This is a genomic window from Kosakonia sp. Marseille-Q7440 (genome assembly GCF_965119485.1).
The window spans coordinates 2,518,789-2,632,034 of sequence record NZ_CBCPLT010000001.1 but is presented as its reverse complement, the minus strand read 5'-3'; the positions used below and the strand labels follow the sequence as shown (position 1 = coordinate 2,632,034).

Annotated in this window: 114 protein-coding genes and 3 tRNA genes (2 of these 117 only partly in view); 67 read left to right on the top strand and 50 right to left on the bottom strand. The window is 55.8% G+C overall.

What is annotated here, in order from left to right; genetic code table 11:
* Positions 1 to 1,306 carry the end of a hypothetical protein gene (locus tag ACWPW2_RS12335; protein ID WP_454123239.1) on the top strand. The gene continues 3,407 nt to the left of window position 1, outside the view, so only the last 1,306 of its 4,713 coding nucleotides appear in the window; its start codon lies off the left edge, out of view; the stop codon is at positions 1,304 to 1,306.
* A gap of 102 nt (positions 1,307 to 1,408) precedes the next feature.
* Here ACWPW2_RS12335 and yedA read toward each other — a convergent pair whose 3' ends face one another.
* Positions 1,409 to 2,320 (bottom strand): drug/metabolite exporter YedA, encoded by a 912-nt coding sequence (gene yedA / locus ACWPW2_RS12330; RefSeq protein ID WP_454123237.1) that lies wholly within the window; start codon positions 2,318 to 2,320, stop codon positions 1,409 to 1,411.
* 212 nt (positions 2,321 to 2,532) lie between these two features.
* Between yedA and ACWPW2_RS12325 the strand changes: the two genes are divergently transcribed.
* The 3 genes from ACWPW2_RS12325 (at position 2,533) to dgcQ (ending at position 5,493) form a co-directional block, all read left to right on the top strand.
* Positions 2,533 to 3,441: a DUF808 domain-containing protein gene (locus ACWPW2_RS12325; RefSeq protein ID WP_023479229.1), complete on the top strand. Its 909-nt coding sequence runs from the start codon at positions 2,533 to 2,535 to the stop codon at positions 3,439 to 3,441.
* A 73-nt stretch (positions 3,442 to 3,514) separates the two neighbouring features.
* Positions 3,515 to 3,697: a YodC family protein gene (locus ACWPW2_RS12320; RefSeq protein WP_023479215.1), complete on the top strand. Its 183-nt coding sequence runs from the start codon at positions 3,515 to 3,517 to the stop codon at positions 3,695 to 3,697.
* Between the two features lie 86 nt (positions 3,698 to 3,783).
* Positions 3,784 to 5,493 (top strand): cellulose biosynthesis regulator diguanylate cyclase DgcQ, encoded by a 1,710-nt coding sequence (gene dgcQ / locus ACWPW2_RS12315; protein WP_454123235.1) that lies wholly within the window; start codon positions 3,784 to 3,786, stop codon positions 5,491 to 5,493.
* Here the strand turns inward: dgcQ and ACWPW2_RS12310 are convergent.
* Positions 5,457 to 6,287 (bottom strand): mannosyl-3-phosphoglycerate phosphatase-related protein, encoded by an 831-nt coding sequence (locus ACWPW2_RS12310; RefSeq protein WP_454123233.1) that lies wholly within the window; start codon positions 6,285 to 6,287, stop codon positions 5,457 to 5,459. The genes dgcQ and ACWPW2_RS12310 overlap by 37 nt on opposite strands.
* A 207-nt stretch (positions 6,288 to 6,494) precedes the next feature.
* On the bottom strand, positions 6,495 to 6,725 hold the full coding sequence (gene yodD, locus ACWPW2_RS12305) for a YodD family peroxide/acid resistance protein (RefSeq protein WP_054803162.1): 231 nt from the start codon (positions 6,723 to 6,725) through the stop codon (positions 6,495 to 6,497).
* Between the two features lie 127 nt (positions 6,726 to 6,852).
* Between yodD and dsrB the strand changes: the two genes are divergently transcribed.
* Positions 6,853 to 7,041: a protein DsrB gene (gene dsrB / locus ACWPW2_RS12300; protein WP_023479212.1), complete on the top strand. Its 189-nt coding sequence runs from the start codon at positions 6,853 to 6,855 to the stop codon at positions 7,039 to 7,041.
* A 43-nt stretch (positions 7,042 to 7,084) separates the two neighbouring features.
* Here the strand turns inward: dsrB and rcsA are convergent, their stop codons facing one another.
* The 14 genes from rcsA to fliF all read right to left on the bottom strand — a co-directional run bounded on the left by rcsA (position 7,085) and on the right by fliF (position 18,691).
* Positions 7,085 to 7,708, bottom strand: a complete 624-nt coding sequence (rcsA, locus tag ACWPW2_RS12295) for a transcriptional regulator RcsA (RefSeq protein WP_076770094.1) — start codon at positions 7,706 to 7,708, stop codon at positions 7,085 to 7,087.
* Positions 7,709 to 7,988: 280 nt separating this feature from the next.
* A complete protein-coding gene (fliR, locus tag ACWPW2_RS12290; protein ID WP_076770093.1) occupies positions 7,989 to 8,777 on the bottom strand; it encodes a flagellar biosynthetic protein FliR in 789 nt (262 codons plus the stop codon).
* An 8-nt stretch (positions 8,778 to 8,785) separates the two neighbouring features.
* Complete coding sequence (gene fliQ, locus ACWPW2_RS12285; RefSeq protein ID WP_023479157.1) at positions 8,786 to 9,055, bottom strand: flagellar biosynthesis protein FliQ; 270 nt, start codon at positions 9,053 to 9,055, stop codon at positions 8,786 to 8,788.
* 8 nt (positions 9,056 to 9,063) lie between these two features.
* Complete coding sequence (gene fliP / locus ACWPW2_RS12280) at positions 9,064 to 9,801, bottom strand: flagellar type III secretion system pore protein FliP (RefSeq protein ID WP_023479117.1); 738 nt, start codon at positions 9,799 to 9,801, stop codon at positions 9,064 to 9,066.
* Positions 9,801 to 10,175, bottom strand: a complete 375-nt coding sequence (gene fliO, locus ACWPW2_RS12275) for a flagellar biosynthetic protein FliO (protein WP_054803161.1) — start codon at positions 10,173 to 10,175, stop codon at positions 9,801 to 9,803. Before fliO ends, fliP begins: the two co-directional genes overlap by 1 nt.
* Positions 10,176 to 10,182: 7 nt before the next feature.
* Positions 10,183 to 10,599, bottom strand: coding sequence for a flagellar motor switch protein FliN (gene fliN, locus ACWPW2_RS12270; protein WP_023479148.1), 417 nt, complete (start codon positions 10,597 to 10,599; stop codon positions 10,183 to 10,185).
* Positions 10,596 to 11,600: a flagellar motor switch protein FliM gene (fliM, locus tag ACWPW2_RS12265; RefSeq protein WP_054803160.1), complete on the bottom strand. Its 1,005-nt coding sequence runs from the start codon at positions 11,598 to 11,600 to the stop codon at positions 10,596 to 10,598. Before fliM ends, fliN begins: the two co-directional genes overlap by 4 nt.
* A gap of 4 nt (positions 11,601 to 11,604) precedes the next feature.
* Positions 11,605 to 12,072: a flagellar basal body-associated protein FliL gene (gene fliL, locus ACWPW2_RS12260; RefSeq protein WP_042712913.1), complete on the bottom strand. Its 468-nt coding sequence runs from the start codon at positions 12,070 to 12,072 to the stop codon at positions 11,605 to 11,607.
* A gap of 101 nt (positions 12,073 to 12,173) precedes the next feature.
* Positions 12,174 to 13,454, bottom strand: a complete 1,281-nt coding sequence (gene fliK, locus ACWPW2_RS12255; protein WP_454123228.1) for a flagellar hook length control protein FliK — start codon at positions 13,452 to 13,454, stop codon at positions 12,174 to 12,176.
* Positions 13,451 to 13,894 (bottom strand): flagellar export protein FliJ, encoded by a 444-nt coding sequence (fliJ, locus tag ACWPW2_RS12250; protein ID WP_042712910.1) that lies wholly within the window; start codon positions 13,892 to 13,894, stop codon positions 13,451 to 13,453. Before fliJ ends, fliK begins: the two co-directional genes overlap by 4 nt.
* Positions 13,895 to 13,914: 20 nt before the next feature.
* Complete coding sequence (gene fliI, locus ACWPW2_RS12245; protein WP_023479135.1) at positions 13,915 to 15,285, bottom strand: flagellar protein export ATPase FliI; 1,371 nt, start codon at positions 15,283 to 15,285, stop codon at positions 13,915 to 13,917.
* Positions 15,285 to 16,007, bottom strand: a complete 723-nt coding sequence (gene fliH / locus ACWPW2_RS12240; RefSeq protein ID WP_023479100.1) for a flagellar assembly protein FliH — start codon at positions 16,005 to 16,007, stop codon at positions 15,285 to 15,287. The genes fliI and fliH overlap by 1 nt, the downstream gene beginning before the upstream one ends.
* Positions 16,000 to 16,998, bottom strand: a complete 999-nt coding sequence (gene fliG / locus ACWPW2_RS12235; RefSeq protein ID WP_023479131.1) for a flagellar motor switch protein FliG — start codon at positions 16,996 to 16,998, stop codon at positions 16,000 to 16,002. Before fliG ends, fliH begins: the two co-directional genes overlap by 8 nt.
* Positions 16,988 to 18,691 carry a flagellar basal-body MS-ring/collar protein FliF gene (fliF, locus tag ACWPW2_RS12230; protein WP_023479094.1) on the bottom strand — a complete coding sequence of 568 codons (1,704 nt, stop codon included), beginning with the start codon at positions 18,689 to 18,691 and terminating at the stop codon, positions 16,988 to 16,990. Before fliF ends, fliG begins: the two co-directional genes overlap by 11 nt.
* Positions 18,692 to 18,917: 226 nt before the next feature.
* Here fliF and fliE point away from each other — a divergent pair, with 226 nt between their 5' ends.
* Positions 18,918 to 19,229, top strand: a complete 312-nt coding sequence (gene fliE, locus ACWPW2_RS12225; RefSeq protein WP_023479201.1) for a flagellar hook-basal body complex protein FliE — start codon at positions 18,918 to 18,920, stop codon at positions 19,227 to 19,229.
* A gap of 92 nt (positions 19,230 to 19,321) precedes the next feature.
* Here fliE and yedF read toward each other — a convergent pair whose 3' ends face one another.
* Entirely contained in the window at positions 19,322 to 19,552 is a 231-nt protein-coding gene (gene yedF / locus ACWPW2_RS12220) for a sulfurtransferase-like selenium metabolism protein YedF (protein ID WP_034812490.1), read from the bottom strand.
* The gene (yedE, locus tag ACWPW2_RS12215) at positions 19,549 to 20,760 is read right to left on the bottom strand and encodes a selenium metabolism membrane protein YedE/FdhT (RefSeq protein ID WP_454123223.1); all 1,212 of its coding nucleotides are present in this window, start codon (positions 20,758 to 20,760) and stop codon (positions 19,549 to 19,551) included. The genes yedF and yedE overlap by 4 nt, the downstream gene beginning before the upstream one ends.
* 206 nt (positions 20,761 to 20,966) lie before the next feature.
* Between yedE and yedD the strand changes: the two genes are divergently transcribed.
* On the top strand, positions 20,967 to 21,377 hold the full coding sequence (gene yedD, locus ACWPW2_RS12210) for a lipoprotein YedD (protein ID WP_023479220.1): 411 nt from the start codon (positions 20,967 to 20,969) through the stop codon (positions 21,375 to 21,377).
* A 66-nt stretch (positions 21,378 to 21,443) separates the two neighbouring features.
* Here yedD and fliT read toward each other — a convergent pair whose 3' ends face one another.
* Genes fliT through fliD form a run of 3 tightly spaced genes read right to left on the bottom strand, consistent with a single transcriptional unit; the run spans position 21,444 to position 23,645 of the window.
* On the bottom strand, positions 21,444 to 21,803 hold the full coding sequence (gene fliT, locus ACWPW2_RS12205) for a flagella biosynthesis regulatory protein FliT (RefSeq protein WP_023479115.1): 360 nt from the start codon (positions 21,801 to 21,803) through the stop codon (positions 21,444 to 21,446).
* On the bottom strand, positions 21,803 to 22,213 hold the full coding sequence (fliS, locus tag ACWPW2_RS12200) for a flagellar export chaperone FliS (protein WP_023479156.1): 411 nt from the start codon (positions 22,211 to 22,213) through the stop codon (positions 21,803 to 21,805). Before fliS ends, fliT begins: the two co-directional genes overlap by 1 nt.
* A gap of 22 nt (positions 22,214 to 22,235) precedes the next feature.
* A complete protein-coding gene (gene fliD / locus ACWPW2_RS12195) occupies positions 22,236 to 23,645 on the bottom strand; it encodes a flagellar filament capping protein FliD (RefSeq protein WP_454123220.1) in 1,410 nt (469 codons plus the stop codon).
* A 245-nt stretch (positions 23,646 to 23,890) separates the two neighbouring features.
* Here fliD and ACWPW2_RS12190 point away from each other — a divergent pair, with 245 nt between their 5' ends.
* The 5 genes from ACWPW2_RS12190 (at position 23,891) to ACWPW2_RS12170 (ending at position 31,940) form a co-directional block, all read left to right on the top strand.
* Positions 23,891 to 24,796 (top strand): flagellin N-terminal helical domain-containing protein, encoded by a 906-nt coding sequence (locus ACWPW2_RS12190; RefSeq protein ID WP_279793166.1) that lies wholly within the window; start codon positions 23,891 to 23,893, stop codon positions 24,794 to 24,796.
* A gap of 182 nt (positions 24,797 to 24,978) precedes the next feature.
* Entirely contained in the window at positions 24,979 to 25,884 is a 906-nt protein-coding gene (locus ACWPW2_RS12185) for a flagellin N-terminal helical domain-containing protein (protein ID WP_454123218.1), read from the top strand.
* Positions 25,885 to 26,085: 201 nt separating this feature from the next.
* On the top strand, positions 26,086 to 26,991 hold the full coding sequence (locus ACWPW2_RS12180; protein WP_454123216.1) for a flagellin N-terminal helical domain-containing protein: 906 nt from the start codon (positions 26,086 to 26,088) through the stop codon (positions 26,989 to 26,991).
* A gap of 199 nt (positions 26,992 to 27,190) precedes the next feature.
* The gene (locus ACWPW2_RS12175; protein ID WP_124967950.1) at positions 27,191 to 28,096 is read left to right on the top strand and encodes a flagellin N-terminal helical domain-containing protein; all 906 of its coding nucleotides are present in this window, start codon (positions 27,191 to 27,193) and stop codon (positions 28,094 to 28,096) included.
* 193 nt (positions 28,097 to 28,289) lie between these two features.
* Positions 28,290 to 31,940: a glycosyltransferase gene (locus tag ACWPW2_RS12170; RefSeq protein WP_454123215.1), complete on the top strand. Its 3,651-nt coding sequence runs from the start codon at positions 28,290 to 28,292 to the stop codon at positions 31,938 to 31,940.
* 66 nt (positions 31,941 to 32,006) lie between these two features.
* Here the strand turns inward: ACWPW2_RS12170 and ACWPW2_RS12165 are convergent, their stop codons facing one another.
* Positions 32,007 to 35,573: a glycosyltransferase gene (locus tag ACWPW2_RS12165; protein WP_454123213.1), complete on the bottom strand. Its 3,567-nt coding sequence runs from the start codon at positions 35,571 to 35,573 to the stop codon at positions 32,007 to 32,009.
* Between the two features lie 191 nt (positions 35,574 to 35,764).
* On the bottom strand, positions 35,765 to 36,562 hold the full coding sequence (locus tag ACWPW2_RS12160) for a class I SAM-dependent methyltransferase (protein ID WP_235180448.1): 798 nt from the start codon (positions 36,560 to 36,562) through the stop codon (positions 35,765 to 35,767).
* A gap of 303 nt (positions 36,563 to 36,865) precedes the next feature.
* On the opposite strand from ACWPW2_RS12160, the gene ACWPW2_RS12155 reads away from it, so the two are divergent.
* Positions 36,866 to 38,017: a DegT/DnrJ/EryC1/StrS family aminotransferase gene (locus ACWPW2_RS12155; RefSeq protein ID WP_034813178.1), complete on the top strand. Its 1,152-nt coding sequence runs from the start codon at positions 36,866 to 36,868 to the stop codon at positions 38,015 to 38,017.
* Between the two features lie 32 nt (positions 38,018 to 38,049).
* Here the strand turns inward: ACWPW2_RS12155 and ACWPW2_RS12150 are convergent, their stop codons facing one another.
* The 9 genes from ACWPW2_RS12150 to ACWPW2_RS12110 all read right to left on the bottom strand — a co-directional run bounded on the left by ACWPW2_RS12150 (position 38,050) and on the right by ACWPW2_RS12110 (position 46,362).
* The gene (locus tag ACWPW2_RS12150) at positions 38,050 to 39,174 is read right to left on the bottom strand and encodes an FkbM family methyltransferase (protein WP_454123210.1); all 1,125 of its coding nucleotides are present in this window, start codon (positions 39,172 to 39,174) and stop codon (positions 38,050 to 38,052) included.
* Positions 39,175 to 39,214: 40 nt separating this feature from the next.
* Positions 39,215 to 40,414 carry an acyl-CoA reductase gene (locus ACWPW2_RS12145; protein WP_454123208.1) on the bottom strand — a complete coding sequence of 400 codons (1,200 nt, stop codon included), beginning with the start codon at positions 40,412 to 40,414 and terminating at the stop codon, positions 39,215 to 39,217.
* On the bottom strand, positions 40,398 to 41,483 hold the full coding sequence (locus ACWPW2_RS12140; protein ID WP_454123206.1) for a LuxE/PaaK family acyltransferase: 1,086 nt from the start codon (positions 41,481 to 41,483) through the stop codon (positions 40,398 to 40,400). Before ACWPW2_RS12140 ends, ACWPW2_RS12145 begins: the two co-directional genes overlap by 17 nt.
* Positions 41,467 to 42,849 (bottom strand): AMP-binding protein, encoded by a 1,383-nt coding sequence (locus ACWPW2_RS12135; protein ID WP_454123204.1) that lies wholly within the window; start codon positions 42,847 to 42,849, stop codon positions 41,467 to 41,469. The genes ACWPW2_RS12140 and ACWPW2_RS12135 overlap by 17 nt, the downstream gene beginning before the upstream one ends.
* Positions 42,846 to 43,811 (bottom strand): transketolase family protein, encoded by a 966-nt coding sequence (locus ACWPW2_RS12130; RefSeq protein WP_454123202.1) that lies wholly within the window; start codon positions 43,809 to 43,811, stop codon positions 42,846 to 42,848. Before ACWPW2_RS12130 ends, ACWPW2_RS12135 begins: the two co-directional genes overlap by 4 nt.
* Positions 43,804 to 44,622 (bottom strand): transketolase, encoded by an 819-nt coding sequence (locus ACWPW2_RS12125; protein ID WP_454123200.1) that lies wholly within the window; start codon positions 44,620 to 44,622, stop codon positions 43,804 to 43,806. The genes ACWPW2_RS12130 and ACWPW2_RS12125 overlap by 8 nt, the downstream gene beginning before the upstream one ends.
* Positions 44,619 to 45,362, bottom strand: coding sequence for an SDR family NAD(P)-dependent oxidoreductase (locus ACWPW2_RS12120; RefSeq protein WP_023480103.1), 744 nt, complete (start codon positions 45,360 to 45,362; stop codon positions 44,619 to 44,621). Before ACWPW2_RS12120 ends, ACWPW2_RS12125 begins: the two co-directional genes overlap by 4 nt.
* Positions 45,363 to 45,430: 68 nt before the next feature.
* A complete protein-coding gene (locus ACWPW2_RS12115) occupies positions 45,431 to 45,673 on the bottom strand; it encodes a hypothetical protein (protein WP_023480037.1) in 243 nt (80 codons plus the stop codon).
* A gap of 41 nt (positions 45,674 to 45,714) precedes the next feature.
* Positions 45,715 to 46,362: an acetyltransferase gene (locus tag ACWPW2_RS12110; protein WP_241175016.1), complete on the bottom strand. Its 648-nt coding sequence runs from the start codon at positions 46,360 to 46,362 to the stop codon at positions 45,715 to 45,717.
* A 478-nt stretch (positions 46,363 to 46,840) separates the two neighbouring features.
* Between ACWPW2_RS12110 and ACWPW2_RS12105 the strand changes: the two genes are divergently transcribed.
* From ACWPW2_RS12105 to sdiA, 7 genes are all read left to right on the top strand, one after another.
* On the top strand, positions 46,841 to 47,560 hold the full coding sequence (locus ACWPW2_RS12105) for an RNA polymerase sigma factor FliA (RefSeq protein ID WP_023480141.1): 720 nt from the start codon (positions 46,841 to 46,843) through the stop codon (positions 47,558 to 47,560).
* Positions 47,561 to 47,622: 62 nt separating this feature from the next.
* Complete coding sequence (fliZ, locus tag ACWPW2_RS12100; RefSeq protein WP_023480107.1) at positions 47,623 to 48,174, top strand: flagella biosynthesis regulatory protein FliZ; 552 nt, start codon at positions 47,623 to 47,625, stop codon at positions 48,172 to 48,174.
* Positions 48,175 to 48,254: 80 nt separating this feature from the next.
* Positions 48,255 to 49,055 (top strand): cystine ABC transporter substrate-binding protein, encoded by an 801-nt coding sequence (tcyJ, locus tag ACWPW2_RS12095; RefSeq protein WP_124967959.1) that lies wholly within the window; start codon positions 48,255 to 48,257, stop codon positions 49,053 to 49,055.
* Positions 49,056 to 49,162: 107 nt separating this feature from the next.
* A complete protein-coding gene (gene dcyD, locus ACWPW2_RS12090; protein WP_454123196.1) occupies positions 49,163 to 50,149 on the top strand; it encodes a D-cysteine desulfhydrase in 987 nt (328 codons plus the stop codon).
* A 19-nt stretch (positions 50,150 to 50,168) separates the two neighbouring features.
* Complete coding sequence (tcyL, locus tag ACWPW2_RS12085) at positions 50,169 to 50,837, top strand: cystine ABC transporter permease (protein WP_023480131.1); 669 nt, start codon at positions 50,169 to 50,171, stop codon at positions 50,835 to 50,837.
* Positions 50,834 to 51,586: an L-cystine ABC transporter ATP-binding protein TcyN gene (tcyN, locus tag ACWPW2_RS12080; protein WP_454123194.1), complete on the top strand. Its 753-nt coding sequence runs from the start codon at positions 50,834 to 50,836 to the stop codon at positions 51,584 to 51,586. The genes tcyL and tcyN overlap by 4 nt, the downstream gene beginning before the upstream one ends.
* A gap of 269 nt (positions 51,587 to 51,855) precedes the next feature.
* Positions 51,856 to 52,578, top strand: a complete 723-nt coding sequence (gene sdiA / locus ACWPW2_RS12075; protein WP_023480115.1) for a transcriptional regulator SdiA — start codon at positions 51,856 to 51,858, stop codon at positions 52,576 to 52,578.
* A gap of 65 nt (positions 52,579 to 52,643) precedes the next feature.
* On the opposite strand, the gene ACWPW2_RS12070 is transcribed toward sdiA, so the two are convergent.
* Both ACWPW2_RS12070 and ACWPW2_RS12065 read right to left on the bottom strand, forming a co-directional pair.
* Positions 52,644 to 52,868, bottom strand: a complete 225-nt coding sequence (locus ACWPW2_RS12070; RefSeq protein WP_042712094.1) for a DUF2594 family protein — start codon at positions 52,866 to 52,868, stop codon at positions 52,644 to 52,646.
* Complete coding sequence (locus ACWPW2_RS12065) at positions 52,865 to 52,936, bottom strand: hypothetical protein (protein WP_419978993.1); 72 nt, start codon at positions 52,934 to 52,936, stop codon at positions 52,865 to 52,867. Before ACWPW2_RS12065 ends, ACWPW2_RS12070 begins: the two co-directional genes overlap by 4 nt.
* Before the next feature lie 393 nt (positions 52,937 to 53,329).
* Between ACWPW2_RS12065 and uvrY the strand changes: the two genes are divergently transcribed.
* From uvrY to ACWPW2_RS12035, 6 genes are all read left to right on the top strand, one after another.
* Positions 53,330 to 53,986 (top strand): UvrY/SirA/GacA family response regulator transcription factor, encoded by a 657-nt coding sequence (gene uvrY / locus ACWPW2_RS12060; protein WP_042712093.1) that lies wholly within the window; start codon positions 53,330 to 53,332, stop codon positions 53,984 to 53,986.
* Entirely contained in the window at positions 53,983 to 55,815 is a 1,833-nt protein-coding gene (gene uvrC, locus ACWPW2_RS12055) for an excinuclease ABC subunit UvrC (protein WP_023480181.1), read from the top strand. Before uvrY ends, uvrC begins: the two co-directional genes overlap by 4 nt.
* A 56-nt stretch (positions 55,816 to 55,871) precedes the next feature.
* Positions 55,872 to 56,420 (top strand): CDP-diacylglycerol--glycerol-3-phosphate 3-phosphatidyltransferase, encoded by a 549-nt coding sequence (gene pgsA / locus ACWPW2_RS12050; protein WP_187799225.1) that lies wholly within the window; start codon positions 55,872 to 55,874, stop codon positions 56,418 to 56,420.
* Between the two features lie 148 nt (positions 56,421 to 56,568).
* Positions 56,569 to 56,644, top strand: a tRNA-Gly gene (locus tag ACWPW2_RS12045).
* A 54-nt stretch (positions 56,645 to 56,698) separates the two neighbouring features.
* Positions 56,699 to 56,772 (top strand) — tRNA-Cys (locus tag ACWPW2_RS12040).
* A gap of 12 nt (positions 56,773 to 56,784) precedes the next feature.
* Positions 56,785 to 56,871, top strand: a tRNA-Leu gene (locus ACWPW2_RS12035).
* Between the two features lie 175 nt (positions 56,872 to 57,046).
* On the opposite strand, the gene tyrP is transcribed toward ACWPW2_RS12035, so the two are convergent.
* From tyrP to yecR, 3 genes are all read right to left on the bottom strand, one after another.
* On the bottom strand, positions 57,047 to 58,258 hold the full coding sequence (gene tyrP / locus ACWPW2_RS12030; RefSeq protein WP_454123190.1) for a tyrosine transporter TyrP: 1,212 nt from the start codon (positions 58,256 to 58,258) through the stop codon (positions 57,047 to 57,049).
* A 252-nt stretch (positions 58,259 to 58,510) separates the two neighbouring features.
* On the bottom strand, positions 58,511 to 59,008 hold the full coding sequence (ftnA, locus tag ACWPW2_RS12025; RefSeq protein ID WP_124968023.1) for a non-heme ferritin: 498 nt from the start codon (positions 59,006 to 59,008) through the stop codon (positions 58,511 to 58,513).
* A gap of 209 nt (positions 59,009 to 59,217) precedes the next feature.
* Positions 59,218 to 59,550, bottom strand: a complete 333-nt coding sequence (gene yecR, locus ACWPW2_RS12020) for a YecR family lipoprotein (protein ID WP_023480136.1) — start codon at positions 59,548 to 59,550, stop codon at positions 59,218 to 59,220.
* Between the two features lie 239 nt (positions 59,551 to 59,789).
* Here yecR and ACWPW2_RS12015 point away from each other — a divergent pair, with 239 nt between their 5' ends.
* Positions 59,790 to 60,428, top strand: a complete 639-nt coding sequence (locus tag ACWPW2_RS12015; protein ID WP_023480165.1) for an RpiB/LacA/LacB family sugar-phosphate isomerase — start codon at positions 59,790 to 59,792, stop codon at positions 60,426 to 60,428.
* Between the two features lie 194 nt (positions 60,429 to 60,622).
* On the opposite strand, the gene ACWPW2_RS12010 is transcribed toward ACWPW2_RS12015, so the two are convergent.
* Complete coding sequence (locus tag ACWPW2_RS12010; protein WP_454123187.1) at positions 60,623 to 62,044, bottom strand: MFS transporter; 1,422 nt, start codon at positions 62,042 to 62,044, stop codon at positions 60,623 to 60,625.
* 215 nt (positions 62,045 to 62,259) lie between these two features.
* Between ACWPW2_RS12010 and azuC the strand changes: the two genes are divergently transcribed.
* From azuC to otsA, 8 genes are all read left to right on the top strand, one after another.
* On the top strand, positions 62,260 to 62,343 hold the full coding sequence (gene azuC, locus ACWPW2_RS12005) for a stress response protein AzuC (RefSeq protein ID WP_017458329.1): 84 nt from the start codon (positions 62,260 to 62,262) through the stop codon (positions 62,341 to 62,343).
* 117 nt (positions 62,344 to 62,460) lie between these two features.
* Positions 62,461 to 62,712, top strand: coding sequence for a DUF2766 family protein (locus tag ACWPW2_RS12000; protein WP_023480161.1), 252 nt, complete (start codon positions 62,461 to 62,463; stop codon positions 62,710 to 62,712).
* A 117-nt stretch (positions 62,713 to 62,829) separates the two neighbouring features.
* A complete protein-coding gene (locus tag ACWPW2_RS11995; RefSeq protein WP_454123185.1) occupies positions 62,830 to 63,387 on the top strand; it encodes a DJ-1 family glyoxalase III in 558 nt (185 codons plus the stop codon).
* 318 nt (positions 63,388 to 63,705) lie between these two features.
* On the top strand, positions 63,706 to 64,686 hold the full coding sequence (locus ACWPW2_RS11990) for an arabinose ABC transporter substrate-binding protein (protein WP_023480146.1): 981 nt from the start codon (positions 63,706 to 63,708) through the stop codon (positions 64,684 to 64,686).
* Positions 64,687 to 64,756: 70 nt separating this feature from the next.
* Entirely contained in the window at positions 64,757 to 66,271 is a 1,515-nt protein-coding gene (gene araG, locus ACWPW2_RS11985; protein ID WP_454123182.1) for an L-arabinose ABC transporter ATP-binding protein AraG, read from the top strand.
* A 14-nt stretch (positions 66,272 to 66,285) separates the two neighbouring features.
* Positions 66,286 to 67,269, top strand: coding sequence for an L-arabinose ABC transporter permease AraH (gene araH / locus ACWPW2_RS11980; RefSeq protein ID WP_023480059.1), 984 nt, complete (start codon positions 66,286 to 66,288; stop codon positions 67,267 to 67,269).
* 185 nt (positions 67,270 to 67,454) lie between these two features.
* On the top strand, positions 67,455 to 68,261 hold the full coding sequence (otsB, locus tag ACWPW2_RS11975; RefSeq protein WP_023480150.1) for a trehalose-phosphatase: 807 nt from the start codon (positions 67,455 to 67,457) through the stop codon (positions 68,259 to 68,261).
* Positions 68,236 to 69,660 carry an alpha,alpha-trehalose-phosphate synthase gene (gene otsA, locus ACWPW2_RS11970; protein WP_124968028.1) on the top strand — a complete coding sequence of 475 codons (1,425 nt, stop codon included), beginning with the start codon at positions 68,236 to 68,238 and terminating at the stop codon, positions 69,658 to 69,660. Before otsB ends, otsA begins: the two co-directional genes overlap by 26 nt.
* A 41-nt stretch (positions 69,661 to 69,701) precedes the next feature.
* Here otsA and uspC read toward each other — a convergent pair whose 3' ends face one another.
* On the bottom strand, positions 69,702 to 70,127 hold the full coding sequence (gene uspC, locus ACWPW2_RS11965; protein WP_023480164.1) for a universal stress protein UspC: 426 nt from the start codon (positions 70,125 to 70,127) through the stop codon (positions 69,702 to 69,704).
* Between the two features lie 778 nt (positions 70,128 to 70,905).
* On the opposite strand from uspC, the gene flhD reads away from it, so the two are divergent.
* From flhD to bglB, 21 genes are all read left to right on the top strand, one after another.
* Complete coding sequence (gene flhD / locus ACWPW2_RS11960) at positions 70,906 to 71,256, top strand: flagellar transcriptional regulator FlhD (RefSeq protein ID WP_023480187.1); 351 nt, start codon at positions 70,906 to 70,908, stop codon at positions 71,254 to 71,256.
* 2 nt (positions 71,257 to 71,258) lie between these two features.
* Positions 71,259 to 71,837 (top strand): flagellar transcriptional regulator FlhC, encoded by a 579-nt coding sequence (gene flhC / locus ACWPW2_RS11955; protein ID WP_023480091.1) that lies wholly within the window; start codon positions 71,259 to 71,261, stop codon positions 71,835 to 71,837.
* 127 nt (positions 71,838 to 71,964) lie between these two features.
* Positions 71,965 to 72,852: a flagellar motor stator protein MotA gene (gene motA / locus ACWPW2_RS11950; protein WP_034813190.1), complete on the top strand. Its 888-nt coding sequence runs from the start codon at positions 71,965 to 71,967 to the stop codon at positions 72,850 to 72,852.
* On the top strand, positions 72,849 to 73,808 hold the full coding sequence (gene motB / locus ACWPW2_RS11945; protein WP_023480067.1) for a flagellar motor protein MotB: 960 nt from the start codon (positions 72,849 to 72,851) through the stop codon (positions 73,806 to 73,808). The genes motA and motB overlap by 4 nt, the downstream gene beginning before the upstream one ends.
* A 10-nt stretch (positions 73,809 to 73,818) precedes the next feature.
* A complete protein-coding gene (gene cheA / locus ACWPW2_RS11940; protein ID WP_241175044.1) occupies positions 73,819 to 75,855 on the top strand; it encodes a chemotaxis protein CheA in 2,037 nt (678 codons plus the stop codon).
* A gap of 22 nt (positions 75,856 to 75,877) precedes the next feature.
* Positions 75,878 to 76,381 (top strand): chemotaxis protein CheW, encoded by a 504-nt coding sequence (gene cheW, locus ACWPW2_RS11935; protein WP_023480148.1) that lies wholly within the window; start codon positions 75,878 to 75,880, stop codon positions 76,379 to 76,381.
* 382 nt (positions 76,382 to 76,763) lie between these two features.
* Entirely contained in the window at positions 76,764 to 77,333 is a 570-nt protein-coding gene (locus tag ACWPW2_RS11930; protein ID WP_094420761.1) for a Csu type fimbrial protein, read from the top strand.
* A gap of 91 nt (positions 77,334 to 77,424) precedes the next feature.
* Positions 77,425 to 77,898, top strand: coding sequence for a Csu type fimbrial protein (locus ACWPW2_RS11925; protein WP_050019360.1), 474 nt, complete (start codon positions 77,425 to 77,427; stop codon positions 77,896 to 77,898).
* 49 nt (positions 77,899 to 77,947) lie between these two features.
* The gene (locus ACWPW2_RS11920; RefSeq protein WP_454123650.1) at positions 77,948 to 78,676 is read left to right on the top strand and encodes a fimbrial biogenesis chaperone; all 729 of its coding nucleotides are present in this window, start codon (positions 77,948 to 77,950) and stop codon (positions 78,674 to 78,676) included.
* Positions 78,652 to 81,045 (top strand): fimbria/pilus outer membrane usher protein, encoded by a 2,394-nt coding sequence (locus tag ACWPW2_RS11915; protein WP_454123177.1) that lies wholly within the window; start codon positions 78,652 to 78,654, stop codon positions 81,043 to 81,045. Before ACWPW2_RS11920 ends, ACWPW2_RS11915 begins: the two co-directional genes overlap by 25 nt.
* A complete protein-coding gene (locus tag ACWPW2_RS11910) occupies positions 81,045 to 82,007 on the top strand; it encodes a Csu type fimbrial protein (RefSeq protein WP_454123175.1) in 963 nt (320 codons plus the stop codon). The genes ACWPW2_RS11915 and ACWPW2_RS11910 overlap by 1 nt, the downstream gene beginning before the upstream one ends.
* 90 nt (positions 82,008 to 82,097) lie before the next feature.
* Entirely contained in the window at positions 82,098 to 83,759 is a 1,662-nt protein-coding gene (tar, locus tag ACWPW2_RS11905) for a methyl-accepting chemotaxis protein II (RefSeq protein ID WP_023480126.1), read from the top strand.
* Positions 83,760 to 83,884: 125 nt separating this feature from the next.
* Positions 83,885 to 84,754: a protein-glutamate O-methyltransferase CheR gene (gene cheR / locus ACWPW2_RS11900; protein WP_023480021.1), complete on the top strand. Its 870-nt coding sequence runs from the start codon at positions 83,885 to 83,887 to the stop codon at positions 84,752 to 84,754.
* Entirely contained in the window at positions 84,751 to 85,800 is a 1,050-nt protein-coding gene (locus ACWPW2_RS11895; RefSeq protein ID WP_023480154.1) for a protein-glutamate methylesterase/protein-glutamine glutaminase, read from the top strand. Before cheR ends, ACWPW2_RS11895 begins: the two co-directional genes overlap by 4 nt.
* 16 nt (positions 85,801 to 85,816) lie before the next feature.
* Positions 85,817 to 86,206 (top strand): chemotaxis response regulator CheY, encoded by a 390-nt coding sequence (gene cheY, locus ACWPW2_RS11890; protein WP_023480048.1) that lies wholly within the window; start codon positions 85,817 to 85,819, stop codon positions 86,204 to 86,206.
* Between the two features lie 11 nt (positions 86,207 to 86,217).
* Entirely contained in the window at positions 86,218 to 86,862 is a 645-nt protein-coding gene (gene cheZ, locus ACWPW2_RS11885) for a protein phosphatase CheZ (RefSeq protein WP_023480082.1), read from the top strand.
* A gap of 207 nt (positions 86,863 to 87,069) precedes the next feature.
* A complete protein-coding gene (gene flhB / locus ACWPW2_RS11880; RefSeq protein WP_023480056.1) occupies positions 87,070 to 88,221 on the top strand; it encodes a flagellar biosynthesis protein FlhB in 1,152 nt (383 codons plus the stop codon).
* Positions 88,214 to 90,292 carry a flagellar biosynthesis protein FlhA gene (gene flhA, locus ACWPW2_RS11875; protein WP_312605815.1) on the top strand — a complete coding sequence of 693 codons (2,079 nt, stop codon included), beginning with the start codon at positions 88,214 to 88,216 and terminating at the stop codon, positions 90,290 to 90,292. Before flhB ends, flhA begins: the two co-directional genes overlap by 8 nt.
* A complete protein-coding gene (gene flhE / locus ACWPW2_RS11870; protein WP_454123170.1) occupies positions 90,292 to 90,705 on the top strand; it encodes a flagellar protein FlhE in 414 nt (137 codons plus the stop codon). The genes flhA and flhE overlap by 1 nt, the downstream gene beginning before the upstream one ends.
* Positions 90,706 to 90,996: 291 nt before the next feature.
* The gene (locus ACWPW2_RS11865) at positions 90,997 to 92,571 is read left to right on the top strand and encodes an MFS transporter (RefSeq protein ID WP_312119348.1); all 1,575 of its coding nucleotides are present in this window, start codon (positions 90,997 to 90,999) and stop codon (positions 92,569 to 92,571) included.
* A 10-nt stretch (positions 92,572 to 92,581) separates the two neighbouring features.
* Positions 92,582 to 93,721, top strand: coding sequence for a beta-galactosidase BglB (gene bglB / locus ACWPW2_RS11860; RefSeq protein WP_023480064.1), 1,140 nt, complete (start codon positions 92,582 to 92,584; stop codon positions 93,719 to 93,721).
* A 194-nt stretch (positions 93,722 to 93,915) separates the two neighbouring features.
* Here the strand turns inward: bglB and argS are convergent, their stop codons facing one another.
* Positions 93,916 to 95,649: an arginine--tRNA ligase gene (gene argS / locus ACWPW2_RS11855; RefSeq protein ID WP_313277072.1), complete on the bottom strand. Its 1,734-nt coding sequence runs from the start codon at positions 95,647 to 95,649 to the stop codon at positions 93,916 to 93,918.
* A gap of 145 nt (positions 95,650 to 95,794) precedes the next feature.
* On the opposite strand from argS, the gene ACWPW2_RS11850 reads away from it, so the two are divergent.
* Positions 95,795 to 96,355, top strand: coding sequence for a VOC family protein (locus tag ACWPW2_RS11850; protein ID WP_454123167.1), 561 nt, complete (start codon positions 95,795 to 95,797; stop codon positions 96,353 to 96,355).
* Positions 96,356 to 96,407: 52 nt separating this feature from the next.
* Positions 96,408 to 97,151 carry a copper homeostasis protein CutC gene (gene cutC, locus ACWPW2_RS11845; protein ID WP_454123165.1) on the top strand — a complete coding sequence of 248 codons (744 nt, stop codon included), beginning with the start codon at positions 96,408 to 96,410 and terminating at the stop codon, positions 97,149 to 97,151.
* A gap of 82 nt (positions 97,152 to 97,233) precedes the next feature.
* Here cutC and cmoB read toward each other — a convergent pair whose 3' ends face one another.
* The 5 genes from cmoB to ACWPW2_RS11820 are packed head-to-tail and all read right to left on the bottom strand — an operon-like array spanning position 97,234 to position 100,811.
* Positions 97,234 to 98,205, bottom strand: a complete 972-nt coding sequence (cmoB, locus tag ACWPW2_RS11840; RefSeq protein WP_279793226.1) for a tRNA 5-methoxyuridine(34)/uridine 5-oxyacetic acid(34) synthase CmoB — start codon at positions 98,203 to 98,205, stop codon at positions 97,234 to 97,236.
* Positions 98,202 to 98,942: a carboxy-S-adenosyl-L-methionine synthase CmoA gene (gene cmoA, locus ACWPW2_RS11835; RefSeq protein ID WP_454123162.1), complete on the bottom strand. Its 741-nt coding sequence runs from the start codon at positions 98,940 to 98,942 to the stop codon at positions 98,202 to 98,204. The genes cmoB and cmoA overlap by 4 nt, the downstream gene beginning before the upstream one ends.
* 39 nt (positions 98,943 to 98,981) lie before the next feature.
* Positions 98,982 to 99,377 (bottom strand): MAPEG family protein, encoded by a 396-nt coding sequence (locus ACWPW2_RS11830; RefSeq protein ID WP_023480063.1) that lies wholly within the window; start codon positions 99,375 to 99,377, stop codon positions 98,982 to 98,984.
* A 52-nt stretch (positions 99,378 to 99,429) separates the two neighbouring features.
* On the bottom strand, positions 99,430 to 100,248 hold the full coding sequence (locus ACWPW2_RS11825; RefSeq protein ID WP_454123160.1) for a DUF72 domain-containing protein: 819 nt from the start codon (positions 100,246 to 100,248) through the stop codon (positions 99,430 to 99,432).
* Entirely contained in the window at positions 100,245 to 100,811 is a 567-nt protein-coding gene (locus ACWPW2_RS11820; RefSeq protein ID WP_454123158.1) for a hydrolase, read from the bottom strand. Before ACWPW2_RS11820 ends, ACWPW2_RS11825 begins: the two co-directional genes overlap by 4 nt.
* 267 nt (positions 100,812 to 101,078) lie before the next feature.
* Between ACWPW2_RS11820 and aspS the strand changes: the two genes are divergently transcribed.
* The 6 genes from aspS to ruvB all read left to right on the top strand — a co-directional run bounded on the left by aspS (position 101,079) and on the right by ruvB (position 106,531).
* Positions 101,079 to 102,857 carry an aspartate--tRNA ligase gene (gene aspS / locus ACWPW2_RS11815; RefSeq protein WP_454123156.1) on the top strand — a complete coding sequence of 593 codons (1,779 nt, stop codon included), beginning with the start codon at positions 101,079 to 101,081 and terminating at the stop codon, positions 102,855 to 102,857.
* A gap of 1 nt (position 102,858) precedes the next feature.
* Complete coding sequence (nudB, locus tag ACWPW2_RS11810; RefSeq protein ID WP_042714264.1) at positions 102,859 to 103,302, top strand: dihydroneopterin triphosphate diphosphatase; 444 nt, start codon at positions 102,859 to 102,861, stop codon at positions 103,300 to 103,302.
* A 27-nt stretch (positions 103,303 to 103,329) separates the two neighbouring features.
* A complete protein-coding gene (locus tag ACWPW2_RS11805) occupies positions 103,330 to 104,070 on the top strand; it encodes a YebC/PmpR family DNA-binding transcriptional regulator (protein ID WP_023480072.1) in 741 nt (246 codons plus the stop codon).
* Between the two features lie 150 nt (positions 104,071 to 104,220).
* Entirely contained in the window at positions 104,221 to 104,742 is a 522-nt protein-coding gene (gene ruvC / locus ACWPW2_RS11800) for a crossover junction endodeoxyribonuclease RuvC (RefSeq protein WP_023480016.1), read from the top strand.
* Positions 104,743 to 104,900: 158 nt separating this feature from the next.
* Positions 104,901 to 105,512, top strand: a complete 612-nt coding sequence (ruvA, locus tag ACWPW2_RS11795; protein WP_279793233.1) for a Holliday junction branch migration protein RuvA — start codon at positions 104,901 to 104,903, stop codon at positions 105,510 to 105,512.
* Between the two features lie 8 nt (positions 105,513 to 105,520).
* Positions 105,521 to 106,531 (top strand): Holliday junction branch migration DNA helicase RuvB, encoded by a 1,011-nt coding sequence (gene ruvB, locus ACWPW2_RS11790; protein ID WP_023480019.1) that lies wholly within the window; start codon positions 105,521 to 105,523, stop codon positions 106,529 to 106,531.
* A 43-nt stretch (positions 106,532 to 106,574) separates the two neighbouring features.
* On the opposite strand, the gene znuB is transcribed toward ruvB, so the two are convergent.
* Positions 106,575 to 107,360, bottom strand: a complete 786-nt coding sequence (znuB, locus tag ACWPW2_RS11785) for a zinc ABC transporter permease subunit ZnuB (RefSeq protein ID WP_023480094.1) — start codon at positions 107,358 to 107,360, stop codon at positions 106,575 to 106,577.
* Positions 107,357 to 108,112, bottom strand: coding sequence for a zinc ABC transporter ATP-binding protein ZnuC (gene znuC / locus ACWPW2_RS11780; protein WP_023480032.1), 756 nt, complete (start codon positions 108,110 to 108,112; stop codon positions 107,357 to 107,359). Before znuC ends, znuB begins: the two co-directional genes overlap by 4 nt.
* Positions 108,113 to 108,190: 78 nt before the next feature.
* Between znuC and znuA the strand changes: the two genes are divergently transcribed.
* The 3 genes from znuA (at position 108,191) to lpxM (ending at position 111,574) form a co-directional block, all read left to right on the top strand.
* Entirely contained in the window at positions 108,191 to 109,135 is a 945-nt protein-coding gene (gene znuA, locus ACWPW2_RS11775) for a zinc ABC transporter substrate-binding protein ZnuA (protein ID WP_454123152.1), read from the top strand.
* Positions 109,136 to 109,150: 15 nt separating this feature from the next.
* Complete coding sequence (gene mepM, locus ACWPW2_RS11770; RefSeq protein ID WP_454123149.1) at positions 109,151 to 110,476, top strand: murein DD-endopeptidase MepM; 1,326 nt, start codon at positions 109,151 to 109,153, stop codon at positions 110,474 to 110,476.
* Positions 110,477 to 110,602: 126 nt separating this feature from the next.
* Positions 110,603 to 111,574 (top strand): lauroyl-Kdo(2)-lipid IV(A) myristoyltransferase, encoded by a 972-nt coding sequence (gene lpxM / locus ACWPW2_RS11765; protein ID WP_454123147.1) that lies wholly within the window; start codon positions 110,603 to 110,605, stop codon positions 111,572 to 111,574.
* 51 nt (positions 111,575 to 111,625) lie between these two features.
* Here lpxM and pyk read toward each other — a convergent pair whose 3' ends face one another.
* Entirely contained in the window at positions 111,626 to 113,068 is a 1,443-nt protein-coding gene (gene pyk / locus ACWPW2_RS11760; protein ID WP_023480062.1) for a pyruvate kinase, read from the bottom strand.
* A gap of 122 nt (positions 113,069 to 113,190) precedes the next feature.
* On the bottom strand, positions 113,191 to 113,246 hold the 3' portion of the coding sequence (locus ACWPW2_RS11755) for a MurR/RpiR family transcriptional regulator (protein WP_023480183.1). Its footprint extends 814 nt past the window's final position; the window shows 56 of its 870 coding nt (coding positions 815-870); the start codon falls outside the window, past its right edge; its stop codon occupies positions 113,191 to 113,193.

Here is a 113,246-nt window from a genome sequence, read left to right as displayed (position 1 = left end):
CAGCACTCTTGATGCGGCGCTTACCAACGACCCCCGCATTCTGCTGGCAGAGCAACTCGGTGACTTTACAGGCGCTCAGGTCAAACGTAATGCAGACGGAGAAAAAGTGCAGATCTTTACGGCCAGGCCGAGAGGACTTCTCCTCGCGGAAAAACCGGGTTTACGCGACTTAGCCAGCGCTCTTCCTGCTGACACGGACAGCGTCAGCGGTTTGACCGATTTACTGGCGCAGTCCGGTAAATTGTCGCCCGAACAGGCTCAGGGATTAGCGCGAGCGCTTCAGCCAGTGATTAACAACCCCGCACCTGTTTATGGCCAAATAGGCCCCATAGAGGATGTGCTCACTTCACCCGTGCGTATTAAAAATGAGGCGGAAATGCTGGCTGTGCCGGAGGGGCACCTTGTTACCTTTATGCGCATGGGTAAATCAAATGCCGGCCATGTGATGTACAGCCTCGGCAAGGGGGAGTTTGTGATCATTAATCCTGCAAAGCTTGATGCTTCATTAGCCGATAAAAGTACCATTATTCACGCCGGGGATATCCCTTCCGAAGTATTGCGTTACAACGTTATTTCTGCTGGTGAAATTTCCCTGAAAAAAATGCGTGTGTCGGCGTTACTGGGAGAGGGGGGAGCGTTTTCTGTAGAAGGTAGCACGTTATCAATTAAAGCCATGGGCGGGCCTGGTGCGGTTAATAGTATGGATGCGCAGGAGCTGGCAGATACTATCCTCGGTTTAGCAAGAAGCGAAAATTTTGCCGTTGATTTATCCCGGATAAGTGAAATTAAATTTTATAGTCACTTTGGTGCGTTTGGCACGCTACCTGTCGGTAAGGCGCTGGCCTGGCTCCTGAATAAAAAGGTGACGGCTTATCCGGTATTTTATGGCTCTAAATTGCAGGGCAAAGAGGCATTCCTGTCGGAGGCAAAGACTTTTTTACCCCAGGATTTATCTGCAGATGAACTCGCTTTACTGGCTCGCCAGCAAAGACGTAGCCATGAATTTTGGCAACATACACGCTCACTGTTTGGCGACAAAAGTGCAACGGAAAGCGTGGAGATGAGCAGTGAACTTAAAGAGCTTTTACTTAAAGTGGCTGATTATATCCGTGGCAAAATTTCAATAGATGATTTTTTGAATGGTATGCCTAACTTTACCAATGGATTGATGATTATGAAGGTGGGTCTGAACCTTCTTTATAATCATGAAGAGACCGATTTTGACGGCTACGTTTCGCTGAGTTGTGATGTATTAGGCGCAAGCCGCTTCGGTGTGGAGTTGATAATACAATTTTTTGAAAAGTAGCGCGCTGGCGGGATTACGGGCTGGTCGTTGTGAATACAGGAAGTATTACTCTCTTTTACCAGGGTAATACTTCCTTTTTTTATGGTAACGATAAGAAGGGCGTTATTTCTCCACCTCACAGCGCTTAACCACCGGGGGCGCAGGCAGAAGATACTTGCCTAGCGTGACCAGCACCACCGCGAAGATAATTACCCCCAATGCCAGCCACTCAATTGAGGAGAGGTGCTCACCCGCAAAGGTCGTGCCGAGCAGCACCGCGACCACCGGGTTGACGTAGGCATAACTGGTGGCCACGGCGGGCGTCACATTGCGGATGAGATACATATAAGCATTGATGGCAATAATTGAGCCGAACAGCGCCAGGTAGCCGACGGCGAAGAAGCCTTCAATGGGCGGCACGGCGGTCAGGCGCTCGCCGCTGAGCGCGGAAGCCGCAAGCAGTACGATCCCGGCAGCCAGCATCTCAATTGCGCCTGCCATCATGCCGACCGGCAGTTCGATGCGCGATCCATACACGGAGCCAAACGCCCAGCTGAGCGAGCCAATCAAAATCAGCCCGGCACCCCACGGATTGCCGCTTAAGTTGCCGCCGCTGTTTAGCAGCACGATACCGACCAGGCCAATGGCGATGCCCAGCCACTCCAGTTTGCGTGTAGCAATACCAAAAAAGCGGCTAAAGCAGAGGGTGAAGAGCGGAACCGTTGCCACTACCACCGCCGCGATGCCGGACGGAACATTCTGGTGCTCGGCAACGGTAACAAAACCATTGCCGACCGCCAGCAGCAGCACGCCAATCAACGCTGCGTTAAGCATTGGGCGCAATGGCGGCAGCTTGTGACCTGTCAGCAGCAGCACCACCGTTAGCAGCGTGCCGGCGCAGAAAAAGCGCGTGCCGGCCAGCATAAACGGCGGCCAGCTCTCAACGCCGATGCGGATAACAAAATATGTGGAACCCCAGATAATGTAGAGCGCAAAAAGCGCGCCAATCAGCGGTAAAACCTGCCTGAAACGCATAACCCACCACGGGAAAGGATAAGAGGCTTATAGTTAACGATAAAAGTATTTCTAAGGCGAGGGGTTAATCACACCTCTGGTGTTAAATATTTGTTGACATTATGTTCGCTCATTCACCAAGGTTATTCTCGCCTGCTATCTTTTACCGCATACTGTTACGCGTTCAACACTCGCTGGGCACTTTGCGCAGCTTAATTAAAAAGGAAGACATTTTGGCAGGAAGTAGTCTATTAACCCTTCTCGATGATATCGCCACCTTGCTGGACGACATTTCAGTAATGGGAAAACTGGCGGCGAAGAAGACCGCGGGCGTGCTGGGGGACGATCTCTCCCTTAACGCACAACAGGTTACCGGCGTGCGCGCCAACCGTGAGTTGCCGGTTGTCTGGGGCGTAGCGCGCGGTTCGCTGCTTAATAAAGTGATCCTGGTACCGCTGGCGCTGCTGATCAGCGCCTTTATACCGTGGGCCATCACACCGTTACTGATGCTGGGCGGAGCCTATTTGTGTTTCGAAGGGGTAGAGAAAGTGCTGCATACCTTCGAAGCAAGAAAACATAAAGAGAGCCCGGAAGCGCGGCAAAAACGGCTGGAAGCGCTGGCGGCACAAAACCCGCAGCAGTTCGAGAAAGATAAAATCAAAGGTGCCGTGCGCACTGACTTTATTCTCTCGGCGGAGATCGTCGCCATCACATTGGGTATCGTGGCAGATGCGCCGCTGCTCAACCAGGTGCTGATCCTCTCCGGTATTGCGCTGCTGGTCACCATCGGTGTTTATGGCCTGGTGGGGATTATCGTCAAGCTGGATGATATGGGCTACTGGCTGGTGGAGAAGCGGGGCGTGCTGGCGCAAGGGCTGGGCAAAGGGCTGCTGTTTGTCGCACCGTGGCTGATGAAGATCCTGTCGGTGGTGGGCACGCTGGCGATGTTCCTTGTCGGCGGCGGCATTGTGGTTCACGGTATCCCGGCGTTGCACCACGCGATTGAGCACTTCGCCAGCACGCAAAATGCACTGGTGCAGGCGATTGTGCCGATGGCGGCGAATCTGGTGATTGGCTTCGCTATCGGCGCGGTGGTTATCGCGGTGGTTAAAGGGATCGGCCGCCTGCGTGGCGCAAAATAAGCAGCACCTATTACGCAAAACTTAAAAACTTCGTCTATGGTGAAAACGTTTCACTCTGAATCAGGAGGCAGGTATGGTCTTTATGATCAGTGATGAGGTTCAGGCTAAAAAGGGTGGTCCGCGCATGATTGTCACCGGCTACGCCAGCGGTATGGTGGAGTGTCGGTGGTATGACGGCTATGGGGTCAAACGGGAAGCCTTTCGTGAAGATGAGTTAATGCCCGGCGAAGGGCAGCGCATTCACGAAGAAGCATAACCAAGGAAACGCCCGGCTCTGCTGGGCGTTTTTCTTGGCAACCGGCGCGCGACAAAGCAGTTAACCAGACTTTTCAGGGAGCCTCTGTGCGCCACTCCACCTTTAATAATGTCCCCGGACAAAGTCACGACGCCGGACGCTATTTCGATCCCACCTGGGTGGTTAACCTCTGTTTTGTGATCGTCATGGTCTGCTCGACCGTGTTGACCTGGCGCGAAGTGCTGGTGCTGGAGAACGCCTACGCCACGAGCCAGCGTAGCGCGCTGGAGAATGTCAGCAATGCGCTCGATATGCAGATGCAGGTCGGCGTCGAACGACTGCTCTTCTTCCGTCACACCATGGAGGCGGCGCTGCAAACGCCGCTCGACCTTAATATCCTGCGAAAACGCCACGGTGAGTTTGACAGTAAGCGCGCCTTGCCGCAGTGGCAAGTGGGTCGCGATAACCAGCGCACGCTGCCGGTGTATGGTGTCTCGGACTATTTTGTTGAACAAACGGCGCTACTGACCCGCGACAATCCCAACCTGCACAATGAACTGACCGCGGCGATGGAGCTGGGCTACCTGTTTCGTCTCTCAACCCATGCGCAGATGCTGCCGCGTCGCGCCTGGTATATCTCCCGCGCCGGATTCTTTATTACTACCGATACCCAGGCCAGCGAAGAGACGATTGTGCCGACCTATTACCGGCTGCTGATGCGCCCGTGGTTTACCGGCCAGCAGAGGCAGGAGAACCGCGGGCGCGGCGTTCGCTGGTTCAGCGACCTGACGCCGGGCAGCGAGCCTCATGGCGATGTCACGGCCAGCGTACCGCTCGATTATCAGGGCGACTGGCTGGGGGCGCTGGGGGTCAGTTTCTCCGTTGATGCCATCCACGCTCTGCTGATGCATGCCAGCCCGGCCGGCGAGGAGACAGAGAAGGGGGAGTATCTGCTCTATGACAGCCACCTGAAGCTGATTACCAGCACTTCGCCCGTCGATAACGCGCGACGCGCCTTTAACGCTGAAGAGCGCGCGCGGCTCAGTGCGGAGATGGAGAGAGATACCCTTGGCGGCCTGCGACTCGGCGCGCGCTACATTAGCTGGCAAAAGCTGAAGCATTTCGACGGCGTGCTGGTGCGTATCCACACCTTGCGCGAAGGGATCACCGGCGATTTCGGGCGTATCAGCATTGCGATGGCCATTTTATGGCTGCTGTTTATGACCATGCTGCTGCTGGCCTGGGGTGTGATTCGCCGGATGGTGAAGAATATGTACGCCATGCAGAATACATTGCAGTGGCAGGCCTGGTACGATCCGCTAACAAGGCTCTGCAACCGCGGCGTGCTGTTTGAACGGGCAAAAACCCTCTCACAGCTGGCGCGCACGCAAAAGCTGCCCTTCGCGGTGATCCAGCTCGATCTCGATCACTTCAAAGAGGTTAATGACCGCTTTGGTCATCAGGCGGGGGATTTGGTGCTGTCGCATACCGCCGGATTAATCAGCAGTAGCCTTGATGAGCAGCAGGTTGCCGGGCGCGTTGGCGGCGAGGAGTTCTGTATTCTTCTGCCGGGCTGCACGCGGGCCGGGGCCGTCGCGATAGCCGAACGAATTCGCCAGCGTATCGCCAGCAAAGAGATCCTGATTCATAAGCATACGACGATTCGCATCAGCGCATCGCTGGGAGTTAGCGATGCGCTGGAAGAGGGCAATTACGATTTTGAACACCTGCAATCCGTTGCCGACCGGCGGCTCTACCGGGCGAAACATCAGGGGCGTAATCAGGTTTGCGCCGAAGATGAGGTGACGAATAGCTGATTAAGCCCCTCGCGCCAGCCCGCTGCGCCCTCAAGCTCGGTGTGGTAGACCCGCTCAGGCGTATCACGGCGCACTGTCACACCTTCTCGGTTCAGGCCGCGCACGACAATCGCGTAATCGACGCTGTCGAGCAGCGGCGCATCGTTCGGGCCATCGCCCAGCCCGACGGTGGTAAAACTTTTCCCGGCGTAGTGGTGATACTGCCGCGTCAGCCAGTTCACCGCCTGATCTTTGCCGCCGCGCTCGTCCAGCACATGCCAGAAACGTGCTCCCTGCACGAAACGCAAACCAAGCTGCGATAAGGCATCGTCAAAGGCCGCCATCTCTTCATCGCTGTCGCGCCAGATTAAGGTTTCAGAGGCTTCCTGTAACTTTGCCAGCGCCGCCTGCGCAGGCGGCAGGCCGGTCACTTCCGCCAGTACGCTCTCATCAAGCTCAGAAAAGGGGGTGAATTTCCATCCGTGGGTGTTACGCAACTCCTCCAGCACGCGGGCAATCTCCTCATGGGGCGCACCGCTCATCAGACGCGGATAGTGCTCATCATCCTGCCAGGAGTCATCGAGCTGCACGACCGCCCCGTTTTCCGCAATAAACGGCAAACCTTCCAGGCTCAATATCTTTTGCAGGGCTGCCATCTCGGCGGCGGTTTTACTGCTGCATAAAATGACCGGAATGCCATGCTCACGCAAACGGCTCAGCCAGCCAGCGGCTGCCTGCCACTCACCGGTATGGCTATCCATCAGGGTGCCATCCACGTCGGTAAAAACCAGTAATGGATCGTCCAGGCTCGGCATCGTAGGCTCCTTGGAAATCAGTAGGGCACTGCATACGTAATAAAGGGGAGTGCTCTGGGGCTAAATGCCTGTTTTATCGATATATCTTGTCAGGGCAAATAATAGCCGATAGAGTGGGCTCTACATCAGATTCCCCTGATGTGCGAATTTTGTAAGTGCTTCTTGCGTAAGCAAGTTTCCCCGGCCTTAACCGGCCGGGGTATTTCTTTAGCGGTTCGCTTCCGTAATGCTGAAGTCATGCACATCCAGCTCAAAGGCCTCCGCCAGTTCCCGCCACGTATGATACTCACGCCCGTCGACGCTTACGCGCTGCCCTTCATCGTCATCAATGCGCTGGACTTCGCTTTCACTGATCTCATTTATGGCCGCCAGCAGTGCATCGATATCAACCTGCACGTCACGCTTGGCCGTTTCGTCGTACTCTCTCACCGTTTTCATGCTATCACCTCATGGTTGCGTGCTGAGCTTAAGTATAGACGCCAGAAAAAAGGTGAGGCTTATGTCACGGGCTGCCAGCCTGCGCGTTTTGATCTACACTGGCGTAAATGTGACTGGAGGAGTGATTATGAAGGTTAACGATCGGGTTACGGTCAAAACGGACGGAGGTCCACGCCGTCCGGGTGTTGTGCTGGCTGTTGAAGCATTCAATGAAGGTACGATGTACCTGGTTTCTCTTGAAGATTACCCGCTCGGTATCTGGTTCTTTAATGAAAAAGATCATCCGGATGGGGTTTTCGTCGAGCTGGCTGAATAATTTATCGCCCTCCGTTGCGGAGGGTAGATATAAGAATTTTGTCTTACCGCATATTCACAAATATACCGTTAGTAACATTATCTGTTAGCCGCACTACATGATAGATAACTTGTTTATTGTGCGTTTTAATCTTCCTTTTAATATTTCCTTTATGTGACGATACCGTTTTAGCTTTAATATTCATCTGATCGGATATTTGAATAGTATCTTGTCCTGACATCCACATTTTTAACATGCTGGATTCTGTCCGACTCAGTGAAAGTGTTGGCAGATTGATAGTACCGATACTTTTTTTCTCTTTGCTCAAATAATCGCCCAAAATATTGTCCAGAGACTCAGGTTTTATCGATTTTGAGCTAATTAACAAGTTCTTACGGACTAACAGGTACTCATCAAAATGGATATTGGCGATGGCCATAAACACGATAAACAGTGTACGGGGATGCTGATTAATGACCTGCTTTATATGCTGACTGCTGCTTGGATCATGGATAAAGCAGTCTTCATTAATAAACACCACGGAAGGTTGAAATGTGGCGCAAGCTAATTCGAGTTCATCAACAGATTGCACGTCGTTGATATCTCGTTTTTTTACTCCCCGGCTTGTCAGATACCCTGTTAATCCCAACCGGGTATAACTGCATAAATCCATAATAATCGTTGACATGGCATACCCTCACTCAATGCGTAACGATAATTCACCACCCGCCAGAAGCTTCAGAAGCCATACAGGAATATATTACTGAAGTGCATGGGAAGACCTCAGGCGAATCCACTATCCCGTAAAGTTACGTATAATTTGCCAGGAATCATCTTAAAGTAAAGTAAATGTTGCGTTCTGTGAGAATGCTAAAAACAAATAAGCCGCGCCAGGGTTATCCTGGTGACTGTTTTTAAAATTTCACTTTAGGATTATCCTCAGGATGACACTGCAAAGCAGAGGGGTACTATCTCTGCGGCAGTTCGCTGACGATATCTGCCAGCAGATCGAAGATCTCACTGAAGAGACGTTCGCAGAATGGCGCGATCAGCGGCATCATTGCCGAGATGAGCAGAATACCGACGCTCAATGTGACAGGGAAACCGATAACAAACACCGACAGCTGCGGTGCCATACGGTTCAGCAAACCAAGGGAGAGGTTGATGGTCAGTAACAGGGTAATAATCGGCAGCGCCAGCATTAAGCCATTGATAAAAATCATCCCCGCCGCGCGCGTCAGCGCCAGATACGCATTGCTGTTGACCGGGTTACCGCCGATCGGCAGGGTGTGAAAGGTGTCGACCAGCATCGAAATCAGCCACAGATGGCCGTTAAAAGTCATAAACAGCAGCAGTGCCAGCATATCGAGAATGCGCGCCAGCACCGGCATGTTTAGGTGGCTGGTCGGGTCGACAAAGGTGGCAAACGACAGCCCCATCTGCAGGCCAATCAGCTCACCGGCGAGACGAATCGTGGCAAAGGCGAACTGCATGGTGAAGCCGAGCGCAATGCCGATCAGAATTTGTTGCATCCCCACCCACAGCGCTGCGGGCGCAAAGATACCGATATCGGGCGTATCCGGCAGCGTCGGGGCGATAACGATGGTAATGACAATTCCCAGACCGACTTTAATGCGGCGGGGAATGCGCGATTCGCTCAGGATCGGCGCGGTCATGATCAGCGCCATCACGCGCAGCAGCGGCCAGAAGTACATACTGATCCAGTGCAGCCACTGGTCGCTGGTGACGTTCAACATAGGCCGGATTACCCGATGATGTAAGGAATGTTGTTGAACAGGGTACGCATGTAATCAAGCAGCAGATTCAGCATCCACGGCCCGGCTACTACGATGGTGACAAACACGGCGATGATCTTCGGAATAAACGACAGCGTCATTTCGTTGATCTGCGTTGCCGCCTGCAAAATGCTGATCACAAGCCCGGTGATCAGCGCAATCAACAGCAGCGGAGAGGCGAGGGCAAGGGCGACTTTCATCGCCTCGGTGCCCATCATCATGACCGATTCGGGTGTCATTGCCGCTCCTAACTGTAAAAGCTTTGCGCCAGCGAACCGACCAGCAACTGCCAGCCATCCACCAGTACAAACAGCATTAATTTAAACGGCAGCGCAATGGTCGCAGGCGGCACCATCATCATCCCGAGCGCCATCAGCACGCTTGCGATCACCAGGTCGATAATCAAAAACGGAATAAAGATGGTAAAGCCAATCTGGAACGCGGTCTTCAGCTCGCTGGTCACGTACGCCGGGAGCAGAATACGCATTGGTACCGCTTCCGGGCCTTCAATCGGCGCGCTGTTAGCGAGACGAGCGAAGAGGGCCAGGTCAGCCTGACGGGTCTGGCGCAGCATAAACTCACGCAGCGGCTGCGCGCCGCGCTCCAGCGCGACATCCACAGAGATTTTGTTCTCGCTGAACGGCTGATAGGCGTCGGCGTAAATCTTATCGATCACCGGCGACATAATAAAAAAGGTCAGAAACAGCGCCAGCCCGAGCAGCACCTGGTTCGGCGGCGCGGAGGGCGTGCCGAGGGCGTTACGCAGCAGGCCAAACACGATGATGATGCGGGTAAAACTGGTCATCATCAGCAGAATGGCGGGTAGGAAGGTGAGCGAGGTGATAAACACCAGCGTCTGCACCGGCAGCGACCAGGATTGACCGCCACCCGCCATCGGCTGACTGATCAGGCCCGGTAACTGGGCAAATGCGGCAGGCGCCGCCAGCCACAACCCGGCGGCGGCGATAGATAACAAACGGCGCATCACGATCTCCCGGAACGCTTAAGCAGATTCTTCATCACGGCCTGAAAATCGACGTTTTTCTCGTTCACAGCGTCACTGTCGACGGGGGCGGGAGGAAGTTTGTGCAACAAATTGATGTGGGTGGGCGTTACGCCCAGAACCAGACGTGCATCTTCAACATCGACGATCACCACGCGCTCACGCGTGCCGACCGCGGCGCTGGCGGTGACTTTTAATCCCCGGCTGCTGGCGGTCTTGCCGCCAAAGCCGAAGCGTTTGGCCAGCCACGCCACGAGTAAAATCACGGCGATGATGCCAAACAGTGCGCCACTCACCTGAATAAGTGGCGAACCGGAAACGGCGGACGGTTGCGAAACCGTGGCCTGTGTCTTCATACGTGCCTCAGCGGCTCAAACGACGCATACGCTCGGACGGGGTGATGATATCGGTAATGCGCACGCCATATTTATCGGCGACCACCACCACTTCACCCTGTGCAATCAAATAACCGTTGATCAGGATATCCAGCGGCTCGCCCGCCAGACCGTCAAGGGCAACCACCGAACCCTGCGTCAGGCGCAGCAGCTCTTTGATGGTCATCCGGGTACGGCCCAGTTCGACGGTCAGCTTCACCGGGATATCCATAATCAGATCGATATCCTGCAGATTGCCGCCCACTTCGCCACCGCCCAGCTGCTGGAACACGGCATCGGCCGCGCTCTTGGTTGCCGGCGGGTTCTTTTGTTCGTTCAACGCGTCAGCCCACAGATCGTCCAGTGCTCCGTTGTTGTCATCGGACGGATTGTTCATATCACTCATTTGGGCTGTTCCTCATTCAGCGAATTCAAAATCGGGTTTATCAAGTGCTCTACACGTAACGCATATTGTCCGTTGACCGTGCCGTACTGGCTGGTAAGCACCGGTACGCCGTCCACATGAGCGATAATGCGATCGGGTTTATCAATCGGCAGCACATCGCCGGGTTTGAGCTTAAGTATCTGCGACAGGCGCAGGGGAATGTCGGCGAAATTGGCAATCAAATTCAGCTCAGAGTGCTGAACCTGGCGCACCAGGTTGTCACGCCAGTTCTGGTCCTCATTACGTGAGTTCTCCAGCGGCGGGTTCACCAGCGTTTCGCGCAGCGGTTCAATCATGCTGAACGGCAGACAGATATTAAACTCACCTGTCAGGTTACCGATCTCAACATGGAACGGCGTATTCACAACGATATCGTTGGGCGACGTGGTGATGTTGGTAAACTTCACCTGCATCTCAGAACGCACATACTCGACATCCAGCGGGTGAATCGCTTTCCACGCGTCGCTGTAGCCTTCAAGCGCCAGCTTCAGCATGCGGTTGATCACGCGCTGTTCGGTGTGCGTAAATTCGCGGCCTTCTACCTTAGTCGGAAAACGCCCGTCGCCACCAAACAAGTTATCCACTGCGATAAACACCAGGCTCGGCGAGAAAACAAACAGGCCGGTACCGCGCAGGGGTTTTAAGTGGATCAAGTTAAGGTTAGTCGGTACGGGTAAGTTACGCGCAAACTCATGATAGGGCTGAATGCGGATCGCGCCGACGGTGATGTCCGGGCTACGACGCAGCAGGTTGAACAACCCCATACGGAACTGGCGCGCGAAACGTTCGTTGATGATCTCCAGCGCCTGCAGACGTTCACGAACGACGCGGCGCTGGGTATTCGGGTCATAGGGGCGAATATCGCTATCGCCCGTTTTACCCGGTTTCGGATCATCGCTGTTATCGCTGTCGCCGTTGAGTAGCGCATCGATTTCTGCCTGAGAAAGAATACTATCGCCCATGTCTTTACCGCAAAATGAAAGCTGTATAAAGAACGTCAGTGACTTCCTGCTTCGGTTGTCCTGGCACTAGTGGCGTTGCGATTGTCTCTTTAATCGCGTTAGCAAGGTTCTGCTTGCCTTCGTTGGTCGCAAGTTGTGCGGCATCCTGACGTGAGAAGAGCATCAGCAGGCGGCTACGTACTTCCGGCAGATATTCGCTCAGTCGTGCACGCGTGGCGTCATCTTTCAGACGCAGCGTAATGCCGACGTAAAGCACGCGATCCGCATCACCCAGGTTCACCGTAAAGGTGTCGAGTGCGAAAAAGACCGGTGCCGGCGGCGGTGGCGCTTCTACCTTGGCATCAGCCGCAGGTTTTTGCTGCATACGCCAGTAACTATAGCCAGCCGCGGCGCATGCCGCGAGTGTGATTAAAACCAGCAGCGGGATCCAGATAGAGCGCTTGCGTTTTTTTGTGATAGCGGAGTCAGTCATCTGATACGGGCTTCCTGTTAACAGCTTATGCGATGATTATCCCGTGTCCTGCTCCGGTCAAAGGGTGGAAAAGACGGGGATAATCATGCTACCTCTGCCGTTTAGGCGAAGATATCGACTGCGCCAGTGCCGCGAGCGGCGGATTGCAGGCTGGCCGGCGCAACGATGGCTTCATCTTCTTCGCCGCCAAACGTGCCATTATTACCGGTACGCGAAGGCTGCTGTTGCTGCTGAGAGGCCTGCTGTTGCTGGCCTGCGAAGCTTTCGCTGCTGATATAGCTCTGGCCAAGCTGGATGCCGTTCTCCGCAAGGGAGGTTCGCAGCATCGGCAGCGCCGCTTCCAGCGCCTGACGCACATGGCTGTGGGCGGAAACCATCTGCAGCTGCGCCTGGTTATCTTCAAGCTTAATCGAGATTTGCACCTGGCCCAGATCTTCCGGATGCAGATGCAGCTCGGCGCTCTGCTGGCCCTGGCGGGTAAAGAGCGTCACGTGCTGGCTAATATTCTGCTGCCACTCGTGGCTGCCAAGCGGGGCGCTGATAACCGACGCGGCTACCGGAGCGCTGGCCTGCGCGCCGCTGACGGCGCTCGACACCGGTGCCATGCTGGCGGTGGTGTTGGTAGTTTGCAGCGCTGCGGTTTCGTGCTCGCGTTTAACGGTAAAGGTCGAGGCGATCGGCGCATTCTGCTGGCCGTCATCCGCCGCTTTAAACGGTACGCCGTTTGCTGCGGTATCGGTTTTCCCGTTGCCGCGCGGCTGATCGCTATCCACGGCGTCGCTCAGCGTGCGGCCTGCAAGGGCGGTTTTCGCGCTTGCGCCAGCATCAATGGCGGTGGTCATAGCCGTCGGTTTTGCCTCTGTGCTGAGCTGAGCTGCTTGTTGATGCGGCAGCATCGCCATCAGCGCGCTCAGTCCGGCTAAATCTTCATTCGGCGTGTCGCTGTCGGCTTCAACATCGCTGGCTTTCGCCGTTTTGCTTAACGCGGCGAGCACATCGGTTTTCGCCGCGGGTGTCAGGCCGGAGAAGAGTTTCGCAATCTCTTCATCGCTCTGGGCGCTGGCAACGATCTCCGCTTTTGCATCCTGGCGCGCGAGCAGATCCGCCAGCTTCTGCGCCGGGGTTTGCGCGCGTGCGTCACCGCCAGCCGCCGCCACGCCGGTCGCGTTGAGGGCACCTTTTGGCAATTTACCGCTCAGGGCGGCCGCCTGCAGATCGGCCAGCGTCACCGGGGCATCGCTGCCTGGATTTTGCATACCCGAAAGCGCACCGGTCAGCAGACCGAGAAAATCTTGTGCGCCATCAGCGCCTGCTTTACCCGCTGATGCGCCGGTTGCGACATCGTCGGTTTGAGTAACTACCAGTTTTGGCAGAGTGATCATTCTGTTTTCCTCGATGACGCTCGTTGTGCAAACTCATCCATTTTTTTCTGATCAAGACGGTTTTCCGCCAGTAACGCCGCGGCGCTCTGGCGATCCTGCAGGGTTTGCCAGGCTTGTAAACGCTGTTTCTTCTCTCGCCAGCAGCCGAGCGCGAAATCGACTTTTTCGTTCCAGTGCTTCAGTTGCAGACGATGTTGTTCAATGGCTTTCTCCAGCGTCTGAATAAACTGCTGGTAGTTCTGCCAGCGCTGGTTATCTATCCCCTGGCTCATGGTGTTGTTCAGGCTGTTGCGGTACTCATGCTGATAATCGATCAACATTTTTAACTGCTCTTCAGCCTGCTGGCAGGCGCGTCGCATCTCACCCAGTTTCAGTGCGGCGTCGTCGACCTCTTTTTCCGCCAGATCCTTTAGCGTCGTTAATGCGCTGTTTTGCGTCATAAAGTCAGCTCTCCACTACCTCAAACACCCGGGAAGATAAGCTCTAAAGCCTGCATTGAATCTTCCCACCCGGCACGTTCGAAAATGCCCTGTTGCAGAAACGCTTCCAGCTGCGGCCACAGTGAAATGGCTTTATCCAGCATCGGATCGCTGCCGCGCGCGTAAGCGCCGACGCTCACCAGATCGCGGTTACGCTGGAAGCTTGACAACAACTGTTTAAAGTTGCGCACGCGCGCGTAATGTTGCTCAGAGATCAAAGCGGTCATCGCACGGCTGATGGACGCTTCGATATCAATCGCCGGATAGTGTCCGGCTTCCGCCAGTCGGCGGGATAACACAATGTGACCATCAAGGATGGCGCGCGCCGAGTCGGCGATCGGATCCTGCTGGTCATCCCCTTCGGTAAGCACGGTGTAAAAGGCGGTGATAGAACCGCCGCCGTGAATACCGTTACCCGCGCGCTCTACCAGCGCCGGCAGTTTGGCAAATACCGAAGGCGGGTAGCCTTTGGTCGCTGGTGGCTCGCCAATCGCCAGGGCGATCTCACGCTGCGCCATCGCATAACGGGTCAGGGAGTCCATGATCAGCAGCACATGCTGGCCGCGATCGCGGAAGTCTTCCGCAATACGCGTGGCGTACGCCGCACCCTGCATACGTAATAAAGGAGAGACATCCGCAGGCGCGGCGATCACCACTGAACGCGCACGGCCTTCAGCGCCGAGGATGTTCTCAATAAAGTCTTTTACTTCGCGGCCACGTTCACCAATAAGGCCGACGACAATCACGTCTGCCTGGGTGTAACGGGCCATCATGCCTAACAGCACGCTCTTACCGACGCCGGAACCGGCGAACAGACCCATACGCTGACCGCGCCCGACCGTTAACAGCGCATTGATGGCGCGCACGCCGGTATCAAGCACATGTTCAATCGGGGTACGTTGCAGGGGGTTAAAAGGTTGCGTGATTAGCGCCCCGGTTTCACCGGTATCAGGTGCGGGCAGGCTGTCGAGAGGTTTGCCAGCCCCATCGAGTACGCGGCCGAGCAGGGCAGGGCCGAGCGGCAGCTGTTTGCTGCTTTGTAAACCATCGCCTAATGCGCTGCGGGCATAGACGCGCGCGCCGGGCAGAATGCCTTCCACTTCTTCTAACGGCATCAGAAACAGGCGCTGGCCGTTAAAGCCGACGACTTCGCTCTCGACTTCACGGGTCTCCAGACCATCCTGACGCTCAATAATGCACGTTGCGCCGAGCGGCAGCTGTAACCCGGTTGCTTCCAGCACCAGACCGGTGGCGCGGGTCAGCCGACCGTAACGACGCACCGACGGGAGCTGCGTCATTTTGTGTTCGAAATTATCCAGCGTGGTCAGCCAGCGGGTTAAACGTGCGGTCATTACACGACTCCGGGTGCCGCCAGACGGCACAGTTCCTGCCAGCGTGTGGCGACGCTGGCATCTAAATCGCCCTCATCGGCGGAGACTTTGCAGCCGCCCTGATGCAGGGTCGGGTCGCCGCGCAGACGCCAGCCGTGCAGACTGAGCGTTGCGCCAAGCATCTCTTCAACGCGCTGCAAATCGTCCGGGTGGACGCGCAACTGCGGTTTGCCGCTAAACAGCGGCTCCTGCTGTAATAGTAGTTGGATCTGTTTGATTAGTGCGCTGTTGTCCACCACCGGCGCATGGCCGAGCACCTGGCGCGCGGCTTCCAGCGCCATCTGCATCAGGCGGGAGGCGATCACGCTATCGAGGGCATCCAGCGTGTACTGGAATTCACTCACCAGCTGTTGCATGCGGGCGTGGATCGGGGCCTGCTGCTGACGAGCCTGGTTCAGACCCTGCTCCATACCCTGGGCAAGCCCTTCCTGAAACGCCGCGTCATAACCCGCTTTGCGTCCTTCGGCGAGACCGGCGTTGTAGCCGCTTTCGTGCGCCTGCATCTGGATCTGCGCCAGCTGCTGCTGTTGCAGCTGCTCGGCGCTCAGTTCGTCCTGCTCTGTCTCTTCGCTCTCATAGAGCGAAGTGGTTTTTTCCTGCTTCAGCAGGGGAGCGAATTCAGCTGCCTGCGGGAACGCCAGATCATCCGGCGTCCAGCGTTTCCACGGCAATTCATTAGACATAGGTATCCTCGCCGCTGCCAATTACCATCTCGCCGGTTTCCGCCAGACGGCGAACGATGAGCAGGATAGCTTTCTGTTCGTTTTCCACCTGCGAGAGGCGAACCGGACCGCGGTTGGCCAGGTCGTCGCGCAGGATATCTGCCGCACGCTGCGACATGTTGCGCAGGAACTTCTCGCGCAACGGCGGCTCGGCGCCTTTGAGGGCGATAAGCAGCGATTCGGAATCCACTTCCTGCAGCAGGCGCTGGATAGAGCGGTCGTCGACATCCACCAGGTTTTCGAACAGGAACATCTCGTCGATGATCTTCTGTGCCAGCTCGCCGTCGAATTCGCGTACTGCGGTAATAACCGCTTCTTCCTGCTGCGTCTTCATCAGGTTGATGATTTCCGCTGCGGTTCTCACGCCGCCCATTTTGCTGCGCTTGAGGTTCTGGCCGTCGAGCAGGTTGTTCAGCACTTCGGTCAGCTCCGCCAGCGCGGCAGGCTGTACGCCGCCGAAGGTGGCGATACGCAGCATCACATCGTGACGCATACGCTCATCAAACAGGGCAAGAATATCCGCCGCCTGCGACCGTTTGAGGTGCACAAGGATGGTGGCGATAATCTGCGGGTGCTCGTCGCGGATAAGGTCGGCGGCACTCTGCGGCTCCATAAAGTTGAGCGTTTCGATGCCGCTGGTGGTATCGCGCGTTTCGAGAATATCTTCCAGCAGGCTGGAGGCGCGCTCTTCGCCGAGCGCTTTTACCAGGACGGAGCGCAGGTAGTCGTTGGCGTTGACGTTCAGCGCCGCGAACTGTTCCGCTTCGTTCTCAAACTCCTGTAATACGTCCATCAGCTGTTTGTTAGAGATCTGACGCACGCTGGCCATTGCGGTACTTAAGTGCTGGACTTCGCGGGCGGAGAGGTGCTTGAACACCTCAGCCGCGCGATCTTCACCAATGGTCATCAGCAGAATGACGCTCTTGTCCGTTCCGGTAAGATTATTGCTCATGTTCGTTACTCATCCACTGGCGAATGACCAGCGCCACGACGCGCGGATCGTTATCTGACATTTCGCGAATACGCTGGCTCATGACCTCGGCGCTCAGACGCTGATTACTGCGGCGCTGCTGCTGTTGCTCATCTTTGCTGAGGCGTACTTCCACGGACTCTTCAATTTCATTGCGCGCTTGTGCCGCTTCCTGCACCGCTTTCGCTTCTTCCTGGCGGCGAACCAGCTGCGGACGGACCGCTTTACGCCACAGGATGAAGGCGACAATCAGTACCAGTAACCAGCGACCTGCGGTCATCAGCTGGTCGATAAACGACTGCTGTTGCCAGAACGGAAGCTCACCACCGACATCATCGGTCATGTTGAACGGCGAGTTCACAACGTTCAGCGTGTCACCGCGTTTCTCGGTGTAACCCATCGCTTCGCGGGTCAAATCTTCAATCTGTTTCAGCTGATCGGCGGTCAGTGCGGCAGTTTTGCCATCGGCCAGCGTGCGGTAGTTCACCACCACGGCGACAGAGAGGCGCTGCACATCGCCAACATTCATCTTGGTGTGACGAATGGTGCGATCGACTTCATAGTTGTTCGTTTCATTATGCGTCGTGTTACGCGGGCCGCTTGCTGCGGTATTGGTCGAGGTCGTCTGCTGACCCTGCTGCTGGCCCTGCGCATTCTGCTGACCGTTCTGACCATTCTGCGGCGTAGTAATCGGCGCAGAGTTAGCCGGAGCCGGCTGGTTGGAGAGCGCGCCAGGCACGCCGCCCGGATACTGACCACCAATCTGCTCACTGCTGTTAACCTGGCGTGAACGCAGCACCGCTTGTGCCGGGTCGCCGCCGTTCGGTGCGTACTGCTCTTCAGTCTGCTCTTTGCTGGCGAAGTCCAGCTGGGCAGTTACCTGAGCGTGAACGTTACCGTTACCGACGATAGGGCCGAGGATCGCTTCGATACGACGCTGAACGCGGTTTTCGACATCGGCGGTGTATTTCAGCTGCGCGTCATTCAGATCGCGACCGGCAACGCCAGACTGCGTCAGCAGGCGACCGCTCTGATCGACAACGGTCACGTTGCCCGGCGGCAGGCCCGCAACGGCGCTGGAGACCAGGTGAACGATAGCGCTGATCTGACCATCATCCAGCGCACGGCCCGGTTGTAAATTGACCGTGACCGACGCGGAAGGGGATTTCTGCTCACGCACGAACAGCGACGGTTTTGGCATCGCCAGGTGAATACGCGCGCCTTTTACCGGACCGAGCGTTTCGATAGTGCGGGCCAGTTCGCCTTCCAGCGCGCGCTGGTAGTTAACCTGCTCGCTGAACTGGCTGATACCAAACTTCTCTTGATCCAGCAGTTCAAAACCCGCCGCGCCGCCTTTCGGCAGACCTTGCTGGGCGAGACGCAGGCGCAGCTCGTGCACCTTGTCAGCGGGCACTTCAATCGCGCCGCTGCCGTCAGCAAAGCGGTAGGGGATATTCATCTGCGTTAACTGCGTAACGATGGCACCGCCGTCCTGATCGGACAGGTTGCTATAAAGGGTGCGGTAATCCGGCGATTTCGCCCACAGCACCATAGCGACAATGATGGCGCAGGCTGCTGCCGCGGCCACCATCAACGGAATTTTTGGGTTCGCGCGTAAGCGGTTGATCCACTCAAGAGATTTATTCTGCGGTGCAGTTGTTGCAGTCGCACTCATTGTGCACCTCGTGACTCTGGGTGGATGTTGTTATGTGAGTTGAGAAACAAATCGGACTCCCGGGTCGGCAAACTCGACAAATGACCATTAAGATGGCGATGTCATTATTTGATGAAATGGATTTTTCTATGCCTCAAATAACCTGGTTTTTTGACGCTATTTACCGCCATCATCTCATTGACAAACTGTTAGCCTTGTCAGGTATCAATCCATCCGGGGAATAACAATGGCTATACAGGGCATTGAGAGCGTCGTCAGTCAGCTGCAGGCAACTGCAGGTATTGCGCGTGCTCAGAGCGTGGAGAGCGAACCGTCTATCAGCTTCGCCGGGCAACTGCACGCGGCGCTGGATCGCATCAGCGACACGCAGAACGCCGCACGTGTACAGGCGGAGAAATTTACGCTTGGCGAGCCGGGCGTGGCGCTGAATGACGTGATGACCGATTTGCAGAAATCTTCGATCTCGCTGCAGATGGGCATCCAGGTGCGTAACAAACTGGTTTCTGCTTACCAGGACATCATGAATATGCAGCTGTAGTTCACAGCCGCAGAGATAAAAAAAACCAGGCCGGAGCACTCCCGCCTGGTTTTTTTTATTGCTTGCGCCGCGGGCTGCGGCGCAAAAGAGGGCTACTTCTGAATCAGATAGCGGATGGTTGGCCCATCCTGCTGAATATCCAGCACCGTGTAGCCGTGGTTGCGCGCATCCAGCGGAATGTTGTTAATCGACTGCGGGCAATCACTCACCACTTCGAGAATTTCCCCTTTTTTCAGCTGCGGCATCGCTTCAAGCGTTGCTACCGCCGGGTAGGGGCAGGGTTCGCCGCTCATATCGAGACGGTAATCAGGCACAATGCTCATGCAGGCTCCTTCGCAGGGTTGGCGGCAGGTTTCTGGCGGCGGAAGAACTGTTTCTCCCAGCCGACCACAAAGAGAAACGCGGCCAGTAACAGAAGATAGGTGACCAGCAGACCGCCGAGCGGCCCGAAAGTGTTAAGCAGGTTGATTTTGTCCCAGCTGGTGGCAAGCGTCGGCGCGAGATCGTCCCAGAAATACGCAAGGAGGGTTGAGCCAATCACGTTACCCAGCCCGACCCACCAGTAGTGCACCTGGCCTTCGACGGCGCGGTACATCCAGCCCGTTTCACACCCGCCCGCCAGCACAATACCAAAACCGAACAGCAGGCCGCCGAGCACCGCATTGGGGCCTGCCCACATGATTTTCGCTTCCAGCCCCAGCTGCACATAGCTGAAAATGCCGATGGCGCTCGCCGCCATGCCAAAGATGATCGCCTTCGCCATCATCGTGCGCCCGGTGATCCACATATCGCGGAACGCCGAGGTAAAGCAGATTTGCGCCCGCTCAATCAGCAGACCAAAACCGACGCCGAAGAGCATTGCCAGCCCCAGCTTCGGCTGATTCATCGCCGTTAACAGCGCCCAGCCGAGCATGCCAGTAAACACCAGCATACCGAGACGAAAACGGCGCTTCGCCTGATCCGGCTTCTGGGTGAGCGGCGAGGCGGCAGAGACTTTCTGCATCTTCACCGGAATGCGGAACGGCGGCAGCAGGGTAAAGCGCGCGCCGAACCAGGAGCCAATCGCCGTGGCGATGGCGAAAAACCAGGCGTGGAGAGAGAACTGTGGGATCCCGGTAAAGAAGGCCGCAAGGTTACAGCCCATCGCCAGCCGCGCGCCAAACCCGGCAATAATGCCGCCAACAATCGCCTGCGCGATGCGGATGCGGTTCTGCGGCATACGCAGTTTCACATTATTTGCCCACAGCGCGGCGGCAAAACAGCCGCCGAACATGCCGATAATCATCATGCCGTCGATGCGCGTCAGCGGCGTGCCCTCGAGGTGGATAATTTTGAAGTAGCCCCACTCTTCGGTGTGCACACCGGCCAGTTGCAATAACTGACCGCCCCAGCGGGTAAACTCGCCGGTCACCGCCCAGAAGGTGCCGGTAATGCCGAAATAGTAGGTAGAGAGAATACCGGCCGCGATCACCGCCGGAACAGGAGACCAGAACTTAATAAGGAAGCGGTCTTTGAAGTGTTGCCATGACATAGTAAAAAAGCCTCTGAACTCAGAAGGTATGGGGACGTACAGAAAAGTCGTACAAAAGAAGCGGGATGATACACGTCTTCACGCCTGAACCGCTGCACAATAGGGCAAAAACCTGGCGTAGATCAAAGTTGTTCTCTCGCGGCGAAAGGGTGGCGAGGCGCGGCCTTTAATGCCACAATCGCTTTTTTTCACGAGCAGGATGAAGAATGAAAAAGCGTATGATTCTCGGCGCGATGCTGCTGCTGAGCGGCTGCGTGCAGGTGGATAACTATCAGGCGGTGGTGAAACACCCGGCGCCCGCAGGATTAGCGGGTTACTGGCAATCAACGGGGCCGCAGAGTAGCCTGGTCAGCCCGGAGGCGATCGCCAGCCTGATTGTGACGCCGCAGGGCGATACTCTCGACTGCCGCCAGTGGCAGCGCGTGATTGCGGTTCCCGGCAAACTGATGCTGGATGGCGGTACTTTCTATAACGTTACGCAGAAGCTGGACGTTTACCGTTTAAATCAGGAAGGCAATACGCTGGAGTTTGATGGCCTGACGCTGTCGCGTACCGATAAACCGACCGTCGAGTGCCAACAGGCGCTGGAGAAAGCGGGTCTGGATAGTAAACGCTAGGTCGCGCTTAAAAGAGGAAAGCGTGGCGGGTGAGGGGGAAACCACAGCACCCGCCGCTAATGAGATTTACATCTCATTGGGGAAGAGAATATTTCCGGAAAGACGTCCATATGTCGAATTCAGGTTATGTTGTCGGGAAGTTTGACCAACCAATGTCCTCAGCTCGTCCATTCGCTGGTTTAACAATGTTTTCAATAACACTTCATTATCCAGGATTTGCTTAAGCATCGGACGAATTTGCGCCTGCACATGAGGCGCTGCTTCGCTCGAGTCCTGGAACTGCGTCAGCTTCTCAACCGAGGTAACGTACCCCAGTTCGTAGCTGATAAGTTCGTCCCAACGCCCTTCCTTAGCAAGGTTGAGCATGGTACGGCTGGTGGCCAACAGTTGCTGATAGTGGTGGAGCAACCCGAGATTTGCTTCCATTAGTAAGTGTCCCGCGCGTTTTGATGAGTGGGGCCAATCTCTTTCCAGGCATCAGCAATATTGCTCAGCAACAGGGTGACTTCATCAATAGCGGCGAGGTCATTATGGAGATTTGCCTGTAAAAGACGTCGTGTCATGTAGTCATAAAGACTGTCCAGGTTTGCCGTAAGTTCGCCACCGACTTCATGGTCGAGACCTGCGCGCAATCCGTTGTTAATGATATTAATTGCCTTTGTAAGCGCCTGTCCTTTACCGGGGATATCTCCCTGCTCAATCAGGATCGCGGCTTTTTTCATGGCGCTTAGCGCGCCATCAAAAAGCAATACCACGAGTTGATGCGGGCTCGCGCTCATCACGGCGCTTTCGACGCCGACCTGAGCATAAGCCTGAATTCCCGATTTCGTATACATGTCCAACCTCAACTAATGGTTATTAACTCATTGCATTAAACTGCTGTGTCAGATAGTTCCCTGTCGATGTCATGGAGGAGACTAACTGGCTCAAACTGGTGAACTGCGTTTTGTAGCGCGCCATGGTGGCCGTAATCTGGTCACTGACCGCCTTATATTGCGTATCCAGGCGCTTCAGGGTTTTGTTAATGCCGTCGGTCGCATTCTGGATGCTACCGTTACTGCCCAGGATATCTTTCAGCAGATTGCTGGCCTGGGTAGCAAAGCCCGTTGTTTTGCCATCGCCGGAGAGGAAGGTCACCACATCGGCGGATTTTTCATTCAGCGCTTTTTCAAGCTTGGTGCTGTCAACGGCCAGTTTTCCGTTCACATCCTGGGTAATGCCCAACTGCGACAGCACGGCAAAACTATCGTTACCAGACTGTGATGCAGAGAGCTGAGAGCGCAGACGCGTCTGAATGTTACGCAGCGTACCGTCACCCAGCAGATCACCGTTAGAGGTGTTCTGAGTACTGCCTTGATCCACCGCGGTATATTTGGTCTGGTTACCAATGGTGGTTTGCAGTGAGTTATACGCATCAACATACGCCTGAATCGCTGCGGTCATCGGTGCGTTATCTTTCGTCACCGACAGGGTTTCCGGCGTACCGGTAGTCAGCTTGTTCAGCGTCAGCGTCACGCCTTCCGGCGCATCGGTGATGGTGTTGCTGCTACGGGTAATATCGATGCCGTTGATTTTGACTTTTGCATCGTTAGCCGCCACCTGCTGCGTCATCACATTGCTGGCACTGCCGGTATTCGTTGAATCATAACTAACGTATTTCGCCAGCTCCGCATCATTGGTGGTGATGGTCATCTGGTTGGTGGTGCCGCTGTCGCGCGAGGTCAGCGACAGGTAGTAACTGTTATCGTCCGCTTTGATGATACTGGCGGTAACGCTGCCCTGTTTGGCGTTAATCGCATCGCGCATATCCGCAAGGCTGGTCTTATCTTTATCCAGCGTCACGGTCATCGGGGTTTTCTGTCCCGGCTGCGTGATGGTAATTGTGCGCGAATCCAGGCTCTGGTCGCCTAAATCGGTATCTTTACTGGCCACTTTCGGGCTCAGCAGCGACTGCGACGCCGCCAGCGCGCTCACTTCAATAGAGTACGTTCCCGCCGACGCGCTATTGGAAAGCGTGGCGGTAAACGCGGTATTGGTGCTCGACACTTTCGTCCCTGCGATCGCCGAGGTGTTTTTCAGTGCGTCCGCCGCCGTTTGCAGTTTGTTGAGGGAGGTTTGCACCACGCCCCAGGCAGTCAGCTTGGCTTTATAAGAGGACTGCTGAGCCGTAATAGGCGTCAACTTGGTCTGCTCTGCCGTCTGCAAATTGTCATACAACGTATTGAGATCCAGGCTGGTGCCTGCGCCGAGTGAACTAATAGTTGCCATTTCATCATCCTTCAGTTTTAGACAATCACTGTGGAGAGTATCGGCAGCGATGGTGAAAAGATTAGAAGCTTTTTTTTAAAGCAATGGCGAAATAAAGAGGGTGAATCAGGGGCAGTTTGTCGCTTTAAAAAAATGATCTTTTTTTCTAAAGGTTGTTTTCGTCCGGTCGATAATCTGGTTAACGGTGAGAAAGCCGTAGGCAGATGCCTGAATCTGATAACTTTTTTTTATGAAGGAAATACATCATGGCTGTTATTAATACTAACACCCTGTCGCTGATGACCCAGAACAACCTGACTAAATCTCAGTCTTCTCTGGGCACCGCTATTGAGCGCCTGTCTTCCGGTCTGCGTATCAACAGTGCGAAAGATGATGCCGCGGGCCAGGCTATCGCCAACCGCTTTACTTCCAATATCAATGGCCTGTCCGTCGCAGCGCGTAACGCCAACGACGGTATCTCGCTGGCACAGACCGCTGAAGGCGCGCTGGGCGAAATCAACAACAACCTGCAGCGTATCCGTGACCTGACCGTTCAGGCACAGAACAGCTCTAACTCCGCGTCCGATGTCGACTCCATCCAGGCTGAAGTTAACCAGCGTATGGAAGAGATCAACCGCGTGACCACCCAGACCGACTTCAACGGCATCAAAGTGCTGAACACCGGTACCGGCACCAGCAGCTACAGCTTCCAGGTTGGCGCGAAAGATAACGAAACTATCTCTATCAGCCTGAGCTCCTCTAACGCCTACAACCTGTACAACGCCACCGGCGCCACTGCACAGACTACCGGCCAGACCATCAACGGCAACGCCCGTAGCACCGCAGCCGAAGGCTTCGATGTGCTTCAGGGTACCGTAAGCAGCGGCGGCGCTACCAACGGCTCTCCGCTGGCGGATATCGATGCGGCGATCAAATCGGTTGACTCCCAGCGCAGCCTGCTGGGTGCATCCCAGAACCGTTTTGAATCCACCATCACCAACCTGAACAACACCGTGAGCAACCTGTCGTCTGCCCGCAGCCGTATTCAGGACTCCGACTATGCGACCGAAGTGTCGAACATGTCCCGCGCGCAGATCCTGCAGCAGGCCGGTTCTTCCGTACTGGCCCAGGCCAACCAGGTTCCGCAGACCATGCTCTCCCTGCTGCGTTAATCACCGCTTACGCAGTACAAAAAAGCGCCGCTTGCCGGCGCTTTTTATTTGTCTGAAAAATAAAAGATAAAAAGAAGCAAAAAGAACTAAAGAGTTCGCAAGGCCCGTCGATAACTACTTGGACGGTGATGAAGCCGCTGGCGCTTACCGGAATATAAATTTCTTACTTAAGGATAACTATCATGGCTGTTATTAATACTAACACCCTGTCGCTGACGACCCAGAACAACCTGACTAAATCTCAGTCTTCTCTGGGCACCGCTATTGAGCGTCTCTCTTCCGGTCTGCGTATCAACAGTGCAAAAGATGATGCTGCTGGTCAGGCAATTGCTAACCGTTTCACCTCCAACATCAATGGCCTGGGTGTTGCAGCGCGTAACGCCAACGACGGTATCTCCCTGGCACAGACCGCTGAAGGCGCGCTGGGCGAAATCAACAACAACCTGCAGCGTATCCGTGACCTGACCGTTCAGGCACAGAACAGCTCCAACTCCGCGTCCGACATCGACTCCATCCAGGCTGAAGTTAACCAGCGTATGGAAGAAGTGAACCGCGTGACCACCCAGACCGACTTCAACGGCATCAAAGTGCTGAACACCGGTACCGGCAGCAGCAGCTACAGCTTCCAGGTTGGCGCGAAAGATAACGAAACTATCTCTATCAGCCTGAGCTCTTCCAACTCTTACAACCTGTACAACGCCACCGGCGCCACTGCACAGACTACCGGCCAGACCATCAACGGTAATGCCCGTAGCACCGCAGCTGAAGGCTTCGATGTGCTTAAGGGTACCGTAAGCAGCGGCGGCGCTACCGACGGCTCTCCGCTGGCAGATATCGATGCGGCGATCAAATCGGTTGACTCCCAGCGCAGCCTGCTGGGTGCGTCCCAGAACCGTTTTGAATCCACCATCACCAACCTGAACAACACCGTGAGCAACCTGTCGTCTGCCCGCAGCCGTATTCAGGACTCCGACTATGCGACCGAAGTGTCGAACATGTCCCGCGCGCAGATCCTGCAGCAGGCCGGTTCTTCCGTGCTGGCCCAGGCCAACCAGGTTCCGCAGACCATGCTGTCCCTGCTGCGTTAATCCGCAGTTTACACAGTACAAAAAAAGCGCCGCTTGCCGGCGCTTTTTTTATTTTCTGTGCTGGCTTTATTTTCGGCAGAATTTGTTCAAAAAACATAAAAAAGACTAAAGAGTTCGCAGGAGTCGTCGATAACAATTATGACGGTGATGAAGCCGATGGCGCTTACCGGAATATAAATTTCTCACTGAAGGATAACTATCATGGCTGTTATTAATACTAACACCCTGTCGCTCACGACCCAGAACAACCTGACTAAATCACAGTCTTCTCTGGGTACCGCTATTGAGCGTCTCTCTTCCGGTCTGCGTATCAACAGTGCAAAAGATGATGCTGCTGGTCAGGCGATCGCAAACCGTTTCACCTCTAACATCAATGGTCTGGGTGTTGCAGCGCGTAACGCCAACGACGGTATCTCGCTGGCACAGACCGCTGAAGGCGCGCTGGGCGAAATCAACAACAACCTGCAGCGTATCCGTGACCTGACCGTTCAGGCACAGAACAGCTCTAACTCCGCGTCCGACATCGACTCCATCCAGGCTGAAGTTAACCAGCGTATGGAAGAAGTGAACCGCGTGACCACCCAGACTGACTTCAACGGCATCAAAGTGCTGAACACCGGTACCGGCAGTAGCAGCTACGATTTCCAGGTGGGTTCTAAAGACAACGAAAAGATCTCCATCAGCCTGAGCTCTTCCAACTCTTACAACCTGTACAACGCCACCGGCGCCACTGCACAGACTACCGGCCAGACCATCAACGGCAACGCCCGTGCTACTGCAGCTGAAGGCTTCGATGTGCTTCAGGGTACCGTAAGCAGCGGCGGCGCTACCAACGGCTCTCCGCTGGCGGATATCGATGCGGCGATCAAATCGGTTGACTCCCAGCGCAGCCTGCTGGGTGCGTCCCAGAACCGTTTTGAATCCACCATCACCAACCTGAACAACACCGTGAGCAACCTGTCATCTGCCCGCAGCCGTATTCAGGACTCCGACTACGCGACCGAAGTGTCGAACATGTCCCGCGCGCAGATCCTGCAGCAGGCCGGTTCTTCCGTGCTGGCCCAGGCCAACCAGGTTCCGCAGACCATGCTGTCCCTGCTGCGTTAATCCGCAGATCACACAGTACAAAAAAGCGCCGCTTGCCGGCGCTTTTTTATTTTCTGCGCTGCTTCTTTTTTCGGCAGAATTTGTTCAAAAAACATAAAAAAGACTAAAGAGTTCGCCGGAGTCGTCGATAACAATTATGACGGTGATGAAGCCGCTGGCGCTTACCGGAATATAAATTTCTCACTGAAGGATAACTATCATGGCTGTTATCAATACTAACACCCTGTCGCTCACGACCCAGAACAACCTGACTAAATCACAGTCTTCTCTGGGCACCGCTATTGAGCGTCTCTCTTCCGGTCTGCGTATCAACAGTGCAAAAGATGATGCTGCTGGTCAGGCGATCGCAAACCGTTTCACCTCTAACATCAATGGTCTGGGTGTTGCAGCGCGTAACGCCAACGACGGTATCTCCCTGGCACAGACCGCTGAAGGCGCGCTGGGCGAAATCAACAACAACTTACAGCGTATCCGTGACCTGACCGTTCAGGCACAGAACAGCTCTAACTCCGCGTCCGACATCGACTCCATCCAGGCTGAAGTTAACCAGCGTATGGAAGAAGTGAACCGCGTGACCACCCAGACTGACTTCAACGGCATCAAAGTGCTGAACACCGGTACCGGCAGCAGCAGCTATGACTTCCAGGTGGGTTCTAAAGACAACGAAAAGATCTCCATCAGCCTGAGCTCTTCCAACTCTTACAACCTGTACAACGCCACCGGCGCCACTGCACAGACTACCGGCCAGACCATCAACGGCAACGCCCGTGCTACTGCAGCTGAAGGCTTCGATGTGCTTCAGGGTACCGTAAGCAGCGGCGGCACCACCGACGGCTCTCCGCTGGCGGATATCGATGCGGCGATCAAATCGGTTGACTCCCAGCGCAGCCTGTTGGGTGCGTCCCAGAACCGTTTTGAATCCACCATCACCAACCTGAACAACACCGTGAGCAACCTGTCATCTGCCCGCAGCCGTATTCAGGACTCCGACTACGCGACCGAAGTGTCGAACATGTCCCGCGCGCAGATCCTGCAGCAGGCCGGTTCTTCCGTGCTGGCCCAGGCCAACCAGGTTCCGCAGACCATGCTGTCCCTGCTGCGTTAATCCGCAGATCACACAGTACAAAAAGCGCCGCTTGCCGGCGCTTTTTTTATGCAACACGCCAGACAATCGCCAGATTTAAGCCCTTTTCAATAACGTTATTTCCCCCTCGAAACGCAGCCATTCCCGCACAATAACCATAACTACACTTGCGCCCGCCGTAGCGGGACGAGGTAAAACCGGTTGAGGATGACGGATGCACACCATATTAATCAGTATTGATAGCTTCGACGCGTTCACGCAGCCTGCGGCTGAACTTATTGATATTGCTGACGCGCTAATCGAATCCGGCTGGCACGTCGAGGTCATTTGCCCGACGGCGGGTAAAGCGTTGGGTCACGAAATTGCGCGTCTGACGGCAACAGGCCGCTTCGCGCTTATCACCGATAAGCAGGGCGAGCCTGCCAGCCATTACCACGTTATCTGGATCTACCGCGGCTTTTTCAGTGAGAAGTTACTCGACGCCCTGAGCGCCGGACGCCTGAGCGGGGCGATGATCTTCCGGCACTACAGCGATTACAATGACATCTACATTCCCTGGGGTGTCGCGCTGGAAAACCGTCTCGCTGCCGTGACGCTCAATCTCTCGCCGCGCACCTCCGCCATGTTATTGCAAACGGGGATCGATCCGGCCCAGCTTAAAACCATGCCGTGGTGCGTGCCGCGCCGCTTTGCGCAGTACGTGCGTACGCGTGAGCCGCAAAAACTTACCCGTGCGCTCTTTATGGCACCGTCGATGTCAACAGAGATGTATGAGGTTCAGTCCCGGGCGTGGGAAGCGGGCATCAAGATTGAGTGGTTCGATCTCAGCCAGCAGGTTGAGCGTATCGAGCCCGCTGGGCTTGAGCAGTACGATGTCATCATCGGCAACGAAGAGAGTGTAGCGAAAGCGCTAGCCCTCGGCATTCCGCTGTTTCTGGTCAACCAGGGCTATGTGGAAGGCTACCTGGGTGACAATAACGTCGCTCAGCATGAGGCGGAACATTTTAGCGCGCTCACGCTGCGCAACTGTCCGGATGCCGAGGAGTGGGTCGACCTGCTGCAAAACGGCTATGCCGAAGCGCTGAAATGGAGCCAGGCTCAGCGGGAACATTTCGCCACTAAATGGACACTGGAGACCCAGCTCGACAGCCTGCTGGCGCAACCTTTGTCAGAGAAGCCGCTGCTGATCGATGAAAAAGAGCGCTACACCCTGCATTTTCACAGTAAAGCGGTGCTGGCCCAGCAGCAGACCAGCGATTACTCTCTTACCCGCTGGTTTGACGATCGTAAGCTCAGCGATGCCCGCCGCGAGGCGCTGCTCTCCTTTGCCGCAGCGTATCCGCACAAAGCCACCCTCGGCGTTATTATTCTTGGCGAAGGTGCGCAGGCGGCGAAAACCAGAGCGTCGGTTGAGAGCCAGTCGCTGGCACCCGCCAGCATTGATGTGATTGCCGAAGAGAGTGGCTGGCCTGCGGCCGTGAACGCGCTGCTTACCACGCGCGAAGCCGGGTCGATGCTGTTTATTCCTGCGGGCTATACCTTACGCGACGACGCGCTGTTGCGTTTCGTCGGGCAAGCGCTGCATCAGCCAGACGCCTTGCTCTTCTACTGCGATGAGATGACGCAGGGTGAGGGCAACGATCCTGAGCTGACGCTGCGCCCGGAAGTGAATATTGATTTACTGCGCGGTTTTCCCTATATCGGGCGCGTGCTGCTCTTCTCACGTGAAGCGGCGCAACAGCTTGGTGGCCTCAATTCACACTATCCGCAGGCGGCGATGATCGATCTGCTGTGGCGCTTTGTTGAAGCGCAGGGGGCGCAGGCGCTGGGGCGCGTGGCGGAAGTTCTGGTGGAGAACCCGCAAAAAGCGGCAGCCTGGTATGCGGATCCGGCGGTGACCGACGAGTGCGGCGAGGTGCTGCTTGCGCATCTGCAGCGCCTCGGTATCAACGCCTCGCTGGAGGAGGGCAACGCCCCGGCGATAAAACGCCTTCGCTACCATTGGGGTGTCACGCCGCTTATCTCCATTATTATTCCGACCCGCGATCGCTTTGCACTGCTTAAGCGCTGCATTGAGAGTCTGATGGAGAAGACGCGTTACCCGCACTATGAAGTGCTGATCGTAGATAACCAGTCCGTCGAGGAGGATGCCTGTCGTTTCCTTAACGATCTTGCCGGGCTTGGCATCGATCAGGTGCGCATTCTGCGTTATGACGCGGCGTTTAACTACGCGGGGATCAATAATGCTGCGGCCCAGCAGGCGCGCGGTGATGTGCTGGTGTTCCTCAATAATGATTGTGAAATCATCGACGGCGACTGGCTTGATAGCTTACTGGAGCAGACGCTGCGCCCGGAAGTGGCACTGGTTGGCGCCAGGCTTGAGTACCAGGATGGCCGTATTCAGCACGGCGGGTATCTCCTCGGCGTGCAGCATGGCGTCGAAGTTGCTTTCGACGGTGCCGACAGCCAGAGCAGCGGTTTTAACCACTTCCTGAAAACGCCGCGTAACCTGGCGGCGGTCAGCGCGGCCTGCATGATGGTGCGTAAAGAGGTGTTTTACGCCCTTAATGGCTTTACCGAGGAGAAATATCCGCTCTATTTTGCCGACGTTGATCTTGGCTTGCGGGCGCAAAAGCTCGGCTATCTCAATGTCTGGACACCTTACGCCCGCGTCAAACATATGGGCGGGGCAACGCGGCTGCTGGGCAGCAAGATCGGCGTGCAGGAGCGCCCGTTGCTGGAGGATTATGCGACATTGCGCAAAGAGTGGCAGCAGGGGCTTTTGGCAGAACCCTCTTACCATCCGTTAATGCAAAAGATGGGCAAAGCCTTCACCCTGAGCGACAGCATGGCCCGGCTGCACCCGCCATTACCGGGGCGGCCGCTGCCGGTGGTAATGGCGCATCATATTAACTGGGTTGGCGGCGGGCATCACCGTGTTATGCAGCCGTTTAAAGCGATGGAGCGCCATTTGATGCTGGAGGGCGGACTGATCAACACCATTCCCGGTGTGATGGAGGCCGCACAATTACGGCCGGACGTTATTCTGCTGGAACTGATTACCGGCAGTCGCTTCCCTGATATTTTCAGGCAGTTACGCGAAGTCAGCGCTGCGAAAATCGTGCTGGAGTATGATGACTACCTGCTGAACGTACCGTTAAAGAATGGCAACCGGCAGCATTTCCCACAGCAAATGATTAAAAGCTTCAGAAAAGTGGTGGACAGCGCCGACTGGCTGGTGGTCTCGACCGCGCCGCTGGCGGAGGCTTACAGCCGTTTCCATTCTGACATCCGTATTGCGCAAAACCGGCTGGCACCTCATCAGTGGGGGCATTTACGCAGTGAACGCGGGGTGGGGAAAAAGGTGCGCGTCGGCTGGGCAGGCGGCAGTTCGCACAGCGGCGATCTGGAGATCCTGCTGCCGCTTATCAAGGCGCTTGAAGGGCAGGTTGAGTGGGTCTTTATGGGCATGAAACCGCGCAACGTGCAGTGCGAGTTCCATCCCGGCGTGCCTTTCGAACTCTACCCGGAAAAGCTGGCGAGCCTCAATCTTGATCTCGCGCTGGTGCCGCTGGAAATCAACCAGTTCAACGAGTGTAAAAGTAATCTGCGCCTGCTGGAGATTGGCACCTGTGGCGTGCCGATTATTGCCACCAATATTGAACCGTACCGCTGTGATCTTCCGGTGACGCTGGTGGAAAACCGCTTTAAAGAGTGGATGAACGCCGTGCAGGCCTATATTAACGACGCGGATTTACGCCATCGCCATGGCGACGCGCTGCGCGAAGCCGTGCATCAGCACTGGTATCTACGTGACAGCGGGCTGGACGAGTGGCGTCACGGCTGGTTGCCGACAGAAAAGTAGCGCGCAATATGTAAAAAGGGAGGCCAGATGGCCTCCCTTTTTTATTAGCGTCTATCGCAACCAGGCTTAATCAGGCAGCCAGATACGGGCCTGCTGAAGCAGCGTCTCCTCATCCCAGAAACCCTTCTCCCGCACATACGCATGCAATGCATCGCCAAGGGCCGCTGAGGCAGCGCGATCGTTGAGGTGGTTTTCAATTGCCTCGCGCCACAGTTTAGGTTTGTTCTCCACGCGCGTAACGGCAGCAACATCCCGGGTAGAGAGAAGATCGCTGCAGATAACCGGCACGCCGCAGGCACCATATTCCAGCACCCGACGCGGGCTGATAGTGCGATTCCACAGATTATCCGCCATCGGCAGTAAAGCGAGATCCAGATTGAGGCTGGCCAGCTTCTGCGCAAAAAAGGGCGCTTGCACCGCGACGTGATACTCGGTCACCAGCGGGCGCAATGAGGGCGGGCAGTAGCCATAGAAGACCCACTCAACGCGATCTGCCAGCTGACCAATTACCTTGTGAATCACTTCCAGATCGCCGACATCTGCGGTGCTGCCGATCCAGCCAATGCGCATTTTATCGCCGATACCGCGCAGGGTATTGAGCGCTGACCACAGGCGCGGATCGAGGCGAGCGGGCATAACGCGGATATCGCTATGCAGGCCCGCGCACTGCTCCGCCAGCACATCGCTGGCGACCACCAGCCGATCAACATGGCTTAAGGTGGCGCGCAAGGCTGCCGCTACCGCCTGCGGCGGATCGTTGCGCTCCGCCGCGTTCGCCGGCATGGCAGGTAACCAACCATCGAGGTCGAACACTTTAAAAAGGGCATCCCCCTGCGGCAATCGTCTTAACCACTCCTGCGTGCCGGCACTGATCTGGCGATGAACAATTAACGCATCCGGCGCGAAGCGAGCCAGGTCGACGTAGCTACTGGCACGGTAATTGATCTGCCCTTCAACCAGCCCCACTTCATGCATCAGCGAGAGCGGCGTATCAAGACGCTGCTGACTCTCGGGTAAGCTGCGTAGCGGGAAAGAGACCAGGCGCGGGATCGGTTTCCAGTGCAGCGGCTGCCAGCTGTTATGGCGATCTACCTCAAACTGGAAACCTGCGCCATCCTGGGAGAGGTTAGGGTTATAAGCCGGATCGTTGGCGATGATCGGCAACCATTTGCGGTACATGGTGTCCTGTTCAGCCATAAAACGCTGGCGTTTTTTCTCCTGCACCGTTTTATCGACGTGAGTCTGGCTGACGCTGCCCTCATGCATCACCACCGCGTGCGGTGTCCATACCTCTAAATAGCCCGCTTCACGCACTTTCAGACAGAGATCAACATCGTTATAGGAGACGGTAAATTGCGCCTCGTCTAACCCGCCGACCTGCTCATACACAGATTTGCGGATCAGCAAACAGGCGGCGGTCAGCACATTGTAGTTCTGGTCGACACGCAGACGGTTCATATAGCCGCTGCGATCGTTTTCGCTACCGATAAAGGGGTGATCCGCCGGTCCACGCAGCCCGAGCACCACGCCAGCGTGCTGGATCTTTCCGTCAGGGTAGAGCAGTTTTGCACCGGTGATACCCACTTCCGGTCGCAGAGCGTGGTTGAGAAGATTATCCAGCCAGTCGGGGTTAATGATCGCGGTATCGTTATTCAGCAGTACCAGGTAGTCACCGCGTGCTTCCCGCGCCGCCATATTGTTGATGGCAGAGTAGTTAAAAGGATGCGGATAGCGCAGAACGCGGATGCGTTCAGGATCGATGACCGAGATCCCCTCCAGCCACTGCAATGCTTCCGGGGTTTCGCTGTTGTTATCGACAATCAGCAGCTCGTAATTACGGTAGCGCGTTTTTTCCAGCAGGCTGGTGACACAGGCGATCAGGATGCGCAGCTGATCTTTGGTCGGGATGATAATCGACACCAGCGGCTGTTCCTGATGATGGTAGCGCAGAGCGTAAAGCCCTTCGCCGGTCACCGCCACCTGACCCTGAGCGTAGCCGCGCTGGTGCAGATGCCCGGTTAAAATGGCCAGCTCTTCCGGCCGGGTGACAATCTCCGGCAGGTGGCCGAGAAGAAATGGCTCCGGAAGGTGTCCGGCAAAACCGATCCCTTTCTGCTCAATCAGCCGCACGATGTACTCAAATTGCCACGCCTGCGCATAGTGCGGGTTGAAACCGCCCAGCTCACGCAGCGTGCGGGTACGAAATAGCCAGTGGCGCGCCATTTCCGCCGGGTAGCTCAGCAGTAAATCGAGGTTAAAGTCCGGGCGAAACGCCGTCGAGTGGATATCGCCTTCATGCTGATACAGCTCGTCACCGTAGAGCGCATCACAACTTTCCGCGCCGTCTAGCGCCAGATCGAACATCAGCATGCCGCTGGAGAGCAGCGTTTCGCCAGCCTCAAGGAACAGCACCCAGTCTGTTGCATGGTCGTTAAGAAAGGCATTAATGTGCTGCACCGTTTGCGCTTGCGCCGCGACAACAGTGATGGTGTCCGGCGCGGTATGTGGCGCGGTTTCGCCTACCGCAACCGCTTCAAGCGTTAGCCCGTAGCCGATGTAGCCGTTGATGCTGTCAAGCGTGCGCCGGGTAGCCACCGGATCGCGGTCAGCGTGCAGGATAAATACCGTCAGGGTTTGCGCAATGCCGCGCGCCTTTGCATACGCTTCGGCATAACCGCAGTGCTGGGCAGGAAGCGTGCGCTGTTGCAGCCACTGCTGAATTTGATAGCTCTGATAATGGCGGTTTGAGAGATGCGTTGCGTGCAGCATGCCGTGAATGATGTTTTCCGACTGGAACGCTTCAGGGGCGTTCAGCGGTGCCACTTTGACGACGCAGTTCTCTTCTTTATTGCCTTTGTACCACCCCATTTCGCGAATAAGCTGCGGGAAGCGGGTGTAGGTACGGTTGATCATCTCGCGGTACTTCTCTTCGCGTGCCCACTGGCTGCTCTGATTTTCCGAGATGCGAAACGCGGCGAGAGCGTCAGCAACAAACGCCAGATTTCCATGGCGCAACAGCTTGACGTAGAGGGCGACATCGGCGAGGAAAGGCATCGATTCGCCATTTAATTTAAACAGCTCATCTTTATATGCCAGCAGATCGTCGCGATAGCAGAGCACGGTGCTCGGCTCACCGATAAAGTTCACCTGGTGATCGCCAAGGAAAGCCACTACGTCCGCGCCATCTATCACCACGTCGCAACCGAAAGGGAAGGCGGTGGCATTAATATCAGCAAGCGGTTTACCCGCTTCGTCGATACGCGTACGTCGGCAGGAAGCCAGACGGTTCATCGGGGAGGCCTCTATCGCCGCGACCAGCCGGGTTACACACTCCTGATAAATAATGTCATCGTCGTAGAGAAATTTAATGTATTTCCCCTGGGCTTCCTGAATACAGCGACGGACATTGTTCTCTTCACCCAGCTGTGTCTCATTTTTAAAGTAACGAATGGGCATTGCGGCCTGACGCGCGTAACGCTCTGAGAGAAGCCGTATGGTGTCATCGCGACTGTCGTCGCAGATAATAATCTCGCAGTTTGGCCAGCTTTGATTGAGCGCGCTAAGAAGCGCCGTTTCAAAAAAGTCAGGCTTATAAGCTGGAATGGTAATACTTACCAGAGCGTGTTGGTTCATTCTGTATCCGTGTCGAGCCACCTGCGGGCGCAGGGGGCATGATGGGTTCAGAATGAACGCGGTCATACGCCCCTTTATTCAGCCGCTACATCGCTGAATGTTTCTGCGCCTGTTCTGCTGATGGTGGGTAACAAACATTGCCAGTCAGTCGCCTGGCTGGCTGTGAAGGCGCGCAGTTGCGGCCTTATTGATTAGCGGGTTTTCCAGTAATCCATAAAGCCCTCTTTGCCGAACAGCCAAAGGGTTTGCAGTTCATTATTGATGTTGTCGACCAGCGGTTTGATTTCGCTATAGGGCTGGCGCAGCAATACCCAGGATTTACTTTTCGGGCTGTAGAGAGAGGATTGATACCCCCACTGCTCCATCAGAATGCTCATACTCTTATTGGTGTGCACCACCGTATGTACCGGGACATCGGTGTAGAACCAGTCCGGATCGCACGGTACGCGATCCACCACCACGGTATGAATCAGCAGCGAGCCATTATCCGCCACCAGCGCGTTGACATCGTCGAGATCCTGGCGGGTCAGCACATGTTCGAACATGGCGGAGTTGATCACCATTGACCAGGCACCCTTCTGCGGCTCATCAATATAGCGGTGTTCCGGGTTGCGCACATATTTGTCGTAGCAGGGGATTTCACGGTTGAAATATTTGCGCTGAATATGGCTCAGCGTGCCATAACCGGAGGCGTAGTCGAGCATGCTGGTGGTATCGATAATGTTATTGCGTGCCAGCAACTCAATCATTAATGCTTGCTCAACATAGGGCGGCTGATTAAACCCTGTTGTATCGCGGCCACCGGTTTCGCTGTAGTGGTGGAAATCAATATTTAACTTTTCCCACTCTTCATGGCTCAGCTCTTTATGAGTCTGTGAACTCAAAAAGCCGCAATGGGGACATTCATAAAACTGCACCGGCACCAGCTTGCGGGTAAAACTCTCGGTTGACGGCGCGCAATAGTTATCTTTTTGAAAATAAAATTTCATTTCCGTGTCGCAGATAAGGCAAGTGTTTGTTTTCATGAAGATCCTGATAATTTCGCCATAAGGGTAAGAAAAGAGGGTGGCGGTAGCGGAGTGTACTCAGTCAGCCTGCTCGCCAGTCTATAGGATGAATTTGACATAATTTGCGCATATTCAGCCGCTAAATATCCGCTGTTTTGCCCCTCTTTTTATGGGATAGCGCGCTCGTATCGATAATTAGCACCTGAAATAGGGTTTGTTTTACCGATAAGCCCGCCGGGCTCTCGCTATGATGCATATCTACCCTTTATTCCTGTAGGTCCGCGTATGGGCGATAACATCTTTGTCACAAGTCCTCTGTTGCCTCCTCTTGAGGAGTTCATTCCTTATATGGAGCAGATTTGGCGTAATCGCATCCTCACCAACGGGGGGGATTTTCACCAGCAACTGGAGGCTGAGCTTGCCGACTATCTGGGGGTGAAACATGTATGCCTCTTTTCAAACGGTACGCTGGCGCTACTTACCGCGTTACAGGCATTGCGCGTGACGGGCGAGGTGATTACCACCCCTTATTCGTTTGTCGCCACCTCACATACGCTGCTGTGGAATGGGTTAACGCCTGTCTTTGCGGACATCAATCCCCAGACGTTTAATATCAGCCCGGAGTGCATCGAAGGGCTCATCACCCCGCAAACTACTGCGATCATGCCGGTGCACTGTTACGGTATTCCCTGCGAAATCGACAAGATCCAGCAGATTGCCGATATCTATGGCCTGAAAGTTATCTATGATGCTGCCCACGCCTTCGGCGTTCGTCAGAATGGCACCAGCATCCTCAATCACGGCGACTTATCCGTGCTGAGTTTCCATGCCACCAAAGTGTTTAACACCTTTGAAGGCGGGGCGATCATCTGCCACGATGCGCGGACAAAGCAGCGTATTGATTACCTGAAAAACTTCGGTTTTGCCGGCGAGACACGCGTTGTCGCGCCCGGTATCAACGCCAAGATGAATGAGATGGAAGCGGCATTTGGTCTGTTACAGCTGAAATATATTGATGGCGCATTGGCCGCGCGCAAAACGATCTACCAGCGCTACTGTGAAGGCTTGCAGGATGTGGCGGGTATTACGTGGTTTGATGCTGGTGGACGTTTTGAGTGGAACCACGCTTATTATCCGGTGCTGGTCGAAGGGGATTACCCCATGGCGCGCGACGCGCTCTACGAGGCGCTGAAAGAGGAGGGGATCTACTCCCGTCGCTATTTTTACCCGCTGATTAGTTCCTTCGCCATGTATCGCCACTTACCGTCAGCGGCACCTGAACACCTGCCGGCGGCAAACGTTATTGCCGAGAAGATCCTCTGTCTGCCGATCTACCCCGACTTAACGGAAGCAGAACAGCAGCGCGTGATTGATGTGGTGCGTAAACATGCGCACCATAAAGGTAAGCCAGGCGGCCCGGTAAAAGAGGTGGCCTGAACAAAAAAGCTCTGTTTTCACAGAGCTTTTTTTTATCCTTTTATCCTGGCCGGTGGCACCGCATAGAGCACCAGTTCGTAGGCCAGCCGCGGATGGTGCGCACGCAAATAGAAGCGATAATCGCTGTGTAACTGCTGGATAAAGTGCGGAATGGAGAGCAGATCGCCCGGTTTATGATAAAGGCTGATGGCCAGTATCGGTTGCCAGCGAGCGATCGTCTCCTGCGCCCCCTCGAGCGCAGCCAGCTCAGCCCCTTCGATATCCATCTTAATAAAGCTCACCCGCTCACCTGCGGTAACATCATCAATCTTCATCAAATCGATCTTGTCGCCATCCGCACTCTCGCTCAATGACGAGGAGAAGGAGTTAGAAGCATTAAAGTAGAGCGTGGTGGCTTCATTCCATACACCGGCCTGGAAATGGAGACACTGTGGTAGCGCGGCGGTATTTTTTTTCAACTGGGCAAATGTCGTGCTGTCCGGCTCGAAAGCGTAAATTCGCCCGGCATCGCTCGCGCCATCGCGGGCCAGCGCGCGGGTAAACGCGTTGATGCTGTCGCCGTCAAAGGCCCCGCAGTCAATAAACACTTCATTATCTTTCAGCGCAATAATCTCTTGCGGAAAGTAGTGCTGCGGGTGGTAGAGCGCGCCATATTCGCCTTCGCATGCGCTGATGCGCTGGTTCAGGTAGGCCAGTAAAGTCGCTTTTGAGGTTTCATCCGCCAGCTGCTCATAGAGTGCGGTTAACGGCTGCTGATGCGCCTCGCACCAGGCGAAAGTAAAGTACTCTTTGGTGTTCACGCCCATAAACGCGCAATCAAAGAACAGCATCTCGTGGGCGTTCTGGCTCAGGCTGGCTTTCAGCGCCTCGTCGACAAACTGCATGGCAACAATGTAGTTATAGCGTCTGCCCGTCTGCGCCAGCGCTTCAAAGGAGACCAGCGGGCGGCCATTAAACTCACTGCCGGGGCGCAGGTAGTCGCGGCCAATCGCCACTTCATCAACAGGCATCTGTTCACGCTGCATAAATGCCCAGGTCTCTTGTGCCGCATAGCCCGCGCCGCAAAGCACAATGGGATCGCCATTGGCCTGCATCCGCGCCACGCTATCGATAAAGGTGTTACGGCGGGCAGAAATCAGATTCAGGATTGAGGTCATCGCCATCTCCGGGGCATGAATTAAAAAAGTAGAGCCGGGCTTAAATGCCGGCGGCAATGCGTCTGGTCAGCATCGCGACCAGATCATAGCCATCCCAGTGCAAAGTGAAGTCCAGCGTATGGCCAAACGGGACAATGCGATCAACCCCTTTCGGCCTGTGGGTGGCAAGCCACTGATCAACGCTCTCTTTCTCGACGCCGAACAGCGCCAGCGTTTGGCAACGTTCGCCGCAGATCGAGGTGATCTCATCCAGCGAAGCCGCCTCAAACTCCATGAAAAAACCGCAGTTGCCGCGCAGCGCCATGACCTCTTCTGTCAGTACCGGCAGGTCTATGCGAAGCAGTAAATTATCGTCGTCAGAGGCCTTTCTGACCCCCGGGTAGTGCGCCGCCAATTGATAAAGACGACTCAGCTTATCGACGGCCGCCACCGGCTCCAGGGTATAACGCGGTGCGGCGTAGTCGCGAAAGTGTTGCCAGAAGAGCGTCCGGGCGTGCGCTGCATCTTGCCCCAGCCACACCACCAGCGCAGGTGAGGAGCAGGCATTCTGATCGTTGAGCAGGGTATCGTTAAAGAACGCCTGCGCCAGCGCGGCTTTGTTCTCATGCGCCAGGTAGCGTTCGGCGTCAATCGCCGCCAGCGAGTAGCGATCGGCAAAGGCGATGTCGAGCGCACGCACCGGGAGCGGCGAGCGGCGAATCTGGGCGATGGTTTCATCCCCACCCCAGATAATCCGCGTATCGCACAGCGCCGAGAGCGCATCATTAATGGCTTGTTGACGCCCGTAGCGCAGCAGACAAATCCAGGGTGCAAGCGCCGGGTGTTCTGCCAGCGCGGCGGATAATAAGCGCACAATTATCGTCACCTGCGGGTGATCGCGCCCCGGTAAGCGCACGATATTGGCATTGCCGGTCAGCAACCCGCTAAACAGCGAATAGGCAAAATTCGCCGCGACATTGCCCGGTGCGATATGAAACGCCACGCCGCGACCAAAGCGCTGGGCGAGATCGCCGCTACTGGCGCGCATCTGCGCCAGCGACGCCGGTCGACACCAGAAGCCGAGGCTCACCACATCGGGCCACGCCTTCGCTTCGCTGTCTCGCAGCGTCAGGCGCGAAAAGGTGTGCAGAAATTCCAGCACCGGCGCGGCAAAGGGAGCAAACGGCGCCAGTGTCGGCATCGCCCGCAGCTGTGCTTCATCGCCAATGGCAAAGGTTATGCCGTCAAAATGTTGCTGCATACGTGTCGCTACACCCTCGTAATTCCGCTTTTTTCAGCCGGCCAAACAGGTGGAAATACTTCCCTTTGCGCCCGCAGGGGCAGTCATCTTCACCCAGCAGCACGCCCTCATCTTCCGTCAGCAGGGAGTGACCCGGATAGGACTCCGGGAGCAGGGAGAGCACCTGAACGATCCCGCGCTCTCCGACCGGCGCGCAGGAGAAATCGGCTGCGTTACGGATAATCACATCGGAGAAAATGGAGCTGTGCAGATGTCCCTCTTCGCACTGCATCGAAATAGAGCCGGTCTGCTCCACCATGCCGTAGTAATCATGCACCGCGGGCAGCCCGCAAACAGCCTGTAAACGACGGGCAAACTCAGCCGGTGAGACCGCTTCGTTTTGCAGCTTTTTCCAGCCGCCGCCATGGATCAGCAGCGCGTTATCCAGCGCCAGCCTCTTTCCGCTGGCCGCCAGCGCTTTATAAAAGTGCTGCCAGACCATAAAGGTGAAGCCAAACATCAGGATGCGCTTGCCGCGATGTTTTTCCAGGAACGCCTCGATCGCCGCAACATTCAGGTTCATCTCTTCATCCAGCGCCCATGCGCGATCGGCACCAAAGAGGGAGAAACCGAGAATGCCTGCGCCGCGCGCCGAGAAGTGCAGGCGATCTTTAAGCACCTCCGGCGAGTCGATAATCAGCATCGGCATCCGTCCGGCACCGGTAAAGTGGCTGACAATCTTTACCAGCGTTTTTTGCTGCATCGCCGCGGTGGTCTTATCGAGAAAAATGCGCGACACCTGCTGGCCGGTGGTGCCGGAAGAGGTCATGGTTTTCACCACCTCTTCATCCGCCACGCTTTTGAGCGTTAACGTTTTAAACAGCGAGACCGGCAGGAAAGGGATCTCTTCAGGCGCGTTAATTGCCTGCGGCGCGATACCTTGCGCATCCAGCATCTGGCGATAGGGCGCACAGTGCGCATAGTGATGGGCGGTCAACGCTTTCAGCCGCGCCAGCTGCATCGCGCGTTTTTCATCGCGCGCCAGCGAGTAGGGGGCGATGGCCAGCATCTCATCAAGAGTGAGGGACATGTTCTTTCAGCCTGTGATAGAGCGTCTTACCCGCCGGGTTTTTGGGAATGTCAGCCAGGATAATTGTCTGGAACGCGCTGGCATGCAGATGGCTTAACTGGGCGGCATACTGTTTCACCGCGGCGGCCAGCGACGTATCGGTAAGAAAGATACAGAGCAGATCGTCGCGTCCATCGCAGGCGAGGCTGACATCCGGGAAGGCGGTCTTTAACAGCGCTTCCATCTCATCCAGACCCACGCGGTTACCGAATATTTTCAAAAAACGCTTTTTGCGCCCGACAATGCGGTAGAAGCCCGCCTCATCAAAGGTGGCGATATCGCCGGTGTGCAACGTGCCGGCAAACCGATCGCCGAGCGCTAAATCTTCGCCACGTTCGGCGTAGCCCAGCGCCACGTTATCGCCGCGATAAATCAGTTCACCCTGTGTATTCGGCGTGGTGATGGGTTGGTTTGTCTCATCCAGCAACAGAAACTCGCCGCCCGGAATTGGTTTACCGATAAAGCCGTAACGCGCGTCGGCCTCTTCCGGCGGTAGCCAGGCCATACGCGAAGTCGCTTCTGCGGCACCGTACATAACGATAAAACGCTTTCCGCTCTGGCGGGCAAACTCGGTGTACTCCTGCTGCAACGCTGGCGAAAGCTTGCCCCCAGCCTGGGTCAGGGTGCGCAGATCCGGCAGATCCATGCGCATAAAACGCAGCTTACGCAGCATCTCCCAGGTGTAGGGCACCCCGGCGAAGGAGCTGGCGCGCGTCTCGCGGACAAAGTTCCACAGCTCGCGCTGCATCACGCTATGCCCCGTCAGGAGTAGGGTAGCGCCAGCATGTAAATGGCTGTTGATGATCGATAAGCCGTAGACATAGTTGATCGGCAGGCTTACCAGCCCGCGCTCATCGCCATCAATCTGTAAATAGTGCGCGATACTGGCGGCGTTGCTCTGCAAATTACGTTTACTCAGGCGCACCAGTTTCGGGCTGCCGGTCGAGCCGGAGGTCGACATTAGCAGCGCCAGATCGTCATGCAGCGGCCAGGGCGTGAGCCCGGTGGCCGTCAGCTGATAGCCCGTCTCCTGCGGTTGCCAGAGCAGTGCCGGGCGGTAGGTATCAATTAATTGTTGCGCCAGCGACTCATCAAGCGCGCTGTCGAGCAGCAGGGCGACCGCATCTGCTTGCAGGCAGGCGAGATAGCCAATTACCGCGTCGGCCTGGTTCTGGCAAAAGAGAAAAACCAGCGAGCGGGCGGGAAGCTTACCGGCCAGCGCATTAACTCTGGCAGTCAGCTCGCCATAGCTGAGTTGCTGCCCGCGATCGTCGATCAGCGCCAGCCGCGCAGCATCGTGTTGTTGCGTTTGCCAGAAGGGGATCATTGCAGTGCGTCCACAATCCGCTCGCACACCTGCCCGGCGGTCAGGCCGCTCTGCTCCAGCATCCAGCCGTAGTCGCCAGCGTGCGGATAACCCTGCGGGATGCCGACGATCATCTGTCGCGGCCGCTGCGCCTGATTAGCGATGCACTCCGCCACGGCGCTGCCAAGACCACCGATCACGCTGTGCTCTTCCAGCGTTACCAGTAATTTTTTCCCCAGCTGCGCGCTGATGGCGGCTTCATCCAGCGGCTTGATGGTGTGCATATCAATCACCGTGGCGGCAATGCCGCGTTCGGCTAATTGTGTGGCGCAGGTGAGGGCAACATGCACCATGCTGCCGGTGGCGATAAGCGCTATGTCTTCACCTTCGCGCAGGGTAATCGCTTTACCGGGGATCAGTTCAAAATCTTCTTTATAGACGATGGGCGCGCGCATACCGCCGGTAAGGCGGAGATAGACCGGGCCATCGTAGGCCAGCGCCGCCTGGGTCATCTTGACCGTGGCGGTGCAGTCTGCCGGGGAGAAAATGGCGATGTTGGAGACTGAGCGCAGCATTGCCAGCTCTTCGATACCGTGGTGCGTGGCACCAAACATGCCTGTCGCCAGACCTGAGGCCAGCCCGACCAGCTTAACGTTCTCCTGCATATAACCGAGGTTAAGGCGCACCTGTTCTGCCGCGCGCAGCGTCAGAAAGTTAGGAAACGAGGTGGCGAACGGCACAAAGCCGCTGGAAGCCAGACCTGCGGCGACGCCCACCAGGTTCTGTTCAGCGATGCCGGTATTAAAGAAGCGATCGGGATAGGTGGTGCTAAAACGATCGAGGCCCGAGGATTTACAGAGATCGCCGGAGAGCGCCACGATGCGCGGATCGTCGTGCGCCAGCTCAAGCAGCGTCATGCCAAAGGTGCCGCGCGAGCCGAGCATTGACCAGGAGCGGATAGCCGCAGATTTAAACTCAATCATCTTCGCCTCCGTGTAGCCCGGTAAGCGCGTCAGAGAGCTGCTGTGCCGAGACGCGGTTACGGTGAAACTCTTTACTGTTTTCCATAAACGACACCCCTTTGCCTTTAACCGTGTTGGCGATAATCACCTTCGGTTTACCGTTGTGCGGTGCGGCGAAGGCCGCTTGCAGTGCGTCAATATCGTGGCCATCACAGACAATGGTTTCCCAGCGGCAGGCGCGCCACAGCGCTTCCAGATCCATCTGCATCACCTCGGCGGTAAAACCATCGGATTGCAGGCCATTACGGTCAACGATCAGCGTCAGGTTATCGATCTTATGGTGCGCTGCCATAAATGCCCCTTCCCAGATAGCCCCCTCGTTGCACTCGCCGTCGCCGACCAGCACATAGGTGTGCCACGTTTCGCCGTTCAGACGGCGTCCAAGCGCCAGCCCGGTCGCGAAGGAGAGCCCCTGCGCCAGGCTGCCGCCGGAGAAGTCGATACCATATTCCGGGTGTTTGGTCGGGTGAACCTGCAGCACCGAGCCGTTGATCTCAAACTCATTGAGCTGCGCCTCGGTAATAATGCCGAATTCGCACAGCGTGGCGTACAGCCCCAGCGCCGCGTGGCCTTTACTGAGGATAAAAACATCCCGTTGCTTGCTGGTGATCTGCTGCGCATCGTAACGCATCACGCTGCCGTACAGCGTACTCAGGATGTCGGTCATCGACAGAGCAGGGGAGACATGCACGCCATCGCTCGGCGCGTGGTGTGCCACATTAACGATACGGCGACGGATGCGTCGCGCCGCGTTCTGAATTTTATGCGTCATTTGAGACCACCATCGACACGAATTGTTTGGCCTGTGATATAGCTCGAGAGATCGCTGGCGAGAAAAAGCGCTAGCTGGGCAATCTCAGAAGGGGAACCTGCCCGGCGCAGATCGGTGCGTTTTTTCGCCTCTTCTACCACTTCAGCGGGCATGGTTTGCAGCATATCTGTTTCGGTTATGCCGGGGGCAATGGCGTTAGCGCGGATGCCTTTTTCGCCCAGCTCCGCCGCTATCGATGCGGTCATGGCAACCAGCGCGGCTTTTGAAGCGCCATAGGCTGCTTTACCGGGATTGCCATCTTCCGCTGCCGTTGAGGCGATATTAATGATGCTGCCGCGCTGCTGGCGCAGCATGAGTTTTGAGATGTACTGCGTGAAGAGAAAAACAGAGAAAAAATTCACTTCAAATTGCGTACGTAACTGCGTCTCGCTGGTCATCTGAAAGAGGCTATTGCAGGCCACGCCAGCGTTATTGATAAGCGCATCAATGGGACGTTTATCCGCCATGATCTGCCTGACCGCTGTTTTCATCGCCGCGGTGTCGGTGATATCAAAGCCGAGTGGCCAGATATTAACCTGATGCAGGTCGGCAATCTCACTCATCTGGCCGGTAAACGCGTCATCAGCCTGTCGGGCATGGGCATAAATATTTGCCCCGTTCGCGGCGAAGAGTTTGACCATCTCCAGCCCCATCCCCCGGCGACAGCCAGTGATAATTACGTTTTTTCCTTGCATCAACATTTCTGGCTTCCTCAACGACCGATGCGTTAGCGACATGCGGGGTCTGGACGAATCAACGTGTCAACTGATTAGCTTTGCAGTTCAACATCATATTTTTTCAGGATCGCTTTGCCTTTTTCCCATGAGGAGAACTCAATGATGTCATCGGTATCCATCATGATTTCAAAAGCATCTTCCAGAGAGGCGATAAGGGTCATATGACCTACGGAGTCCCATGAGGGAGTATCCTGGTACTGATAGCCCGGCAGGATCTCTTCAGTAACCTCGAAGGTTTCAATAAAAATACGGTTATACGTTTCCAGATTGGACATCACGGTCTCCAGATGGCAGCAAGCTTGATGACTATTCAGGTTTACCTGAATACTTTTTTATCTTCATTTGCGCGCATGACGCGCGCCGGATTCCCCAGTGCAATTACCGAGGAGCCAATATCATTAAAAACAATCGCGCCCATACTGATGATGGTATCGTCGCCGATAGTTGTCGTTTCCCGGATAGCCGCATTGAGGCCGATGTAGGTGCGGGTACCAATCAGGCAGTTGCCGCCGAGATTGGCGTACGCGGAGATCACGCTATCGTCACCAATCACACAATCATGGCCGACGTTGCAGTTAGGCTGCAGATAGACATTTTTACCGATGGTACAGTCGCAGGAGACATAGGCGCGATCGCAGACGATCGTCCCTTCGCCGAAGGTGACATCATCACTGACGCGCGCCAGAGGATGGATCAGCGTCGCCAGTCGGAATCCTGCATTCAGGGCTTTTTGCGCCATTTGATGACGCACATTAGGCTCGCCCACGCCGACAACCACCTCATACTCCTCGGGCGAGATCTCCTGCAGTGTGACGACAGGTTGGCCCTTTAACTGGCGATGTGGATCAATATCATCAATAAAGCAGACGCCGCTCCAGCGTGATTCGGCTGCATTGAGCTGTTTGACCAACTCATACACTTCTCTGCCGAGACCACCTGCGCCATAGATTGCCAGTTTCATCATATCCTCGAGATGCGGTATTGCCGGGCGATGATTTGGCGAACAATGCGTCACGCTGTCGCGTTCGCTCGCGCGCAAAGAGTAATAGCCCGGATCAGGGCTTTAATGTAAATGAGCGGAGGGGGGAGTCAGGGGAGGAATAACCATCATTTTTCCTCGCTTATCAACGGATAGGGCAGGGTGAAAAAACGCGATTTTATGAATAATTTCATTTAAGTCAGCGGCTTTGGCTGATGACTTAGTAAAAACAGGCATATCGCTGAATGGTTTTGTGCCATGAGGGAAAAATTTTTTATATGCGCAAGCGCTTCTATTATCTCCTTGATAGATTGGATTTTTCTTCAAGGGAGGTAGGTTTTAAAGGGCGAAATTTCTCTATTGGTGTAAATAACCTGCCATTTCACCCACTATTCATCCGATTAAAACAACTATAGAAACGGATAATTACGCCGATAACTCAATTAACGCAGGGCCGTTTATCGTGAATTCACTCTATACCGCTGATGGTGTAATGGATAAACACTCGCTGTGGCAACGTTATGTTCCTCTAGTGCGTCATGAAGCATTGCGCCTGCAGGTGCGTTTGCCAGCAAGTGTGGAACTGGACGACCTGCTACAGGCGGGCGGCATCGGTCTATTGAATGCAGTAGATCGTTATGACGCTCTGCAAGGAACGGCATTTACCACTTACGCAGTACAGCGTATTCGTGGGGCTATGTTGGACGAGTTGCGCAGCCGCGATTGGGTGCCACGCAGTGTCCGACGTAATGCCCGCGAAGTGGCGCAGGCAATGGGGCAACTAGAGCAAGAGCTGGGACGTAACGCGTCGGAAACTGAAGTGGCGCAGCGTCTTGGTATTCCCGTTGAGGAGTACCGTCAGATGTTGCTTGATACGAACAATAGCCAGCTTTTCTCCTATGACGAATGGCGGGAAGAGCACGGCGACAGTATCGAGCTGGTGACGGAAGATCATCAACAGGAAAACCCGTTATTCCAGTTAATGGAGAGTAATTTACGCCACCGGGTGATGGAAGCGATTGAGTCGCTGCCCGAGCGTGAACAACTTGTCCTGACGCTGTACTACCAGGAGGAGCTGAATCTCAAAGAGATCGGTGCCGTACTGGAAGTCGGGGAATCGCGTGTCAGCCAGCTCCATAGCCAGGCCATTAAGCGCTTACGTACCAAGCTGGGTAAGTTATAGGTTGGTGATACTGCATCGCCCCTGGTAAATGCCGAACAACGCATTGACAACCAGGAGTTATCATGACGGTGCAGCAATCGAAAAGACGGCCATTAAGCCGCTACCTGAAAGACTTTAAACACAGCCAAACGCATTGTGCTCACTGCCACAAACTGCTCGACCGCATCACACTGGTACGCCGCGGCGAGATCGTCAACAAAATTGCGATTTCGCGGCTGGACATGCTGCTGGATGAAGCCGCGTGGCTACAAGAGCAAAAAGAGTGGGTTGCACTCTGTCGCTTTTGTGGCGATCTGCACTGCAAAGAGCAGAGCGACTTCTTCGATATCATCGGCTTTAAACAATACCTTTTCGAACAGACTGAGATGAGCCACGGTACGGTGCGCGAATATGTCGTGCGTCTTCGCCGCCTCGGCAACCATCTCACTGAACTGAATATCTCCCGCCAACTGCTGGAAGAGGGGTTCCTTGATGAGAACCTCGAACCCTGGCTACCTGCGACCAGCACCAACAATTACCGCATCGCTTTGCGCAAATATGCCCAGTTTAAAACCCAACAACGCTTTACTGGCGCGCAAAAGATCGCTGTCGGCGCGACATCTGATATATATTAAAAAAGAATGTGTTATCAGGCCGCGGCTGGGCTTCACGCTCAGACGCGGCGCGCTATAGCGAATCTCTTAGTGGGGGAAGAATGAAACTAGCACTTTTGGGTCGTCAGGCATTGATGGGTGTTATGGCTGTCGCGCTGGTGGCCGGTATGAGCGTCAAAACCTTTGCCGCAGAAAATCTGCTGAATAAAGTCAAAGAGCGCGGCACATTATTAGTTGGGCTGGAGGGCACCTATCCGCCGTTCAGCTTTCAGGGTGATGATGGCAAGCTGACCGGGTTTGAAGTGGAGTTCGCCGAAGCACTGGCGCAGCATCTGGGCGTAAAAGCGTCGCTGAAGCCCACAAAATGGGACGGCATGCTGGCCTCGCTGGACTCAAAGCGCATCGACGTGGTGATAAACCAGGTGACCATCTCCGACGAGCGCAAGAAAAAGTATGACTTCTCGACGCCTTACACCGTTTCCGGTATTCAGGCGCTGGTGAAAAAAGGCAATGAAGGCAGCATCAAAACGCCTGCCGATCTGAAAGGTAAGAAAGTCGGCGTCGGTCTTGGCACCAACTACGAAGAGTGGCTGCGCAAAAACGTGCAGGGTGTCGATATTCGTACCTACGATGATGACCCGACCAAGTACCAGGATCTGCGCGTAGGCCGTATTGATGCCATTCTGGTCGACCGCCTGGCGGCGCTGGATCTGGTGAAGAAAACCAAAGATACGCTGGCGGTCGCCGGTGATGCCTTCTCCCGTCAGGAGTCTGGCGTGGCGGTGCGCAAAGGTAATGATGACCTGCTGAAAGCGATCGATGCGGCCATTGCCGAGATGCAGAAAGATGGCACCATGAAGGCGCTGTCAGAAAAATGGTTTGGCGCAGATGTAACGAAGTAATCGTGCTCTGCTAAAAAAAGGCGCTTAATCAAGCGCCTTTTTTATTGCGGCGGATATTTCCGTGCATAATAAAACCATTACGTATCTTTGCGGCTTCAGGAGGTTATATGCCCTTACACAATTTAACCCGCTTTCCCCGCCTCGAGTTTATCGGCGCGCCGACGCCGCTCGACTATTTGCCGCGCTTATCGGATTACGTTGGACGCGACATCTATATCAAACGCGATGATGTGACGCCGCTGGCAATGGGCGGCAACAAGCTGCGCAAGCTGGAGTTTCTTGCCGCCGATGCGCTGCGCGAAGGGGCCGATACGCTGGTTACCGCCGGCGCGATCCAGTCCAACCACGTGCGCCAGACGGCGGCGGTTGCGGCGAAGCTCGGCCTGCACTGCGTCGCGCTGCTGGAAAACCCGACCGGCACTCGTGCGGAAAACTACCTCACCAATGGCAACCGCCTGCTGCTCGATCTCTTTAACGCGCAGATTGAGATGTGCGACGCACTTACCGATCCCGCAGCCCAACTTAGCGAACTGGCAACACGCATTGAAGCGCAGGGTTTTCGCCCCTATGTTGTGCCGGTGGGCGGCTCTAACGCGCTGGGGGCGATGGGCTACGTCGAGAGCGCGCTGGAGATCGCACAACAGTGTGAAGGCGTGCTCGGTCTCTCGTCGGTGGTGGTCGCTTCAGGCAGCGCCGGTACCCATGCCGGGCTAGCGGTGGGGCTTGAACAGCTGATGCCGGACGTAGAGCTGATTGGCGTTACCGTCTCGCGCAGCGTTGCGGAGCAAAAACCGAAGGTGGTGACGCTGCAACAGGAGATTGCCCGTCAGCTTGAGCTGCAAGCACAGGCGGATATCCAGCTGTGGGATGACTACTACGCGCCGGGCTACGGGCTGCCGAATGATGAAGGGATGGAAGCGGTGAAACTGCTGGCGCGCCTTGAAGGGATCCTGCTCGATCCGGTTTATACCGGCAAAGCGATGGCCGGTCTGCTTGATGGCATTGAGCAGAAGCGCTTTAAAGATAACGGCCCTGTTTTGTTTGTGCATACGGGCGGCGCCCCGGCGCTCTTTGCCTACCATCCTCACCTTTAACGCAGGCAGAAAAACCATAATGCAAGAGAGCCTACAACTCGTTATCGACTCCGCCCCCTATTTGCTAAAGGGCGCGGTCTTCACGCTACAGCTCAGTATCGGCGGCATGTTTTTTGGCCTGCTGCTCGGCTTTTTACTGGCGCTGATGCGCATGTCGAAGCTGCTGCCGCTGCGCTGGCTGGCGCGTTTCTATATCTCTATATTTCGCGGTACGCCGCTTATCGCCCAGCTGTTTATGATCTACTACGGTCTGCCGCAGTTCGGTATCGAACTCGATCCGATCCCGTCGGCGATGATTGGCCTGTCGCTCAATACGGCGGCCTACGCGGCAGAAACCCTGCGGGCGGCGATCTCGTCAATCGATAAAGGGCAGTGGGAAGCGGCGGCCAGTATCGGCATGACGCCGTGGCAAACTCTGCGCCGCGCCATTCTGCCGCAGGCGGCGCGCGTGGCGCTGCCACCGCTCAGTAACAGCTTTATCAGCCTGGTGAAAGACACCTCGCTGGCGGCAACTATTCAGGTGCCGGAGCTGTTTCGCCAGGCGCAGCTTATCACCTCGCGCACGCTGGAGGTCTTCACCATGTATCTGGCGGCATCGCTCATTTACTGGGTGATGGCGACGGTGCTCTCGACGCTGCAAAACTACTTTGAAAACCAGCTTAACCGGCAGGAGCAGGATCCGAAATGAGCGCAATCGATGTAAAAAACCTGGTGAAGAAGTTCCAGGGGCAGACGGTGCTGCACGGTATCGATCTGCAGGTGGAAGAGGGCGAAGTGGTAGCGATCATCGGCCCGAGCGGTTCGGGGAAAACTACGCTGCTGCGCAGTATTAACCTGCTTGAGCAGCCGGAGAGCGGCTCTATTCGTGTGGGGAATATCACCATTGACGCCACCCGCTCTGTTGGCCAGCAGAAAAGTGCCATCCGCGAACTGCGGCAGCATGTCGGTTTTGTCTTCCAGAACTTCAACCTCTTTCCCCACCGCACGGTGCTGGAAAACATTATTGAAGGCCCGGTGATTGTTAAGGGCGAACCGAAAGAGGAGGCGCTGGCACGGGCGCGTGAACTGTTAGCGAAAGTGGGGCTGAGCGGGAAAGAGAACAGCTATCCGCGCCGTTTATCCGGTGGTCAGCAGCAGCGCGTGGCAATAGCCCGCGCGCTGGCGATGCGCCCGGATGTGATCCTCTTTGACGAACCTACCTCGGCGCTTGATCCAGAACTGGTGGGCGAAGTGTTAAACACTATTCGTCAACTGGCACAGGAGCGACGCACCATGGTGATCGTTACCCATGAGATGAGCTTTGCCCGCGATGTCGCGGATCGGGCGATTTTTATGGATCAGGGGCGCATTGTAGAGCAGGGTGCGGCGAAAACGCTGTTTGCCCAGCCAAAGCAGGCGCGCACGCAGCAGTTCCTTGAAAAATTCCTCACCCAGTAAAGCAGATCGCGCGATTCAGCAGTGCCGGGCGCTGAATCGCGACGATTTTACTTAAAGCCTTTATTAAAGTAACCAATTAGCCCACCTATGCCAGGGAAATAATGTTGTCTTTTGCGCCTTATTTCCCGCCATTCGCCGTGCTTTAATTCGGCAATAAAGTGAACTCCTTACCAATTATCCCGATATTTTATATTTATAATTAAGTTTTATGTGTTAGCTTATTGTATACAAAAATATGATTAATAAGTGCAGGGGTATTACCGGTCGGTATGCAGCAAAAAGATTTTTTAACCTGGCGTCGTGAAATGATTTCGCGTTTTCAGGAAATGACTGTGGCACAGGACGTTTATACGGAGATCCAGCAGCAGACACAGCTACTGGAGTTTGATTATTACTCGCTTTGCGTGCGGCATCCGGTGCCTTTCACCCGGCCGAAGCTGAGCGTGGAAACCTCATATCCGCCTGGATGGATGGAGCACTATCAGGCAGAGAATTACTTCGCTGTCGATCCGGTGCTGAAGCCTGAAAACTTCATCCAGGGACACTTGCCGTGGAACGATAAACTCTTTCATGATGCGATGACATTGTGGGATGCCGCACGCGACCACGGCCTGCGCAAAGGGGTTTCGCAGTGTTTAATGCTGCCTAACCATGCGCTCGGCTTTCTGTCCGTCTCGCGTTCCAGCCTGTTTGGCAAGACGATGGCCGATGATGAAATAGAGTTGCGTTTACAAACGCTGGTGCAGTTGAGCCTGCTGGCACTGACGCGCCTGGCGGACCATACGGTGATGACACCGGAGATGAAATTCAGTAAACGCGAGCGCGAAATTCTGAAGTGGACGGCAGAGGGGAAAACCTCGGCGGAAATAGCGATGATTCTCTCTATCTCCGAAAACACGGTCAATTTCCACCAGAAGAATATGCAGAAGAAATTTAACGCGCCGAATAAAACGCAAATTGCCTGCTATGCGGCGGCAACGGGAATAATTTAATAGAGTATGCGACGGAAGTCGCAAAGTGATTCCGGCTGTCAGAGCGCCTGACAGCCGGCGAGTAATTACTGGCGGTAAGCTTGTTTAATTTGCTTAACGGTGCTGGAAAATACGTCGGCCTGAGCTTCATCTTCCATCTGTGCAATTAATCTTTCCATTTTAATAATGACGCGGCCTGCATCAGCCTGGCCCATCGCTTGCAGCATCAGGGTAATCATCGACTTCAGGCAAGCGACTTCCTGCGCCAGTTCTTTTGCGTTTTCGGCGGTAGTGAAATCAGGTGTGCTCAATTTATTTTCCTCATTACATTGTCACGGACTTTCGCGACGATTGCTGTTAAGGCCGCGAAGTATACCACAAGGCTTATAAAAAAAAGCAGTGGTTGTTTTTTCACCGCTATAGAAAGTAATTGATTGAGGTCTGGTTGAAAATTAAGGCTGTTATATTGTTGCACATCAAATATATGTTTAGCGCGCGTTAAGCGTGGTTAATTGCTGTAACAACTCTATTAGGGTAATTTCTTCTGCATAATCCTGCGTATTTTGCTAACTTTCTGAAAAGAAAGAAATTATGATTTTACCGCTTCGTTTTTTATATTGAAAAAAGTTTCCAGCTTATGTACAACTTCATTTCCAAAAACGAGAACAAAATTGGCGTTCGTTGTTTTTTTGCCTTTCATTATGGGCTAAAAAAAAGCTAATATATGCCGAATTAGTTTTCGCAGCGTTATCCCTTTTCCGGAGATACTCCTTTGATCAACGTACTACTTGTTGATGACCATGAACTGGTGCGCGCAGGGATACGACGCATTCTCGAAGATATTAAGGGCATAAAAGTGACGGGTGAGGTCAACTGCGGTGAAGACGCCATTAAATGGTGTCGTACCAATGCGGTTGATGTTGTTCTCATGGATATGAATATGCCCGGTATCGGCGGCCTTGAAGCGACGCGTAAAATCGCGCGCGGCAGTGCCGACACAAAAGTCATCATGCTTACCGTTCACACCGAAAACCCCTTGCCCGCCAAAGTAATGCAGGCTGGCGCTGCGGGTTATCTCACTAAAGGCGCTGCGCCGCAGGACGTGGTTAACGCCATTCGCTGCGTTCACTCAGGCCAACGCTATATCGCTTCTGACATTGCACAACAGATGGCGCTTAGCCAAATCGAGCCAGAAAAGACAGATTCACCGTTCGACAGTTTGTCGGAACGTGAATTGCAGATTATGCTGATGATCACAAAGGGCCAGAAGGTCAATGAGATCTCAGAGCAGCTGCATCTGAGCCCGAAAACGGTGAACAGCTATCGCTATCGGATGTTCAGTAAATTGAACATTCACGGTGACGTCGAACTGACGCACCTCGCCATTCGCCATGGTTTGTGCAATGCGGAGACGTTAATAAGTCAGTGACTGAAGTTTTTGATTCCAGAGCCTTTCTGAAAACGGTAACCAGTAAGCCCGGTGTCTATCGCATGTATGACACCGGCGGTACCGTTATCTATGTCGGTAAAGCAAAAGACCTGAAAAAACGTCTTTCCAGCTACTTCCGCAGCAATCTTGCCTCGCGCAAAACCGAAGCGCTGGTCGCGCAGATCCAACAGATCGACGTGACCGTCACGCACACGGAGACCGAAGCGCTGCTGCTGGAGCACAACTACATCAAGCTTTACCAGCCTCGCTACAACGTTCTGCTCAGGGACGATAAATCTTATCCGTTTATCTTCCTCAGCAACGACACGCACCCTCGTCTGGCAACCCATCGCGGCGCGAAGCATGCGAAAGGGGAGTATTTCGGCCCCTTCCCGAACGGCTATGCGGTGCGGGAAACGCTGGCGTTGTTGCAAAAAATCTTCCCTGTTCGCCAGTGCGAAAACAGCGTCTATCGCAACCGCTCTCGTCCGTGCCTGCAATACCAGATTGGCCGCTGCCTTGGCCCGTGCGTCGAGGGGCTGGTGAGCGAAGAGGAGTACGCGCAACAGGTTGACTACGTGCGGCTGTTCCTCGCTGGTAAAGACGATCAGGTGCTGACCCAGCTTATCGCGCGAATGGAGAAAGCCAGCCAGGCGCTCGATTTTGAAGAAGCTGCGCGCGTGCGCGATCAAATCCAGGCAGTACGCCGCGTAACGGAGAAACAGTTCGTTTCCAATAATGGCGACGATCTGGATGTTATTGGCGTGGCGTTTGATGCTGGCATGGCCTGCGTCCATGTGCTGTTTATCCGCCAGGGCAAGGTTCTCGGCAGCCGCAGCTACTACCCGAAAGTGCCGGGCGGCACCGAGCTTGGCGAAGTGGTCGAAACCTTTGTCGGCCAGTTTTATCTGCAGGGCAGCCAGATGCGCACGCTGCCGGGCGAAATCCTGCTCGACTTTGACCTTACCGATAAAACCCTGCTGGGTGATTCCCTCTCAGAACTGGCCGGGCGTAAAGTTAATGTGCAGACCAAACCGCGTGGCGATCGCGCCCGTTATCTGAAGCTGGCGCGCACCAATGCCGCGACGGCGCTCAGTACTAAGCTTTCTCAGCAGTCGACCGTCCACCAGCGGCTTGCCGCGCTGGCGAGCGTGCTGAATCTGCCTGCGGTCAAACGCATGGAGTGCTTCGATATCAGCCATACTATGGGCGAGCAGACGGTCGCCTCCTGCGTGGTATTTGACCCCAACGGGCCGGTGCGCGCCGAGTATCGCCGCTATAACATCACCGGCATTACGCCGGGCGATGACTACGCGGCGATGAATCAGGTGCTGCGCCGCCGCTATGGTAAAGCCATTGAAGAGGACAAGATCCCTGATGTGATCCTGATTGACGGCGGTAAAGGGCAACTGGGTCAGGCGAAAACCGTATTTGCCGAGCTGGATGTGCCGTGGGATAAACATAAGCCGCTGCTGCTGGGCGTAGCGAAGGGCGCAGATCGCAAAGCCGGTTTAGAGACGCTCTTTTTCGAGCCGGAAGGGGAGGGGTTCAGCCTGCCGCCGGATTCACCCGCGCTGCATGTGATTCAGCATATTCGCGATGAATCGCACGATCACGCCATTAGCGGACACCGTAAAAAACGGGCGAAGGTGAAGAACACCAGTTCGCTCGAAACCATCGAAGGGGTGGGGCCGAAACGTCGGCAGATGCTGCTGAAATATATGGGCGGTCTGCAAGGGTTACAGAACGCCAGCATTGAGGAAATTGCGAAAGTGCCGGGCATCTCGCAAGGTCTGGCAGAAAAGATCTTCTACTCGTTGAAACATTAGGGGCTCTGTAGCAACATAGAGCGAAATTTTACGGACAACAGACAGTTAACGCCAACATGCGATTCAATATTCCTACGTTGCTCACCCTTTTTCGCGTCATCCTGATCCCGTTTTTCGTTCTGGCGTTCTATCTGCCGTTCCACTGGGCGCCGTTTGTCTGCGCCCTTATTTTTTGCTGCGCGGCGGTAACTGACTGGTTTGATGGTTATCTGGCGCGTCGCTGGAACCAGAGCACGCGCTTTGGCGCCTTTCTCGATCCGGTGGCCGATAAGGTGCTGGTCGGGATCGCGATGGTGCTGGTGGCGGAGCACTATCACAGCTGGTGGGTGACGCTGCCTGCGGCAACGATGATTGCCCGTGAAATTATCATCTCCGCCCTGCGGGAGTGGATGGCAGAGATGGGCAAGCGTAGCCGTGTGGCGGTCTCCTGGATTGGTAAAGTCAAAACCACGGCGCAGATGGTGGCGCTGGTGTGGCTGCTGTGGCGGCCGAACCAGTGGGTTGAGTACGCCGGCATTGCGCTCTTCTTTGTCGCCGCAGTGCTGACGCTGTGGTCGATGCTGCAATATCTCAACGCTGCGCGCGGCGATCTGCTCGAACCGTGATCGTTTCGTCGCAAATTTCAGCAAACGATCGTGCTTTTGAAAAATATCGTTGACTCATTGCGTCAGGTAAGTAGAATGCAACGCATCGGAAGGCGGCACAGCTTGCCAGAAGATAATAAAATCAAGCGATTACAACACGCTTGATGACGCGGGAATAGCTCAGTTGGTAGAGCACGACCTTGCCAAGGTCGGGGTCGCGAGTTCGAGTCTCGTTTCCCGCTCCAGATTTACGCATCGGCTGTTACAGCGGGTGCTGGCTGAAAAGCCTGAAGGATTTTGGCGCGTTAGCAAAGCGGTTATGTAGCGGATTGCAAATCCGTCTAGTCCGGTTCGACTCCGGAACGCGCCTCCAATTTCTTCCCGAGCCCGGATGGTGGAATCGGTAGACACAAGGGATTTAAAATCCCTCGGCGTTCGCGCTGTGCGGGTTCAAGTCCCGCTCCGGGTACCATGGGGAAAAAGCAGAATAATCAAAGCAATAAGCAGTGTCGTGAAACCACCGAAAGGTGGTTTTTTTGTGCCTGAAATCTGGCTTCGTCAGGCTTTCGCCATTAGGCTCCGCCATAAAAAAGGCCGCCAGCTGGCGACCTTTCTACTCTCGGGTTAAAACCCGCAGGCTTTCGTAGTTAACCCACTTCCGGCAGCCATCCTGCCACAATCAAAAACTGAATAGTAATAATGGCGATACCGCAGGCGAAGATCAGGCACAGCGCCGGTTTCCCGCCGAGTACGCGATAACAGCTTTGCGGATGATGTTTGCGGCTCTGCCACGCCAGCATCGACGGCAACAGCAGGGCTAATACCGCAAGCGCAACGCCTGCGTAACCGAGCGCCATCACAAAACCGCGCGGGTAGAAGAGGGCAAACGCCAGCGGCGGCAGAAAGGTGATGATGCCCGTTTGCAAACGGCCGCTGACACTATTGAGGCGACGGAACAGATCGGCGAGGTAATCAAACAGGCCCAGCGAGACGCCGAGGAATGAGGTAGCCAGCGCCAGATCGGCAAAGAGGTGGATCGCCAGTTCGACATGTGCAGAGGCGACGACATCGCGCAGCGCCAGCAACAAGCCATTAAGCCCTGACTGGCTGGCAAGCAGGCCCATAAAGGTATGAGAGTCGATGCTGCCAAGGGTCGCCAGCTGCCAGAAGATATACGCCACCAGCGGAATAGCGCTACCGGTAATAAACACTTTGCGCAGCTGGCGAATGTTGCCGCCCATATAGCTGACAATGCTCGGCACGCTGCCGTGAAAACCGAACGAGGTAAAAATCACCGGCAGCGCTGAGAGCGCCAGCCCTTTTTCCAGCGGCATAGTCAGCAGGTTAGCCTGATGAACATGCGGCATTAACAATGCCAGCATAACCACCAAAAAGAGGATTTTGGCGCTGAAGAGAAAACGGTTGAAGAGATCGACCAGCGAGGTGCCAATGCAGACAACGCCGCCAGCCACCAGCGTAAAGATCAGCACGCCCGCGCTCGACGAGAGCGAAACGTTAAACCACTCGCTGATACTTGAAGCAAGCAACTCGCCAGCACCGCTGATATAGGCAGCCGTCAGCGCGTACATCAGAAACATCATACTGAAGCCGGTGATCCACTGACCGTAACGACCCAGATAGCGCTGCGCCAGCGAGCCCAGCCCGGTCTCAGCCGGAACATGCTGATAGACTTCAAGCAGCAGCAGGGCGGTATAACACATCACTGCCCATAAGATGAAAAGCAGCCCCAGCGTCGTTGCAAACCCTACGCCCGCTGCTGCCAGCGGCATCGCCAGCATGCCCGCACCAATGGTGGTGCCAGCGACAATAAATACACTTCCAAGTGCCCGATTTTTCACACTTTCCTCTATTTCTGAACTCACTGCACACGCAATACGCGGCGCAGAGTAAGATAATTCCACCGTTTCGTCAAATGACCGTTACATCTGTTGTAATCTTTTGTTTACGCTTTATCGTGCGGACGAAAAAGAGCAACCACCGCTGGTGTTAAGTGCGGAATCAGGCATTTTGTGACAGAGGATAATCAGAGAGTAGTGTTGTGGAGCAGAAAGAAAAAAGGCAGTACAGAATTAACTGCACCGCCCTTATTATTAATTTTGTGCGTCGAGGGTCGCCAGCTCTTTATCAATAAAGTAGAGGCCTTCACCACTTTTACCCGCCAGCGTTAATTTATCAATTACCGATTTAAAGAGTTTCTCTTCTTCATGCTGCTCGGCAACATACCACTGCAGGAAATTAAAGGTCGGATAATCCTGCGACATCATTGCAACGTGCGCCAGCTCATTAATTTTTTGCGTAATATGCTGCTCATGTTGGTAAGTCGCGCGGAACAGTTCATCAAGGGAGGCATACTCTGCGACCGGTGAAGCAATATTCGCGATGCGCGGCAGGCTGCCTGTGTCCGTCAGGTAGTCGAACAGGCGCTGCATATGGGTCATCTCTTCCTGCGCGTGGCGGCGCAGAAACGCGGCGGCGCCTTCAAAACTGTGGTAGCTGCACCATGCGCTCATCTGTTGATAGAGCAGGGAGGAGAAGAGTTCCAGATTCATCTGTTCGTTGAGTTTTTCGATCATCTCTGCTTTTAACATCGCACGGCTCCGGAATTAAAAAAATAACAGGGGAAAGTGCCGCCACTATAATTTGTTATTTAATTATTTGCAAAAGGTAAAATAATAAAGCGTTTGATTAATAAAGAGAATGCGAATAACACGCATTGCCGGAGGAATATGTAAATGAATGAGAATTGTTTTGATTATTAATAAAAGAAAAAGCCAGCAATAATAGCTGGCTTAAGAATTTACCAGGCCGCGCGGTTGGGGTCGATAGCGATACCGCGACACTGATATTGAATGGTGATTTTGGTGTTCATGCAGCCCGAACCGCTGATCAAACTACAGGTCTGCACAGGCTGACCAAATGCCACGGCGGTAGCGTAACCCAACTGCTGGCACTGTTTGTTGGCGGTGCCCTGTGCGACATACTCATCATAACGCGCGGTCTGCATCATCTGCTGATTAAAGCTCAGACGCACCACGCCGCTGGTGGTGTCCACACTGCTCACTTCTGCTTCTTTGGTGATGGTGCACCCGGCAAGGAGTAACAGCGTGGCGGCAATAACGACTCTCTTCATGACGTTGCTCTGCTTCATTTTTTGCATCTTCTCATCTTAATCGCGCCCTTTGTGCGGCAATCGACGGAATAACCCCCCGAACACCCTCTACTAATCAGGACGGCAGGAGCGGGCCGTTCAAAACTGTGAGGCGGCTTTTGATTTTTAAAACCATTTTTCACTAAATTTGAAAGTATGTTTGTGAGGTAGTAAGGTTTAGGTAACCTTTGCTATCCGAAGCACGTCTACAGGAGATAAAAATGAAAATTGCACTGATGATGGAAAACAGCCAGGCGGCGAAAAACGCCATCATTCTCAAAGAGCTGAAAACCGTAGCCGATGAGAAAGATTTCCCGGTGTATAACGTCGGCATGAGCGACGAAAATGACCATCATCTGACCTATATCCACCTCGGTATTATGGCCAGCATTCTGCTCAACTCTAAAGCGGTGGATTTCGTGGTGACCGGCTGCGGCACCGGGCAGGGCGCGCTGATGTCGCTGAACATCCATCCGGGCGTGGTCTGCGGTTACTGTATCGATCCGGCCGACGCCTTCCTGTTCGCGCAGATCAACAACGGTAACGCGCTGGCGCTGCCGTTTGCTAAAGGCTTTGGCTGGGGCGCAGAGCTGAATGTGCGCTTTATCTTTGAGAAAGCCTTTACCGGCCGCAACGGGGAAGGTTATCCGCCGGAGCGTAAAGAGCCGCAGGTGCGTAACGCCGGGATCCTGAACCAGGTGAAAGCAGCGGTGGTGAAAGAGAACTATCTCGATACGCTGCGCGCCATCGATCGCGAACTGGTGAAAACCGCCGTTTCCGGCGAGCGTTTCCAGCAGTGCTTCTTCGAGAACTGCCAGAATAAAGAGATCGAAGCCTTCGTGCGTGAAGTGCTGGCCTGATAGTCATCTTGCCTGATGGCGCTACGCTTATCAGGCCTACGTTTCTGTGGTCGGTTTCGGGCTTTTGTAGGCCGGATAAGGCGCCATCCGGCAATGCATTGCGATTTCACAATAAAAAAGCCCGGTAGCGCAATGCGTGCCGGGCTTTGTTTTGTAGGCCGGATAAGGCGTAAGCCGCCATCCGGCATCTCTGTTTAACGACTTTTCTGCGACACCGCGCTGCCGGCATCCTTCGTCAAGCGCAGCGTATCAATCATTCCTACCAGACAGATCAACGCAATAAAGACAAACGCCAGCCGGAAACTGATCCCTTCCATCCCGCCGATCCCTAACCAGCCGCTGATATGCTCGCCAAGGCGAATGCCAATCGCGCCAAGCGTAATGCCCAGCCCCACCGCCAGCTGTGTCGCCGTGCTAAACAGCGTATTGGCATAACTCATCTGCGCGGTGGGCACATCGGCAAACGCCAGCGTGCTGACGCCGGTAAACTGCACCGAGCGAAAGACGCCGCCAAGATAGAGGATGGCAAAGATCAGCCACACCGGCGTATCGGCGGTAAGAAACGCGCAGGCCAGCAGGGCTATCACATTTAGCGCGCCGTTAATCAACAGCAGCTTACGAAAGCCAAGCCAGCGGATAAGCGGCGTGGTCGCCGGTTTAATGGACAAATTCCCGGCAAACACCGCCAGCACCAGCAGCCCGGCGTGGAAGGGATCCATACCAAACCCGACCTGAAACAGCAGCGGCAGCAGAAACGGCACTGCGCTGATCGAGGCGCGAAACAGCGAACCGCCATACATAGTGACGCGAAAAGTTGGTACCTGCATCGCGTCCAGGCGGATCATCGGCCACGCGTGGTGGCGGAAATGGCGCAGCGTAAAGGCAAACATCACCGCGCCAAGCGTCAACAGTGCCAGCGTCAATCCACCCTGTGGGTGTTGCGAACCGAGCGCTTCCATTGCGTAAACCAGGCTCACCATCGCCACGCTGGTGGTGAGAAAGCCGGTTAAGTCGAAGGGACGGCGCTCCTCTTCGCGGATGTTGGGAATAATGCGCAGCGCCAGCGCCATCCCCAGCAGTCCGAGCGGCACATTAATAAAGAAGATCCAGCGCCAGTCCGCGTAGTGGGTAATAAACCCGCCGAGCGGCGGGCCGATAATCGGGGCCACCAGCGCAGGCCATGTCAGCGTAGCGATAGCGGTAATCAGCTGATGTTTGGGCGTGGTGCGCAGCACCGCCAGCCGCCCGACCGGCACCATCAGCGCGCCGCCCATCCCCTGCAAGATCCGCATTGCCACAAACATCTCGACGCTGGTGGAGAGGCCGCACAGCACCGAGGCGAAGGTGAAGATCGCCAGCGCCAGCGTAAAGACGGTGCGCGCGCCGAAGCGATCGGCGATCCAGCCGCTGGCGGGGATCAGTACAGCAAGCGTAATCAGATAGGCGCTGATACCGATATTGAGCGCCACCGCTTCGACGCCAAAGGTTTTTGCCATATCCGGCAGCGCGGTGGCGATCACCGTGCCATCAATAAACTCCATAAAGAAGGCGCCCGCGACCAGTAATGCAGCGGGAGAAACCGCACCTCGCGTTTGCGCAGGGGAACTTTCGGTCATTGAGAGTCTGCCATCCACAAAAAATAATTGAAGAAGCTAAAAATATTTTTAGCGCGCTAACTGTCGGATTTGTCATCAGATTGCTCATAAAACTACGCCAGTTTCAATTTTTGAAACGTGATTTCGCTCTCAGATAGATTGATTTTTGTGACGGGCGTCATATTATGTCGCCCATTAAGGCTCAACACCTGCCTGACTAGTTGCCGGAGTGAAAAATGAAACTGCGTAAAATCCTGAAGCATATGTTTGAAACCTATTGCAAGACCTTCAAAGACGTACCGCCTGGCGCGATGTTCTGAGAATAAAAAAACCTGCTGCGGCAGGTTTTTTTGTCTCTGCGCAACGCGGCCGCGCGCAAAACTACTCTTGCCCGCCGTTTCCCGCTACTATGGCGCCCTTTCAATAAGGAGCTTCCCATGTCGCAAAACACCCCCGCCGACCAGGAGCTGGTCTCTGACGTTGTCGCCTGCCAGCTGGTCATCAAACAGATCCTTGATGTGATTGACGTTATCGCGCCGGTTGAAGTGCGTGAAAAAATGGCTAACCAGCTTAAAACCATCGACTTCTCGACCCATCCCGCCGCCGCCGATCCGGTGACGCGCCGGGCGATTCAAAAAGCCATTGCGCTGATTGAACTGAAGTTCACCCCGCAGGGCGAAGCGCACTAACGCGCATATTATCGACATCCGGCCACGGGTCTGTGACGCAGCGAGGATTTTGAAACGCTGTTTTGATCAACAATAACGCCACCTGTTTCACCTGACCTCAACGGCAAGGAGTCGGTCATGAAAAAAGTGGCGGTATTGTTAGCGCCGGGTTTTGAAGAAGCGGAAGCGATTATCACTATTGATATTTTGCGCCGCTTAGAGATTGAAGTAGAGACGCTGGCCTGCGCGGATACCCGCGCGGTGGTCAGCTATCACGCCATTCCTATGGTGGCAGACAGCACCTTGTCCGAGCGGCAAGCGACGCTGTTCGATGCCATCGTCCTGCCAGGCGGGCCGCAGGGCAGCGTCAACCTCGCGGGCAGCAGCGATGTCGTGCAATTTGTTAAAGCCCACGATGCGGCAGGGAAACTGATCTGCCCCATCTGCTCCGCCGCTGCGCGCGTGCTGGGCGGCAACAATCTGCTCAACGGGCGTCGGTATGTTTGCTCCGGCGATCTCTATCAACAAGTGCAAGACGGCGAGTATGTCGATGCACCGGTCGTTGAAGATGGCAACCTGATCAGCGGCAAAGGTCTGGGACACGCTTTCGACTTTGCCTTTACGCTTGCCGCGCGCCTGCTGGGCGACGAAAAACCCGTTCGCGAACACGCCGATCACATCTACTACCGCTGGTAATCGTTTCGCCCGGCCGCGCCCTGTGGCCGGGTACAAGGATAAGCTGGCTGACGTTATGGATTATCCTGCTTTCACCCTTGCGATTTGTCTGACAAAAGCCGCCGACTTTATGGCTAAATCCGCTGAATTTATGTACGGAATTACTGTAATTCAGCCGTGTGATGCCGCTCTCCTATGGAGAATCAATTTCCCGCTAAAACTATTTCCAGCACAGATGTCCATCTGATGCATGGGCGCTAATGCCTTGTTTTTTGAACTTTTAACAATAGCAATTATTTCTGTTCCCTACATAAAAGCGTGTTTAAGCCGGAGTTTACCATGCACAAATTCACTAAAGCGTTGGCGGCCATCGGCCTGGCTGCCGTTATGTCACAATCCGCTATCGCTGAAACCATGAAGCTCGGGTTTCTGGTTAAACAGCCGGAAGAACCCTGGTTCCAGACTGAGTGGAAATTCGCTGACAAAGCGGGCAAAGAGTTAGGTTTCGAGGTGATTAAAATCGCCGTCCCGGATGGCGAAAAAACGCTGAACGCCATTGATAGCCTGGCGGCCAGCGGCGCGAAAGGGTTTGTCATCTGTACGCCGGATCCGAAACTGGGCTCCGCTATCATGGCGAAAGCACGCGGTTACGACATGAAAGTGATTGCCGTCGATGACCAGTTCGTCAATGCCAAAGGCAAGCCGATGGATACCGTTCCGCTGGTGATGATGGCGGCCAGTGAAATCGGCGCGCGTCAGGGCGAAGAGCTCTATAAAGAGATGCAAAAACGCGGCTGGGATGTAAAAGAGACCGGCGTGATGGCAATCACCGCGAACGAACTCGACACCGCCCGTCGCCGTACCTCCGGCTCGATGGACGCACTGAAAAAAGCCGGCTTCCCGGAAAAACAGATCTACCAGGTGCCGACCAAATCTAACGATATCCCCGGCGCATTCGATGCCGGTAACTCCCTGCTGGTACAGCATCCGGAAGTGAAACACTGGCTGGTGCTCGGTATGAACGATAACACCGTGCTGGGCGGCGTGCGCGCCACCGAAGGCCAGGGCTTTAAAGCGGCCGATGTGATTGGCATCGGTATTAACGGTGTCGATGCGGTGAGCGAGCTGTCGAAAGGGCAGGCCACCGGCTTCTATGGATCTCTGCTGCCAAGCCCGGACGTGCATGGCTATAAAACCAGCGAGCTGCTCTACAACTGGGTGACCAAAGGCGTTGAGCCGCCGAAGTTCACCGCGGTGACCGATGTGGTGCTGATCACCCGCGATAACTTCAAAGAAGAGCTGGCGAAGAAAGGACTGTAAGGCTCTGTCGGTTGCGCTCCCCGTGCAAACGGGGAGCCTGTCGTACCCTCAACTGCTTCACGGAGACGTTATGCAACACTCCACTCCCTATCTCTCGTTTCGCGGCATCAGCAAAACCTTTCCCGGCGTCAAAGCGCTGAGCGATATCACCTTTGACTGTTATGCCGGGCAGGTGCACGCGCTGATGGGCGAAAATGGCGCGGGGAAATCCACCCTGCTAAAAATTCTTAGCGGTAACTACGCGCCCACCGGCGGCACGCTGGCGATCAAAGGCGAAGAGGTGGTATTTAGCGACACCACTGCGGCGCTGAATGCCGGCGTGGCGATCATCTACCAGGAGCTGCACCTGGTGCCGGAGATGACTGTCGCGGAAAATATCTATCTGGGTCAACTGCCGCAAAAAGGCGGCATTGTGAACCGCTCGCTGCTCAACTACGAAGCGGGCCTGCAATTACAGCATCTTGGGCTGGATATCGATCCCCAGACGCCGCTTAAGTATCTCTCTATCGGTCAATGGCAGATGGTGGAGATTGCCAAAGCGCTGGCGCGCAACGCCAAAGTGATCGCCTTTGACGAACCGACCAGTTCCCTTTCGGCACGTGAAATCGACAACCTGTTCCGCGTGATCCGGGAATTGCGCAAAGAGGGCAGGGTGATCCTCTATGTTTCCCACCGTATGGAGGAGATTTTTGCCCTTAGCGACGCTATTACCGTCTTTAAAGATGGCCGCTACGTGCGCACCTTCAGCGATATGCAGCAGGTCAACCACGATCAGCTGGTGCAGGCGATGGTCGGGCGCGAACTGGGCGATATCTACGGCTGGCAACCGCGCCCCTGTGGCGAAGAGCGTCTGCGCCTGGAGCAGGTGAAAGCGCCGGGCGTGCGTACGCCCATCAGCTTAAGCGTGCGCAGCGGTGAAATCGTCGGCCTCTTCGGTCTGGTCGGTGCCGGGCGCAGCGAACTCATGAAAGGGCTGTTCGGCGGGACGAAGATCACCGAAGGGCAGGTCTTTATCGATGGCGAAGCGATCAACATCCAGAAACCGGCCCACGCCATTCGGGCAGGGATGATGCTCTGCCCGGAAGATCGTAAAGCCGAAGGGATTATCCCGGTGCACTCGGTTCAGGAGAACATCAATATCAGCGCCCGGCGTAAATACATTCGCGCAGGCTGCCTGATAAACGATGGCTGGGAGAGCGAGAACGCCGCGCACCATATTCGCGCGCTCAATATCAAAACCCCCGGTGCCGAACAGCTGATTATGAATCTCTCCGGCGGCAACCAGCAGAAGGCGATCCTCGGTCGCTGGCTGTCGGAAGAGATGAAAGTGATCCTGCTTGATGAGCCGACGCGCGGTATCGACGTGGGTGCCAAGCATGAGATCTACAACGTGATATACGCGCTGGCCGCGCGTGGCGTCGCGGTGCTCTTTGCTTCAAGTGACTTACCCGAAGTGCTCGGCGTTGCCGACCGCATCGTGGTGATGCGCGAAGGGGAGATTGCCGGTGAGGTGCTACACGGACAGAGTGATGAACAGCAGGTGTTGAGCCTGGCTATGCCAAAAGTGAGCCAGGCGGTCGCCTGAGTGAGGAGAAAACGATGTCATCTTTAACAACGGCCCGCGCGCCGAAAAAGTCGCCCTTTAGCGTCGGACGCATCTGGGATCAGTTTGGCATGCTGGTGGTCTTCGCGGTGCTGTTTATCGGCTGCGCGGTGTTTGTGCCGAACTTCGCCTCCTTCGTCAATATGAAGGGGCTGGGGCTGGCGATCTCAATGTCCGGAATGGTTGCCTGCGGCATGCTTTTCTGCCTCGCCTCCGGCGATTTCGATCTCTCGGTCGCCTCGGTGATTGCCTGCGCCGGTGTGACCACGGCGGTGGTGATTAACCTCAGCGAAAGCTTGTGGATCGGCGTTGCCGCCGGTTTGCTGCTCGGTGTGGTCAGCGGCTTTATTAACGGTTTCGTCATTGCCCGCTTAAAGATCAACGCCCTGATCACAACCCTTGCGACCATGCAGATTGTACGCGGGCTGGCTTATATCATCTCTGATGGTAAAGCGGTCGGCATCGAAGATGAGCGCTTCTTCGAGCTTGGCTACGCTAACTGGCTGGGTTTGCCTGCGCCAATCTGGCTGACGGTTGGTTGCCTGATTATCTTCGGCTTCCTGCTTAATCGCACCACCTTTGGTCGCAATACGCTGGCGATTGGCGGTAATGAAGAGGCCGCGCGGCTGGCGGGTGTGCCGGTGGTGCGTACCAAAATCATCATCTTTGTGCTTTCCGGGCTGGTGTCGGCGGCGGCGGGGATTATTCTCGCTTCGCGCATGACCAGCGGACAGCCGATGACCTCCATCGGTTATGAGCTGATCGTCATTTCGGCCTGCGTATTGGGTGGGGTTTCGCTCAAAGGCGGCATAGGAAAAATCTCGTATGTAGTGGCAGGTATTCTGATTCTTGGCACCGTTGAGAACGCCATGAACCTGCTCAATATCTCCCCCTTCTCGCAGTACGTCGTACGCGGTCTGATCCTACTGGCAGCAGTGATCTTCGACCGTTACAAGCAGAAAGCGAAGCGCACGGTATAACGCTAACTGCTTAAATTATCGACACAACCTTTCAGTGTAATTCCCCCTTTAACCAGCCGCGAATGCGGCTGGTCTTTCATTGTTAAAATGGCGAGCGGCGTCACACTGTCTATACTTACATAGCTAATGATAATGGGCCGCAGCGAAATATCGGCTCAAATGATGAATGTAAGGAGGAAACAAGGGTGGACGACGCGTTATCAAAACCGCCTCTCTTTTCCGGTGATTTTGCCTTTTTTTTCGATTTGGATGGCACCCTCGCTGATATTAAACCGCGCCCGGATGAAGTTTTCATTCCGGAACAGGTGCTGACCAGACTTTCATTGCTTGCAGAGATGAATAACGGCGCGCTGGCGTTAATTTCAGGGCGCTCCATTAGCGAGCTTGATGAGCTCGTTAAACCGTATCGTTTCCCGCTTGCCGGTGTTCACGGGGCAGAGCGGCGCGATATCTCCGGTCAAACTGAACGGGTGACATTACCGAAAGAGGTGCTTATTCCGCTGGAGCAGGCGCTTCGGCACGGGCTGGCGTCGCTTGACGGCGTCGTGCTGGAAACCAAAGGGATGGCATTCGCACTGCACTATCGCCAGGCACCGCAGCATGAAGAAGCGGTCTTTGCCCTGGCCCAACAGATGGTTGATACCTTCCCGCAGCTGGCCATGCAGCCAGGCAAATGTGTGGTTGAACTAAAACCGTCAGACATTCATAAGGGCGCGGCCATTGAAGCCTTTCTGCGCACGCCGCCCTTCACCGGCAGGAAACCGGTGTTTCTTGGTGACGATCTTACTGATGAACATGGTTTTGAAACCGTCAATAAACTGGGCGGTATCTCGATTAAAGTCGGTTCAGGCGAAACCCACGCACAGTGGCGGCTGAATGACGTCCGGGATGTTCATCACTGGTTGGAACGTATGTCCGAGTATCAAAAACAAGAAGAAAAGGCGCTAACAAACAGGAGAGATGGCTATGAGTCGCTTAGTCGTAGTATCTAATCGAATTGCACCGCCTGATGATAAAAAAGCCAGTGCTGGCGGACTGGCAGTCGGTATTTTGGGCGCACTGAAAGCCGCAGGCGGCGTCTGGTTTGGCTGGAGCGGCGAAATCGGCGATGAAGATCAACCGTTGAAAGAGGTGAGCAAAGGGAACATTACCTGGGTCTCCTTCAACCTCAGCGAAGAGCATCACGAGCAGTATTACAATCAGTTTTCTAACGCCGTGCTGTGGCCTGCTTTCCACTACCGTCTCGACCTGGTGAAATTCCAGCGCGAAGCGTGGGATGGCTATCAGGAAGTGAACGCCTTACTGGCCGATAAGCTGGTGCCGCTACTGAAAGAGGATGACATTCTCTGGATCCACGACTATCACCTGCTGCCGTTTGCCAACGAGCTGCGTAAACGCGGCGTGAAAAACCAGATTGGCTTCTTCCTGCACATTCCTTTCCCGACGCCGGAGATCTTCAACGCCCTGCCGCCGCATGCGGAGCTGCTGGAGCAGCTGTGCGATTACGATCTGCTCGGCTTCCAGACCGAGAGCGATCGCACCGCGTTCCTCGACAGCGTGTCGATGCAGACGCGCCTCAGCACGCGTAACAGTAAAGAGCATATGGCGTGGGGCAGAAATTTCCGTACCGAAGTCTACCCGATCGGTATTGAGCCGAATGAGATTGCTCAGCAGGCATCCGGCCCGCTGCCGCCTAAGCTGGCGCAGCTGAAAGCGGAGCTGAAGAATGTGAAGAACATCTTCTCCGTTGAGCGTCTGGACTACTCCAAAGGTTTACCGGAGCGTTTCCTCGCTTATGAGACCCTGCTGGAGAAATTCCCCGAGCACCACGGCAAAATCCGCTATACGCAGATTGCGCCGACCTCGCGCGGTGAAGTGCAGGCTTATCAGGACATCCGTCACCAGCTGGAGACAGAAGCGGGGCGCATTAACGGTAAATATGGCCAGCTTGGCTGGACGCCGCTCTACTACCTCAACCAGCATTTCGATCGCAAAGTGCTGATGAAGGTCTTTCGTTACGCCGAAGTGGGTCTGGTGACGCCACTGCGTGACGGTATGAACCTGGTAGCGAAAGAGTATGTGGCGGCGCAGGATCCGGAAAACCCGGGTGTGCTGGTGCTGTCGCAGTTTGCCGGTGCGGCGAACGAGCTGACCTCCGCATTGCTGGTTAACCCTTACGATCGGGACGATGTGGCTGCGGCACTCGACCGTGCGCTGCGCATGCCGCTTGCAGAGCGTATTTCGCGCCATGCGGAGATGCTGAAGATCATTCAGGAGAATGATATCGACCACTGGCAGCAGAGGTTTATCAGCGACCTAAAGCAAATCACGCCACGTAGCGCGCAGAGCGAGCTACAAAACAAAGTGGCGACCTTCCCGAAACTGGCTTAAGCCGTAAAACCGAACGCTCCCGCGAAAACGGGAGCGTTTTTTTATCCCTCCAGCGACACCAGCAGCACATCTACCTCGCTGTTCTTCACAATACTCTTCGCCGAACAGGCCGCCCGCGAGAAAAAGGTCTGGTTATGGTTGCCGCATATCACCAGATCGACCCCCCTGGTGCGGCAGACATGCGCGATATGCTCACACAATTCGCCCGTGGCGATCAGCGTCTGCTCAATCGGATAAGTTGTACTGGTTACCAATTCGTTAAGAAACTGTTGCAATTCTTCCTGTAAGAGGGTTCGGACACTCTCCATCATCGGCGCAGCAAGCTGATTGTAGAGTTCGGGGTCGGCGGCAAGGGTAATTAATGTGATGCGGGCGTGAGAAGGGCGAGCAATATCAATCGCTTTGGCGAGTAGCTGATGACTTTCCGGGGTCATCGCCACCGCAACCAGAAGATGCGCGTAGGCCATTGCGTTCTCCACGAGGTATTCCAGTTTTTCTCACCATTACTCTGTTTCAGGCTCCAGCGCAAGCCACGAACATTGCCACTCTGTGAAGGTAATCATAAATATTCATTAATTATTCTTACGTAACAGAGCGTACATATAATAAGCAAGTTAACGAAAATTGAATACCTAACTGAAATTTAAAGAATATATCGCTAAATTCCGCCGCAGTTCATCAGGCTCATTAACGAAATCGAAATGGTAACTTAAGTCAACTAATTAGCAGTGCTAAAATCTTAACTTATTGTTTTATAAGTATATTTATTTATGTGTCTGCAATAGATACGTTTTGCTGAATCGAGGCTTTCCAGCATGTCATACCTCTGACCAGTAGCGCTTTTTTGCGGTTGGTACTGCATTAGTATTCGTACTAGTGGAATAAAAAAGGGTTCAATCGAGCAATAAAACATCAAATCACAAGCGAGACTGATAGATTTCTGATCAATAATCACGTAAATTATGTGACGTGGATCACAAAAATTTCAAATTCCCGCTCTGTTCAGATTGTATGTCTCAGCACCTACGAGTACAGTTGCGTCGAATTAGGAAAAATCTTAGTTCTTTGTAAGAAATGATTAAGAGAGCAGCAAGGCATTAACATCTCAACGAAGCGCCTTGCTCGCGAGATCCTGAGTCAGTTATGCATTTAGCCTTTCTTTTTTATACCGGGTTTTTTCCCGGCGACATCACGGGGTGCGGCTTAGCCGCATAAGATTCAAGTTGGTTATTCTGGATGGGAAAAATGCATACATCCGAGTTGCTGAAACACGTTTACGATATCAATCTGTCATATTTACTCCTTGCTCAGCGTCTGATTAGCCAGGACAAAGCCTCCGCCATGTTCCGTTTAGGGATTAATGAAGAGATGGCAAACACGCTGGGTGAATTAACCCTGCCGCAAATGGTGAAATTGGCTGAAACCAATCAGCTTATCTGTCAGTTCCGTTTTGACAATCATCAGACAATCACTCGTCTGACCCAGGAATCGCGTGTGGATGACTTGCAGCAAGTCCATACCGGTATTTTGCTTTCAACCCGCCTGCTCAACGAATCATCTAAAAACGGCGACGCGGCCAGGAAGAAAAGGGCTTAACTATGAGTGAGAAAAGCATTGTTCAGGAAGCACGCGACATTCAGTTAGCAATGGAACTGATTACGCTGGGTGCGCGTTTACAGATGCTGGAGAGTGAGACGCAGCTTAGCCGCGGTCGTCTTATCAAACTCTATAAAGAGTTGCGTGGTAGCCCGCCGCCAAAAGGCATGCTGCCATTCTCCACCGACTGGTTTATGACCTGGGAACAAAACATCCACGCGTCGATGTTCTGCAACGCCTGGCAGTTTTTGTTAAAAACCGGTCTGTGCAGCGGCGTTGACGCAGTCATTAAAGCTTACCGACTCTACCTCGAACAGTGCCCTCATTCTGATGAAGGCCCGCTGCTGGCGCTGACTCGCGCCTGGACGCTGGTCCGTTTCATGGAAAGCGGAATGCTGGAGTTGTCGCGCTGTAACTGCTGCAACGGTAACTTTGTTACCCATGCTCATCAGCCTGTTGGTAGCTTTGCCTGCAGTTTATGCCAGCCGCCGTCCCGCGCGGTAAAAAGACGTAAACTTTCGCCGGAAGCTGCCGATATTATTCCACAACTGCTGGAAGAACAGATCGATCAGGCTGTTTAACCGAATAAGGTGGAATCAAAACTCCAGCAGCGGTGCTTTAATGCCGCTGCTTTTTTTTGCCCGCCGTTCGTGAAAACCCTCCGAAATGTTTCTCTTAAGCCTTAGTCATTAGCAGAAGGATGATGTCGTGCTTATCGTAATAGGTTACCTGATAGTAGTTGGTGCAGTCTTAGGCGGTTATATGATGACCGGCGGTCACCTTGGGGCACTGTATCAACCCTCTGAACTGATTATTATCGGCGGGGCGGGTGTGGGTGCATTCATTGTGGGCAACAACGGCAAAGCCATCAAAGGCACAATGAAAGCGTTGCCGCTGCTGTTTCGCCGCTCTAAGTACACCAAAAGTATGTATATGGACCTGCTGGCGCTGCTCTATCGCCTGATGGCGAAATCACGTCAGCAGGGGATGTTCTCCCTCGAAAGAGATATTGAGAACCCGAAAGAGAGCGAGATTTTCGCCAGCTACCCGCGCATTCTGGCTGATGCCACCATGCTGGAGTTTATTGTCGATTATCTGCGTCTCATCATCAGCGGTAACATGAACACCTTCGAGATCGAAGCGCTGATGGATGAAGAGATCGAGACCCACGAGAGCGAGGCTGAAGTACCTGCCAACGCCCTTGCGGCGATCGGTGATTCGCTTCCGGCATTCGGTATCGTTGCGGCGGTAATGGGTGTGGTTCACGCACTCGCTTCGGCGGATCGTCCGGCGGCAGAGCTGGGCGCACTGATTGCCCACGCGATGGTGGGGACGTTCCTCGGCATCCTGCTGGCGTACGGTTTTATCTCGCCGCTGGCAAGCGTGCTGCGCCAGAAAAGTGCGGAAACCGCCAAGATGATGCAGTGCGTCAAGATCACGCTGCTGTCGAACCTGAACGGTTATGCACCGCCGATTGCGGTCGAGTTTGGTCGTAAAACGCTTTACTCAAGCGAGCGTCCATCGTTTGTCGAGCTGGATGAGCACGTACGTGCTGTCCGCAACCCTAACCAACAGACGACAACCGAGGACGCATGAAAAATCAGGCCCATCCTATCGTCGTAGTTAAACGAAAAAAACATAAAGGCCATGGTGGCGGCGGTCATGGCTCGTGGAAAATCGCCTATGCCGACTTTATGACGGCGATGATGGCGTTCTTCCTGGTCATGTGGCTGATCTCCATCTCCAGCCCGAAAGAGTTGATTCAGATTGCGGAATATTTCCGCACGCCGCTGGCAACAGCGGTCACCGGTGGGCCGCGTATTTCCAATAGCGACAGCCCCATTCCGGGCGGTGGCGATGACTACACACAGCAACAAGGCGAAGTGCAAAAACAGCCGAATATTGATGATTTGAAACGCCGCATGGAGCAGTCGCGCCTGAGCAAACTGCGCGGCGATCTGGACCAGTTGATCGAAGCGGATCCGAAGCTGCGCGCACTGCGCCCGCATCTGAAGATCGATCTGGTACAGGAAGGGCTGCGCATTCAGATTATCGACAGCCAGAACCGGCCGATGTTTAAAACCGGCAGTGCCGAAGTCGAGCCTTACATGCGCGATATTTTACGGGCGATTGCCCCGGTGCTTAACGGCATCCCGAATAAAGTGAGTCTTTCCGGTCATACCGATGATGCCCCGTACGCCAACGGCGACAAAGGGTACAGCAACTGGGAGCTCTCAGCCGATCGTGCAAACTCATCGCGTCGCGAGCTGGTTGCCGGTGGGCTGGATGATGGCAAGGTAATGCGTGTTGTCGGCATGGCCGCCACCATGCGCCTGGTCAACCGCGGACCTGATGAAGCCATCAACCGCCGAATAAGTCTTTTGGTGCTCAACAAACAGGCAGAAGCGGCCATTCTGCATGAGAACGCCGAGAGTCAAAGTGCGCCAATAAGCGCCATTACACAGCCTGAGCCCGCAGAGCCGGCAGCCCCCGCGCCAGCCCCTGCGTCTCCGGTAGCAGTTCCCACATCGCCACAAGCCAATCCGAGGTGATAGCGTGAGCATGGATATTAGTGATTTTTACCAGACATTCTTTGATGAGGCCGACGAACTGTTGGCCGATATGGAACAACATTTATTGGACCTGGTGCCGGAAGCACCTGATTCAGAACAGCTCAACGCCATCTTCCGCGCCGCTCACTCTATTAAAGGTGGTGCGGGAACGTTTGGCTTTACCATTCTGCAGGAAACCACGCACCTGATGGAGAACCTGCTGGATGAGGCACGGCGTGGCGAAATGCAGCTCAACACCGACATTATCAACCTGTTTTTGGAAACCAAAGATATTATGCAAGAACAGCTCGACGCCTATAAAAGCTCGCAAGAGCCGGATGCTGCCAGCTTCGAATATATCTGCAACGCTCTGCGCCAGCTGGCGCTGGAAGCGAAAGGCGAAGCCGCTCCGGCTGCTGGCAGCGCGAAGCTCTCTGTTGTTGAAAGCACCGCGCAGGCTGTCGACGCTGCCCCGGCTGCGGCGAACGACGGCAAATTGCGCGTCGTGCTTTCGCGCCTGAAGGAGAGCGAAGTTGCCCTGCTGGAAGAGGAGCTGGGTAACCTCGGTACGCTGAGCGATGTGGTCAAAGGCAGTAATAGCCTGAGCGCCACCATCGATGGCGGTCTCGGTGAAGATGACATTATTGCGGTGCTCTGCTTTGTTATCGAAGCGGATCAGATCGCCTTTGAGAAAGCCGCTGCGCCAGCCGCCGTTGACGCGGTTGCCGAAGCTGCTGCGCCAGAAGAAGAGGCCGAAGCCGCTGTTCCTGCCGTTCAGGCAGCTGCCGCACCGGCGCTGAAAGCCGTTGCCAAAGAGCCGCAGCCTGCTGGTCGTGAAAAACCGGCGCGCGCAGCCAGTGAGTCCACCAGCATCCGCGTAGCGGTAGAGAAGGTTGACCAGCTGATTAACCTGGTCGGCGAACTGGTGATCACTCAGTCAATGCTGGCCCAGCGCTCTAACGAACTGGATCCGGTGACCCATGGCGATCTGATCACCAGCATGAGCCAGCTGCAGCGTAACGCCCGCGATCTGCAAGAGTCGGTAATGTCGATTCGTATGATGCCGATGGAGTATGTCTTCAGCCGCTTCCCGCGTCTGGTTCGTGACCTGGCCACCAAGCTGGATAAACAGGTAGAACTGACCCTGCAGGGTAGCTCGACCGAACTCGATAAGAGCCTGATCGAACGTATTATCGATCCGTTAACGCACCTGGTGCGTAACAGCCTCGACCACGGTATCGAAACGCCGGAAAAACGCGTTGAAGCGGGCAAATCGCCGATTGGTAACCTGATCCTCTCCGCAGAGCATCAGGGCGGCAACATCTGCATCGAAGTGACCGATGATGGTGCCGGCCTTAACCGCGACCGTATCCTTGCCAAAGCGCTTTCTCAGGGCATGGCCGTGAGCGAAAGCATGACCGATGAAGAAGTTGGCATGCTGATCTTTGCTCCGGGCTTCTCTACCGCCGAGCAGGTGACAGACGTCTCTGGCCGCGGCGTGGGCATGGACGTGGTGAAACGTAACATCCAGGAGATGGGCGGCCACGTTGAGATCAAATCGAAGCAGGGCACCGGTACTACTATCCGTATCCTGCTGCCGCTGACGCTGGCGATCCTCGACGGCATGTCAGTGAAAGTGAATAACGAAGTCTTTATCCTGCCGCTCAACGCCGTTATGGAGTCGTTGCAGCCGCGCGAAGAAGATCTGCATCCGCTGGCGGGCGGCGAGCGCGTACTGGAAGTACGTGGCGAATACCTGCCGCTGGTTGAGTTGTGGAAAGTGTTTGACGTGGCCGGGGCAAAAACCGAAGCCACGCAGGGAATTGTTGTCATTCTGCAGAGCGCAGGTCGTCGCTATGCGCTGCTGGTCGATCAGCTGATTGGTCAGCACCAGGTGGTGGTGAAAAACCTGGAGAGCAACTATCGCAAAGTGCCGGGGATTTCTGCCGCCACCATCCTTGGTGATGGTAGCGTCGCGCTGATTGTGGACGTCTCAGCGCTGCAGGGATTGAATCGTGAACATCGTATGGCGCACACAGCCGCCTGATTTAGTTAAGAAGGTATAAAACATGACCGGTATGAGTAATGTAGCAAAACTGGCGGGCGAGCCATCAGGTCAGGAGTTCCTGGTCTTCACTTTGGGCGATGAAGAGTACGGCATCGATATTCTCAAAGTGCAGGAGATTCGTGGCTATGATCAGGTTACCCGCATCGCCAACACCCCTGATTTCATCAAGGGCGTCACCAACCTGCGCGGCGTGATCGTGCCTATCGTCGACCTGCGCGTGAAGTTCAGCCAGGGCGAAGTGGAATATAACGAAAACACTGTGGTGATCGTGCTGAACCTTGGTCAGCGTGTGGTCGGTATCGTGGTTGACGGCGTTTCCGACGTACTGTCACTCGCCTCCGACCAGATCCGCCCGGCACCGGAATTCGCCGTGACCCTGTCGACCGAATACCTGACCGGCCTCGGCGCGCTCGGCGACCGTATGCTGATCCTGGTAAACATCGAAAAACTGCTCAACAGCGACGAGATGGCGCTGCTGGACATCGCGGCAACCCACGTCGCGTAACGCATCAGGCGGGTGAAGCCCTTCACCCGCCCGTTTCTTCCTTCTGCGCTCTCCACTTCAGTTACCCTTAAGTGACTATTCAACCCTCCTAACTGCATGATTTTGCGGTGATATCATATATGGTGATATTTATCACAAATTCAGACATATATTTGTTACATTTTCAGCGCTTTCCCCCCGGTTTTGCCATTAACCCTCTGATGCAATTCATTAAAAAAGCTTACCTGTCCGTTACATTTTATCGCCCGGATAAAGTGGTTGGTTTTCAGCGCCTCATCTAAATTTCAGTTAAACCGCTTTTTACGACTGATTTTATTGACTCTTTTCCGGCCGCCTCATTGATTGGGCAATGTGGCGCGCGCGGGATCGCTGGAGATGACACATGAACAGAAAACTTCTTTATGTACTGGCTGGCGGCGCGTTAATGGTGGCCGGACAAAGTGCCTGGGCGGTCACCAGTAGCGGGACGATTGGCGCAACATTGACCCTCACGAATGGGTGTCTGATTAACGGCTCGCCGAGCCAGAATGGTATCAACTTCGGTACCCTCGATTTTGGTACCCACCCGGCAACCTTCTCCCAGCTCACCACACAGCTGACCGGCGCCAACGGCGGCAACAGCTTCACGGTGCAGTGCACCACCACCGACTACACCGTGCAGGTCACTGGCAACACTAACTCCACCGCGCCGGGTAACGTCGTCGGTACACCGGGCACACCGGCCCGTTATCTGGTGAATACCGCCGACACCACCCGCGGCGTGGCATACAGCCTCTACAGTGATAGCGGCTTCAGTAACGTTATTGCCAACAACACCAATATTCCTCGCGCCTCTACGTCCGGCGGCGTTGATAACTACACCCTTTACGGCCGTATCACCGGCGGCGGCAACAGCGTCACCGTGGTGCCGGGTACCTACACCGACGTGATCAACGTGAGCGTCACGTACTAGTCCTCCGCCAATGAAAAGGGAGAGCGTGCGAGCCGCCCGCCAGGGTGGCCGGGCAGTGCTGCGCGCATTATCAGGAGGAGTGGTGCTGGCTATGCTGGCGCAACCGGCTGCGCTGGCGGTCACCACGCAGACTTTTACCGTTGGCGCAACGATTACGCCAGGTTGCGCCGTGGTCACCGGCAGCGGCGCGGCGCTCGGCACGCTCAATTTTGGCACCCGCTCGGGCGTTGAAAAAGGGCAGGTGACCAGCGCCTTTGTCCCTAATGCCTCCCTCTCACTGGGCTGCACGCCCGGCGTGGCGCTCAGTATGAGTATCAGCGGCGGCAACTACTATTCGACGGTGCGCAATATGCAGCGCAGCGGCGGCGTAGAGCGGGTGCCATACCGCCTCTACACCAGCAGCACGCTGGCACCCAATACGGAAATCGGCGTCAACCAGCCGGTTCCGGTCACCATCACCGATAGCAATAATATTTCGCTCGCCATCTTTGGCGCAGCGCAGCTCACCGGCTTCAGCCCGGCGGGAACCTACAGCGATCAACTCACCGTGACATTGTCATGGTGATAAGGGAGAGGGAATGAATGTCAACCTGGGCCGCCGCGCGGCAGGATGTATGCTGGCGGGGGCGTTGACCCTTGCAGCGGGAAACGCGCAGGCAGCAGCCACCATTTTGATCTGGCCAATCGATCCCTGGCTGGATGCAACCACTAACGCCACCGAGTTGTGGATCCAGAATCAGGGTGAAACCCCCACCACTATGCAGGTGCGTATTGTCCGCTGGACGCAGGAGGGCGGGCTTGAGCGTTACCAGCAGCAGGGCGACGTGGTCGCCAGCCCACCGATTGTGCAGATCGCACCCGACAGCAAACAGCTAATCCGCCTGATTAAGCAGGCCGCGATCCCGGCCGGTAAAGAGCAGGCTTACCGTATTATTGTCGATGAGATCCCACAGCCGGACGATCCGAACAAACCGAAGATTGGCCTCAAGCTACAGATGCGTTACTCCATTCCGCTATTTGTCTATGGTCAGGGCGTTAAGACGGAGGCCGAAGGGGCGCATCACGCTTTTGTGCAACCGGCAAAACTCCACTGGCGCGTGGTTCGTGAGGGCGGTCAGGCACAGCTGGAAGTACGCAATGATGATGATATCCACGTACGGCTGAGCAAAGTGCGCGTGCGCCAGGGGGGGCAGATGCGGCAGGTCGCCGACGGGCTATTAGGCTATGTGCTGCCGCACAGTGCCCGGAGCTGGCCTTTGCCCGCCGGAGTGAGCAATCCATCGGCGCTGGAAGCATCGATTAACGCACGGGATGAGCAATGGCAGTCGTCAGCAGGAAACTGATTATTGCGGTGGCAATCGTGTTACCCGCCGCAGCCGCCTGGGGGCAGCCGGGAGATGATGGTTTACCCCCGCCACCGGATGCGCAGAGCATCAACCAGCAGGCGGAGTTTCACCTTGCGCTGGTGATCAACTATTACGATACCCAGCAAGTGGTGCCGGTAACGCGGCGGCTCAACGATTTTTTTCTTAAGCGTGCCGATCTGCTCCACGCCGGGCTGCCGCCGGATCATCTGCCCGAAGGTGAGGTGAATGTTTCTGCACTGCCCAACGTGCGCGTTGAGTATGACAGCGCCGGGCAGCGCCTGCTGCTGTTTGTCCCGCAGGAGTGGGTTCCGGCGCGTTATACCTCATTCAATGAAGGTGGCCGACGCAGCGAGCCAAAATATGGCCGTGGCGCGGTGCTCAACTACGACCTCTATACCAGCACGACTGAACATATTGGCAGCCAGGCCGCGTTATGGAATGAGTTCCGCTTCTTTACTGGCAATGCGGTTTTCTCCTCCACCGGCGCGCTGCGCCAGACGCTCAGCGGCTCGCTCCGTCAGCGGGAGGGCTATATGCGCTATGACACTTCGCTGATGTTTAATAACGAAGAGGATGCCACGCAGTGGGAAGTAGGGGATGTGATCTCGGAAGCCCTCAGTTGGAGCAGCAGCGTACGCGTCGGCGGGATCCGTTACGGGCGCGACTTTACCCTGCGTCCGGATCTTGTCACCTGGCCGCTACCCTCCTTCTCCGGCGAAGCGGCGGTGCCTACCTCGGTTGACCTCTTTATTAACGGCTACCGCGCCGGTAACCGGCAGCTCCAGCCGGGGCCGTTCACCCTGACCAACATGCCCTATATCAACGGCGCGGGGGATGCGGTGCTGGTCACTACCGATGCCCTCGGGCGGCGCGTCAGCACCACGCTGCCCTTTTATGTCGCCAGCGAGTTGTTAAAGCCGGGGCTGAGCGACGGGGCGATCACCATCGGTTCGTTACGGCGCAACTACGGCATTGAAAATTTTGATTACGGTCCGCTGGTGGGCAGCGGCTCATACCGCCATGGCATCACGGACTGGTTAACGCTGGAGGGGCACGCCGAAGGAGCGCAATCGCTGACGCTCGGCGGTGCAGGCGCGGTTGTCCGCCTGGGCCGCCTCGGCGTGGTCAACGGTGCCTGGACCGAGAGCCGCATGTTCGGCGATGCGGGCAACCAGCTCAACTGGGGTTATCAATACAACACCAGCCTGTTTAGCATCAACACTCAGCACAGCCGCCGCAACCGCGAGTTTGGCAACCTTGCGCTCTACGATCAGCGCGCCAGCTACGATGATATGCGCCAGAACGGGCGCTGGCCGGTTGCCAGCTACAGCCGCAACACCGATCAGTATTCGCTCTCTTTCAATATGGGCGACTTTGGCAATATTGGCGCGGCGTGGATTGGCGTGCGCAGTTTCGACAATCAAAAAACCGAGCTGCTCAACCTCTCGTGGAGCCGCAATCTGTGGGGCTCCAGCAGTATGAACCTCGCCGCCAGCCGCGATAACCAGCGCGGCGACTGGACCTTTGGCCTCTCGGTGCAGATCCCGATTGGCGAGCGTGACAGCGCCGCCTTCAGTATGGAGAGAACGCCGGATGCCGGCTCCACGCAGCGCGTGAACTACAGCCATGCGATGCCGACCGATGGCGGCCTGAGCTGGAATATGTCGCTGGCGCACCAGTCGCAGGCGAGAAGTTACCAGCAGGGCACGCTGGGCTGGCGCAATAACAATATCGAATTGCAGGGCGGCGGCTATGGCGAACGCGGCAAAATGACCTGGTGGGGGGAAACCATTGGTGCGGTGGTGCTGATGGACGGTCAGCTGTTTGCCGCTAACCGCATCAACGATGCCTTCGCGGTGATCAGCACCGGCGGCCATGCAGGCGTACCGGTTAACTATGAAAACCAGCCGGTAGGCGAAACGGATAAGAATGGCTACCTGCTGGTGAGCGGCGTGTCGGCTTACTATCCGGCGAGTTACAGCATCAACACCCTCAATCTTCCTGCCGATACCCAGCTTAAGAATACGGAGCGCAAAATCGCGCTACGCCGCCAGAGCGGTTACCTGATTGAGTTCCCGATGGTGCAGGAGCGCGTCGCCAGCGTCATCCTTCATGATGAGCAGGGGCTGGCGATCCCGGTCGGCAGCCAGGTGGAGCGCAGCGGTAAAGCGCCGGCGGTGGTGGGGTATGACGGTATCGCCTGGCTGGAGAACCTTGAGAACGTCAACCCGCTGCTTATCCGCCTGCCGGAAGGGGGAGAGTGTAAAACCGAGTTCACCCTTAGCGCCAACCCCGAACATAAATTGCAGACCTACGGGCCGCTTACCTGTCAGAGGAATCCATAATGCGTCGGCTACTTTTCCTGTTTCTGTTGCTCTGCGCGGCCCCGGTCTGGTCGGCCTGTACGGTCAGCACCGTTAATGGTGCGTTCGGTACTGTCACCTCTTTTGTCCTCAACGCCGGGGCGCAAACCACGACCGGCAGATTGCTGGTGCGCTGCGATGCGATACTGAACCTGCTGACCAATGACTCCGTCACCTTAACCCTGACGGGGGCGACGGTGACGGCAACTAACCGGGCGGCAATGAAGCGCAGTGATAACGCCGCGATCACTGATACCATTCCGGTGCGGCTCTGCGGCCAGGCCAACTGCGCAAACAACAGTGAGATGACCATCGGTGGCAATAGCTACACCTGGAGCGGTGCCGCGCTGCTCGAACTGCTCGGCTCGCGCACCTACAACTTACCGCTCTACTTTCTTACCGTGCCGGGGCAGCATGTCAGCGCCGGGCCTTACCAGGTGACGCTTAACTTTAGTGTCACTTATAACGTCTGTTCTGCGGGCGCGGTAGGGGTCTGTTTATCCTCGCAGCGGGGCACCGCGGTCACCAGCCTGCAACTTACCGGCACCATCACTAATGATTGCACCACCATCAGCGCGCCAAACGTCAACTTTGGCAGCGCGCCGCTGGTGCGAAATTTCCAAACCGTTTCGCAATCTGTCTCCATTACTTGCACCAAAGGGAGCAGTTACACTGTCGGAATTAATAACGGTCTCTACGCCAACGGCAGCGTGCGTAATATGGCGAGCGGCACTAATCGTCTCAGTTATGAGATTTATAAAGCCGGCACCACCAGCCGCTGGGGCAGTATCGGCGCGGAGCGCTGGGCCAGCGATGCTTCATCGCAGATGAGTGCCGATGGGCTGCTGCGCACCTATAACTACACCGCGCAGGTGCTGACCACGCAGACCACGCCGCCTGGCGGAACCTACAGCGATACCTTAACGGTGGATATTGTGTTTTAAGCGCAAATTTATTTCCTTTTCGCAAATGTAAAGTTCCCAGGCCGGATGCCGATAACACCGTTAATAACTCATCAATAAGGTGTTTGTTGCATGTTGAACCGTATCCGCGTCGTTACTCTGCTTATGAGTGTGCTGGTGGTCTTTGCCCTGTTACAGCTCGTCTCTGGTGGACTCTTTTTTTCGTCGCTTAAACAGAACCAGCAAAGTTTTGCGGTCTCCAACGATCTGCGTATGCAACAAACAGAACTGGGCAAAGCCTGGGAGCTGATGCTGCAAACGCGTATCAACCTGAGCCGCTCCTCCGCGCGGATGTTGCTCGACCCGAACAACCAGCAGAGCAGCGCCAAAACCGACCTGCTTAACAGCGCAAAAGCGTCGCTGGCCGATGCTGCCAAACATTACGATGCCTTCCGCCAGTTGCCGACGATGCCGGAGATGGATAGCGCGCGTCAGGCCCTTGATGAGAAATACCAGACTTACCACGCCGCCCTGAGCGAGCTGGTGCAGTTCCTCGAAAGCGGCAATATGAACAGCTTCCTCGCCCAGCCGACCCAGGGGATGCAAAACGCCCTCGGCGCGGCAATGAGCAACTATGCGACTCTGAGCGACAGCCTCTATCGCAATGCCTGGGAGCAGAGCGTCAGCGACTACAACTTCGCCAAATGGCAGATGGCGATCCTCGCCCTGGCGCTGGTGATTGTGCTGGCCGGCGTCTGGTATGGCATCCGCCGTATTCTGCTCTCGCCGCTCTCCTCGGTGATTGCCCATATCCGTGAAATTGCAGGCGGTAATCTTGCCCATACGCTGCGCATTGATGGCCGTAGCGAGATGACCGAGCTGGCGCAGAGCGTGGACCATATGCAGACCGCGCTGATCGACACCGTCACCAACGTGCGTCAGGGGTCGGATGCGATCTACTCCGGCACCAGCGAAATCGCCGCCGGGAATAACGATCTCTCCTCGCGTACCGAAGAGCAGGCCTCTGCGCTGGAGCAAACCGCTGCCAGCATGGAAGAGCTGACCGCAACGGTGAAACAGAACGCCGAGAACGCCCGTCAGGCTTCGCTGCTGGCGCAGAGCGCCTCTGAAACCGCCGAGCGCGGCGGCAAAGTGGTCGATGGCGTGGTGAAAACCATGCATGAGATCGCCAACAGTTCGCAGAAAATCGCCGACATTATTAGCGTTATCGATGGCATTGCCTTCCAGACTAACATCCTCGCCCTTAACGCGGCGGTGGAGGCAGCGCGCGCCGGTGAGCAGGGTCGCGGCTTTGCGGTAGTTGCCGGCGAAGTGCGCAATCTGGCCAGCCGAAGTGCGAACGCCGCCAAAGAGATCAAATCTTTAATTGAAGATTCTGTCTCCCGTGTCGATACCGGTTCTGTACTGGTTGGAAGTGCAGGGGAGACGATGCTCGATATCGTCAACGCCGTAACGCGCGTCAATGACATCATGGGCGAGATTGCTTCGGCCTCCGATGAGCAGAGCCGCGGTATCGATCAGGTGGCGCTGGCCGTCTCCGAGATGGACCGCGTGACGCAGCAGAACGCCTCGCTGGTGCAGCAGTCCGCAGCCGCAGCGGCGGCGCTGGAGGAGCAGGCGAGCCGACTGACGCAAGCCGTCTCCGCCTTCCGTCTGACCGCGACAGTGGGCAAAGCGCAGGCCGCACTGCAACCGGCGATGAGCGCGACGCTCGCTCCGGCACGCAGCCGCGCTGTTGCCGCCGGAAAAGAAGAGAACTGGGAAACGTTTTAAGCAGGGTTGCAACGCCGGGCGGTGACGCCCGGTAGCAGAATAAAGATGAAAAATATGTCACACCACAAAAGTGGCACCGCCAAAAGCCGTGCTCGTTGCATCCTGAACTGAGTTGAGAAGGCGCTATGACAACATCTATCCCTAACGGGCAAACGTCATCAATATTGCAGCAGATGACCCAGCGCCTGGCGCTCTCCGATGCGCATTTCCGTCGGATATGCCAATTGATTTACCAGCGCGCCGGGATCGTCCTTGCCGATCATAAACGCGACATGGTCTACAACCGCCTCGTTCGCCGCTTGCGCACGCTGGGGTTAGATGATTTTGGCCGCTATCTGAGCATGCTGGAAGCAAACCAGAACAGCGCCGAGTGGCAGGCATTTATCAACTCGCTGACCACCAACCTCACCGCGTTTTTCCGCGAAGCGCACCACTTTCCGGTGCTGGCCGAGCATGCGCGTAAGCGCACCGGTGAGTATCGCATCTGGAGTGCGGCGGCCTCGACCGGTGAAGAGCCCTATTCGCTGGCGATTACCCTCGCTGATGCTCTCGGGATGGCGCCTGGCCGCTTCAAAGTCTTTGCCAGCGATATCGACACCGAAGTGCTGGAGAAAGCACGCAGCGGGATCTACCGGCTCGATGAGCTGAAGACCCTCTCGCCGCAGCAGATGCAGCGTTACTTTATGCGCGGCACCGGGCCACACGCGGGTCTGGTGCGTGTACGCCAGGAGCTGGCGAACTATGTTGAGTTCACCACCCTCAACCTGCTGGATAAGCAGTACAACGTTCCGGGACCGTTTGACGCGATCTTCTGCCGTAACGTGATGATTTATTTTGATAAAACGACGCAACAGGACATTCTGCATCGTTTCGCTCCGCTGCTTAAACCGGACGGATTACTGTTTGCCGGGCATTCGGAGAATTTCAGCAACCTCGTGCGCGAGTTTAGCCTGCGTGGGCAAACAGTTTATGCGCTGAGTAAGGATAAAGCATGAGTAAAATCAGGGTGTTGTCCGTCGATGATTCCGCATTGATGCGGCAAATCATGACCGAAATTATCAATAGCCACAGCGATATGGAGATGGTGGCAACCGCGCCGGATCCGTTAGTGGCGAGGGATTTGATTAAGAAATTCAATCCGGATGTTTTAACCCTGGACGTGGAAATGCCGCGCATGGATGGGCTGGATTTTCTTGAAAAACTGATGCGTCTGCGTCCGATGCCGGTGGTGATGGTCTCCTCACTGACCGGTAAAGGTTCAGAAGTGACGCTGCGCGCGCTGGAGTTGGGAGCGATTGATTTCGTCACCAAACCGCAAATCGGCATTCGCGAAGGCATGCTGGCCTACAGCGAAATGATCGCTGAGAAAGTACGCACCGCATCGCGCGCCCGTATCGCGGCGCACAAACCGATGCCGGCACCGGCAACGTTAAAAGCCGGTCCGCTGCTTAGCTCGGAAAAATTGTTGGTGATTGGCGCGTCAACGGGCGGAACAGAGGCAATTCGCCATGTACTCCAGCCATTGCCGCTCTCAAGTCCGGGTATTCTGATTACTCAGCACATGCCGCCGGGCTTTACCCGCTCGTTCGCTGAACGCCTGAATAAGCTCTGTCAGATCAGCGTGAAAGAGGCAGAAGACGGCGAACGTGTATTGCCAGGGCACGCGTATATTGCGCCCGGTGATAAGCATATGGAGCTGGCCCGCAGCGGGGCCAACTACCAGATTAAGATCCACGATGGCCCGCCGGTAAACCGGCACCGGCCATCGGTAGATGTGTTGTTTCATTCGGTGGCGAAACATGCGGGGCGCAACGCCGTGGGGGTTATTCTCACGGGTATGGGCAACGATGGCGCCGCCGGGATGTTAGCGATGCACCAGGCGGGCGCCTGGACCATCGCACAGAACGAAGCAAGTTGTGTGGTGTTCGGCATGCCGCGTGAGGCCATCAATATGGGTGGCGTCAGCGAAGTGGTCGATCTTAGCCAGGTAAGCCAGCAGATGCTGGCGAAAATCAGTGCCGGACAGGCAATACGTATTTAACGAGGAGTGAAGTTATATGGCGGACAAAGAGCTCAGATTTCTGGTTGTGGACGACTTTTCCACTATGCGTCGAATTGTGCGCAACCTGTTAAAAGAGCTGGGATTCAACAACGTCGAAGAAGCTGAAGACGGCGTTGATGCGCTCAATAAACTCCAGGCCGGTGGTTTTGGTTTCGTCATCTCTGACTGGAACATGCCAAACATGGACGGTCTGGAACTGCTTAAAACTATTCGTGCAGACAGCAACATGGCCTCGATGCCGGTGCTGATGGTCACGGCCGAAGCGAAAAAAGAGAACATCATTGCTGCAGCGCAGGCGGGTGCAAGCGGCTATGTGGTGAAACCATTCACGGCGGCAACCCTCGAAGAGAAGCTTGGCAAGATCTTCGAGAAACTTGGCATGTGAGGACTGGACAAATGATGCAACCTTCAATTAAACCCACGGAAGAGCATTCACCCAGCGAGATCATTGCCCGCATTGGTAGCCTGACGCGTATGCTGCGCGACAGCCTGCGCGAACTGGGTCTTGACCAGGCGATTGCTGAAGCAGCGGAAGCGATTCCGGATGCCCGTGACCGTCTCGACTATGTGGTGCAGATGACCGCCCAGGCGGCAGAGCGCGCGCTGAACAGCGTTGAAGCCTCGCAGCCGCACCAGGATGAGATGGAAAAAGGCTCGAAAGAGCTGACCAAACGTTGGGATGAGTGGTTTGAAAACCCGATCGAGCTGACGGATGCCCGTGAACTGGTTACTGACACGCGTCAGTTCCTCGCAGAAGTACCGGGTCACACCAGCTTTACCAACGCCCAGCTGCTCGACATCATGATGGCGCAGGATTTCCAGGATCTGACCGGTCAGGTAATCAAGCGCATGATGGATGTTATCCAGGAGATTGAGCGCCAGCTGTTGATGGTGCTGCTGGAGAACATGCCGGAGCAGTCCGCGCGTCCGAAACGTGAAAACGAAAGCCTGCTCAATGGCCCACAACTCGACGTAACAAAAGCGGGTGTTGTGGCAAGCCAGGATCAGGTGGACGATCTGCTGGACAGCCTCGGCTTCTGATTTCGCATCAGATGTGGCTTTAAAAGCGGGAAGGGGAGAGCCTTCCCGCTTTTTCAAAATCGATCTATTTCCCCCCTTTACGTGGCCTGCGCGTGAATCATTCCTGCCCAAAAGGCGAAAACCCCCTCTTTTTATGCCTTACTCCGCCCATTAGACCCGCTTGACTCTGGCAATATGACGTCACACCTGTAACCCCGGACGTTGAACGTGGCCTCTGAAGATAACGACGACAAAACAGAATCGCCCACCGCGCAACGATTGCAAAAAGCGCGTGAAGAGGGGCAGATCCCCCGATCCAAAGAGCTGACCTCGGTGCTCATTATGCTGGTCGGCGTCTGTATTCTCTGGTTTGGCGGCGCCTCGTTTGGTCAACGTCTCACAATGGTGCTCTCATCCGGGTTACGTTTCGATCACAAGATTATTAGCGACCAGAACCTGATCCTCGGCCAGATCATCATCATGCTGAAGACGGCGCTGATCGGCATGTTGCCGCTGCTGGTTGGCGTGGTGATTATCGCGCTGGTCGCACCGGTAATGCTTGGCGGGCTGGTGTTCAGCACCAAAACGCTGGCGTTTAAGTTCTCCAAGCTCAACCCGATTAGCGGCATTGGTCGTCTCTTTTCTGCCCAGGTTGGCGCAGAGCTGGTTAAAGCGTTGATGAAAGCCCTGCTGATGGGCGGCGTGGCCGGGCTGTTTCTCTGGCAGCACTGGCCAGACATGATGCGCCTGATGAGCGAATCGCCGATGACGGCGATGGCCAGCGCCATGAACCTTGCCGGGCTGTGCGCGCTGCTGGTTTCGCTGAGCATTATCCCGATGGTTGGCTTCGACGTTTTCTGGCAGATCTACAGCCACCTGAAAAAATTGCGGATGTCACGCCAGGATATTCGTGACGAATTTAAACAGAGCGAAGGCGACCCGCATGTGAAGGGGCGTATTCGCCAGATGCAGCGCTCCGCCGCTCGCCGTCGCATGATGGCGGACGTGCCAAAAGCGGATGTGATTGTCACTAACCCGACGCACTACTCCGTGGCGTTGCAGTATGACGAGAACAAAATGAGCGCGCCGAAAGTGGTCGCCAAAGGCGCGGGTGCCGTGGCACTGCGTATTCGTGAGATTGGCACTGAAAACCGCGTGCCGATCCTCGAAGCACCGCCGCTGGCGCGTGCGCTCTATCGTCACGCTGAAATTGGTCAGCAAATCCCGGGCCAGCTCTATGCGGCAGTTGCCGAAGTGCTGGCGTGGGTATGGCAGTTGAAACGCTGGCGTCTGTCCGGCGGACAACGACCTGTTAAACCTGAGAATCTCCCGGTGCCAGAGGCGCTGGACTTTTTGAAAGAGAAGGACACTGATGGCTAATCTGGTGGCAATGCTGCGTCTGCCGAACAATTGGAAATCGACCCAGTGGCAAGTGCTCGCCGGGCCGGTGCTCATATTGCTTATTTTGTCGATGATGGTGCTGCCGCTGCCGGCGTTTGTCCTCGACCTGCTGTTTACCTTTAACATTGCGCTGTCGATCATGGTGCTGCTGGTGGCAATGTTCACCCAGCGCACCCTTGAATTCGCCGCGTTCCCGACCATTCTGCTCTTCACCACGCTGTTGCGTCTGGCGCTGAATGTCGCCTCCACCCGTATCATCCTGATGGAAGGGCATACCGGCGGCGCGGCGGCAGGTCGCGTGGTGGAAGCGTTCGGCCACTTCCTCGTTGGCGGTAACTTCGCCATCGGTATCGTGGTCTTTATCATCCTCGTGATCATCAACTTTATGGTTATCACCAAGGGTGCGGGGCGTATCGCTGAAGTGGGCGCGCGTTTCGTACTTGACGGGATGCCGGGTAAACAGATGGCGATCGACGCCGACCTTAACGCCGGGATTATCGGCGAAGAAGAGGCCAAGCGTCGTCGTAGCGAAGTGACCCAGGAGGCGGATTTCTACGGCTCCATGGACGGTGCGAGTAAATTCGTGCGTGGTGATGCCGTCGCCGGGATTTTGATCATGGTGATCAACGTCATCGGCGGCCTGATGGTCGGTGTGATCCAGCATGGTATGTCGATGGGCGATGCGGGCTCAACCTACACCTTGCTGACCATCGGTGATGGCCTGGTTGCGCAGATCCCGGCACTGGTGATCTCTACCGCTGCGGGCGTTATCGTGACCCGCGTCAGCACCGATCAGGACGTTGGCCAGCAGATGGTGGGCCAGCTCTTCAGCAACCCGCGCGTCATGATGCTGAGCGCCGGCGTACTCGGTCTGCTCGGCATGGTGCCGGGCATGCCAAACTTTGTCTTCCTTCTCTTTACCGCCGCGCTGCTGGGGCTTGCCTGGTGGCTGCGTGGCAAAGAGGAGAAAGCGCCGCTGGACGCCGCGCCGGTGAAATTGCCAGAGAATACCCAGGCGGTGGAAGCCACCTGGAGCGATGTGCAGCTGGAAGATAACCTCGGGATGGAAGTGGGCTACCGCCTGATCCCGATGGTCGATTTCCAGCAGGATGGCGAACTGCTTGGGCGTATTCGCAGTATTCGTAAGAAATTTGCGCAGGATATGGGCTTCCTGCCGCCGGTGGTGCATATCCGTGACAATATGGATCTGCCGCCGGCGCGCTACCGTATTCTGATGAAAGGTGTAGAAATTGGCAGCGGCGAAGCCTATCCGGGGCGCTGGCTGGCGATAAACCCTGGCACGGCGGCAGGCTCGCTGCCGGGCGAAGCGACCGTCGATCCGGCCTTTGGCCTGGCGGCAATCTGGATTGAGAGCGCCCTGAAAGAGCAGGCGCAGATCCAGGGCTTTACCGTAGTGGAAGCGAGTACTGTGGTCGCGACACACCTCAACCATCTTATTGGACAGTATGCGCCTGAGCTGTTTGGCCGTCAGGAAGCACAGCAGTTGCTCGACCGCGTCAGCCAGGAGATGCCGAAGTTGACCGAAGATCTGGTTCCGGGCGTAGTGACGCTGACGACGCTGCATAAGGTGCTGCAAAACCTGCTGGCAGAGCGCGTGCCGATCCGCGATATGCGCACCATTCTGGAAACGCTGGCCGAGCATGCACCGCTGCAAAACGATCCGCACGAACTCACCGCCGTGGTGCGCGTGGCACTGGGCCGCGCCATTACCCAGCAGTGGTTCCCGGGTACAGGTGAAGTGCAGGTGATTGGTCTTGATACACCGCTGGAGCGCCTGTTGTTACAAGCCCTGCAGGGCGGTGGCGGCCTCGAGCCGGGTCTGGCGGATCGTCTGCTGGAACAAACCCAGGAAGCGCTCTCCCGCCAGGAGATGCTTGGCGCGCCGCCGGTGCTGCTGGTTAACCATGCGCTGCGTCCGCTGCTGGCCCGCTTCCTGCGCCGCAGCCTGCCGCAGCTGGTGGTGCTGTCGAATATGGAGATGTCCGACAACCGCAGCATTCGCATGACCGCGACCATCGGAGGCAAATAATGCGCAAGCTCGCTTTGCTGCTTTTGACACTGCCGATGCTGGCGTACGCCATGGGCGAAGGGACCTGGCAGGCGAGCAGTATCGGCATCACGCTCGCCAACCGTGGCGTAGTTGCCTCCTCATCGCAGCTCGGCCCGACTGAGCCGGTTAGCGGGCTGATGACCGATGTCTCCTGGCGTTACGAGCTGAATGGCCCGACGCCCGCCGGTCTGATTGTGCGCCTCTGTTCCCAGGCGCGCTGCGTTGCGCTGGATGGCCAGAGCGGCACCACCCGCGCGTTTAATGGTGTACCGGCCCTGGAGCCGCTGCGTTATGTCTGGGAAGTGCCGGGCGGTGGGCGCTTATGGCCCGCGCTGACGGTGCGCAGCAACCAGGTTATCGTTAACTATCGCCGTCCTCCGGCGCAGCCCTGAGCTGTAAACTCAATTAGTTAGCTCATTTTTTTACCGACAATCCCGCCGTTCGCGCGGGATTTTGCTATCTGCTCCGCAATTTTGACCTCTCCTTTTGATGCAAAAGAAACGCTGTTTTATAAATCAGTGAAGCGAGTATTGGCACTCTTTGCATTTTTGCCAGATGACGCATGTTGATGGCAGAAACAGAAAGGTTTCCCCTTGCGCATCCCCTTACTTTAGCCGTGTAAGAAATTCCTTTGACTCAGCCGGATCGTCAAAGGTCCCCCAAAATGAACAGGGTTGACGGCAATGAAAACACAAAAAATTGGACTGGCTAATTACCTGGCCTACGGGTCAGGCGATTTTCTGGGTGCGGGCACGACGGCGCTTACCGCCGCATGGTTACTCTACTTCTACACCACCTTTTGCGGCCTGACGCCGATTGAAGCGACCTTTATTTTTGCCGCCGCAAGGGTGCTGGATGCGGTGGTCAGCCCGCTGATGGGCTTCCTCACCGATAACTTCGGCTCGACGCGCTTAGGCAAGCGCTTTGGTCGGCGTAAGTTCTTTATTCTGCTCGGTATTCCCTGCGTCTTTAGTTACTCAATCATGTGGGTAGGGGATATGAGCTTCTGGTACTACCTGCTCACCTATCTGCTGTTTGACGTGGTCTACACCATGATCCTCGTGCCGTATGAGACGCTGGTGCCGGAGATGACCGATGATTTCAAACAGAAAACCAAATTCTCCGGCGCGCGCATCTCTATGGCGCAGATGTCGGCGATCCTCGCCTCGTTCCTGCCGGGCGTACTGCTGACGCACTTTGGTAAAGACAACGCCGTCTCCTTCTTCTATGCCAGCCTGGTCTTCTCGGTGCTGTGCGCCATTATGCTCACCTTTGTCTGGATCTTTACCTGGGAGCGTCCGCGCGAGGAGTGGACAGAAGCCGCGCTGCGCGCTGAAGAGGAGAAGAAGAGTTTGACGCTCGGGCAGAGCCTGCGCCGCCTGGTGGTGGAACTGAGCTCTACGCTGCGTATTAAGATTTTCCGCCAGCACCTTGGCATGTATCTCGGCGGCTATATCGCCCAGGATGTCTTTAACGCCGTCTTCACCTACTACGTGGTGTTTGTGCTGATGCAGGAGGCGTCATTAGCGTCGAACCTGCTCGGCACGATGGCGATTTTCCAGTTCATCGCGGTGATCGCCATGATCCCGCTCTGCATCCGCTTCGGGCCGGCACCCTCCTACCGCATGGTGGTGGTGCTGTTTGGCCTCAGTGCCGTCTCCTACGCGGTGCTCTACTACGCGGGCTTAAGCGATGTCTACTCGCTGCTACTGCTGATCTCTGCCGTGGCGGGTCTGGGACGCGGCGGCATCAACTATGTGCCATGGAATACCTACACCTATATCGCTGATATCGATGAAGTGGTTACCGGCCAGCGCCGGGAGGGGATCTTCGCCGGGATCATGACGCTGACCCGTAAAGCCTCGCAGGCGGGCGCAGTGATGCTGGTGGGCATTGTGATGCAGGCCTCCGGTTTTGTCTCCGGACAGAAAACCCAGCTACCGGAAGTGAGCCACACCATTTTGATGGTTATGTGTTTCGGCACCGTCGCCGTGCTCTGCTGTGGTTTCCTCGTCTCGCTGCGCTTTAAGCTCAACCTGAAAACCCACAGCGTGCTGCGTGCTGAGACGGCAAAAATGCGCCAGAACGGCCGCGCAATGCCTGAGAACATCACGCCAGAGGCGCGTGAGACGGTCGAGATGCTGGCGGGGATGCCGTATGAGTCCCTGTGGGGTAATAACAACATTGGTTTCCTGAATCGCAATAAACCGGCTGCGCCCACGCTGAAAGAGGCGCATCTGAAATCGACTTATAACTGAGGTTAATACTATGAAGGTTTGGCCTGTCAAACAGAGCCCGTTACTGCGTCAGCCAGAGCGTTTTATCGCCCGTGATGAACTGAAAGCGTTGATCCGCAAGGTGACGCACAATCTCGTCAACATTCACGATGATAGCGGCGAATTTTTACTCCGTCTCGACGATGGTCGTGTGATTGACACTAAAGGCTGGGCCGGATGGGAGTGGACGCACGGCGTCGGGCTGTATGGGATGTATCAGTATTATCGCCAGACCGGCGATGAGTACATTCTTGGCGTGATTGATAGCTGGTTTGCCGATCGCTTTGCCGAGGGGGCAACCACCAAAAACGTCAATACCATGGCGCCGTTCCTGACGCTGGCGTACCGCTATGAAGAGACGCGCAACCCGGCCTTTCTTCCCTGGCTGGAGAGCTGGGCCGAGTGGGCGATGAGTGAGATGCCGCGCACCGATCACGGCGGCATGCAGCACATCACGCTGGCGGAAGAGAATCACCAGCAGATGTGGGACGACACGCTGATGATGACGGTGCTGCCGCTGGCGAAGATCGGCAAATTGCTCAACAAACCCGAATATGTGGAAGAGGCGGTCTACCAGTTCCTGCTGCATGTGCAAAACCTGATGGATCGCGAAACCGGGCTGTGGTTCCACGGCTGGAACTACGAGGGGATGCACAACTTCGCGAAAGCGCGCTGGGCGCGTGGCAACAGCTGGTTGACCATTGTGATCCCCGATTTTCTCGAGCTGGTGGATCTGCCGGAGAATAACGCCGTGCGCCGTTATCTGGTGCAGGTGTTGAATGCGCAGGTTGCGGCGCTGGCAAAATGCCAGCATCAGAGCGGGCTGTGGCATACGCTGCTGGACGATCCCGACTCTTATCTCGAAGCTTCCGCCACCGCCGGGTTTGCCTATGGCATGCTGAAGGCGTTGCGCAAGCGTTATATCAGCGCCGATTACGCGCCGGTCGCCGAGCGGGCGGTGAAAGCGATTGTCGAAAATATCTCGCCGGAAGGGGAGCTGTTGCAGGTCTCATTCGGCACAGGGATGGGCAGCAATCTCGAGTTTTATCGCCAGATCCCGTTAACCTCCATGCCCTACGGTCAGGCGATGGCGATGCTCTGTTTGACCGAGTATCTGCGCAAATATTTTTGAGTGCGATGAAAATAAAAACCCCGGCGAGCCGGGGTTTTTTATTGGGATAGCGTTGGAGATGTTATCCATCACCAGCCACTCTGCGCAACCTGATGCCGGATGGCGGCTAACGCCTTATCCGGCCTACGCGTTCATATTGGCTGGGTAAACCGTAGGCCTGATAAGCGAAGCGCCATCAGGCAACGGCATGGCAATTACATACGCTCGACGGTTTCGATGCCCAGCGTCTCCAGACCCAGCTTCAGGGTTTTCGACGTTAGCAGCGCCAGCTTCAGGCGGCTCAGGCGGATCTCATCGCTTTCGGCGGTAAGGATCGGGCAGTGCTCGTAAAAGCCGGAGAAGAGGCCAGCGACATCGTAAAGGTAGGCGCACATCACGTGCGGCGTACCTTCACGGGCAACCACGCTCAGGGTCTCTTCAAACTGCAGCAGACGCGCGGCCAGCTGCGCTTCACGCTCTTCGCGGATCGCCACCTGCGCGTTTTCCAGCACCTGCTCTTCAATGCCCGCTTTGCGGAACACCGACAGCACGCGGGTATAGGCGTACTGCATATACGGCGCGGTGTTACCCTCAAACGCCAGCATATTGTCCCAGTCGAAGACGTAATCGGTGGTGCGGTTTTTCGACAGGTCGGCATATTTCACCGCGCCAATACCAACCGCATTCGCCAGCTTCTCCAGCTCATCCGCCGGCATTTCCGGGTTCTTCTCCGCCACCAGGCGACGTGCGCGCTCCAGCGCTTCGTCCAGCAGATCGGAGAGTTTCACTGTCCCGCCCGCGCGGGTTTTAAACGGCTTGCCATCTTTGCCCAGCATCATGCCGAACATGTGGTGCTCCAGCGGCACCGACTCCGGCACATAGCCCGCTTTACGCACGATGGTCCACGCCTGCATCAGATGCTGGTGCTGACGGGAGTCGATGTAGTAGAGCACGCGATCGGCATGCAGGGTTTCATAACGGTACTTGGCGCAGGCGATATCCGTGGTGGTGTAGAGGTAGCCGCCATCCTTCTTCTGGATGATGACGCCCATCGGTTCGCCCTCTTTGTTTTTGTATTCGTCGAGGAAGACCACGGTGGCACCTTCGCTCTCAACTGCCAGCCCTTTGGCTTTCAGATCGGCGACGATGCCCGGCAGCATCGGGTTGTAGAGGCTTTCACCCATCACATCTTTGCGCGTCAGGGTAACGTTCAGGCGCTCATAGGCCTGCTGGTTCTGGCTCATGGTGATATCGACCAGCTTGCGCCACATCTCGCGGCAGTACTCATCGCCACCCTGCAGCTTAACCACGTAGCTGCGCGCGCGCTCGGCAAAGGCGGCATCTTCGTCGTAGTGCTTTTTCGCTTCGCGGTAGAACCCTTCCAGGTCCGCCAGCGCCATTTCGCCTGCGTTCTCCTGCTGCTTAAGCTCGAGGAAGGCGATCAGCATGCCGAACTGGGTGCCCCAGTCGCCGACATGGTTTGCGCGGATCACATTGTGACCGAGGAACTCAAGAGTGCGCACCGCGGCGTCGCCGATGATGGTGGAGCGCAGGTGGCCGACGTGCATCTCTTTCGCCACGTTCGGCGCGGAGTAGTCCACGACAATGGTTTGCGGCTGCGGAACACTGACGCCAAGGCGATCGGATTTCAGCGCCCGATCAACGTTTTCAGCGAGAAACTCCGGCGCGAGGAAGATATTGATAAAACCAGGACCGGCAATCTCCACTTTGTGGGCAATGCCATCGAGGGAGAGGTGAGTCAGAACTTGCTCAGCGAGTTGTCGCGGGGCCATACCCAGTTTTTTGGCAACTGCCATCACGCCGTTAGCCTGATAGTCGCCAAACTGAACTTTTGCTGACTGCCGCACCTGCGCTTCGCACTCTGCGGGGGCGCCTGCCGCAATCATGGCCTGACTGACTTTTTCTGAGAGAAGTGCCTGAATATTCACCGGGATACCTTACATTTGCGACGCCGCGAAAGAGGGCGGCGTCCGGGTGTTTATGAAAGGCGGGAGTATACTGCAAATGCCCGGTGGCGTCAGCACCGCATAACACGGTAGATTATGCGCTTTGTTATGAGTTGCGAGCACTGTTATGCGCCATTGGCAAACTATCGAAGAGTTGCAGGATATCGTGGAAGATCTGCCGCGTTTTACGACGGATCTGCAAAATTTCACTTCCCGTCTTGGGCTGGCTATCGCACCCTTAGATGCCGATCATATCTCCCTGCGTTGTCACCAGAACGCCACGGCGGAGCGCTGGCGGCGCGGGTTTGAGCAGTGCGGCGAACTGCTGTCGGAAAATATCATTAATGGCCGCCCCATCTGCCTGTTTAAATTGCACGAGCCGGTCTGCGTTGCGCACTGGCAGTTCAGCGTGGTGGAGCTGCCCTGGCCGGGTGAAAAGCGCTATCCCCATGAAGGGTGGGAGCATATTGAAATCGTCCTGCCTGGCGAGGTGGAAACGCTGAACGCCCGGGCGCTGGCGCTGCTGGCCGATGAAGGGCTGAGCCAGCCGGGGATTGCGGTAAAAACCAGCGCGCCAAAAGGCGAGCGCGAGCGGCTGCCCAACCCGACGCTGGCGGTGACTGACGGCAAAGTGACGGTGAAGTTTCACCCATGGAGCATTGAAGCGATTGTTGCCAGCGAGCAGTAAAGTCAAGGCGTGAGGCCAGCTTGCGCGGGCGATAAGAGGAAAAGGAGAAGTGATGACATTACTGGAGATCTGCTGTTACGGCGTTGAGGATGCGCTTATCGCCGAGCAGCACGGAGCCGATCGTATTGAGTTTTGCGCCGCGCCGAAAGAGGGCGGTCTGACGCCATCGTTTGGCGCGTTGCAGGCGGTGCGTGAGGCGGTGACCATTACCGTCCATCCGATTGTGCGACCGCGCGGCGGCGATTTTTGCTACCGCGATGATGAGTTTCAAGTGCTGCTGGCGGATATCGCGCGGGTGCGCGAAATGGGCTTTCCGGGCGTGGTGACCGGCGTGCTGAATGAGGACGGCGAAGTCGATGTGGCGAGAATGGCGCAGATAATGCGCGCCGCAGAGGGGATGGCGGTGACCTTTCATCGCGCCTTCGATATGTGCGCCGATCCGTACCAGGCCGTTGAAATCTTGGCACAATCAGGCGTGGCGCGCATCCTGACATCCGGACAGCAGGCGACGGCGGAAAAAGGAGTTTCACTTATTACGGAACTAAATGCACTTCCCGGTGTTCCAATCATTATGGCTGGCGCAGGCGTGCGTCCTGACAACCTTGAACTCTTTCTTCGCGCCGGTGTGAAAGAGGTGCATAGCTCGGCAGGACGCTGGACAGCGTCGCCGATGCGCTATCGCAACAGCGGATTATCGATGTCATCCGACGCGAGCGCCGATGAATATGCCCGCTACGGCGTCGACAAAGAGGCCGTAGCAGAGATGAAAGCGCTGATTGTTAACTACCGCCAGTAACCGTTTTTACCGCCGCATCATGTCGCCCAATGTGATGCTTGCTTGTACCAGGCCCCTGCCATTAACAGGGGTCTTTTTTTGTCTACGGTTTACGGGCAATCAGCACCGCGCGCAGCGGCGCAGGGTAGCCTTCCACCGTTTTAGTGCGATCGTTCGGATCGAGGAAATCGGCCAGCGATTCGGTTACCATCCACGACGTACGGCGCTGCTCATCGCAGCTTGTGACGTTGGCATCGACGATGCGCACATCGACAAAGCCACACTTCTCCAGCCAGTTTTTCAGCGCCAGCGCGGAGGGGATAAAGTAGACGTTGCGCATCTGTGCGTAGCGGTCGCCCGGCACCAGCACGGTGTTTTCGTCACCTTCCACCACCAGCGTTTCCAGCACCAGTTCACCCTCTTTAACCAGTTGATCTTTCAACTGCCAGAGATGCTCCAGCGGCGAGCGGCGGTGGTAGAGCACGCCCATGGAAAAGACTGTGTCGAAGGCATTCAGTGCAGGCAACTGCTCAATGCCGAGCGGCAGCAGATGCGCACGGCGATCGTCGCCTAATAACTTACGTACCGCTTCAAACTGGCAGAGAAAAAGCTGCGTCGGGTCGATACCGACTGCCAGTTGCGCACCCGCGCCAATCATGCGCCACAAGTGATACCCGCTACCGCAGCCGACATCCAGAATAGTGCGGCCGCGCAGGTCAGAAAGGTGCGGCAAAACGCGATCCCACTTCCAGTCCGAGCGCCATTCGGTGTCGATATCAAGACCGTAGAGTGAAAACGGCCCTTTACGCCACGGCATCAGGTTACGGAGCAGCGTCTCCATCCCTTTTAACTGCCCGGCGCTTAACGGTTCGGCACTGCGCGCGGTGACGCCGTTGACGAAATCGAGCGAATCCGGCGTCAGGCTGGGCAGAAATTCCACGGCGTTGTTCCACTGCTTGAACTGCCCATGCAGGGTTTCGCGCTGCCAGGCGGCGATTTGCGCCGGTAAAGTCTCCAGCCAGTGGGCGAGGGGACCGGTGGCGATCTGCTGATAAAAACGGCCAAACTCAATCATGACTGCGCCGCCTTCAGTGCCACCAGTGAGCCAAAGTTAAAGCACTGGAACCACAATTCGCTGTGCTCAAAACCCGCGGTGCGCAGGCGCGCTTTGTGCGCTTCGACGGAGTCCGTCAGCATCACATTTTCCAGCATGCTGCGCTTCTGGCTAATCTCCAGCTCGCTGTAACCATTGGCGCGTTTGAAATCGTGGTGCATGTTGAACAGCAGTTCGCCGACGGTGTGATCTTCAAAACTGAATTTCTCTGACAACACCAGTGCGCCGCCCGGGTTCAGCCCCTGGCAGACTTTTTGCAGCAGCTTCAGGCGGTCGTCGGGTTCGAGAAATTGCAGGGTGAAGTTGAGCACCACCAGCGAGGCGTTGTTGATCTCGATATCGCGAATATCGCCCTCAATCACCTCAACCGGCGTCGGCGCTTTATAGGCGTCGATATGACGGCGGCAGCGTTCAACCATTGCGGGCGAGTTGTCGACGGCAATAATTTTGCAATTTTCATGATGAATATTGCGGCGCACCGAGAGGGTGGCGGCGCCCAGCGAGCAGCCGAGATCGTAAACCTGCGTGCCGTGCTGCACAAAGCGCTCCGCCAGCATGCCGATCATCGAAATAATATTGGAGTAACCCGGAACGGAACGCTGGATCATATCCGGGAAGACTTCAGCTACCCGTTCATCGAAGGTCCAGTCGCCGAGGCGGGCGATAGGCGCGGAAAAAAGCGTGTCGCGGTGAGACATAGTGTAAATATCCGGGAAAACAAAGGGGCGTATTGTGCGCTAACGCAGGGAGAAAACCAACTCCCAGGGCATATACCACACATTCGCCAGTACCATCAGCAGCAGGGAGCAGAGCGTTGCGCCCATCCCGTAACGCCGCCAGTAGAGAAGCCGGTGATGCAAACCGTAGTAGTGCATCAGGCGGCCGACAATCAGCATCATGCCGCAGAGATGCACCATCCAGTTTTGCGCGCCGTTCATCTCCATAAACAGCAGCAGGATCATGGCAATGGGAATGTACTCAACGGCGTTGCCGTGAATACGCATCGCGTTCTGCAACTCACTAAACCCGCCGTCGCCAAAGCTCACACGGTACTGCATACGCAGACGAATCACATCAGAAGCAAATTTAACCAGTAACAATGCACCCAGCACGGCATACAACGCGCTTACCATACAAACTCCCTTTAAGGTTACGGCGATGGCCCATCAATGATAGGTGCTGCGCTTAAAAAAGAGAAGATTGTAACGGCAAGGAGGGGGCTTCGCCGACGATCGGCATCGCGGTGCGAAGATCCTGCCACAGGGTCTCAACCAGCTCGGGAGCGTGGGCGATATCGGGCGTATGCAGAAACAGATAGGGCGTGGTGGTCTGCTCCCAGGTCGGCAGCTTGTTTAACCAGACGGCGAAGAGTTCGCGGTTCTGCGCCATATCGTCACTGCCGATAAAGCGCACCATCGGATGCTCAGCGGTAACCAGCGCGTGCACCGGCACTTTCGGCTTCTTGCGCTGGGCTTCACGCACTGCTTCGCTGTGCGGTTTCGCGCTGTGCACCGGGCGGCTGTCGAGCATCACGCGGTTGACTTTGCGGGCGTGCAACCCCTGGTTAAGGGCTTTCTCCTCTTCGCCTTTTTCAAAGAAGGCGGGGTGGCGCACTTCAACACCGTAGGTAAAGCCTGCGGGCAGCGCATCAAGAAAAGCCCACAGCGCGGGGAGATCGCGCGGGCCAAAGGTCGCTGGCAACTGGAGCCAGTATTGGCCAATCCTGCCGGCGAGCGGCGACATGCGGCTAAAAAATTCGTGGGTTAGATCATCACAGTTACGCAGCGCCGCCTGATGGGAAATGGTGGCGGGAAACTTAAAGCAGAAGCGGAAATCATCGCTGGTCTGATCGTGCCAGCGCGCGACAATCTCCGCTTTCGGTAGCGCATAAAGAGTGGTGTTGCCTTCGACACAATTGAAGTGACGGGCATACTCCTCAAGAGAGGTGATCCCAAGGCGCACCCATTTCGGGTGCGACCACTGCGGCAGGCCGATATAGATCATAACGCGGCGATAATCTCTTCGCTGCTGCGCACGCGACCGATGCGCGGGAAGATGTTTTTCATGCTGCCCTGATGCTGTTCGGCATCGGCGGCGCTGCAGGCATCTTCAGCGATAACCAGCGAAAAGCCCATCTCCCAGGCGTTGCGGGCGGTGGATTCGACGCCGATATTGGTCGAAATGCCGCACAGCACGATGGTGTCGATACCGCGGCGGCGCAGCTGCATTTCCAGATCGGTGCCATAAAAAGCGCCCCACTGGCGTTTTGTTACCTCAATATCGCTCGCCTGTTTGCCAAGCGCTGCCGGGTAATTCCACCAGTTTTCCGGCAGGCTGTGACCGCCCATCGCGGCATCCACTGGCTGTTTCAGCGCTTCGGCAAAATCCGCCGACCAGCCGACGCGCACCAGTACCACCGGCGCGCCGTTGGCACGAAACTTCTCGGCCAGCCGTGCCGAACGTGTTACGACGTCCTGCGCGGTATACGGGCCGCCGGCAAAGGGCAGAATGCCTTCCTGAAGATCGATAACCACCAGTGCCGTTTTCGCCGTGTTGAGTTCCAGCATGTTCACTCCTGAAAAAATAATCGCATTGGGGCGTTACCTTACGCGCTCTTTCCGCGCGCCGGGTTTACAATTTTTGTTAAATTTTGTGAGAATGCGCAATAAGCGCGCAGCAAACGTGCGTACAGTCGGTAGCGGGCTTATCGTGGGTCATTATTTCCAGTATAATAGCCCCCTTTTTTCATCCAGATGTGACATACGAAAATAGCTGCCCCCAGCGCGCCTGCGCCGCAGGTGGTGGGTGATGCGCAGCTAATTAAGGGATATCTCATGCGTACAGTATATTGCGGGCAGCTCAATCAGTCCCATGTCGGACAGCAAGTAACGCTTTGTGGGTGGGTCAACCGCCGTCGTGACCTCGGTAGCCTTATCTTTATCGATATGCGCGATCGTGAAGGCATCGTGCAGGTGTTTTTCGACCCGGACCGTCAGGATGCGTTCCAGCTCGCCTCTGAACTGCGTAATGAGTTCTGCATTCAAATTACCGGTACTGTCCGCGCCCGCGAAGGCAAAAATGCCAACAAAGAGATGGCCACCGGTGAAGTGGAAGTTTTCGCCACCGAACTGACCATCATCAACCGCGCCGACGCGCTGCCGCTCGATTCTAACCACGTCAACACCGAAGAAGCGCGTCTGAAGTACCGCTACCTCGACCTGCGCCGCCCTGAGATGGCGCAGCGCCTGAAGACCCGTGCGAAAATCACCAGCTTCGTGCGCCGCTTTATGGATGACCACGGTTTCCTCGACATCGAAACGCCGATGCTGACCAAAGCGACGCCGGAAGGCGCGCGTGATTACCTGGTCCCGAGCCGCGTGCATAAAGGCAAATTCTACGCGCTGCCGCAGTCCCCACAGCTTTTCAAACAGCTGCTGATGATGTCCGGCTTCGACCGTTACTACCAGATCGTTAAATGCTTCCGCGATGAAGATCTGCGCGCTGACCGTCAGCCGGAATTTACCCAGATCGATGTGGAAACTTCCTTTATGACCGCGCCGCAGGTGCGTGAAGTGATGGAAGCGCTGGTTCGCCAGCTGTGGCAGGAAGTGAACGGCGTCGATCTCGGTGAGTTCCCGATCATGACCTTTGCCGAAGCCGAGCGTCGTTACGGCTCCGATAAGCCGGATCTGCGTAACCCGATGGAGCTGGTGGACGTTGCCGACCTGCTGAAAGCGGTCGAGTTTAAAGTCTTCTCAGGCCCGGCCAACGATGCCAAAGGCCGCGTTGCCGCACTGCGTGTGCCGGGCGGCGCGCAGCTTAGCCGTAAGCAGATTGATGACTACGGCAAGTTCGTCGAAATTTACGGCGCGAAAGGTCTGGCCTACATCAAAGTTAACGAAGCGGCGAAAGGCCTCGAGGGCATTACCAGCCCGGTAGCGAAATTCCTCAACGCTGAGATCGTCAGCGAAATTCTGTCGCGCACCGGCGCGCAGGATGGCGACATGATCTTCTTCGGCGCCGACAACAAGAAAGTGGTTGCCGATGCGCTGGGCGCGCTGCGTCTGAAGCTGGGTAAAGACCTGAGCCTGACCGACGAAAACAAATGGGCGCCGCTGTGGGTTATCGACTTCCCGATGTTCGAAGACGACGGCGAAGGTGGCCTGACGGCGATGCACCACCCGTTCACCGCGCCGCGCGACATGAGCCCGGCTGAGCTGAAAGCGGCACCGGAAACGGCGATCGCTAACGCCTACGATATGGTTATCAACGGCTACGAAGTGGGCGGCGGTTCCGTACGTATTCATAACGGCGAAATGCAGCAGACGGTGTTTGGCATTCTTGGTATCAATGAGCAGGAGCAGCGCGAGAAGTTCGGCTTCCTGCTCGACGCCCTGAAATATGGCACGCCGCCGCACGCGGGCCTGGCGTTTGGTCTCGACCGCCTGACCATGCTGCTGACCGGCACCGACAACATCCGTGACGTTATCGCATTCCCGAAAACCACGGCTGCGGCCTGCCTGATGACCGAAGCGCCGAGCTTTGGCAACCCGACCGCGCTGGCGGAACTCGGTATCTCTGTTATCAAAAAAGAGACGCCGGAGAATAAATAAGATGTCCTTTAAGCATCCCGTTTCTGTGCTGGTGGTGATTTATGCCGAAGAGACAAAACGGGTGCTGATGTTGCAGCGACGCGACGATCCCGAGTTCTGGCAGTCGGTTACCGGCAGCCTGGAGCCGGGTGAAAGCGCATTGCAGGCCGCCGCGCGCGAAGTCATGGAAGAGGTCAACATCGATGTCGGCGCAGCGCCGCATCGTCTGATTGACTGCCAGCGCACGGTGGAATTTGAAATTTTCAGTCATTTACGTCATCGCTACGCGCCGGGTGTAACTCACAACACCGAATCCTGGTTTTGTTTAGCGCTGCCCCACGAATGCCCGATTGTGTTTACCGAACACCTGGCATACCGCTGGCTCGATGCGCCCGCTGCGGCGGCATTGACCAAGTCGTGGAGCAACCGGCAGGCGATTGAAGAATTTGTTATTAACGCCGCCTGAACGGCGGTTTTTTCTGGAGAATTTTTTATGGCAGGTCACAGTAAATGGGCCAACACCAAACACCGCAAAGCGGCACAGGATGCCAAACGCGGTAAGATCTTCACCAAAATTATTCGTGAGCTGGTAACAGCAGCACGTCTGGGCGGCGGCGATATCGCTTCTAACCCGCGTCTGCGCGCGGCGGTAGATAAAGCGCTCTCCAACAATATGACCCGTGACACCCTGAACCGCGCCATCGCACGCGGCGTCGGCGGCGATGACGACGCGAACATGGAAACCATCATTTATGAAGGTTACGGCCCTGGCGGCACCGCGGTGATGGTCGAGTGTCTGAGTGACAACCGTAACCGTACCGTTGCTGAAGTGCGTCACGCCTTCAGCAAGTGCGGCGGCAACCTGGGTACCGACGGTTCCGTTGCCTATCTGTTCAGCAAGAAAGGGGTGATCTCTTTCGAAGCGGGCGACGAAGACACCATTATGGAAGCGGCGCTGGAAGCGGGTGCTGAAGACGTTGTGACTTACGACGACGGTGCGATTGATGTTTACACCGCCTGGGAAGAGATGGGTGCCGTGCGCGATGCGCTGGAAGCTGCCGGTCTAAAAGCGGACAACGCTGAAGTGTCGATGATCCCGTCAACCAAAGCGGATATGGATGCGGAAACCGCGCCGAAACTGCTGCGCCTGATCGATATGCTGGAAGATTGCGACGATGTGCAGGAGGTTTACCACAACGGTGAGATCTCCGACGAAGTGGCGGCAACCCTGTAATAGCTTGCAGCCCGCAGGGCGTTAGCTCGCCTCGCGCCCCGGTCACATTGCTAATCTGTGTGGCCGGGAACGCACCGGGTAGCCGGCTTCCTGCGAACTGTTTTGAGTATCCAGCATCACCAGGATTATTGCGTTAAGCGGAGAGGAATAATGGCGATTATTCTCGGGATCGACCCGGGTTCACGTATCACCGGTTATGGTGTGATTCGCCAGACAGGCCGCCAGCTGACCTACCTTGGCAGCGGCTGCATCCGCACGAAAGTTGACGATCTGCCGTCGCGCCTGAAGCTGATTTATGCGGGCGTGTCGGAGATCATCACTCAGTTTCAGCCGGATTTTTTCGCTATCGAACAGGTGTTTATGGCGAAAAACGCCGACTCGGCGCTGAAACTGGGACAGGCGCGCGGCGTGGCGATTGTCGCCGCCGTCAATCAGGACTTACCGGTTTTTGAGTATGCCGCTCGTCAGGTTAAGCAGACGGTGGTCGGCATTGGTAGCGCGGAGAAGAGCCAGGTGCAGCACATGGTGCGCACGCTGCTGAAACTCCCGGCCAACCCGCAGGCAGATGCCGCCGATGCGCTGGCGATCGCCATTACCCACTGTCATGTCAGCCAGAACGCATTACAGGTGAGCAGCACAAGGCTCAATCTGGCACGCGGTCGGTTACGTTAAACCCGAATAAAACGCTGCGAGTGTGATGGGTAATCTCCTCTGTTACTTCCATTCCGGAAGCACGCTCGCGCTTTTTCCTTCATTATCGGCTGGATATCTATCCAGCCTTTTTTTATGATACAGCATTACTTTTTTAGCACTTAGCGCAGGAGCGTCACGTGATAGGCAGACTCAGAGGCATTATTGTCGAAAAACAACCCCCGCTGGTCCTGCTCGAGGTTGGTGGGGTAGGGTATGAAGTTCATATGCCGATGACCTGCTTCTATGAATTGCCGGACGCCGGCAAAGAGGCGACCGTCTTTACGCAGTTTGTGGTGCGCGAAGATGCGCAACTGCTCTACGGCTTTAACAACAAGCAGGAGCGCACCCTGTTTCGTGAGCTGATTAAAACTAACGGCGTTGGGCCGAAGCTGGCGCTGGCGATCCTCTCTGGTATGTCGGCGCAGCAGTTTGTGAATGCCGTTGAGCGTGAAGATCCCGCCGCACTCATCAAGCTGCCGGGCATTGGCAAGAAAACCGCTGAGCGCCTGATTGTTGAGATGAAAGACCGCTTTAAAGGGCTGCATGGCGATCTCTTTACCCCGGCGGCAGATTTGGTGCTGGCGTCGCCAGCAAGCCCCTCTACGGATGATGCTGAGCAAGAAGCCGTTGCCGCGCTGGTGTCGCTGGGCTATAAACCGCAGGAAGCGAGCCGGATGATCAGCAAGATCGCGCGTCCGGACGCCAACAGTGAAACCCTGATCCGTGAAGCGCTGCGTGCAGCGTTGTGAGGTAGAGGATGATTGAAGCAGACCGCCTGGTTGCCGCCGCCAGCACAATTGTAGAAGAAGTTGCGGATCGGGCGATTCGACCAAAGCTGCTGGATGAGTATATCGGTCAGCCGCAGGTGCGCTCGCAAATGGAGATCTTTATCCAGGCGGCGAAACTGCGCGGCGATGCGCTGGATCACCTGCTGATTTTCGGCCCGCCCGGTCTGGGTAAAACGACGCTGGCAAATATCGTCGCTAACGAGATGGGCGTTAATCTGCGCACCACCTCCGGCCCGGTGCTGGAAAAAGCGGGCGATCTGGCCGCCATGCTCACCAACCTTGAACCCCATGACGTGCTGTTTATCGATGAAATTCATCGCCTGTCGCCGGTGGTGGAAGAGGTGCTCTACCCGGCAATGGAAGATTACCAGCTCGATATCATGATTGGTGAAGGCCCGGCCGCGCGCTCCATCAAAATCGATCTGCCGCCCTTTACGCTGATTGGCGCAACGACCCGCGCCGGTTCGCTGACTTCGCCGCTGCGCGATCGCTTTGGCATTGTCCAGCGCCTGGAGTTTTACCAGGTGGCCGACCTGCAACATATCGTCGGGCGCAGCGCGCGTTTTATGGGGCTGGAACTGAGCGAAGAGGGTGCGCTGGAAGTGGCGCGCCGTTCACGCGGCACACCGCGTATCGCCAACCGCCTGCTGCGGCGCGTACGCGATTTCGCTGAAGTGAAGCACGATGGCGATATCAATGCAGAGATTGCCGCCCAGGCGCTCGATATGCTTAATGTCGATGCCCAGGGCTTCGACTATATGGACCGCAAACTACTGCTGGCGGTGATTGATAAATTCTTTGGCGGTCCGGTCGGGCTGGATAACCTCGCTGCGGCGATTGGTGAAGAGCGCGAGACCATTGAAGATGTGCTGGAGCCTTATCTGATTCAGCAGGGCTTTTTACAGCGTACGCCGCGCGGCCGCATGGCGACGCCGCGCGCCTGGGATCACTTCGGCATTACGCCGCCGGAAATGCCCTGATACGCAGAGCCAGCGCCGGGCGGCGCTGGCAGAGGATGAGAATTTAGCTGGCGCTCTTTTTCAACATGCTGAAGATAAACAGCACCGCGGCGCAGAGCACCACAGAGGGGCCTGCTGGCGTGTCGTAGAAGGCGGAGAAGGTCAGCCCGCCGGTGACGGCAATTATTCCTACGCCGACAGCCACTGCGGCCATCTGCTCCGGCGTGCGGGCAAAGCGCCGCGCCGTGGCGGCCGGGATGATTAGCAGGGAGGTGATGATCAGCGCACCGACAAACTTCATCGCCACGCCAATGGTCAGGGCGGTGACCAGCATCAGCAGCAGCTTCACGCGCTGTAATTTCACGCCGTCGACAAAGGCCAGCTCCGGGCTGATGGTCATCGACAGCAGGTTGCGCCACTGCCAGAGTAAGATCCCCACCACCAGCACCACACCGAGGGCGATAACAATCAGATCCTCGGGCGTAACGGCCAGCAGGTCGCCAAACAGATATGCCATCAAATCCACGCGGATGTTGGACATCAGGCTGACCACCACCAGGCCAAGCGAGAGCGCGCTATGCGCCATAATGCCCAGCAGCGTGTCGATCGCCAGATGGGGACGCTTCTCCAGCCATACCAGACCTGCGGCCAGCAGTAACGTGACGGCAATTACCGCGTAGAACGGGTTGACATCCAGCAGCAAACCAAAGGCGACGCCGAGCAGAGACGCATGCGCCAGCGTATCGCCGAAGTAGGACATCCGTCGCCAGACGACAAAAGAGCCAAGCGGCCCGGCGGCGCAGGCGAGCATAACCCCGGCCAGCCAGCCGGGCAGTAAAAGTTCAATCATGAGTGTCCGTTACCCTGGCGTAAAATAATGCGGCCCTGAAGATCGTGGCGGTGATTATGGTTGTGGCGGTAAATGCCAAGCTGCTCTGCGCCGCGATGGCCGAACATGGAAATAAATTCGGGATGCATGGAGACCACTTCCGGCGTACCGGAGCAGCAGATATGGTGGTTGAGGCAGAGGACTTCATCGGTCTTAGCCATTACCAGGTGTAGATCGTGCGACACCATCAGCACCGCGCAATCCAGCTCTTTGCGCAACTCGTCGATTAAATTGTAGAGCGAGACCTGGCCGTTAACGTCAACGCCCTGGGTCGGCTCGTCCAGCACCAGCAGTTGAGGTTGATTGAGCAGGGCGCGGGCGAGCAGCACGCGCTGCGTTTCGCCGCCGGAGAGTTTCTGCATCGGGGCGTCAATCAGATGTGCGGCCTGCACGCGTTTCAGTGCCGGAATAAGATCGTCTTTACGCGTGCCGGGGCGCAAACGCATAAAGCGGCCTACAGTAAGAGGAAGCGTGGCGTCGAGCTGTAATTTTTGCGGCACATAACCGATGCGCAACGCTTTGTCGCGCTTGATAACCCCCGCGTCGGGTGCTACCAGGCCAAGCACGACGCGCACCAGCGTCGATTTTCCCGCGCCGTTAGGTCCGAGCAGCGTCAGAATTTTACCTGGACGCAAATTTAAAGAGATGTCAGAGAGCACGCGGCGTTGACCGAAAGCTACGCTGACATTTTCAAGCGTTATAAGATTCGTCATAGCATTTAAGGGGTTGCAGAAGTTGTCGAATGTTATAATATCACATTCCACACACTACTTATGATGAATAGACGCATTATGTTACATAAAAATACGCTTCTTTGCGCAGCGCTTTCCGCTGCGTTTCTCACCTTGACAGCACAATCCGCTAACGCCGCCGTCGTCACTTCTCTTAAGCCGCTGGGCTTTATTGCATCCGCTATTACAGATGGCGTGACCACCACCGAAGTTATCCTGCCAGATGGTGCCTCCGAGCATGATTATTCTCTGCGTCCGTCTGATGTAAAACGCTTGCAAAACGCGGACTTACTTTTTTGGGTTGGTCCGGAAATGGAAGCGTTTATGGTACGTTCTGCTCAGCAGGTACCTGCGCAAAAACAGGTGGTGATGGCGCAACTCGACGGCGTGAAATCGCAGCTGATGAAAGGCGCGGATGAAGATGAGCATGAGGGTCATGAAGGTCACGATCACGACGAAAATAGTGAGCATCATCACCATCATGGCGAATACAACATGCATTTGTGGTTAAGCCCAGAGATTGCACGGCTTTCGGCGGTTGCAATCCACGATAAATTAGTGGAAGTTATGCCGCAAAGTCGAGCCAAGCTGGACGCCAACCTGAAGGCATTTGAGGCATCATTAGCCCAGGCCAATAAGCAGGTCGGTAACGAGCTGGCACCGCTGAAAGGGAAGGGGTATTTCGTTTTTCATGACGCCTATGGCTACTTTGAAAAACAGTACGGTCTGACTCCGCTGGGTCAATTTACCGTCAACCCTGAAATTCAGCCTGGTGCGCAGCGTTTACATGAAATCAGAACACAGTTGGTTGAGCAAAAAGCGGTCTGCGTTTTTGCTGAGCCACAGTTCAGGCCAGCGGTCGTTGAAGCTGTTGCACGAGGAACCTCCGTTCGCATGGGAACGCTGGATCCACTCGGCATCGGTATCAAGTTGGGTAAAGAGAGCTATCCCCAGTTCCTTACACAACTCTCTTCCCAGTATGCGAGCTGCCTGAAAGGAGAATAACGAGGAAGTGAACACGTGCAACAGATAGCCCGCTCTGTCGCCCTGGCATTTAACAATTTGCCGCGACCCCATCGCGTGATGCTGGGGTCGCTCACCGTACTGACCCTCACGGTCGCCGTCTGGCGGCCCTACGTTTATCACCCCGAAAATAACGCGCCGATTGTCAAAGCCATCGAGCTGCCTAAAAGCGAAATCCGCTCGCTGCTGCCTGAAGCCAGTGAACCTATCGACCAGTCCACGGCGGATGATGTTGACGATATTCCGCAAGATGAGCTGGACGAGAAAACCGCCAACGAAGCTGGTGTACACGAATATGTTGTCTCAACCGGCGATACGCTCAGCAGCATCCTGAACCAGTACGGCATAGATATGGGCAACATCAGCCAGCTTGCCGCCGCGGATAAAGAGCTGCGTAATCTGAAAATCGGCCAACAGCTCTCCTGGACGCTGACCGCTGATGGTGATTTACAGCGTCTGACGTGGGAGATGTCACGCCGCGAAACCCGCACCTATGACCGCACCGCAAACGGCTTCAAGATGTCCAGCGAGATGCAGCAGGGCGACTGGGTCAATAAGGTGATGAATGGCACCGTCGGCGGCAGTTTTGTTGCCAGTGCGAAAGAGGCCGGCATGAGCAGCGGCGAAATCAGCTCCGTTATCAAAGCGATGCAGTGGCAAATGGATTTCCGCAAACTGAAAAAAGGCGATAAGTTCTCAGTATTGATGTCCCGTGAGATGCTTGACGGTAAGCAGGAGCAGAGCCAGTTGCTCGGCGTGCGTTTGCGCTCCGACGGTAAAGATTACTACGCGTTCCGTGCCGAAGATGGCAAGTTCTACGATCGTAACGGCACCGGCCTTGCGAAAGGGTTTATGCGTTTCCCGACCGCGAAGCAGTTCCGCGTCTCCTCTAACTTCAACCCGCGTCGCCTTAATCCGGTCACCGGGCGCGTTGCGCCGCACAAAGGCGTCGACTTTGCTCTGCCGCAGGGGACGCCGGTGCTAGCCGTCGGTGACGGTGAAGTGGTGATTGCGAAGCGCAGCGGTGCGGCGGGTAACTATGTTGCTATCCGCCACGGGCGCACCTACACCACGCGTTACATGCACCTGCGCAAGCTGCTGGTGAAACCGGGGCAGAAGGTGAAACGTGGCGATCGTATTGCGCTCTCGGGCAACACCGGGCGCTCCACCGGGCCACATCTGCACTATGAAGTATGGATCAATCAGCAGGCCGTGAACCCGCTGACCGCCAAACTGCCAAGAACGGAAGGGCTGAGCGGTTCGGATCGTAAGGATTACCTGGCGCAGGTGAGAGAGGTATTACCTCAGCTGCGACTGGAGTAATTCGCGTAATAATCAGGCGTTCAAAGCCGGTGCTTGCTTAGCATCGGCTTTTACTTTTGTGCGAAAGATAACGCATCGCTACACTATCCCCTTATCTTGTTGAGATTTTTGACCAGCGGACGATGCATGGAAACGAAAAAAAATAACAGTGAATACATTCCTCAGTTTGAGGGCGAGTTTCGCCATCCGCGTCACTGGGGCGCCTGGCTTGGGGTGCTGGCTTTTGCCGGCGTCGCCCTGATCCCGCCCTCTGTTCGCGATCCGCTTCTGGCGAAACTGGGACGTTTTGCCGGACGACGCGGAAAAAGCGCCCGTCGTCGTGCGCAGATTAACCTCTACTACTGCTTCCCGGAAAAGAGTGAAGCCGAGCGCGAAGCGATCATCGATCATATGTTTGCTACCGCACCGCAGGCGATGGTGCTGATGGCTGAAATGGCGCTGCGCGGCACGGAAAAAGTTGCCTCCCGTATTGAGTGGCAGGGCAAAGAGATTATCGACGAAATGCACCGCAACGATGAGCGCGTCATTTTCCTCGTGCCCCATGCCTGGGGTGTTGATATTCCGGCGATGCTGATGTCCTCTCAGGGCAAGCGCATCGCGGCGATGTTTCATAATCAGGGCAACAAAGTTTTCGACTATATGTGGAACAAGGTGCGCCTGCGTTTCGGTGGCCGCTTGCATGCGCGCAATGACGGCATCAAGCCCTTTATCCACTCAATACGCAACGGCTTCTGGGGATACTATCTGCCGGATCAGGATCACGGCCCCGAGCAGAGCGAGTTCGTCGACTTCTTCGCCACCTACAAAGCGACGCTGCCGGCGATTGGTCGCCTGATGAAGGTGTGCCGCGCCCGCGTGGTGCCGCTGTTCCCGGTTTACGATGCCGATACGCATCGCCTGACGATTCTGGTGCGCCCGCCGATGGACGATCTGCTGACGGCGGATGACACCACCATTGCGCGGCGGATGAATGAAGAGGTGGAGAATTTTGTCGGCCCGCATCCGGAGCAGTACACCTGGATCCTGAAGCTGCTGAAAACGCGCAAGCCGGGTGAGATCGAGCCCTATAAGCGCAAAGAGCTCTACAAAAAGAAATAGCCAAAAAAAGGCCTCTCACTGTGAGAGGCCTTTTGCATTCTGAGCAATCCGTTATTCGACGGTCAGAATACGCGTGGTGTTGGTGGTGCCAATGGTGCTCATCACGTCACCCTGCGTCACAATCACCAGATCGCCGGAGAGCAGGTAGCCTTTATCACGCAGCAGGTTCACCGCGTCGTTGGCCGCAGCAACGCCGTCGTTATGGCTGTCGAAATAGACCGGCGTCACGCCGCGATAGAGTGCGGTCAGGTTAAGAGTACGCTCGTGGCGGGAGAGGGCAAAAATCGGCAGGCCGGAGCTGATACGCGAGGTCATCAGCGCGGTACGCCCTGATTCAGTCATCGAGATGATCGCCGTCACGCCTTTCAGGTGGTTAGCGGCATACATCGCCGACATGGCAATCGCCTCTTCGACATTGTCGAACTGAATATCGAGACGGTGCTTGGAGACGTTAATGCTGGGGATCTTCTCTGCGCCGAGGCAGACGCGCGCCATCGCGGCAACGGTTTCAGAAGGGTATTGCCCGGCGGCGGTTTCCGCTGAGAGCATTACCGCATCGGTGCCGTCGAGCACGGCGTTCGCTACGTCCATCACTTCTGCGCGGGTCGGCATCGGGTTAGTGATCATCGACTCCATCATCTGCGTGGCGGTGATCACCGCGCGGTTCAGCTGGCGCGCACGGCGAATCAGCGCTTTCTGGATGCCGACCAGTTCCGGGTCGCCAATTTCAACGCCCAGATCGCCACGGGCAACCATCACCACGTCCGAGGCGAGGATCACATCATCCATCGCATCCTGGCTGCACACCGCTTCCGCACGCTCAACTTTTGCGACAATCTTCGCATCGCAACCTGCATCACGCGCCAGACGACGTGCATAGTTGAGATCTTCACCGCAGCGCGGGAAGGATACGGCGAGGTAATCGACGCCAATCAGCGCGGCGGTCACGATATCCGCTTTATCTTTATCGGTCAGCGCTTCTGCAGAGAGGCCGCCGCCCAGTTTGTTGATGCCTTTGTTGTTAGAGAGCGGGCCACCGACGGTCACTTCGGTGAACACCTTCATGCCCTGAACGTCCAGCACTTTGAGCTGCACGCGACCATCATCCAGCAGCAGGATGTCGCCCGGCACCACGTCAGCGGGCAGGCCTTTATAGTCGATACCGACTTTCTCTTTATCGCCTTCACCTTTGCCAAGGTTAGCGTCGAGCAGGAATTTGTCGCCGATGTTAAGGAAAACCTTACCTTCCTTAAAGGTGGAGACGCGAATCTTCGGTCCTTGTAGATCGCCAAGGATAGCAACATGACGTCCCAGTTTTGCCGCAATCTCACGCACTTTGTCCGCGCGTAATTTATGATCTTCCGGTGTTCCGTGTGAGAAGTTCATCCGCACCACGTTAGCGCCAGCAGCGATAACCTTTTCGAGGTTGTTATCGCGGTCGGTGGCCGGGCCTAAAGTGGTGACGATTTTGGTTCTGCGAAGCCTTCTGGACATGTAATACTCCGTTGACTGAAATAACGAGGTGTTGCGTGAACATGAATTCGGGTTACGCGCGCCGTGACAGGCAGGGCCGCTAACCGAATAGCGTAAGTAACTACCGTTTTTGTTATGGTCTCTTAATGATTATCGTCTTTGATAAGCAGTTCCTTATCAAAGCGCGATTCTTTGAGCG

Bases quoted from the DNA above. Each gene is read 5' to 3' on its own strand.
- yedA (WP_454123237.1), bottom strand. From the start codon at position 2,320: ATGCGTTTCAGGCAGGTTTTACCGCTGATTGGCGCGCTTTTTGCGCTC.
- ACWPW2_RS12320 (WP_023479215.1), top strand. From the start codon at position 3,515: ATGGTCTTTATGATCAGTGATGAGGTTCAGGCTAAAAAGGGTGGTCCG.
- ACWPW2_RS12310 (WP_454123233.1), bottom strand. From the start codon at position 6,287: ATGCCGAGCCTGGACGATCCATTACTGGTTTTTACCGACGTGGATGGC.
- yodD (WP_054803162.1), bottom strand. From the start codon at position 6,725: ATGAAAACGGTGAGAGAGTACGACGAAACGGCCAAGCGTGACGTGCAG.
- dsrB (WP_023479212.1), top strand. From the start codon at position 6,853: ATGAAGGTTAACGATCGGGTTACGGTCAAAACGGACGGAGGTCCACGC.
- rcsA (WP_076770094.1), bottom strand. From the start codon at position 7,708: ATGTCAACGATTATTATGGATTTATGCAGTTATACCCGGTTGGGATTA.
- fliR (WP_076770093.1), bottom strand. From the start codon at position 8,777: ATGTTGAACGTCACCAGCGACCAGTGGCTGCACTGGATCAGTATGTAC.
- fliQ (WP_023479157.1), bottom strand. From the start codon at position 9,055: ATGACACCCGAATCGGTCATGATGATGGGCACCGAGGCGATGAAAGTC.
- fliP (WP_023479117.1), bottom strand. From the start codon at position 9,801: ATGCGCCGTTTGTTATCTATCGCCGCCGCCGGGTTGTGGCTGGCGGCG.
- fliO (WP_054803161.1), bottom strand. From the start codon at position 10,175: ATGAAGACACAGGCCACGGTTTCGCAACCGTCCGCCGTTTCCGGTTCG.
- fliN (WP_023479148.1), bottom strand. From the start codon at position 10,599: ATGAGTGATATGAACAATCCGTCCGATGACAACAACGGAGCACTGGAC.
- fliM (WP_054803160.1), bottom strand. From the start codon at position 11,600: ATGGGCGATAGTATTCTTTCTCAGGCAGAAATCGATGCGCTACTCAAC.
- fliL (WP_042712913.1), bottom strand. From the start codon at position 12,072: ATGACTGACTCCGCTATCACAAAAAAACGCAAGCGCTCTATCTGGATC.
- fliK (WP_454123228.1), bottom strand. From the start codon at position 13,454: ATGATCACTCTGCCAAAACTGGTAGTTACTCAAACCGACGATGTCGCA.
- fliJ (WP_042712910.1), bottom strand. From the start codon at position 13,894: ATGACGCAAAACAGCGCATTAACGACGCTAAAGGATCTGGCGGAAAAA.
- fliI (WP_023479135.1), bottom strand. From the start codon at position 15,285: ATGACCGCACGTTTAACCCGCTGGCTGACCACGCTGGATAATTTCGAA.
- fliH (WP_023479100.1), bottom strand. From the start codon at position 16,007: ATGTCTAATGAATTGCCGTGGAAACGCTGGACGCCGGATGATCTGGCG.
- fliG (WP_023479131.1), bottom strand. From the start codon at position 16,998: ATGAGCAATAATCTTACCGGAACGGACAAGAGCGTCATTCTGCTGATG.
- fliF (WP_023479094.1), bottom strand. From the start codon at position 18,691: ATGAGTGCGACTGCAACAACTGCACCGCAGAATAAATCTCTTGAGTGG.
- fliE (WP_023479201.1), top strand. From the start codon at position 18,918: ATGGCTATACAGGGCATTGAGAGCGTCGTCAGTCAGCTGCAGGCAACT.
- yedF (WP_034812490.1), bottom strand. From the start codon at position 19,552: ATGAGCATTGTGCCTGATTACCGTCTCGATATGAGCGGCGAACCCTGC.
- yedE (WP_454123223.1), bottom strand. From the start codon at position 20,760: ATGTCATGGCAACACTTCAAAGACCGCTTCCTTATTAAGTTCTGGTCT.
- yedD (WP_023479220.1), top strand. From the start codon at position 20,967: ATGAAAAAGCGTATGATTCTCGGCGCGATGCTGCTGCTGAGCGGCTGC.
- fliT (WP_023479115.1), bottom strand. From the start codon at position 21,803: ATGGAAGCAAATCTCGGGTTGCTCCACCACTATCAGCAACTGTTGGCC.
- fliS (WP_023479156.1), bottom strand. From the start codon at position 22,213: ATGTATACGAAATCGGGAATTCAGGCTTATGCTCAGGTCGGCGTCGAA.
- fliD (WP_454123220.1), bottom strand. From the start codon at position 23,645: ATGGCAACTATTAGTTCACTCGGCGCAGGCACCAGCCTGGATCTCAAT.
- ACWPW2_RS12190 (WP_279793166.1), top strand. From the start codon at position 23,891: ATGGCTGTTATTAATACTAACACCCTGTCGCTGATGACCCAGAACAAC.
- ACWPW2_RS12185 (WP_454123218.1), top strand. From the start codon at position 24,979: ATGGCTGTTATTAATACTAACACCCTGTCGCTGACGACCCAGAACAAC.
- ACWPW2_RS12180 (WP_454123216.1), top strand. From the start codon at position 26,086: ATGGCTGTTATTAATACTAACACCCTGTCGCTCACGACCCAGAACAAC.
- ACWPW2_RS12175 (WP_124967950.1), top strand. From the start codon at position 27,191: ATGGCTGTTATCAATACTAACACCCTGTCGCTCACGACCCAGAACAAC.
- ACWPW2_RS12170 (WP_454123215.1), top strand. From the start codon at position 28,290: ATGCACACCATATTAATCAGTATTGATAGCTTCGACGCGTTCACGCAG.
- ACWPW2_RS12165 (WP_454123213.1), bottom strand. From the start codon at position 35,573: ATGAACCAACACGCTCTGGTAAGTATTACCATTCCAGCTTATAAGCCT.
- ACWPW2_RS12160 (WP_235180448.1), bottom strand. From the start codon at position 36,562: ATGAAATTTTATTTTCAAAAAGATAACTATTGCGCGCCGTCAACCGAG.
- ACWPW2_RS12155 (WP_034813178.1), top strand. From the start codon at position 36,866: ATGGGCGATAACATCTTTGTCACAAGTCCTCTGTTGCCTCCTCTTGAG.
- ACWPW2_RS12150 (WP_454123210.1), bottom strand. From the start codon at position 39,174: ATGACCTCAATCCTGAATCTGATTTCTGCCCGCCGTAACACCTTTATC.
- ACWPW2_RS12145 (WP_454123208.1), bottom strand. From the start codon at position 40,414: ATGCAGCAACATTTTGACGGCATAACCTTTGCCATTGGCGATGAAGCA.
- ACWPW2_RS12140 (WP_454123206.1), bottom strand. From the start codon at position 41,483: ATGTCCCTCACTCTTGATGAGATGCTGGCCATCGCCCCCTACTCGCTG.
- ACWPW2_RS12135 (WP_454123204.1), bottom strand. From the start codon at position 42,849: ATGATCCCCTTCTGGCAAACGCAACAACACGATGCTGCGCGGCTGGCG.
- ACWPW2_RS12130 (WP_454123202.1), bottom strand. From the start codon at position 43,811: ATGATTGAGTTTAAATCTGCGGCTATCCGCTCCTGGTCAATGCTCGGC.
- ACWPW2_RS12125 (WP_454123200.1), bottom strand. From the start codon at position 44,622: ATGACGCATAAAATTCAGAACGCGGCGCGACGCATCCGTCGCCGTATC.
- ACWPW2_RS12120 (WP_023480103.1), bottom strand. From the start codon at position 45,362: ATGTTGATGCAAGGAAAAAACGTAATTATCACTGGCTGTCGCCGGGGG.
- ACWPW2_RS12115 (WP_023480037.1), bottom strand. From the start codon at position 45,673: ATGTCCAATCTGGAAACGTATAACCGTATTTTTATTGAAACCTTCGAG.
- ACWPW2_RS12110 (WP_241175016.1), bottom strand. From the start codon at position 46,362: ATGATGAAACTGGCAATCTATGGCGCAGGTGGTCTCGGCAGAGAAGTG.
- fliZ (WP_023480107.1), top strand. From the start codon at position 47,623: ATGACGGTGCAGCAATCGAAAAGACGGCCATTAAGCCGCTACCTGAAA.
- tcyJ (WP_124967959.1), top strand. From the start codon at position 48,255: ATGAAACTAGCACTTTTGGGTCGTCAGGCATTGATGGGTGTTATGGCT.
- dcyD (WP_454123196.1), top strand. From the start codon at position 49,163: ATGCCCTTACACAATTTAACCCGCTTTCCCCGCCTCGAGTTTATCGGC.
- tcyL (WP_023480131.1), top strand. From the start codon at position 50,169: ATGCAAGAGAGCCTACAACTCGTTATCGACTCCGCCCCCTATTTGCTA.
- tcyN (WP_454123194.1), top strand. From the start codon at position 50,834: ATGAGCGCAATCGATGTAAAAAACCTGGTGAAGAAGTTCCAGGGGCAG.
- sdiA (WP_023480115.1), top strand. From the start codon at position 51,856: ATGCAGCAAAAAGATTTTTTAACCTGGCGTCGTGAAATGATTTCGCGT.
- pgsA (WP_187799225.1), top strand. From the start codon at position 55,872: ATGCGATTCAATATTCCTACGTTGCTCACCCTTTTTCGCGTCATCCTG.
- ftnA (WP_124968023.1), bottom strand. From the start codon at position 59,008: ATGTTAAAAGCAGAGATGATCGAAAAACTCAACGAACAGATGAATCTG.
- yecR (WP_023480136.1), bottom strand. From the start codon at position 59,550: ATGAAGAGAGTCGTTATTGCCGCCACGCTGTTACTCCTTGCCGGGTGC.
- ACWPW2_RS12015 (WP_023480165.1), top strand. From the start codon at position 59,790: ATGAAAATTGCACTGATGATGGAAAACAGCCAGGCGGCGAAAAACGCC.
- ACWPW2_RS12010 (WP_454123187.1), bottom strand. From the start codon at position 62,044: ATGACCGAAAGTTCCCCTGCGCAAACGCGAGGTGCGGTTTCTCCCGCT.
- azuC (WP_017458329.1), top strand. From the start codon at position 62,260: ATGAAACTGCGTAAAATCCTGAAGCATATGTTTGAAACCTATTGCAAG.
- ACWPW2_RS12000 (WP_023480161.1), top strand. From the start codon at position 62,461: ATGTCGCAAAACACCCCCGCCGACCAGGAGCTGGTCTCTGACGTTGTC.
- ACWPW2_RS11995 (WP_454123185.1), top strand. From the start codon at position 62,830: ATGAAAAAAGTGGCGGTATTGTTAGCGCCGGGTTTTGAAGAAGCGGAA.
- ACWPW2_RS11990 (WP_023480146.1), top strand. From the start codon at position 63,706: ATGCACAAATTCACTAAAGCGTTGGCGGCCATCGGCCTGGCTGCCGTT.
- araG (WP_454123182.1), top strand. From the start codon at position 64,757: ATGCAACACTCCACTCCCTATCTCTCGTTTCGCGGCATCAGCAAAACC.
- araH (WP_023480059.1), top strand. From the start codon at position 66,286: ATGTCATCTTTAACAACGGCCCGCGCGCCGAAAAAGTCGCCCTTTAGC.
- otsA (WP_124968028.1), top strand. From the start codon at position 68,236: ATGAGTCGCTTAGTCGTAGTATCTAATCGAATTGCACCGCCTGATGAT.
- uspC (WP_023480164.1), bottom strand. From the start codon at position 70,127: ATGGCCTACGCGCATCTTCTGGTTGCGGTGGCGATGACCCCGGAAAGT.
- flhD (WP_023480187.1), top strand. From the start codon at position 70,906: ATGCATACATCCGAGTTGCTGAAACACGTTTACGATATCAATCTGTCA.
- flhC (WP_023480091.1), top strand. From the start codon at position 71,259: ATGAGTGAGAAAAGCATTGTTCAGGAAGCACGCGACATTCAGTTAGCA.
- motB (WP_023480067.1), top strand. From the start codon at position 72,849: ATGAAAAATCAGGCCCATCCTATCGTCGTAGTTAAACGAAAAAAACAT.
- cheA (WP_241175044.1), top strand. From the start codon at position 73,819: ATGGATATTAGTGATTTTTACCAGACATTCTTTGATGAGGCCGACGAA.
- cheW (WP_023480148.1), top strand. From the start codon at position 75,878: ATGACCGGTATGAGTAATGTAGCAAAACTGGCGGGCGAGCCATCAGGT.
- ACWPW2_RS11930 (WP_094420761.1), top strand. From the start codon at position 76,764: ATGAACAGAAAACTTCTTTATGTACTGGCTGGCGGCGCGTTAATGGTG.
- ACWPW2_RS11925 (WP_050019360.1), top strand. From the start codon at position 77,425: ATGCTGGCGCAACCGGCTGCGCTGGCGGTCACCACGCAGACTTTTACC.
- ACWPW2_RS11920 (WP_454123650.1), top strand. From the start codon at position 77,948: ATGCTGGCGGGGGCGTTGACCCTTGCAGCGGGAAACGCGCAGGCAGCA.
- ACWPW2_RS11915 (WP_454123177.1), top strand. From the start codon at position 78,652: ATGGCAGTCGTCAGCAGGAAACTGATTATTGCGGTGGCAATCGTGTTA.
- ACWPW2_RS11910 (WP_454123175.1), top strand. From the start codon at position 81,045: ATGCGTCGGCTACTTTTCCTGTTTCTGTTGCTCTGCGCGGCCCCGGTC.
- tar (WP_023480126.1), top strand. From the start codon at position 82,098: ATGTTGAACCGTATCCGCGTCGTTACTCTGCTTATGAGTGTGCTGGTG.
- cheR (WP_023480021.1), top strand. From the start codon at position 83,885: ATGACAACATCTATCCCTAACGGGCAAACGTCATCAATATTGCAGCAG.
- ACWPW2_RS11895 (WP_023480154.1), top strand. From the start codon at position 84,751: ATGAGTAAAATCAGGGTGTTGTCCGTCGATGATTCCGCATTGATGCGG.
- cheY (WP_023480048.1), top strand. From the start codon at position 85,817: ATGGCGGACAAAGAGCTCAGATTTCTGGTTGTGGACGACTTTTCCACT.
- cheZ (WP_023480082.1), top strand. From the start codon at position 86,218: ATGATGCAACCTTCAATTAAACCCACGGAAGAGCATTCACCCAGCGAG.
- flhA (WP_312605815.1), top strand. From the start codon at position 88,214: ATGGCTAATCTGGTGGCAATGCTGCGTCTGCCGAACAATTGGAAATCG.
- flhE (WP_454123170.1), top strand. From the start codon at position 90,292: ATGCGCAAGCTCGCTTTGCTGCTTTTGACACTGCCGATGCTGGCGTAC.
- ACWPW2_RS11865 (WP_312119348.1), top strand. From the start codon at position 90,997: ATGAAAACACAAAAAATTGGACTGGCTAATTACCTGGCCTACGGGTCA.
- bglB (WP_023480064.1), top strand. From the start codon at position 92,582: ATGAAGGTTTGGCCTGTCAAACAGAGCCCGTTACTGCGTCAGCCAGAG.
- ACWPW2_RS11850 (WP_454123167.1), top strand. From the start codon at position 95,795: ATGCGCCATTGGCAAACTATCGAAGAGTTGCAGGATATCGTGGAAGAT.
- cutC (WP_454123165.1), top strand. From the start codon at position 96,408: ATGACATTACTGGAGATCTGCTGTTACGGCGTTGAGGATGCGCTTATC.
- cmoB (WP_279793226.1), bottom strand. From the start codon at position 98,205: ATGATTGAGTTTGGCCGTTTTTATCAGCAGATCGCCACCGGTCCCCTC.
- cmoA (WP_454123162.1), bottom strand. From the start codon at position 98,942: ATGTCTCACCGCGACACGCTTTTTTCCGCGCCTATCGCCCGCCTCGGC.
- ACWPW2_RS11830 (WP_023480063.1), bottom strand. From the start codon at position 99,377: ATGGTAAGCGCGTTGTATGCCGTGCTGGGTGCATTGTTACTGGTTAAA.
- ACWPW2_RS11825 (WP_454123160.1), bottom strand. From the start codon at position 100,248: ATGATCTATATCGGCCTGCCGCAGTGGTCGCACCCGAAATGGGTGCGC.
- ACWPW2_RS11820 (WP_454123158.1), bottom strand. From the start codon at position 100,811: ATGCTGGAACTCAACACGGCGAAAACGGCACTGGTGGTTATCGATCTT.
- aspS (WP_454123156.1), top strand. From the start codon at position 101,079: ATGCGTACAGTATATTGCGGGCAGCTCAATCAGTCCCATGTCGGACAG.
- nudB (WP_042714264.1), top strand. From the start codon at position 102,859: ATGTCCTTTAAGCATCCCGTTTCTGTGCTGGTGGTGATTTATGCCGAA.
- ACWPW2_RS11805 (WP_023480072.1), top strand. From the start codon at position 103,330: ATGGCAGGTCACAGTAAATGGGCCAACACCAAACACCGCAAAGCGGCA.
- ruvC (WP_023480016.1), top strand. From the start codon at position 104,221: ATGGCGATTATTCTCGGGATCGACCCGGGTTCACGTATCACCGGTTAT.
- ruvB (WP_023480019.1), top strand. From the start codon at position 105,521: ATGATTGAAGCAGACCGCCTGGTTGCCGCCGCCAGCACAATTGTAGAA.
- znuB (WP_023480094.1), bottom strand. From the start codon at position 107,360: ATGATTGAACTTTTACTGCCCGGCTGGCTGGCCGGGGTTATGCTCGCC.
- znuC (WP_023480032.1), bottom strand. From the start codon at position 108,112: ATGACGAATCTTATAACGCTTGAAAATGTCAGCGTAGCTTTCGGTCAA.
- znuA (WP_454123152.1), top strand. From the start codon at position 108,191: ATGTTACATAAAAATACGCTTCTTTGCGCAGCGCTTTCCGCTGCGTTT.
- lpxM (WP_454123147.1), top strand. From the start codon at position 110,603: ATGGAAACGAAAAAAAATAACAGTGAATACATTCCTCAGTTTGAGGGC.
- pyk (WP_023480062.1), bottom strand. From the start codon at position 113,068: ATGTCCAGAAGGCTTCGCAGAACCAAAATCGTCACCACTTTAGGCCCG.